This window comes from Photobacterium angustum (genome assembly GCF_002954615.1).
GTDB classification, from domain to species: domain Bacteria; phylum Pseudomonadota; class Gammaproteobacteria; order Enterobacterales; family Vibrionaceae; genus Photobacterium; species Photobacterium angustum_A.
Genome location: NZ_MSCJ01000003.1, coordinates 692,059 through 807,401, shown reverse-complemented (window position 1 = coordinate 807,401; position 115,343 = coordinate 692,059). Strand labels below are relative to the sequence as shown.

Annotated in this window: 98 protein-coding genes, 1 tRNA gene and 1 pseudogene (1 of these 100 running past the window's edge); 51 read left to right on the top strand and 49 right to left on the bottom strand. The window is 37.8% G+C overall.

Going from position 1 to position 115,343, the window contains the following annotated elements; all coding sequences use genetic code 11:
• Positions 1-14: 14 nt before the first annotated feature.
• From BTO08_RS18340 to BTO08_RS18315, 6 genes are all read left to right on the top strand, one after another.
• Positions 15-1,445: a sodium-dependent transporter gene (locus tag BTO08_RS18340; RefSeq protein ID WP_105062040.1), complete on the top strand. Its 1,431-nt coding sequence runs from the start codon at positions 15-17 to the stop codon at positions 1,443-1,445.
• A gap of 150 nt (positions 1,446-1,595) precedes the next feature.
• The gene (locus tag BTO08_RS18335) at positions 1,596-2,213 is read left to right on the top strand and encodes a DUF3157 family protein (protein ID WP_105062039.1); all 618 of its coding nucleotides are present in this window, start codon (positions 1,596-1,598) and stop codon (positions 2,211-2,213) included.
• Positions 2,214-2,479: 266 nt separating this feature from the next.
• Entirely contained in the window at positions 2,480-4,333 is a 1,854-nt protein-coding gene (locus tag BTO08_RS18330) for an ABC transporter ATP-binding protein (protein WP_105062038.1), read from the top strand.
• A gap of 300 nt (positions 4,334-4,633) precedes the next feature.
• Positions 4,634-6,235, top strand: a complete 1,602-nt coding sequence (locus tag BTO08_RS18325; RefSeq protein WP_105062037.1) for a response regulator — start codon at positions 4,634-4,636, stop codon at positions 6,233-6,235.
• Between the two features lie 20 nt (positions 6,236-6,255).
• Positions 6,256-10,191 carry an ATP-binding protein gene (locus tag BTO08_RS18320; protein ID WP_105062036.1) on the top strand — a complete coding sequence of 1,312 codons (3,936 nt, stop codon included), beginning with the start codon at positions 6,256-6,258 and terminating at the stop codon, positions 10,189-10,191.
• Between the two features lies 1 nt (position 10,192).
• Positions 10,193-11,395, top strand: coding sequence for an EAL domain-containing response regulator (locus BTO08_RS18315; protein WP_105062035.1), 1,203 nt, complete (start codon positions 10,193-10,195; stop codon positions 11,393-11,395).
• Between the two features lie 50 nt (positions 11,396-11,445).
• Here the strand turns inward: BTO08_RS18315 and BTO08_RS18310 are convergent, their stop codons facing one another.
• Positions 11,446-12,558, bottom strand: a complete 1,113-nt coding sequence (locus BTO08_RS18310; protein WP_105062034.1) for an NADH:flavin oxidoreductase — start codon at positions 12,556-12,558, stop codon at positions 11,446-11,448.
• A 293-nt stretch (positions 12,559-12,851) separates the two neighbouring features.
• Positions 12,852-13,451, bottom strand: coding sequence for a nuclease-related domain-containing protein (locus tag BTO08_RS18305; protein ID WP_105062033.1), 600 nt, complete (start codon positions 13,449-13,451; stop codon positions 12,852-12,854).
• Positions 13,452-13,820: 369 nt separating this feature from the next.
• On the opposite strand from BTO08_RS18305, the gene BTO08_RS18300 reads away from it, so the two are divergent.
• The 4 genes from BTO08_RS18300 (at position 13,821) to BTO08_RS18285 (ending at position 17,491) form a co-directional block, all read left to right on the top strand.
• Positions 13,821-14,291, top strand: a complete 471-nt coding sequence (locus tag BTO08_RS18300) for a hypothetical protein (protein WP_105062032.1) — start codon at positions 13,821-13,823, stop codon at positions 14,289-14,291.
• Between the two features lie 248 nt (positions 14,292-14,539).
• Positions 14,540-15,697 (top strand): ABC transporter substrate-binding protein, encoded by a 1,158-nt coding sequence (locus tag BTO08_RS18295; protein WP_105062031.1) that lies wholly within the window; start codon positions 14,540-14,542, stop codon positions 15,695-15,697.
• The gene (locus BTO08_RS18290; RefSeq protein ID WP_105062030.1) at positions 15,694-16,737 is read left to right on the top strand and encodes a FecCD family ABC transporter permease; all 1,044 of its coding nucleotides are present in this window, start codon (positions 15,694-15,696) and stop codon (positions 16,735-16,737) included. Before BTO08_RS18295 ends, BTO08_RS18290 begins: the two co-directional genes overlap by 4 nt.
• A 1-nt stretch (position 16,738) precedes the next feature.
• A complete protein-coding gene (locus BTO08_RS18285) occupies positions 16,739-17,491 on the top strand; it encodes an ABC transporter ATP-binding protein (RefSeq protein WP_105062029.1) in 753 nt (250 codons plus the stop codon).
• A 90-nt stretch (positions 17,492-17,581) separates the two neighbouring features.
• On the opposite strand, the gene BTO08_RS18280 is transcribed toward BTO08_RS18285, so the two are convergent.
• The 3 genes from BTO08_RS18280 to arfB form a co-directional block, all read right to left on the bottom strand.
• Positions 17,582-18,469, bottom strand: a complete 888-nt coding sequence (locus BTO08_RS18280; RefSeq protein ID WP_105062028.1) for an aspartoacylase — start codon at positions 18,467-18,469, stop codon at positions 17,582-17,584.
• A 90-nt stretch (positions 18,470-18,559) separates the two neighbouring features.
• On the bottom strand, positions 18,560-19,009 hold the full coding sequence (locus BTO08_RS18275) for a hypothetical protein (protein WP_045084220.1): 450 nt from the start codon (positions 19,007-19,009) through the stop codon (positions 18,560-18,562).
• A gap of 130 nt (positions 19,010-19,139) precedes the next feature.
• Positions 19,140-19,553: an alternative ribosome rescue aminoacyl-tRNA hydrolase ArfB gene (gene arfB, locus BTO08_RS18270; protein ID WP_105062027.1), complete on the bottom strand. Its 414-nt coding sequence runs from the start codon at positions 19,551-19,553 to the stop codon at positions 19,140-19,142.
• A 257-nt stretch (positions 19,554-19,810) separates the two neighbouring features.
• On the opposite strand from arfB, the gene BTO08_RS18265 reads away from it, so the two are divergent.
• Positions 19,811-20,143: a DUF3392 domain-containing protein gene (locus BTO08_RS18265; protein ID WP_105062026.1), complete on the top strand. Its 333-nt coding sequence runs from the start codon at positions 19,811-19,813 to the stop codon at positions 20,141-20,143.
• Between the two features lie 42 nt (positions 20,144-20,185).
• On the opposite strand, the gene aphA is transcribed toward BTO08_RS18265, so the two are convergent.
• Entirely contained in the window at positions 20,186-20,905 is a 720-nt protein-coding gene (gene aphA, locus BTO08_RS18260) for an acid phosphatase AphA (RefSeq protein ID WP_105062025.1), read from the bottom strand.
• Between the two features lie 254 nt (positions 20,906-21,159).
• On the opposite strand from aphA, the gene BTO08_RS18255 reads away from it, so the two are divergent.
• Entirely contained in the window at positions 21,160-21,939 is a 780-nt protein-coding gene (locus BTO08_RS18255; protein WP_105062024.1) for a thioredoxin domain-containing protein, read from the top strand.
• A 98-nt stretch (positions 21,940-22,037) separates the two neighbouring features.
• Here BTO08_RS18255 and ansB read toward each other — a convergent pair whose 3' ends face one another.
• The 3 genes from ansB to BTO08_RS18240 all read right to left on the bottom strand — a co-directional run bounded on the left by ansB (position 22,038) and on the right by BTO08_RS18240 (position 24,076).
• Positions 22,038-23,105: an L-asparaginase 2 gene (ansB, locus tag BTO08_RS18250; RefSeq protein WP_105062023.1), complete on the bottom strand. Its 1,068-nt coding sequence runs from the start codon at positions 23,103-23,105 to the stop codon at positions 22,038-22,040.
• Between the two features lie 215 nt (positions 23,106-23,320).
• Entirely contained in the window at positions 23,321-23,572 is a 252-nt protein-coding gene (locus tag BTO08_RS18245; protein WP_105062022.1) for a hypothetical protein, read from the bottom strand.
• 57 nt (positions 23,573-23,629) lie between these two features.
• Complete coding sequence (locus tag BTO08_RS18240) at positions 23,630-24,076, bottom strand: hypothetical protein (protein ID WP_242446298.1); 447 nt, start codon at positions 24,074-24,076, stop codon at positions 23,630-23,632.
• A 449-nt stretch (positions 24,077-24,525) separates the two neighbouring features.
• Between BTO08_RS18240 and BTO08_RS18235 the strand changes: the two genes are divergently transcribed.
• Together BTO08_RS18235 and BTO08_RS18230 are read left to right on the top strand one after the other, a co-directional pair.
• Positions 24,526-25,536 (top strand): Preprotein translocase subunit SecY, encoded by a 1,011-nt coding sequence (locus BTO08_RS18235; RefSeq protein ID WP_105062020.1) that lies wholly within the window; start codon positions 24,526-24,528, stop codon positions 25,534-25,536.
• A 214-nt stretch (positions 25,537-25,750) separates the two neighbouring features.
• A complete protein-coding gene (locus tag BTO08_RS18230; RefSeq protein WP_105062019.1) occupies positions 25,751-27,280 on the top strand; it encodes a phospholipase D family protein in 1,530 nt (509 codons plus the stop codon).
• A gap of 73 nt (positions 27,281-27,353) precedes the next feature.
• Here BTO08_RS18230 and rimK read toward each other — a convergent pair whose 3' ends face one another.
• From rimK to hppD, 3 genes are all read right to left on the bottom strand, one after another.
• Positions 27,354-28,256, bottom strand: a complete 903-nt coding sequence (gene rimK / locus BTO08_RS18225; protein WP_005365799.1) for a 30S ribosomal protein S6--L-glutamate ligase — start codon at positions 28,254-28,256, stop codon at positions 27,354-27,356.
• Between the two features lie 5 nt (positions 28,257-28,261).
• Positions 28,262-28,723 (bottom strand): ATP-dependent zinc protease family protein, encoded by a 462-nt coding sequence (locus tag BTO08_RS18220; RefSeq protein ID WP_105062018.1) that lies wholly within the window; start codon positions 28,721-28,723, stop codon positions 28,262-28,264.
• A 163-nt stretch (positions 28,724-28,886) separates the two neighbouring features.
• Complete coding sequence (gene hppD, locus BTO08_RS18215) at positions 28,887-29,957, bottom strand: 4-hydroxyphenylpyruvate dioxygenase (RefSeq protein WP_105062017.1); 1,071 nt, start codon at positions 29,955-29,957, stop codon at positions 28,887-28,889.
• A gap of 223 nt (positions 29,958-30,180) precedes the next feature.
• Between hppD and BTO08_RS18210 the strand changes: the two genes are divergently transcribed.
• Positions 30,181-31,107, top strand: coding sequence for a CHAD domain-containing protein (locus tag BTO08_RS18210; RefSeq protein WP_105062016.1), 927 nt, complete (start codon positions 30,181-30,183; stop codon positions 31,105-31,107).
• 3 nt (positions 31,108-31,110) lie between these two features.
• On the opposite strand, the gene BTO08_RS18205 is transcribed toward BTO08_RS18210, so the two are convergent.
• Positions 31,111-31,590 carry a glutathione peroxidase gene (locus BTO08_RS18205; protein WP_105062015.1) on the bottom strand — a complete coding sequence of 160 codons (480 nt, stop codon included), beginning with the start codon at positions 31,588-31,590 and terminating at the stop codon, positions 31,111-31,113.
• A gap of 75 nt (positions 31,591-31,665) precedes the next feature.
• Between BTO08_RS18205 and BTO08_RS18200 the strand changes: the two genes are divergently transcribed.
• The 3 genes from BTO08_RS18200 to BTO08_RS18190 all read left to right on the top strand — a co-directional run bounded on the left by BTO08_RS18200 (position 31,666) and on the right by BTO08_RS18190 (position 35,057).
• Positions 31,666-32,217, top strand: a complete 552-nt coding sequence (locus BTO08_RS18200) for a hypothetical protein (RefSeq protein ID WP_105062014.1) — start codon at positions 31,666-31,668, stop codon at positions 32,215-32,217.
• Positions 32,218-32,417: 200 nt separating this feature from the next.
• Entirely contained in the window at positions 32,418-34,520 is a 2,103-nt protein-coding gene (locus BTO08_RS18195; RefSeq protein ID WP_105062013.1) for a protein-disulfide reductase DsbD family protein, read from the top strand.
• A gap of 12 nt (positions 34,521-34,532) precedes the next feature.
• Complete coding sequence (locus tag BTO08_RS18190; protein WP_105062012.1) at positions 34,533-35,057, top strand: protein disulfide oxidoreductase; 525 nt, start codon at positions 34,533-34,535, stop codon at positions 35,055-35,057.
• A 45-nt stretch (positions 35,058-35,102) separates the two neighbouring features.
• On the opposite strand, the gene BTO08_RS18185 is transcribed toward BTO08_RS18190, so the two are convergent.
• Positions 35,103-35,612 carry an NlpC/P60 family protein gene (locus BTO08_RS18185; protein ID WP_105062011.1) on the bottom strand — a complete coding sequence of 170 codons (510 nt, stop codon included), beginning with the start codon at positions 35,610-35,612 and terminating at the stop codon, positions 35,103-35,105.
• A 229-nt stretch (positions 35,613-35,841) separates the two neighbouring features.
• Here BTO08_RS18185 and BTO08_RS18180 point away from each other — a divergent pair, with 229 nt between their 5' ends.
• Both BTO08_RS18180 and BTO08_RS18175 read left to right on the top strand, forming a co-directional pair.
• Positions 35,842-36,318 carry a GNAT family N-acetyltransferase gene (locus tag BTO08_RS18180; RefSeq protein WP_105062010.1) on the top strand — a complete coding sequence of 159 codons (477 nt, stop codon included), beginning with the start codon at positions 35,842-35,844 and terminating at the stop codon, positions 36,316-36,318.
• Between the two features lie 376 nt (positions 36,319-36,694).
• Positions 36,695-37,459, top strand: coding sequence for a 1-acylglycerol-3-phosphate O-acyltransferase (locus BTO08_RS18175; RefSeq protein WP_105062009.1), 765 nt, complete (start codon positions 36,695-36,697; stop codon positions 37,457-37,459).
• 55 nt (positions 37,460-37,514) lie between these two features.
• On the opposite strand, the gene BTO08_RS18170 is transcribed toward BTO08_RS18175, so the two are convergent.
• Complete coding sequence (locus tag BTO08_RS18170) at positions 37,515-37,868, bottom strand: DUF2750 domain-containing protein (protein ID WP_105062008.1); 354 nt, start codon at positions 37,866-37,868, stop codon at positions 37,515-37,517.
• A 274-nt stretch (positions 37,869-38,142) separates the two neighbouring features.
• On the opposite strand from BTO08_RS18170, the gene rarD reads away from it, so the two are divergent.
• Both rarD and BTO08_RS18160 read left to right on the top strand, forming a co-directional pair.
• On the top strand, positions 38,143-39,048 hold the full coding sequence (gene rarD / locus BTO08_RS18165) for an EamA family transporter RarD (protein ID WP_105062007.1): 906 nt from the start codon (positions 38,143-38,145) through the stop codon (positions 39,046-39,048).
• An 82-nt stretch (positions 39,049-39,130) separates the two neighbouring features.
• A complete protein-coding gene (locus BTO08_RS18160; protein WP_105062006.1) occupies positions 39,131-39,499 on the top strand; it encodes a nucleotide pyrophosphohydrolase in 369 nt (122 codons plus the stop codon).
• Positions 39,500-39,561: 62 nt separating this feature from the next.
• Here the strand turns inward: BTO08_RS18160 and BTO08_RS18155 are convergent, their stop codons facing one another.
• The 4 genes from BTO08_RS18155 to nrdD all read right to left on the bottom strand — a co-directional run bounded on the left by BTO08_RS18155 (position 39,562) and on the right by nrdD (position 45,258).
• The gene (locus BTO08_RS18155) at positions 39,562-39,825 is read right to left on the bottom strand and encodes a DUF2960 family protein (RefSeq protein WP_045084205.1); all 264 of its coding nucleotides are present in this window, start codon (positions 39,823-39,825) and stop codon (positions 39,562-39,564) included.
• Positions 39,826-39,930: 105 nt separating this feature from the next.
• Positions 39,931-42,018 carry an EAL domain-containing protein gene (locus tag BTO08_RS18150; protein WP_105062005.1) on the bottom strand — a complete coding sequence of 696 codons (2,088 nt, stop codon included), beginning with the start codon at positions 42,016-42,018 and terminating at the stop codon, positions 39,931-39,933.
• A 531-nt stretch (positions 42,019-42,549) separates the two neighbouring features.
• The gene (gene nrdG, locus BTO08_RS18145) at positions 42,550-43,026 is read right to left on the bottom strand and encodes an anaerobic ribonucleoside-triphosphate reductase-activating protein (protein WP_105062004.1); all 477 of its coding nucleotides are present in this window, start codon (positions 43,024-43,026) and stop codon (positions 42,550-42,552) included.
• Positions 43,027-43,131: 105 nt separating this feature from the next.
• Positions 43,132-45,258, bottom strand: coding sequence for an anaerobic ribonucleoside-triphosphate reductase (nrdD, locus tag BTO08_RS18140; protein WP_105062003.1), 2,127 nt, complete (start codon positions 45,256-45,258; stop codon positions 43,132-43,134).
• A gap of 328 nt (positions 45,259-45,586) precedes the next feature.
• On the opposite strand from nrdD, the gene BTO08_RS18135 reads away from it, so the two are divergent.
• Positions 45,587-46,693, top strand: coding sequence for a GGDEF domain-containing protein (locus tag BTO08_RS18135; RefSeq protein WP_105062002.1), 1,107 nt, complete (start codon positions 45,587-45,589; stop codon positions 46,691-46,693).
• Positions 46,694-46,947: 254 nt separating this feature from the next.
• On the top strand, positions 46,948-47,814 hold the full coding sequence (locus tag BTO08_RS18130; RefSeq protein WP_105062001.1) for an endonuclease/exonuclease/phosphatase family protein: 867 nt from the start codon (positions 46,948-46,950) through the stop codon (positions 47,812-47,814).
• Positions 47,815-47,907: 93 nt separating this feature from the next.
• Here the strand turns inward: BTO08_RS18130 and BTO08_RS18125 are convergent, their stop codons facing one another.
• Both BTO08_RS18125 and BTO08_RS18120 read right to left on the bottom strand, forming a co-directional pair.
• Entirely contained in the window at positions 47,908-49,257 is a 1,350-nt protein-coding gene (locus BTO08_RS18125; RefSeq protein WP_105062000.1) for a sigma-54-dependent transcriptional regulator, read from the bottom strand.
• Positions 49,258-49,556: 299 nt separating this feature from the next.
• Entirely contained in the window at positions 49,557-51,095 is a 1,539-nt protein-coding gene (locus BTO08_RS18120) for a phospholipase D family protein (protein WP_242446297.1), read from the bottom strand.
• Positions 51,096-51,258: 163 nt separating this feature from the next.
• Between BTO08_RS18120 and BTO08_RS18115 the strand changes: the two genes are divergently transcribed.
• Positions 51,259-51,651: a DUF2750 domain-containing protein gene (locus BTO08_RS18115; RefSeq protein ID WP_005365846.1), complete on the top strand. Its 393-nt coding sequence runs from the start codon at positions 51,259-51,261 to the stop codon at positions 51,649-51,651.
• A 67-nt stretch (positions 51,652-51,718) separates the two neighbouring features.
• A complete protein-coding gene (locus BTO08_RS18110) occupies positions 51,719-52,072 on the top strand; it encodes a HopJ type III effector protein (RefSeq protein ID WP_005365848.1) in 354 nt (117 codons plus the stop codon).
• Between the two features lie 83 nt (positions 52,073-52,155).
• Here the strand turns inward: BTO08_RS18110 and BTO08_RS18105 are convergent, their stop codons facing one another.
• The gene (locus BTO08_RS18105; RefSeq protein WP_045128749.1) at positions 52,156-52,488 is read right to left on the bottom strand and encodes a hypothetical protein; all 333 of its coding nucleotides are present in this window, start codon (positions 52,486-52,488) and stop codon (positions 52,156-52,158) included.
• 279 nt (positions 52,489-52,767) lie between these two features.
• Here BTO08_RS18105 and BTO08_RS18100 point away from each other — a divergent pair, with 279 nt between their 5' ends.
• The 3 genes from BTO08_RS18100 (at position 52,768) to BTO08_RS18090 (ending at position 55,318) form a co-directional block, all read left to right on the top strand.
• Entirely contained in the window at positions 52,768-53,550 is a 783-nt protein-coding gene (locus BTO08_RS18100) for a phosphoribosylglycinamide formyltransferase (protein WP_105061998.1), read from the top strand.
• Positions 53,551-53,762: 212 nt separating this feature from the next.
• Positions 53,763-54,551 (top strand): phosphoribosylglycinamide formyltransferase, encoded by a 789-nt coding sequence (locus tag BTO08_RS18095; RefSeq protein WP_105061997.1) that lies wholly within the window; start codon positions 53,763-53,765, stop codon positions 54,549-54,551.
• A 290-nt stretch (positions 54,552-54,841) separates the two neighbouring features.
• Entirely contained in the window at positions 54,842-55,318 is a 477-nt protein-coding gene (locus tag BTO08_RS18090) for a DM13 domain-containing protein (RefSeq protein WP_105061996.1), read from the top strand.
• Positions 55,319-55,491: 173 nt separating this feature from the next.
• On the opposite strand, the gene BTO08_RS18085 is transcribed toward BTO08_RS18090, so the two are convergent.
• Entirely contained in the window at positions 55,492-56,133 is a 642-nt protein-coding gene (locus BTO08_RS18085; RefSeq protein ID WP_105061995.1) for a LysE family translocator, read from the bottom strand.
• Positions 56,134-56,281: 148 nt separating this feature from the next.
• On the opposite strand from BTO08_RS18085, the gene BTO08_RS18080 reads away from it, so the two are divergent.
• The gene (locus tag BTO08_RS18080; RefSeq protein WP_105061994.1) at positions 56,282-56,557 is read left to right on the top strand and encodes a nitrogenase-stabilizing/protective protein NifW; all 276 of its coding nucleotides are present in this window, start codon (positions 56,282-56,284) and stop codon (positions 56,555-56,557) included.
• Between the two features lie 106 nt (positions 56,558-56,663).
• Here the strand turns inward: BTO08_RS18080 and ykgO are convergent, their stop codons facing one another.
• Both ykgO and BTO08_RS18070 read right to left on the bottom strand, forming a co-directional pair.
• A complete protein-coding gene (gene ykgO / locus BTO08_RS18075) occupies positions 56,664-56,807 on the bottom strand; it encodes a type B 50S ribosomal protein L36 (protein ID WP_005365863.1) in 144 nt (47 codons plus the stop codon).
• Positions 56,808-56,809: 2 nt separating this feature from the next.
• The gene (locus BTO08_RS18070) at positions 56,810-57,067 is read right to left on the bottom strand and encodes a type B 50S ribosomal protein L31 (RefSeq protein ID WP_006644960.1); all 258 of its coding nucleotides are present in this window, start codon (positions 57,065-57,067) and stop codon (positions 56,810-56,812) included.
• A 159-nt stretch (positions 57,068-57,226) separates the two neighbouring features.
• Between BTO08_RS18070 and BTO08_RS18065 the strand changes: the two genes are divergently transcribed.
• From BTO08_RS18065 to BTO08_RS18045, 5 genes and pseudogenes are all read left to right on the top strand, one after another.
• A complete protein-coding gene (locus BTO08_RS18065; RefSeq protein ID WP_005365867.1) occupies positions 57,227-57,610 on the top strand; it encodes a hypothetical protein in 384 nt (127 codons plus the stop codon).
• An 11-nt stretch (positions 57,611-57,621) separates the two neighbouring features.
• Entirely contained in the window at positions 57,622-59,004 is a 1,383-nt protein-coding gene (locus tag BTO08_RS18060; protein ID WP_105061993.1) for a class II fumarate hydratase, read from the top strand.
• A gap of 489 nt (positions 59,005-59,493) precedes the next feature.
• Positions 59,494-59,877 carry a fumarate hydratase gene (locus BTO08_RS18055; protein WP_242446296.1) on the top strand — a complete coding sequence of 128 codons (384 nt, stop codon included), beginning with the start codon at positions 59,494-59,496 and terminating at the stop codon, positions 59,875-59,877.
• 270 nt (positions 59,878-60,147) lie between these two features.
• On the top strand, positions 60,148-60,726 hold the full coding sequence (locus tag BTO08_RS18050) for a DJ-1/PfpI family protein (protein ID WP_105061991.1): 579 nt from the start codon (positions 60,148-60,150) through the stop codon (positions 60,724-60,726).
• Between the two features lie 12 nt (positions 60,727-60,738).
• Positions 60,739-61,425: pseudogene (locus BTO08_RS18045) on the top strand (DNA alkylation repair protein); the annotation flags it as partial.
• A 2-nt stretch (positions 61,426-61,427) separates the two neighbouring features.
• Here BTO08_RS18045 and BTO08_RS18040 read toward each other — a convergent pair.
• The 3 genes from BTO08_RS18040 to BTO08_RS18030 are packed head-to-tail and all read right to left on the bottom strand — an operon-like array spanning position 61,428 to position 63,376.
• Positions 61,428-61,910, bottom strand: a complete 483-nt coding sequence (locus tag BTO08_RS18040; RefSeq protein WP_105061989.1) for a rod shape-determining protein — start codon at positions 61,908-61,910, stop codon at positions 61,428-61,430.
• A gap of 27 nt (positions 61,911-61,937) precedes the next feature.
• The gene (locus BTO08_RS18035) at positions 61,938-62,525 is read right to left on the bottom strand and encodes a hypothetical protein (RefSeq protein ID WP_105061988.1); all 588 of its coding nucleotides are present in this window, start codon (positions 62,523-62,525) and stop codon (positions 61,938-61,940) included.
• Positions 62,525-63,376: a DMT family transporter gene (locus tag BTO08_RS18030; RefSeq protein WP_105061987.1), complete on the bottom strand. Its 852-nt coding sequence runs from the start codon at positions 63,374-63,376 to the stop codon at positions 62,525-62,527. Before BTO08_RS18030 ends, BTO08_RS18035 begins: the two co-directional genes overlap by 1 nt.
• A gap of 559 nt (positions 63,377-63,935) precedes the next feature.
• Between BTO08_RS18030 and BTO08_RS18020 the strand changes: the two genes are divergently transcribed.
• Positions 63,936-64,184 carry a hypothetical protein gene (locus BTO08_RS18020; RefSeq protein WP_105061985.1) on the top strand — a complete coding sequence of 83 codons (249 nt, stop codon included), beginning with the start codon at positions 63,936-63,938 and terminating at the stop codon, positions 64,182-64,184.
• Positions 64,185-64,416: 232 nt separating this feature from the next.
• Here BTO08_RS18020 and BTO08_RS18015 read toward each other — a convergent pair whose 3' ends face one another.
• From BTO08_RS18015 to BTO08_RS18005, 3 genes are all read right to left on the bottom strand, one after another.
• The gene (locus BTO08_RS18015) at positions 64,417-65,853 is read right to left on the bottom strand and encodes a glyceraldehyde-3-phosphate dehydrogenase (protein ID WP_105061984.1); all 1,437 of its coding nucleotides are present in this window, start codon (positions 65,851-65,853) and stop codon (positions 64,417-64,419) included.
• Positions 65,854-66,202: 349 nt separating this feature from the next.
• Entirely contained in the window at positions 66,203-67,441 is a 1,239-nt protein-coding gene (locus BTO08_RS18010; protein ID WP_105061983.1) for a cysteine desulfurase-like protein, read from the bottom strand.
• The gene (locus tag BTO08_RS18005; RefSeq protein WP_005365892.1) at positions 67,419-68,057 is read right to left on the bottom strand and encodes a 2OG-Fe dioxygenase family protein; all 639 of its coding nucleotides are present in this window, start codon (positions 68,055-68,057) and stop codon (positions 67,419-67,421) included. The genes BTO08_RS18010 and BTO08_RS18005 overlap by 23 nt, the downstream gene beginning before the upstream one ends.
• Before the next feature lie 578 nt (positions 68,058-68,635).
• Between BTO08_RS18005 and BTO08_RS18000 the strand changes: the two genes are divergently transcribed.
• From BTO08_RS18000 to BTO08_RS17980, 5 genes are read left to right on the top strand one after another with little or no spacing between them, the layout of a single operon-like run.
• Positions 68,636-69,766, top strand: coding sequence for an efflux RND transporter periplasmic adaptor subunit (locus BTO08_RS18000; RefSeq protein ID WP_105061982.1), 1,131 nt, complete (start codon positions 68,636-68,638; stop codon positions 69,764-69,766).
• Positions 69,766-71,040 carry a TolC family protein gene (locus BTO08_RS17995; protein ID WP_105061981.1) on the top strand — a complete coding sequence of 425 codons (1,275 nt, stop codon included), beginning with the start codon at positions 69,766-69,768 and terminating at the stop codon, positions 71,038-71,040. Before BTO08_RS18000 ends, BTO08_RS17995 begins: the two co-directional genes overlap by 1 nt.
• Entirely contained in the window at positions 71,037-72,251 is a 1,215-nt protein-coding gene (locus BTO08_RS17990; RefSeq protein ID WP_105061980.1) for an ABC transporter permease, read from the top strand. Before BTO08_RS17995 ends, BTO08_RS17990 begins: the two co-directional genes overlap by 4 nt.
• A 2-nt stretch (positions 72,252-72,253) precedes the next feature.
• Positions 72,254-73,528, top strand: coding sequence for an ABC transporter permease (locus tag BTO08_RS17985; protein ID WP_105061979.1), 1,275 nt, complete (start codon positions 72,254-72,256; stop codon positions 73,526-73,528).
• A 1-nt stretch (position 73,529) separates the two neighbouring features.
• Positions 73,530-74,276 (top strand): ABC transporter ATP-binding protein, encoded by a 747-nt coding sequence (locus BTO08_RS17980; RefSeq protein ID WP_105061978.1) that lies wholly within the window; start codon positions 73,530-73,532, stop codon positions 74,274-74,276.
• Positions 74,277-74,342: 66 nt separating this feature from the next.
• On the opposite strand, the gene BTO08_RS17975 is transcribed toward BTO08_RS17980, so the two are convergent.
• The 7 genes from BTO08_RS17975 to BTO08_RS17940 all read right to left on the bottom strand — a co-directional run bounded on the left by BTO08_RS17975 (position 74,343) and on the right by BTO08_RS17940 (position 84,384).
• The gene (locus BTO08_RS17975; protein ID WP_105061977.1) at positions 74,343-74,732 is read right to left on the bottom strand and encodes a hypothetical protein; all 390 of its coding nucleotides are present in this window, start codon (positions 74,730-74,732) and stop codon (positions 74,343-74,345) included.
• 731 nt (positions 74,733-75,463) lie between these two features.
• Positions 75,464-77,473, bottom strand: a complete 2,010-nt coding sequence (locus BTO08_RS17965) for a diguanylate cyclase domain-containing protein (RefSeq protein WP_105061976.1) — start codon at positions 77,471-77,473, stop codon at positions 75,464-75,466.
• On the bottom strand, positions 77,463-78,080 hold the full coding sequence (locus tag BTO08_RS17960) for a YfiR family protein (RefSeq protein WP_105061975.1): 618 nt from the start codon (positions 78,078-78,080) through the stop codon (positions 77,463-77,465). The genes BTO08_RS17965 and BTO08_RS17960 overlap by 11 nt, the downstream gene beginning before the upstream one ends.
• A 9-nt stretch (positions 78,081-78,089) precedes the next feature.
• The gene (locus tag BTO08_RS17955; RefSeq protein WP_242446295.1) at positions 78,090-80,231 is read right to left on the bottom strand and encodes a TonB-dependent receptor plug domain-containing protein; all 2,142 of its coding nucleotides are present in this window, start codon (positions 80,229-80,231) and stop codon (positions 78,090-78,092) included.
• 501 nt (positions 80,232-80,732) lie between these two features.
• Entirely contained in the window at positions 80,733-82,673 is a 1,941-nt protein-coding gene (locus BTO08_RS17950; protein WP_105061974.1) for a monovalent cation:proton antiporter-2 (CPA2) family protein, read from the bottom strand.
• An 11-nt stretch (positions 82,674-82,684) separates the two neighbouring features.
• Positions 82,685-83,299, bottom strand: a complete 615-nt coding sequence (locus BTO08_RS17945) for an NAD(P)H-dependent oxidoreductase (RefSeq protein ID WP_105061973.1) — start codon at positions 83,297-83,299, stop codon at positions 82,685-82,687.
• Between the two features lie 170 nt (positions 83,300-83,469).
• Positions 83,470-84,384, bottom strand: a complete 915-nt coding sequence (locus BTO08_RS17940; RefSeq protein ID WP_105061972.1) for an AraC family transcriptional regulator — start codon at positions 84,382-84,384, stop codon at positions 83,470-83,472.
• A 228-nt stretch (positions 84,385-84,612) separates the two neighbouring features.
• On the opposite strand from BTO08_RS17940, the gene BTO08_RS17935 reads away from it, so the two are divergent.
• The gene (locus tag BTO08_RS17935; RefSeq protein WP_105061971.1) at positions 84,613-85,764 is read left to right on the top strand and encodes an iron-containing alcohol dehydrogenase; all 1,152 of its coding nucleotides are present in this window, start codon (positions 84,613-84,615) and stop codon (positions 85,762-85,764) included.
• Positions 85,765-85,833: 69 nt separating this feature from the next.
• On the opposite strand, the gene BTO08_RS17930 is transcribed toward BTO08_RS17935, so the two are convergent.
• Both BTO08_RS17930 and lptA read right to left on the bottom strand, forming a co-directional pair.
• Positions 85,834-86,301 carry a GNAT family N-acetyltransferase gene (locus tag BTO08_RS17930; RefSeq protein ID WP_105061970.1) on the bottom strand — a complete coding sequence of 156 codons (468 nt, stop codon included), beginning with the start codon at positions 86,299-86,301 and terminating at the stop codon, positions 85,834-85,836.
• Between the two features lie 131 nt (positions 86,302-86,432).
• A complete protein-coding gene (gene lptA, locus BTO08_RS17925; RefSeq protein WP_105061969.1) occupies positions 86,433-86,930 on the bottom strand; it encodes a lipopolysaccharide transport periplasmic protein LptA in 498 nt (165 codons plus the stop codon).
• Between the two features lie 381 nt (positions 86,931-87,311).
• Between lptA and BTO08_RS22390 the strand changes: the two genes are divergently transcribed.
• The 3 genes from BTO08_RS22390 (at position 87,312) to BTO08_RS17915 (ending at position 89,260) form a co-directional block, all read left to right on the top strand.
• The gene (locus tag BTO08_RS22390; RefSeq protein ID WP_198038501.1) at positions 87,312-87,455 is read left to right on the top strand and encodes a hypothetical protein; all 144 of its coding nucleotides are present in this window, start codon (positions 87,312-87,314) and stop codon (positions 87,453-87,455) included.
• A 145-nt stretch (positions 87,456-87,600) separates the two neighbouring features.
• On the top strand, positions 87,601-88,245 hold the full coding sequence (locus BTO08_RS17920; protein WP_242446294.1) for a DUF1007 family protein: 645 nt from the start codon (positions 87,601-87,603) through the stop codon (positions 88,243-88,245).
• Positions 88,246-88,264: 19 nt separating this feature from the next.
• Positions 88,265-89,260, top strand: coding sequence for a nickel/cobalt transporter (locus BTO08_RS17915; protein ID WP_105061967.1), 996 nt, complete (start codon positions 88,265-88,267; stop codon positions 89,258-89,260).
• A 16-nt stretch (positions 89,261-89,276) separates the two neighbouring features.
• Here BTO08_RS17915 and BTO08_RS17910 read toward each other — a convergent pair whose 3' ends face one another.
• Both BTO08_RS17910 and BTO08_RS17905 read right to left on the bottom strand, forming a co-directional pair.
• Positions 89,277-89,678 (bottom strand): ACT domain-containing protein, encoded by a 402-nt coding sequence (locus BTO08_RS17910; RefSeq protein ID WP_105061966.1) that lies wholly within the window; start codon positions 89,676-89,678, stop codon positions 89,277-89,279.
• A 45-nt stretch (positions 89,679-89,723) separates the two neighbouring features.
• Positions 89,724-91,022: a lipopolysaccharide biosynthesis protein gene (locus BTO08_RS17905; RefSeq protein WP_105061965.1), complete on the bottom strand. Its 1,299-nt coding sequence runs from the start codon at positions 91,020-91,022 to the stop codon at positions 89,724-89,726.
• Positions 91,023-91,891: 869 nt separating this feature from the next.
• Between BTO08_RS17905 and BTO08_RS17900 the strand changes: the two genes are divergently transcribed.
• Positions 91,892-91,965: transfer RNA gene (locus tag BTO08_RS17900), tRNA-Gly, on the top strand.
• Between the two features lie 181 nt (positions 91,966-92,146).
• Positions 92,147-92,269, top strand: coding sequence for a hypothetical protein (locus tag BTO08_RS22510; RefSeq protein ID WP_255418313.1), 123 nt, complete (start codon positions 92,147-92,149; stop codon positions 92,267-92,269).
• Between the two features lie 41 nt (positions 92,270-92,310).
• On the opposite strand, the gene BTO08_RS17895 is transcribed toward BTO08_RS22510, so the two are convergent.
• The gene (locus BTO08_RS17895; RefSeq protein ID WP_105061964.1) at positions 92,311-93,216 is read right to left on the bottom strand and encodes a hypothetical protein; all 906 of its coding nucleotides are present in this window, start codon (positions 93,214-93,216) and stop codon (positions 92,311-92,313) included.
• Positions 93,217-93,454: 238 nt separating this feature from the next.
• Here BTO08_RS17895 and BTO08_RS17890 point away from each other — a divergent pair, with 238 nt between their 5' ends.
• Both BTO08_RS17890 and BTO08_RS17885 read left to right on the top strand, forming a co-directional pair.
• The gene (locus tag BTO08_RS17890) at positions 93,455-94,399 is read left to right on the top strand and encodes a questin oxidase family protein (protein WP_105061963.1); all 945 of its coding nucleotides are present in this window, start codon (positions 93,455-93,457) and stop codon (positions 94,397-94,399) included.
• Positions 94,400-94,617: 218 nt separating this feature from the next.
• The gene (locus tag BTO08_RS17885; protein ID WP_005365946.1) at positions 94,618-94,863 is read left to right on the top strand and encodes a hypothetical protein; all 246 of its coding nucleotides are present in this window, start codon (positions 94,618-94,620) and stop codon (positions 94,861-94,863) included.
• 76 nt (positions 94,864-94,939) lie between these two features.
• Here the strand turns inward: BTO08_RS17885 and BTO08_RS17880 are convergent, their stop codons facing one another.
• From BTO08_RS17880 to BTO08_RS17865, 4 genes are all read right to left on the bottom strand, one after another.
• Positions 94,940-95,257 carry a hypothetical protein gene (locus BTO08_RS17880; protein WP_105061962.1) on the bottom strand — a complete coding sequence of 106 codons (318 nt, stop codon included), beginning with the start codon at positions 95,255-95,257 and terminating at the stop codon, positions 94,940-94,942.
• Positions 95,258-95,464: 207 nt separating this feature from the next.
• On the bottom strand, positions 95,465-95,641 hold the full coding sequence (locus BTO08_RS17875) for an ATPase (RefSeq protein WP_005365948.1): 177 nt from the start codon (positions 95,639-95,641) through the stop codon (positions 95,465-95,467).
• Between the two features lie 225 nt (positions 95,642-95,866).
• Positions 95,867-97,570, bottom strand: a complete 1,704-nt coding sequence (locus tag BTO08_RS17870; protein ID WP_105061961.1) for a phospho-sugar mutase — start codon at positions 97,568-97,570, stop codon at positions 95,867-95,869.
• Between the two features lie 356 nt (positions 97,571-97,926).
• A complete protein-coding gene (locus tag BTO08_RS17865) occupies positions 97,927-98,448 on the bottom strand; it encodes a DUF2058 domain-containing protein (protein ID WP_005365952.1) in 522 nt (173 codons plus the stop codon).
• 348 nt (positions 98,449-98,796) lie between these two features.
• On the opposite strand from BTO08_RS17865, the gene lysM reads away from it, so the two are divergent.
• Both lysM and BTO08_RS17855 read left to right on the top strand, forming a co-directional pair.
• Entirely contained in the window at positions 98,797-99,228 is a 432-nt protein-coding gene (lysM, locus tag BTO08_RS17860) for a peptidoglycan-binding protein LysM (RefSeq protein WP_105061960.1), read from the top strand.
• 23 nt (positions 99,229-99,251) lie between these two features.
• Entirely contained in the window at positions 99,252-99,704 is a 453-nt protein-coding gene (locus BTO08_RS17855; RefSeq protein ID WP_105061959.1) for a YidB family protein, read from the top strand.
• Between the two features lie 73 nt (positions 99,705-99,777).
• Here BTO08_RS17855 and astB read toward each other — a convergent pair whose 3' ends face one another.
• Both astB and BTO08_RS17845 read right to left on the bottom strand, forming a co-directional pair.
• Positions 99,778-101,112, bottom strand: a complete 1,335-nt coding sequence (gene astB / locus BTO08_RS17850; protein WP_105061958.1) for an N-succinylarginine dihydrolase — start codon at positions 101,110-101,112, stop codon at positions 99,778-99,780.
• Positions 101,113-101,354: 242 nt separating this feature from the next.
• A protein-coding gene (locus BTO08_RS17845) for a retention module-containing protein (protein WP_105061957.1) crosses the window boundary here: on the bottom strand, positions 101,355-115,343 show its 3' portion. The gene runs 2,760 nt beyond the window's last position; 13,989 of the gene's 16,749 nt are visible here — the last part of the coding sequence; its start codon lies off the right edge, out of view; it ends in the stop codon at positions 101,355-101,357.

Sequence of the window (115,343 nt, the reverse complement as noted above, 5' to 3'; positions counted from 1 at the left end):
TAACAGGATGTTTTATGGACACATCAACTTCTCCAACCGCTGATCGTGGAAACTGGAGTTCACGAATTGGCTTTGTTATGGCCGCAGCAGGATCTGCTGTTGGTTTAGGAAACATTTGGAAGTTTCCTTATACTGCTGGCGAAAATGGTGGCGGCGCGTTTGTTGCTATTTACCTATTTTTCGTTATTTTTATTGGCTTTAGCGTCATGCTAACCGAATTTGCGGTGGGACGTAAAACTGGTTTGTCTGCCGTTGGCGCATTTAAAACCACCGATCGTCGCTGGACGTTTGTTGGCATTATGGGCGTATTAAGCGGCCTACTAATCATGGGCTTTTACCCTGTTGTAGGTGGTTGGGCCATTGCTTATATCTATAAAATTTCAACAGGATTATTAAGTACGCCAACGGCTATTAACGATAGTTTTGGTAGCTTTATTTCTGATCCTATACAACCGCTTTTCTGGATGGGACTTTACCTTTTATTTAATATTTTTGTCGTTATCCGAGGCGTTTCTGGTGGTATAGAAAAAGCAGGTAAAGTGTTAATGCCACTGCTTTTCATTATCTTAATCATTGTTTCAATCAAAGGCCTTACCTTACCTGGCGCAATGGCGGGTTTAGAGTTTTTGTTCAAACCTGATTTTTCAAAAATTGATAGCTCTGTTGTGCTTGCAGCATTGGGACAGGCATTCTTCTCTCTAAGTTTAGGTATGGGCTGTATGCTGACATACGGTAGTTACTTACGCAGAAAAGAGAATATTGTACAAACCACCGCCATGGTTACGGCAATGGATACGGGTGTGGCATTACTTGCTGGTATCGCTATGTTCCCTGCAATGTTTGCGTTCAGCATGGAACCTTCTGCAGGTCCAGGTTTAGTATTTGTTGTTGTACCGCAATTGTTTGCTGAAATGGGCGGCATCGGTTTCATCTTAGCACTTCTATTCTTCGTTGGTTTAAGTGTGGCTGCATTAACCTCATCTGTTTCATTACTAGAAGTGGTTGTTGCTTACTTAATTGACGAGAAAGGTTTAAGCCGTGTAACTGCTGTGATCAGCGCAAGTATTGTGATGGCTCTACTTTGTATCTTAGCTTCACTATCTATTGGTGGCTTTGGTCCTAAGCTATTCGACACTGGCGCATTTGATGTCTTCGACTTACTTACTGACAAAATCTTCCTTGCTGTTGGTGGTATGTTGGTGTGTCTATTTGCTGGCTGGCGTTTAGACCGAAGTGAGCTGAAAAAAGAAATTACCAATGATGGCAAAGTGTCTTTCCCACTTTTCAACCTTTGGTATGTATTGATTAAATATATCATTCCAGTTGCTATCGCTATTGTTGCTATTTCAGGTGTGAAAGCTGGATTTGATAGTGATAAAGGCGACATCATGTTATTAGGTTTAGCGATTATTGCACTGTGTGGAATTTTCTCTAAAAAGCTATAATTTCGACTAATCACAACATAAATGCAAAGGCTTGCCATGAGGCAAGCCTTTTTTATATAACTTACAAACAAAAATATAGACAGTTTATCCATTAGAAGCATAAAACTGATAAAATCAAAATAATCGGATACTCAACACCAAGGATATGAAATGAAAACAACAACTCAGCTCGGTTTATTCGTTGTTGCTTTAACAACAGTGCAACCAGTTTGGGCTGCAGATCAAACGGTCACGTTAGAAGATGGTCGCCAAGTTATACTGCATGATGATTTCACTTGGCAATATAACCAGCCATCTACCAAGACACTAACATCTGAACATTCTCATTCTAAAACTTCGGTTACCTCTCAAGCAGTGCCTTTAAAAGCAAATTCTGAGACACAAAATGCAATCCCGCTAGTAACCGCATCTAAAACAGTAGACGTATCACTTAGCAAACCCAAAAATATCCAGCAATTAAGTAACAGCGGCGTTGATATCCTTTTACAAGCACCTCAATACAAAGATGGGCAGCTGATTATTCCGACCATGTTGACAAATCAAGGCTCTAAATCTGTGATGTCTATTGCTTTGCGCGTAACACTAAACAATGCTGATAATCAAAAAATTGAATCACAAGATGTGACCCTTTGGCGCTCAATTAAGCGAATGCCTGATACTTACTTCCGAGCGAAAACCCAGCAAAAAGGTAAAGATATTATTTTTACCGTACCAAAAATGAATGATTACAAAATCCAAACGGAAATCATTGATGTAGAGCTGTGGTAATCAAGTATAAACAGCGCTTAGATGCTAATTTTCTAAGCGCCATCTTTTTCACTCTAATTACCGACGTGTTTCTATTTTATAAACTGCAATTATCACATTGATTGAATTGAATAAAAAACGTACACTCCAATTGTTATCATAATTGTTAACAATCAGATAAAGCTTAATATTAACTCTGCACTACTCATCCTGCTTTCTCTTCTATTGAGTTAATACATAGCGCTAAATCACACATACTCGATTACTACCAATTTCTTAGGTGAACTATGTTCAAACGCTTCGAAGGTTTCACTAACGCTTTTCCAAAGCAAGAGCCCACACAACCACCCCAAGGTATTTTTGCATTTTGTCGTTATTACACTCGTGGGTTTGAGAAACCGCTACTTTGCATGGCATTACTCAGTGCCATTATTGCAATCGTTGAAGTTGTGCTATTTGGTTTTATGGGTAAGTTAGTCGATTGGCTAGCAGCAAGTGATCCTAAAACATTCTTAGCTGAAAACGGAACAACCTTGATTTGGTTATCTTTGGTAGTGCTTATTGTGATGCCATTATTAGTCTTGATCTCATCATTGCTATCACACCAAACGTTATTGGGTAACTACCCAATGTCTATACGTTGGCTAGCCCACCGTTATCTGCTCAAACAAAGCCTTTCGTTTTACCAAGATGACTTTGCTGGACGCATTGCAACTAAAGTAATGCAAACTTCTCTTGCAGTAAGAGAAACAGTAATGAAAACGGCTGATGTTTTCGTTTACGTCTCTGTTTACTTTACTTCGATGCTAGTGATCCTTGCTCAAGCTGATTGGCTATTGATGTTACCTATGTTGGCTTGGTTAATCGCCTATATTGGTATTCAAATTCACTTTGTTCCTAAGTTAAAGAAGGTCGCAGCAGAGCAAGCTGATGCCCGCTCTACCATGACAGGACGAATTGTTGACAGTTATACCAATATTGCAACAGTCAAATTGTTCTCCCACAGTAAACGTGAAACCGATTATGCAGAAAAAGGAATGAAAGGATTCCTTGCTACGGTTCATCATCAAATGCGCTTGGTTACTGGATTTGATATTTGCGTTCAATTAGCTAACTACTTGTTACTTTTTTCTATTTCAGCCCTCTCTATTTACCTATGGATGCACAGTGCAATTCAAGTGGGGTCGATTGCAATTGCGATTAGTTTGGCGCTACGTATTAATGGCATGTCGATGTGGATCATGTGGGAAGTTGGTGCGCTATTTGAAAATATGGGTACCGTTGTCGACGGTATGAAAACGCTGTCTAAACCGGTTGAAATTGAAGATGAGCCTAACGCTAAACCATTAGCGGTGCAAAATGGCGGCATTGAGTTTGATAACGTGAGTTTTAACTATGGCGAAAATAAAGATGTTATCAATCATCTTTCGTTAAATATTAAACCCGGTGAAAAAGTCGGTTTGGTTGGTCGCTCTGGCGCAGGTAAATCAACGTTGGTTAACTTGCTATTACGTTTTCATAATTTAGAAGGCGGAAGTATTCGCATAGATGGTCAAGATATTGCGAAAGTTACGCAAGATTCATTACGCAGTAAAATTGGCATGGTAACGCAAGATACGTCTTTGCTTCACCGCTCTATTAAAGACAACATTCTTTATGGAGATCCTGAAGCCAGTGACGAGCAACTACTTTCCGCAACCAAACAAGCACATGCCCATGAGTTCATCGAAACGTTGACAGACCCGTTTGGTAATATTGGTTACGATGCTCAAGTTGGTGAACGTGGCGTTAAACTATCAGGAGGACAGCGTCAGCGTATTGCTATCTCCCGTGTATTACTGAAGAACGCGCCAATCTTAATTTTAGATGAAGCGACCTCTGCGTTAGATTCTGAAGTAGAAGCGGCGATTCAAGAAAGTTTGGTTGAATTAATGGAAGGCAAAACAGTTATCGCGATTGCCCACCGTTTATCGACTATTGCAGCGATGGATCGTCTTATTGTATTAGATAAAGGCCAAATTATTGAGCAAGGTACACACCAAGAGCTCATTAACCAAAAAGGCATCTATGCTCAGTTATGGGCACACCAAACCGGTGGTTTCCTTGGCGAAGAAAACAATCACCTTGCCACTGAAAGTTAACAATTTACTCACTGATACCATGTATTATTGATGTTAAAAGAGGTCGCTAAGTTAGTGACCTCTTTTTTATAATAAGATTATCTGCATTCAAAAAAATAACCGTTCTTATACAACTCTTCCTAGGCTCACCGTCAAAACCCTATTAATAACAACTATTCCCCATAAAAATAACCATTTCAAAACAACATCTTATTTAGGTTACATCTTGTTACACAAGAATATTTGTTGGTTATTTAATTAGCCACTATCATCCTGCTCCCTTTGCTAAATTTTAATGCATTTTCCCTTTTCTGAGCTTATATGGTTAATAGTCAATCAATTCTAATTGTCGATGACAGTGTAATTATTCAGCAAACAACTAAATTAATTCTGTTGAAAGCGAAATTTGAAGCACAACGAATTTATTTTGCATCAAATGCACAAGATGCAATAAAACTTTGCCAGCGCAATGTATTCGATATCATTTTTATTGATTTTAATTTAGGTCTTGGTAGCACAGGTCTTCAATTACTTGAACGCCTACATCACAATCAATTGATCACTCATCATCCTTTAATTTTTATTGTTACAGCAGATGATTCAGAATCAATTTTAATGGGTTTTTCTGAATACCAACCTACAGACTATTTAATTAAGCCATTTCGTTTAGAAACACTGACATCACGAATAAATGTCCATTTTAATAAGCACAAGTTTGAAGATACTGTATTTAATATTTACCAATCAAAAGGTTGGTTAGGCGTACAAGAGTATATTGAAAACTACTCCTATTGTGATAAATATTGGTCGAGTGTAACAACCTTGGCTAAACGATTATTGCTCAATAAAATGACGGTAAATTATGACGATATTGACGTCATGCTAAATAGTTTACTTCAACAAAATGACTATGTGCCTGCTAAATTATTATTAGCGCAATTGTGGTTAGAGCAAAATAAATTTGACCAGCTTACTCCATTGCTAACGTCAATTAATTCTTCTAGCCCACAACAACACCTAACACTATTAGATCTTAAAGCTCGCTCTGCATTAAAACAGAACCGTATAAGCATGGGCTATGAATTTTGGTTAGCGGCGCATAAAGTAAGCCGTAATAATCTCTACCGCTTGTTTGGTTTAATATGGATCGAGTTTTGTCTTCAACACGATACTGAGATTGAACGTCATATCAGAGAAGCCTGTTTTTCACTGCGTTTTTCTATTTGGGATAAACCTCAAAACTACGCATTTTTAGTGTGGGTACAGCTACAACAGTACAACAAAAAGCACCAGTCGATAGAGAAACTATGGGGCTCTATTAATCAGCAACAGAAGATCACTAAGCACGATCGCCCTTATATCTATCTATTACAGGCTTATCAGGCCGCTGAAAATAATTCAAATTTGATTGCGTATCGTGAATTTATGAATGCTTTAAATTATGTAGAGCACCATGAATATAATGAATTACCAAGCGAATTTCTTATTATTGCGCTGAGTACTGCCATTAAGCTTTCAATGCATACTTATATCATTAAGTTTGTAAAAGAGTTAACCGAAATTTTTAATTTACAACCTAATGAACCACATAATGTTATTAAGCTGATGTGGCTAAAAACACAGACTGCAAAAATTAATGAGAACAAATGTGCTGAGTATAGTTACGCCTTACAGTTAGTGAAGCAAAAACAATTTGTGACAGCTGGTCAGACACTTTTTAAATTATGGCCACTGTACCGTTTTGATATCACTTTAGCACGCTGCATAGTCGAACTATTTGCCCGCGGGTACCTCGATTTATATGTTAGTGAAAAAAATACTGTCAACGAAGCAAGGTGGGTATTTGAGTCACAAGATATTAAACCAGAATGGTATAAAACATTAAAAACTAAGCATAGCGTACTCAACAAGCTACTTTATTAAAAGTTAATGAGAATCTAATAATGCGTCATTTTATTCTACTAATAATTTTATTTATTAGCTCATTAACTTGGGCTAACACTAATGACAATGTTCAAAAATCAACATTAAAAGTTGGATACCTTTCATTAGATTGGTCGCCGTTATCCTCACTCAATGAAGAAAAACAAGTCGTAGGACTATTACCTGACTATATGTCGATTATCAGTCATAACGCTGGATATAATGTTGAGAATATTGTTTACGATACGCCTACTGAAATTCTAACAGCATTAGCCCGCAATGAACTTGATATTGCCATAGGGGTAAGCAACAGCGTTGAAAGAGAAAAGATCTTCGCATTTAGTAAGCCATTATTGGCTTTTCCTTACGCAATGATCAGCTATTCGTCTTCCAATATTCTCTTAAATTTTAATGACAAGATAATTGCTATTGAAAAAAACAGTGTACTTGATGGTTTATTACCCCAAATAAACAAAAGTATTTCTTCTATTTCTGTACCTAATTCAGAAACAGCACTCAACTCTGTCAAAACAGGTGTGACTGACGCTTATATCGGCAACTCAATTCTTTTAAACAGGCTACTAGAAAATAACGATCCATCAATCCCACTTCAAGTAACAATACTTGAACAATTACCTTTAGAGCAGTTACACCTTGCTAGTTCAAAACAAAATAGAGCGATAATAAAACAACTCAATAACGCCATCATTGCCCTATCCAAAACAGAAATAAATTGGCTTCATAATAAATGGCTAAAAAACAATCAAATCAATCTACTTGATTATCCAAGCAAGATTAAACTTACCGGTAATGAAAGGTACTTTCTTCAATCTATGCCTACGCTAAAGATTGGTTACCAATTTGATGATAATCGTCTTAAAGATGAAGATCTTCTGTACCTGCAAGTTAAAGATATTGCGCAAAAAATGACGATTGAACTTGGTATTAATTATGAAATTATTGATATTCGTGATTACCCCCAAGCAAAAGCGATGCTTAAATCAGGGGAAATAGATATTCTCAGTGCAGTTGCATCCTCTTCATTACGAAAAAAAGAACTGCTTTTTAGCATGCCTTACGGGCAGGAAGGCTGGGTTATTGTTAATAAAATTTCAAATAAAAATAGTTACGGCATTACAGCTAAAAATAGTATTGGTGTAATTCAATCAAGCTTTGTTAAAAATCTTGCTTTAAACTTGTACCCGAATAACAGAACAATAAGTTTTGATTCAAAGAATGAAATGCTAACAGCATTACTCAATGATCAACTCGATTATGCTGTTATTTCACTCAGCCAAGCGCATGTATTATTGCAAAATGAATTTCTTGGCCAGTTAAAAATTGTACCTAGCAAGTTAGATAAACACCAACGTTCAATTAAATTTGCGGTAGATAATAATAATCTTCAGTTAAGAAATATCATTAATAAAGTGATTACGGCATTGCCGCCAGAAAATCTAACGAATAGCTTTAGAAAGTGGCATTCTATAACCATAAAATCTGATGTTAATTACAGCAAAATCATTGGCTGGGCGATCATAGTTACAACAGTAATTTTTAGTATTATTACTGTGATTATCTATTGGAATCGCCGATTAAGTAGAGAGATCACCCAAAGAAAAAATGCAGAGCAAAAACTGACATATCTCACCAACAATTTTGATGGGGTATTAATTCAGCACTTACAAAAAAGCCACGACCCATACGATATCGAATTTTTGTTTATCAGTGAAAAGATTAATCATTTCATCGATTATGAAGCATCAATGATTTATAAAAATCCATCGCTACTATTCAACATTTTAAAGCAACGTGACGACTTTACATCGCTATATTTAGCAATGCAGCAAGCGGTTTCTGTAGGTTACTGGAGTACTAATTTACAAATTCATTCCAATGCACTTAAACCACGCTGGATAGAACTCCGTTGTCAAATATCGGAAGTTGAAAACGGTTGGCAGTGGAATACTATCATTCTAGATATAACGCAAACGAAAGAGCAGCAAGTCGCATTAATGGAAGCTAACGAGAAATCACTAGCCGCCACTGAATCTAAATCACGCTTCTTGGCAATGATGAGCCACGAGATCCGTACACCAATCAGCGGTATTCTGAGTTTATTAGAGCTAATGGAACCACATACAAAAACAGCCGAATTACGTCAAATTCATCATAACTTGTCGCAATCAGGACGTAACTTGCTAAACATTGTTAATGATGTATTAGATTTTTCGAAAATTGAAGCCGGTAAGCTCAGTATTAGCCCAAGTGAAAATAATATTTCTGATCTTATTCATGAATTAGTTCAGCCCCACTCTATTCATGCTCAGCAAAAAGAGATTACATTCACCTTGTGGCTAGATCCCGCTATCGCACATTGTTTACTGTTTGATGATGTACGTTTAACACAAATTCTTAATAATCTTATCAACAATGCGATTAAGTTTACCGTGCAAGGTAACATTCATCTTGCTGTTGATATGATCCAAGAATCAGCATCACAACAACGATTGACATTCTCAATCACTGATACGGGTATTGGTATTAAACCAGAAGATTTACAGCGTTTATTTCAACCATTTGTTCAAGTTGAGCAAAACAGTAACCGCCGATTTAGTGGTACAGGGCTAGGTTTATCCATTTGCCATCAATTAGCACAACTAATGGGTGGGGAAATTGTGGCGAAAAGTGACATCAATATTGGCACTACATTTAGTGTGACAATCCCTCTCCCTGTTGTTGAAAAGAAATCGGTCAAGCCTTTACATAAACATTGTGGCCTGCTGGGTGATATTGACGACCAATATTTAGAATTATATTTACAATCATGGCAATGCTCATACACAAAAATTGCAATTTCAAACAATGCAAAATTACCAGCATTCATACTAACGAATAAAATCAATACTATTATCGTAAAAGATACATGGCTTGCTGATCACAATATTGATTCAGCATGGTTTAAGGCTAATTTACCCTCAATAAACGTTATTACAATTAGCTCTCCTAGCCATTTTTTCACTCAAAACACCTCGGATGGTTATAACGTTTCTTGTAATCCATTATTGCCGGATGTGTTTTATCAAGCGTTAGCAAAACAGACGTGTAAAAACACCCTATTCCCTGAAATAACCAGCATGGAAAAGCGTGCATACACCTATGAGCAGGCTGTTGCAAAAGGGCGTTACATTCTGGTTGCTGAAGATCACCCCATTAACCAGCAGATCCTAAAACAACAACTAGAGCAACTTAACTATGCGGTTGATATTGTTGATAACGGTCAAAAAGCATTAGATGCATTAAGCAATAATTCATATGATCTATTACTAACAGATTGTCATATGCCAGAGCTTGATGGTTTTGAACTGGTTAAAGCTATTCGTAAAAAAGAACAGAAACTAGATGCTAAGCCTCTTCCTGTATTAGCGTTAACAGCAGATGCGCTATCTAACGAACAATTTTTTAAAGAGATTGGGTTTGATGCGTATTTAATTAAGCCAATTACATTAGATGAATTAAATACCGTATTAAACCAATGGCTACCGAGTATTGATTGTTACAATGTCACGTCAACATATGATCACATCGTGCCTGATGACCTAACTGATAATGACAACACAATGGATTTGGTTAATATTAACGAGCTTATTGATATCTTCGGTGATAGTGAAACAACCTATACATTGCTCGATCAATATCTTGCATCATGTTTTGAAGACCAGCATGAATTAAATATCGCTATTAACGAAAATAATATTGAATTAGTGAGCTTAGTTATCCATAGAATTAAAGGTGCAGCTCGTGTCATGACGTTCCACCAGCTTGATGCACTTTGCATCGATGTGGAAAAGGATATTCAACAGCATAGAATCGATACTTTGCAGCACCACTATGAATCATTAATAGCTTTAGTTGGTCAGCTCACTCAACAAATCGATAATTTAAAGGGTAACTAGAATGCGCATACTATTGATAGAAGATCATGATTTTCAGCGCCAAGTGCTAACAACACAGTTAGCTCGTATTATCGATCCTGTTAATGATGAAATTCATTGCGCGGTTAACGGTGCCGAAGCATTAAAAATTATGCAGCAATATCAACCACAGTTATTGTTGTGTGATTTAAATATGCCAGAAATGGATGGCATCAGTTTTCTTGGTCATATTGCAAAACAGCAGTTTAAGGGCGCGATTATAATCACAAGCGCCTTGAAACAAGATATCTTAGCCAGTGTTGAGAAGATGTGTCTTAACTATAAACTTAACTTATTAGGTACATTGGCTAAACCTACCTGTTTAAAGCAAATTAGTGTTTTAATTGAAACAGCAAAGCAAACTAATGCATTGCCTGAACGCCTACCTTCTTGTGATATAAAATTGGATGAAGCATTTATCGATCTTGCTTTTGAACAATACTGGTTTGTTCCTCACTTTCAGCCTATCGTATCGCTTGAAACTGGCGAATGGGTTGCTTGTGAAGCGTTAATACGTTTAGTTCATCCTGAATATGGTACGGTTCCGGCTTACCAGTTTATTGATCAAATCATGGCACATAATAAAGAAAAACAATTAGCACTTTATATTATTCATTACGTAATTTGTTATCGTTCATATTTCCATAACCGAAAAATTGCGATAAATATTTCATCTAAAACATTGGCTGATCCACATTTCATCAACTGTGTACTTAAATTAAAAGAACAATATTACGACTTAAATCAATGGTTATATTTTGAACTAACAGAGTCCGATATATTTGAATCGGTTGGAGAAGCTATTGAGTCAGCATCACGCTTAAGTATGCACGACTTTGTTTTATCCATTGATGATTTTGGTACTGGCTATTCGTCACTTAAGCAGTTAGAAACATTGACGTTTAATTCCCTTAAACTTGATCTTGGGTTTATTCAGGCATTACCAACAAGTATTACCGCAGAAGCTATTGTAGAATCATGTTTATTGCTCACTAAACGCTTAAATTTAGTCACAATTGCTGAAGGTGTTGAAAACCTAGCTCTATGGAAGCAATTACAGGAAATGCACTGCCAACAAGCGCAAGGGTATTTTATATCTCCCCCTATGCCCTATGACAGCATTGACCAATGGTATCAACAGTGGCAACAAAAAAGCGCTTCGCTTGCTATCACTCACGCTGAATAAAAAAGAGTTAGTGTTTTAAAACACTAACTCTTTCTATGCCCTCTTAAAAATTACAATGCTGCAATCTCAGCTTTTCGCGTTTTAGAGGTCACACAAAAATTACCACGGCGAGTTCGGCATTTTGAGCATCTTTCACACTCAACATCAATACGATCACCCTCTTTCCAACGTTTGATCAGTTGTGGCTCCGTCAGTAGTGGACGTGAAAACGCAAACAGTGCAATTTTCGACGTTTCAGCAAGAGCTTCAATTGCACAGTAATTACTTAGACCACCAACGGTCATGACTGGCACATTAACTTCTTCACTTATCACACGGCCATATTCGCTAAAGTAACCTTCAGCTTGAATCTCATAACCATCATGCATTTCGCCAATCATTGTATCGGCTTTACCATGAATATTGCCTGAGATGATAATGGCATCAACACCAATCGCTTCCAGTTTTTTACAAATAACACGCGTTTCTTCAAAAGTTAATCCACCTTCAAAAAACTCTGTTGCGGTTAATTTCACTAAAATCGGGAAATCTTTACCTACTAACTTTCTTATCGCATCGTAAATTTCAATTAAGAAACGCATACGATTTTCAAGGCTGCCGCCGTAATGGTCTTCACGTTGGTTGTAGTAAGGGCTTAAAAACTGATTAATTAAATAAGTGTGCGCCGCGTGAATTTCTACACCGTCAAAACCTGATTGTTGAGCGCGTAAGCTTGCTTGTGCAAATGCATTAACGATGTAATCAATTTCTTCTTGTGTCATTGCTTTACCCAATGTTTGGGTACTTTTTTCACACACAGCACTTGGTGCAAAAATAACACGTTCGCCAAGGTTATACGTTGTTTTCGTACCACCATAGGCTAACTGCATGACAATTTTTGAATCATATTGATGTACAAGCTCTGTTAGCTTCTTGTATTCTTCAATAAAAGAATCGTTATACATCCCCATCATGCCCGCATTCGGCTTTTCTTCTTCTACAATATTGGCATAACCCGTGACAATTAAGCCAACCTCACCTTTGGCAAGCTCTTCATAGATAGCATAAAGCTTATCTGTCATATGACCTTCTTCTGTCGCCATATTTTCCCACGTTGCACTGCGTACAAAGCGGTTTTTTAACGTCATCGAACCAATGTGAGTTGCAGAAAACAAATTACTCAAGGTGAAGCCTCTTACATCTTTTTATGATTTATCATCAGATTGAAGAACAAAAAGAACAGCGACACGATTAGGGTATCGGTTCTTTTTTCTAATACCTGTCAACTTTGAACAGATGAAGGGGATATTACTGATAAAGAAAGGTGAAAACTTTAATCTGGATTAAGTTAAAGGCAGTTCTGTAGCACGTAAAAGTAATAATTTGGCTTAAAAACGCAATATAGCCAAATACCCTCAGTGCATAGAGTGCAGCCTTGCTAGAGATTTAGGTACATCGTAATGCTTTTACTTAACCGTTAGTTGCAAAGGTCTGGGTTAAATGATGTCCCTTCAATGCTAGCAACCCATTGCTGTAACTGCTGCTCTGTAAATAACGGTGTCTTAAATGTATCAATATAATGCATCATTGCACTTACTGATTTAACTACATTATCAGGCATCTCGGTTTTAAAAACACAATCACCGACAAAGACCACAGCCGAATGAAAGACCGTTTCATCAACACCCAATAAATATTGAAGTGTCTTAATATGTTTTTCATTTTGATGTAATGGGTTTTTAAATACTGATGAGCGATTAAACAATGCTTGTTGCCATATTGGCTGATAGGTTCCGCCAAAAATCCACCCTTTAATATTTATCGTTTCCACGACGAAAATACCGTATTGAGAAACAACAAGATGGTCAATTTGAGTTGTGCCATTTTCAGTGGGTAAGTTTACATTAGTTAATACTTTGTAATGTTTTGCTGGCAAAAGTTTTAGACGGTAATGAACAATTAATTCACCGGCTCGACCTTTAAACCACGGTGATTTTACTAAAAACAGAATAAAAACAACCGGAATAATCCAACATAAAGGCTGTAGCGCATTAAATATTATTGATGTCATATCCATGAATTAGGTTATCCATTCCAGTAAGAACGATTGCGCCTCTGTCTAACATTATTTAAGTGAAAAAATTAACGTTTTTAGAGATAAAATACTAAGTCAAAAATATGGCAGTATATTTACTGTTTTAAAAGATCAAAAATGTAACGTTTTAATACACATGAAATTATATTGAAAAATACACATGACGTTACATATATAGCTATTATACAAATCATGAAATACAACTATTTGAGTATCGTTTAAATTTTACTTCTATTACTACAAATGGAATTTAATTATACCGCTGTTCCATAGTAAAACATTTGCATTATGAATGCTTAACAGGCATGTTATTAGGCTTTGATTAAAATCTAGTTTCGTGGAGTTATATTAGTGTTTAAGCGTTCTACCTCACTTGTTGCACTTACTTTTTCGATTTTTAGTATTTCTAATGCTTTTGCCGATACCACTCAACATAATACTTATCAAGCTGTCCCGTCAAAAAATGAATTAATCACTCAAACTGATTTTGGCAATCAAACATATGTCTTTCACTTTAGCAGTGACTCACATCAACTTACACGCATCGACTTTCTCGATCACATGCCTACTAGCCAAAGTGTATGTAATAGTTGGAAATATGTTTCAGCACTAGATAATTACAATGTTGCTAAACAAACCTTATTACGTGTATCTACCAGCTTCGACCCAAGCAATAACACATGTACTGCCTATGCTTATGCCAGCAATAATGGTACGCAAATGTCACAAGTTTTCGACCTATTTCAAACTAAAAACTACGTTGATATCGCAGGTTTCAACTTATCAGCTGATGGTTTTAGTGCAGCAGTAGACGCTTTGTAATCAAGTCCTTAATCTCAATATAAGATCCAAGTACTATTTAGTGACACTCAAATAACACTGTCTTGGATCCTTACTCCCCTATACGTTTCACGGTCATTATCCCTCATAAATAATCCAAGTCTGATACAGCAAGTTATGGTAATAAGTCTCATTACCTTTCACAAATGGATCCTTATCTCTCAATAAAACACATTTATAACGATAATTATTATCATTATTATTTCACAAAATTTTTAAGGATAGCCATTTTGAAAACACCTATTAAAACGCTGCTTTCTCTTACTGTTGGTTTAACAGTTTCTAATATCGCTTTAGCAAGCACCTATCCCATCACAGTAACTGATGTTGCGGGTAGACAAGTTACCTTTGATCATCAACCTCAAAACATTGCACTTTCAACCAGTCGTATTTTTCCATTGCTAGAAATTATTTATCAAAAAGAGGCAGCAAAGCATCTTGTTGCAGCAAGAGATGATATGCGAGTTTCAGCACCTAGCATGTATGCCAGTTATATTAAGCAATACCCCTCACTAAAAAATGTTCCGACTATTGGTCTTATTAAATCTGGTGAATTTGATGTTGAACGTTTTATTAACTTAAAACCTAAACCTGATCTTTTTATCGTTGACCTATCAAATATTAAATTGGCAGAAGATAAAGGCTTATTGAAAAAACTCAATGATGCTGGCATTAAAGTATTAACTGTCGATTTCCGTGAAAAGCCACTCAAAAACACAGTTAAATCAGTACAGGTTATCGCTGATGCTGTTAACCGTTCAAAGCAAGGCGATGCATTCGCCAAATACTATACAAGTCACTTGAATGCGATAAAAGATACACTTGCACAGCACCCTAACGCACCGACTCCGCGAGTGTTTATTGAACGAGCTGCGGGTTACAGTGATTCATGCTGCCGTACTTTCGCTAATGGTAATATGGGCGCTTACATACCAATGCTTAAGGCTGAAAATATTGCGATAGCGCCACTTGATGGTTCTGAAACTGGGCAGATGTCACCAGAGACAGTCATCACCTCACAGCCTAATGTTTATATTATGCAAACGACCGGTTGGATCACCAATGATGGTCAAGCAACAAGTGGGATTCCACTCGGTTACTCACCTAACCACGCCGCAATTAAAAAAGCGACAACCGGTTTGATGAATCGACCATGGCTACAAGCACTAACGGCTTACCAACAAAAGAATGTTTATTCGATTTATATGCCATTTTACAACTCGCCTTATAACTTAGTGGCGATTGAGTATTTTGCAAAATGGTTACACCCTTCACTTTTTTCAAAGCTACAACCAGAAAAGACATTTGAAGAGATGAACCTTAAGTTTGGTAATCGTCATCTAAGTGGTCAGTTTGGTCAAAATAACTTTAAGGCAATGAGTCAGTGAACAGCATTACAGTCGAATTGAGAGCTCACCATATTCGTTCTCGTAATAAAAGAATTGCACTGATCAGCCTTGCCATTTTAAGTGTGTTATTTGTAATTATTGATGTTCTTATTGGCTCACAAGGTCTCTCTTTTTCACAAGTGATCCAAGCGATTTTTACACCAAGCCAAAGTGCTATCGCAAGTCGAGTCATTGTGTGGGATATACGCATGCCAATGTCACTCATGGCCCCTTTTATTGGGGGAGCATTAGCCTTGGCTGGCGCACAAATGCAAACAACATTGCATAACCCGCTAGCCGATCCTTATACCTTTGGTGTTTCAGCGGCGGCAGGATTCGGGGCGTCTTTAGTTATCACTAATGTCGTTGCTCTGCCCTTTATCCCTGTACAATATCAAATCGCTGTAATGGCGTTCATTATGTGTTTACTAACGACGTTATTGATAGCGGGGATTTCGTCGATAAAGCGTATTTCAATTGAAGGTGTGATGTTATTTGGTGTTGCCGTTATGTTTGCATACGATAGTTTGCTGATCATGATGCAATACATTGCCAGCGAAACCCAATTGCAAACATTAGTCTTCTGGCAAATGGGCTCGCTAGATCGCGGTAGCTGGGAAAAAATTGTTTTCTTACTGATTTTGTTACCCATTGTATTAATAATTATGATGAAAGATGCTTGGCGATTATCTTCATTAAAAATGGGACAAGAACGTGCAGAATCGATGGGAATTAACGTCAAGCGTCTACGTATGAAGACCTTGGTGTTAGTTTCAATTATTACTTCTATCTCGGTTTCATTTGTTGGCGCAGTCGGGTTTGTTGGTCTAGTTGCTCCGCATATTGCACGGATGGTTTTAGGTGAAGATCAACGCTTCTTCTTGCCCGCATCATTCTTAGTTGGAGCGGTATTATTAGAGTTAGCCTCTATTGCGAGTAAAGCAATTATGCCTGGGATCATTTTGCCTCTTACTGTTGTAATGTCGATTGTTGGGATCCCTTTCTTTATCTTTCTTGTGATTAAAAAAGGGGGGCGCTAACATGAGCCTTGATATCAATAATGTCACAGTGACATTTGGTAAACAGTCAGTCTTGAATGACTTAACATTACCCACTATCCACTGCGGCGAAATGGTAGCCTTAATAGGAAAAAACGGTGCAGGTAAATCAACACTCTTACGCCAAATGACTGCGCTGATTAAACAATATCCTGAACAAATTCGATACCTTAAACAACCACTTTCATTAAAGGATATAGGCTATTTACCGCAAGAGCATCGTATCCACGCTAACGTTACGGTACTCGAGCTATTGATCACGACAATGAACATCCACTCAACGTCTTTGATCGCGAAAAAAGAAAGTGCAGAGCAAGGGCTATTCTTATTAAAAGATATGGGGATTTTACATCTCGCTAATAAACAATGTTTTGCACTCTCTGGTGGTGAAAGCCAAATGGTAGGACTTGCCCAAGCGTTAATAAACGCCCCTAAAGTATTGCTGTTAGATGAGCCAACTTCAGCACTTGATATGCAAAACCAATTACGATTGCTCAATTATGTTCGATCCTATACTAAGCGCACAGGGGCATGCGTGATTATGGTGATCCACGATCTTAACTTAGCGCTTCAATATGCCGACCATATTGCCGTGCTACATAACGGCAAATTATTTGATTATGGCTCGCCTAAAACAACAGTAACGAGTGAACTTATCTCTGCGGTATTTAATGTTGATTCGTATATCATTATGGTTGATCACAACCCTATTGTAGTAATGAAAACAACGCATTAAAGAATAATAGTAACAACTAAAAAGCCCGTAACAGAACAATGTACGTCTGTTACGGGCAATTATTTGATTACTAATGATATGGGCTAAATATTAGTTTGTTGATACCACGATTTTCTTGCCTAATGACATCGCAAGATTATTATCATAATAAGCGGCTTCATTAATAAAGTGAGGATACGCTTCATAATCCCCTTCCCAGAAAATCTCTGTACCATCAAACAAGGTGAAAATAGGGTCGCCTGAGCGCAGTGGTTCAAAATCATTATCTTGAACAGATTGATGAACCATACCAATTCGCTCCCCCTGTTCATCTACTGGAAGCTTGAGGGTTTCTTCATAACGGTAAGCGTCATAACTTGCGGGTAAGTCAGGCACTTCATTAGTGTTATTTAAATGAACAAAATCCAAAATATGTTTTGTCATCGCTTCCATCCAATCTAATACATCCTGACGGATAACCGATTGTGGTTGCGGCCCTATTTCAACAATCACACCTTGCTTCGCAATTGAGCAAAGAAATAAATGCTCATCAACAGAGGTATGATCTTCAAATACCACCACAGCTTTTGGCATTTTAGACTTAACATACGCCCCTAACTGACGATTAAACAGATCTGACTGAAGTAAGATTAACGAAGGCCCCATGTTACTAGTGGTATTATGCAAATCGATAATAAAATCACTATTTGCCTTTCCTTTTGGTCCAATTTGTTGATTAATTGCTTTCGCGCGAGTTTGTTCGTAACTCGTCAGCTCATTATTCGCAAGATCATCAATACCAAATTGGCGATTCAAATCATGATCAACATACCGCTTATTTTCACCGTATGCTTTTGGGTTAGCAAATACAGTGTCGACAGAAAAACTTTCACGCGCTAATTGCAGGGGAGCACTTTGCCACTTTTTGAGTAAGTAAATACCACTAAATTCATTACCGTGAGTACCACCAACAACTGCAACTTTATTTATCTTACTCATCCTTGACCTTCCTAATATCCAAACCTTTACATCAGTGTACTGATAATATACATCGATACCAGTCTAATTTATCAACCAAAAAGCTATAGATTAGAATTTAATAGGTCGTGTTTGTGCTAATTTAAGATATGAATGCAGTTCACCATTTTTGTACTCAATGGCAGAGTGAATATTAGCGTGACGGTTAGCAAAGACAGCAAAGCGATAGGTATTCTCTGCTTTTTTTATTTCAATTTCGATCGCTCCATCTACTAGCTCCCAATAGCCAGTGGTGTGTAGACGATTAAATAGCGTGTATTCATCAAGCGTACCGTCATCATGTAGTCTTAACTCTGTTATGTACCCTGCACTACAGGTTTTTAGCCATACCTGTTCCACTATCTCATTGCGTTCAAAATTGCGTTTGGTTTCTAACCATAGGTTCATTTGTTGTTGCTGTTCAACAGCTAATGGCGGGAGATCGTCTAAAGTGAATAAACGTACGCGCTCAGTTTCACGATAAAACAATTGTAAAAGTTGAAGTGTTTTTTTCTCGAACATCCCTGCCACCCAATAATAAATAAATGCAATAAAGAATTTACACAGCTATTGATAGCAAAGATATTCGGTTACGTATCATAATGTCACTTCTTTACAGCAACTTATGCCGTAAAGGTCACATTAATATTGGTTAAAAATTCACTTTACCTCTGAGGTTTTTAGTTTTCCCTCGTTGAGTTTTCTTATCGACACGACGTACCTGTGAGTTTTTAGTCGGACGTGTCGCTTTACGTGCTTTCTGCGTTGTCATAACGCTTTGAATAAGCGTTTTTAGTCGTGCTAACGCTTCATCACGATTCATCTCTTGAGTGCGATGTTGTTGACTTTTAATAACAATGACACCATCTTTTGTGATACGACTATCTGATAGTTTTAAAAGACGTTCTTTGTAAAAGCCAGGTAATGATGAACGATTGATGTCAAACCGCAAATGGATTGCGCTCGACACTTTGTTGACGTTCTGACCACCAGCCCCCTGAGCTCGAATAGCGGTAAGCTCTATTTCCCAATCGGCAAGTTGGACTGAATTTGAAATAACTAACATGTCTTTACTCTCTGCATTTCTTAATTCAATTTTACCATAGAGAGCGTTGAATCGTTATATGGCAATATGGAAATAACTCGTTATGCCTTCTTTATACTCAAAGCCACAACAAGGCTCGAAATACTCTCAGTAAAGGCTAGTTAAGTATATCTCTATATGCCGTGATCTTCTTTGCAAGTTTGTACTGCTACACTAGTTTTTTACCATCAACATAATTACTCTCAATGGTCATTATTTAGCAGAAACAGTATACTTACATGGATCTAATTATTCGTCTTTTATCTGATTTAGGACACGATATTCATCCTTGGTTGGATGATATTTCAACCGCGATTGTCGCTTGTTCATTGGTTGTTTTCGGTGGGGATTTTAATCGGTTTTTACGTAGGCACTTGTCCCATTATAATTTTATTATTAGAACTATTGTATTTATTTTTGTAAATGCCTTTGGTTATGGCTTTTTAATTATCAATTTATCACCTTGGGTATATCGTGAGCTGTTAAATGTTCCTAATTATTTGTCAGTTTGTATTATAAGTATCTTATTTATTTTTATTGGTTGTTGGGCACAACGAAATAAACATATATAAAAAAGCGACCATAACGGTCGCTTTTTTATTATTCATTAATGACTAGTACTGTGAATTAGTCACGACTTCTTCACCGAACACGCCATTTTTAGCAATTGGTCGGTTACTTGAGTTGGCAGCTCGCATAATACGAATACCTTCAGCTCCAGCTTTGCGAGCTGAAATAATATCACCGTCAGAATCACCATAATATAACTTAATATTATTTTCTTTTATGTACGGTGTTTTAGTAAATTCTGTTTTACTTGAACCAGCAAATATCACCTTATGCATATTTTTAATACCAAACACATCTTTTAAATATTGCGTGGTAATTTCACATTTTGACGCTGTGCGGCCTGTAATAAAGTAAATTTGATCGCCACGTTTTTGGTGCATAGCAATCAACTCTTTACCTATTTGTTTCGGTAGACTGAATTTTTCCCACTCACAGTTCATTTTATCCCAGAACTTCTGCTCATGTAGGTATGAAAAACTATTTGGAGAAAACTCCTGCTTACCACGATAGAAACCCGGTGTACTGAATAATACCGTGTCATCAATGTCAAAGCCGACAGCCATTGGTGGCTTACCTTTTAATTTTTCAGCAATTTGCTTAACTGAGATCCAATGGACATCTTTTGGTTGCCCCATTTCCATTATTTGGATCGTACTATAACCAGGATCAGTCGCCGGTACTTTAGGATCCGCAAAAGCCGCTGTAGAAATTGTCGATAAAGCAAATAATGAGCTAACGGCTAATAATGTAAATTTTTTATTCATAATAAGATCTCTGTTCATTAGTTATGAATAATTTACAACAAAAGCATTCATAATTATGCGCAACATATCACAACGATATTTTTCGAAAAATGAAAAATAAGATCTACCTTTTATGTGATTTAATTAACTAGAACTTTCAACTATTGAATCTTTTATTTAAAAATAACCATTTAATAATTTGATTCAGGTTACATTCATACTCTATATCATTTAATTGTTGGTAATAAATACGCTTTCTAACGTATAGAGATAAAATGAAAAAACTAATTCTACCACTTATGGTGACAGCACTATTAGCTGGCTGTAATGAAACAACAGCAGTAAATAATAAAGACTTTAGCCCTGAGCAAAAAGCGCAAATTGAAAAGATTGCCAGCCAATATATTATTGAGCATCCTGAAGTTTTAGTAAAAGCATCAGAAACACTGCAAAAGCAACAGATGGAAAAGCAGGTACAATCAGCGAAACAGACTGTTGTTACTTATGCAGACCAACTCATTAAAGATGCTAAAACACCATATGTTGGCCCTAAAGATGCCAAAGTAAATGTTATTGAGTTTTTTGATTACCAATGCATGTTCTGCTCAAAAATTTCACCTATCGTGAAGAAACTTGAAGCTGAAAACCCTGATGTGAAATTCATTTTCAAAGAAACGCCAATCTTTGCGTCACGTTGGGAAGCATCAAAATATGCAGCAGATATGGGTAACTGGATTTTTGCCCATAAAGGCAGTGACCTTTACGGTAAATACCATGATGCCGTATTTGCTTCAGGTAAAGATGAAGGCAAATTAACCAAACAAGATATTAATGATATTGCAACTAAGTTGGGCATTGATATCAGTAAGTTTGATGCGAACAATAGTTTTGAGCAGAACTTCCAACTATTTAGTCAATTAGGTTTTCAGGGTACGCCTGCATTAATTGTTATGCCAACAGATAATGTAACCACAGACAATGTTCATATTATCAATGGTTACGATCCTCAAGGGCTAAAAGACGCCATTGCGGAAGTAAAGAGCAACGCTAAATAATTCAGTACGTTATTAAGCGAGTATCAAGCCAGTCAGGAAGACTGGCTTTTTACTATACAAAACGACGTAAACACGAAACTCAAGCCAAGAAATATAATCTAGTAATACTGAAACATCTTTTGTACATCACGATAATCATTTGTTTGCGTTAATGACAGCATTAATAAAATACGGGCTTTTTGGGGATTTAGAGTTCCAGATGCAACAAAACCATATTTACTGTCATCGATTTCTGCCGCAAGTGTTGTCGCGCCAGTAGGTACACGAGAACTCCGAACGACCATGATCCCGTCTTTGCTTGCTTTAGCGAGTTGTTCGAAAATACTTTTATAAATATTACCATTACCAACACCAGCACTCACAATACCATCAAATTTTGCATCAATTAGCGCTTTAACAGGTAAGTCAGAGGCGTTGGAATAGTTATAAACGATCCCGACTTTAGGTAAGGCTTTCACTTTCGATATATCAAACTTAGAATCTTTCGTATTATGACGCTCTGGACTGCGTTGATACACCGCATCGCCATTATGGATATAACCTAACTCGCCAAAATTAGGTGATTTAAATGTATCGACAGCTGTTGTACTGGTCTTAGTGACATCACGTGCATCCAAAATCACATCATTCATCGCCATTAACACACCGCGGCCTTTTGAATCAGTGTCAGCAGCGGTGATCACAGCGTTGTATAAGTTAACAGGTCCATCTGCACTCATCGCGGTTGATGGGCGCATTGCACCCACTAAAACAACAGGCTTATCACTCTTCACGGTTAAGTTTAAGAAGTATGCTGTCTCTTCCATGGTGTCAGTACCATGTGTAATAACAATACCGTCAACATCCTCTTTCGCTAAGAGTTCATTGACACGTTTAGCTAACGTCAGCCATACCTGATCATTCATGTCTTGCGAACCAATATTCGCAACTTGCTCACCACTGATATCGGCAATTTTTGTCATTTCCGGTACAGCATTAATAAGGGCATCAATACCGACTTGTCCTGACGTATACGCACTGCCTGTTGCTGATTGCCCTGCACCAGCTATTGTTCCACCCGTTGCTAATATCTTAATATTAGGCAGTTCAGTACCTTGAGCAAAAGAGGATGATTGAAAACTTAAACCAGCAACCAAGATACCTAAGCAAACTAAATTCTTTTTCATTACTACTTCTCTCGATATTTATTACAAAATATTTATAAATTGAGAGTAGTTATTAATAGAAATCATTTTTGCGCAGAGAATCACCCTTCATATAAATGATAATTCGATATTCATCACACAAAGGAATAACGCAATACAAGCATTAACATTAATAAGACGTAATATTTTAATACATCACATCAGAACAACATATTAATTATATTAATAACAAATTTTTAAGCACCAATAGCTGAGAATGGATCAACTTCAAAATAGTGGCTCTGACAACAATCTGCTAATTGAGCATCGACATAATGCTCAACCATCTCTAGGGATTCCGCTTCCCAAACACATTGAAACGTTTGATTATCAACATAAACTAAAGCAAGATGTAATTGTAAATTAGATGGTAAATCACGACCCATATACTGCGACTTAATGAAAAATTGCTCTTCATTTGTCATTTTATGTTCACTGGTAAAGAACATCACTGACCCTCCTTAACCGTTAAATTAACAATAAGTATAGGTCAGCTTTTTACATAATTAATTGTGAGCGATATCTTTAACTGCACGTAAATAGGCTTTTTCAGATTCTATATACTCTAAAGACTTTTTGGCTCTTAACCATTCAGGATACAATAAATCTCTTTTTATCAATAAGTTATTTAAAAAGGTTTGTTGTTGTTCTGACGCTGGGTATTTGGTCTTAATACGTTGAATTTCAAACATCACATGTACTTTATTACTAACAATTTCTTTATAACTTTGAAAACCAAACTTTTCCAATTGCGGCCAAGTATCATAAAAAGCACTTAGACACTTTTGCTCTATGAGCGATAACTCATCGTCCATAATTTTGTACCACGCGTAGGACTGCCCTAAGCGCTCATACATAACGCGTTCTCTTTCAGTGTAATAAATCGGTGTTGTGTTATCCCTAACCTGTTGATCGATACTTCCCATCACATTCGATTGAGGTTGATATTTCACAAAACTACCTGTGGTTACTCTATTATTCGTATTATTCAAATAATGCTAGATATTTTTGTCAGTATAATGACAATTTATCTCATTTCGTATTAATTAGTTTACATAAAAGATTGATAAAGACTCACAGTTTTAGCAATAAATGACCACCACACATCATGGTAGATATTCCCTCCTTCAACACAACAATCTTATTTAACCTTCGATTATGTTTAGTTTGTAATCACCGAGTGGTGGCATTTTAAACAGCAATGAAAGCGGTGTGTAAATTTTCATCGAAAAAACACAACACGCTAGGTTTTATAAGGGATGGGAACAATTTTAAGGTATCCTATAGACCCTTTTTTTGCTTGGCGTTAATAACGACAAGCGAGCAAACGCTCATTACTCAGACTTAATTTATGCTTTACGATCAGAAAAGTCACATCCGCTACCCGAAAGGTTTTTTTGCGATGTGGACAGTTTATAGTTTCACAGGTGCAGCTATTCTCGCCTCTATCATCTTCTCGCTGCTATTATTCCTTTCTATTGATGATGATCCACTAATGAAGTTTCTCTTTGGTGGATTAGCGGTTATTTTCGAACTAGGTAAATTCTTCGCATGGTACGAAGTTGGGGAACGTAAGGCACGTCGTAACTATACTGGTACTCTGTCTGCTTTTACCTTCTACGCTGTTCTTGCCGCAATTTCGATTGGTGGTTCTATTGGCGGTATTAACAGTGCTACGAATAAAGCACAAAGTGAAGTTAACGTTCAAAAAAGCAAAATCAATGCGTTCAACATGCAAATTGAAGCCATTGAAAAACAAATTGATCTTAATAACGTCGCTGCTGAAAAATACATTCAGATGGAACGTATTGCTTCTGGTGTTGCACGTATTCAAAAACAAAATGATGAATTACGTAAGCAACAACAAAAGCTTGCCATGGAGCGAGATAGTATCCCTGTCGTCAGCCAAGGCTCAGTTTTAGGATTGATCGATAGTCTTGCAGAAACGTTACATGTCACTCCTCAAGCTGCGCAGTTAGGTTTAGTGGTATTTCTATCAGTATTATTAGATTTCTTCGCAGCATTCTTTGTAGGATTAATTGGTGAAGAAAATCGTTTCCGACATCAGTTCCGCCATAACAAAGTGTTAGAAATGGCGGGTTACAATGAATTTGAACAGCCTAAACTGCTTGAGCATTTTGATCCTTCAACGATTGGTACATCGGAAATTGAAGTACATGAAGCGGAAGAAGTTGTTGTTGAACCTGAACTACCTAAAACGCCTTATGAGCAAGCCATTGACGCACTGAGTCATAATAAGGTGAATTGCAGTAAGCGTGCTGTAAGTAAGTTATTAAATATCTCAACCGATGAAGTTGATGATATTTTCAAACAGTTGCTTGATAACGGTATTGTGAGTAAAAAGCCAAACAATCACTATCAGTGGCATGGCATTACAGCAACCGCTGATTAATTGCCGTTATATATTTTTATAGAAATCAGCCCGAAATACTCAACTATTTCGGGCTTTTCTTTACCGATAACACCATTTAATTCTTACTTTGTTACACTTCTTATAAATTAGTTTTTCTAAAAGCAGAAAATGATCACATAATGTATTTTTAATTACAGCTTACCCAATTATTCCTCTGTAGAATCCAGTCACATTTATTTTCAATGCCCTAGCCATGATTCGTATTAAAGATTATAAGAAACTGTTATCTCGTACTATTATCGCAACAAGTATTCTAACACTTGTTGGTTGTGCTCAACCGTTATCAACAGAAAAGCAAGCAAGCTATTCAAATGTTGATAATTTCAACACTCGCTTGTACCAAAGCTCTCTGCCTTATACCAACGTTCATCCAGATAAAACAGGCTTCTACCCTCTTGGTGACGGTCAAGCGGCGTTACTTGCACGTTTAGCTATTATTGAACATGCACAAAAAACACTGGATGTTCAGTACTATATTTACCGTGATGATGCGACAAGTGGGTTGCTGACATGGTATTTATACCAAGCTGCTGAGCGTGGTGTTCGTGTGCGCTTATTACTTGATGATATGCAAAATCGTGACGATCAAGCATTAGCAAGCCTTTCTGCTCATCCTAATGTCGAAGTACGACTATTTAACCCATTTTCAAACCGTACTATTAAGCCATTAAGTTTCTTAACTGACTTTGATCGTTTAAATCGCCGTATGCACAATAAAGCCATTATTGCAGATGGTGTGTTTGCCATTACCGGTGGACGTAATATCGGTGACGAGTATTTCTCTGCTAATAGTGATGTAGAATTCGGTGACTTCGACCTTATTATGCTAGGTAAAGTGATACCGCAATTCGCACGTCAATTTGATGAATACTGGAACAGTAAACCAGCAACCCCGATTGAAGCTTTAGTTTCATCTGCACATGAGCCAACAAAAGAACAACTGGCGCAATGGAAAGATGCCCAGTTAAAGTACATGTCATCAGACTATGCGAGTTCATTGAAAAACCACCCGATGGTACAGCAGTTAATAAATGAAACATTACCGCTATACTGGACGGATGCGGAACTGCTTTACGATACCCCATATAAAGTTGCGAATAGTAAAGATGATTTATTATTGCATAAGCTGTCAGAAATGATTGCGAAAGCAGAGCATGATTTCTTCTTAGTTTCACCGTATTTTGTCCCAACAGAAGAAGGTGCTAAAGCGCTTGCCAAAGCGGCACAGAACGGAAAAAATATTACTATTGTAACCAATTCATTAGCTTCTAATGACGTTTTCGCTGTACATGGCTGGTATGCCAAATACCGTAAAATTATGCTAGAAGGTGGTGTTAAGCTATACGAAGTAAAAGTAGAACCAGGCCATAAAACAAAACACAAATGGCTAAGTCGCTCTCGTACAAGTTTGCACGCGAAAACCTTTATTCTTGATAAATCTAAAATCTTCGTCGGATCATTTAACTTTGATCCACGCTCTGCATACTTAAATACAGAGTTAGGCGTGATTGTTGATTCACCTAAATTCTCAGGTGAAGTTTACAACACGATCAATAACTCGCTAGCTAAAGATGCTTACCGACTTTCATTGGACGAAAACGGCGACATCGTATGGAATGATGATACAACAGGCAAGCAGTATACCTCAGAGCCAGACAGCAGCGTTTGGCTTAAAATGGGCGCTTGGGCGGCTGGTGTATTACCAATAGAGAAACAGTTATAAGTCGGTTAGATAACCATAAAATAGTGACAAAAAAGGCGCTCAATGAGCGCCTTTTTTATGCTTAATTTTTCAATTAGCCTTTATTGCGAAGTGAAGATTTTTTCACTGCATTTTTTTCGATGTAATCGATAATCATGCCAGCAATATCTTTACCTGTCGCTTTCTCAATACCTTCAAGGCCAGGTGAAGAGTTAACTTCCATAACAAGTGGACCACGCTCTGAACGTAACAGGTCAACACCAGCAACACCTAATCCCATAATTTTTGCAGCAGCAACCGCTGTTTTACGTTCTTCCGGTGTGATCTTAACCAGTGCAGCACTACCACCGCGGTGTAGGTTTGAGCGGAACTCACCTTCTGCACCTTGGCGTTTCATTGCTGCAATCACTTTATCGCCAATAACGAAACAACGGATATCTGCGCCGCCTGCTTCCTTAATGTATTCTTGAACCATGATATTCGCTTTAAGACCCATGAAAGCTTCAATAACACTTTCAGCGGCTTTACGTGTTTCAGCAAGAACCACACCAATGCCTTGTGTGCCTTCTAATAGCTTAATAACGACTGGCGCACCGCCAACCATATCAAGTAAATCTTTAACGTCATCAGGCTTACTTGCAAAACCAGTCACAGGCATGCCGATACACTTGCGCGATAGTAACTGCATTGAACGTAATTTATCACGTGAGCGGCTGATCGCTACAGATTCATTAACGGTATATACACCCATCATTTCAAACTGACGCAAAACAGCAGTACCGTAAAATGTTACTGATGCACCGATACGTGGAATAATCGCGTCAAAATCCACTAAATCTTCACCTTTAAAGTGAATCTGAGGTTTTTGCGAGTTAATGTTCATATAACAACGCAGTGCATCGATCACTTTAATTTCATGACCACGTTGTTCAGCGGCTTCAATCAAACGAGCTGTCGAATAAAGTGAACGGTTGCGAGATAAAATTCCAATTTTCATGACAACTAGCCTTGAGTTTTAATAAGATAAGATGCTTCTGGGTCAACAATAATACGCTCATGCATTGCCGTACGGCCTAATAGCATACGGAAAGCCATATTATCACGACTGGTTAGCGAAATTTCAATCGGCCACTGTTGACCATTAAAATCAATTGTTGAAACGATAAAGTAGCGCAGTTGCTCATCACCGCCAGAGTTTCTTACAACTCGCTTATCAGCCACTTTTGCTTCACAAATTTGTTCAACGTCGGTGTTGTTATGGATTGGGTGAATCCAAAACTTAACCCACTCTTCACCGTCACGGGTAAATTCTTCAATTTTAAAAGTATGCAGGCACGAACTACGTGCACCAGTATCAATTTTTACATGAATATTATTGATACCCAGATCAGGTAATGCAGCGACTTCACGCCACCCAACAAGAAACTTATTATTTTTATTCACTATTGTATCTTTATTAATCATATTAGATGTCCGATATACCGTAGTAGCAATAAATCCAATACCTTGAAGTGATACTACTACAGTATAGAGAACATTAACCATACCCTCTGGTATAAATTTTACATTGAGGAAATGTACAATTTATAGCTACCAGCTGGGAAACAAATTGCTTATTTTCATTAAACTAAGATTTTGCGCTCAGGACACCTCGACGTATTTGGTCAAGTTCAATTGATTCGAATAATGCCTGAAAATTACCCTCTCCGAATCCCTGATTTCCTTTACGTTGTATAATCTCAAAAAATACGGGGCCAATCACAGTTCCCGTGAAAATTTGCAACAAAATACCATGTTCATCGCTATCGATCAGTATTTTGTCATGCTGTAACGATGCAATATTTTCATCGTGACAATTAATTCTTTTATTGATCAATTCGTAATAAGTATCCGGTGTATCCATAAAGACAACACCTGATTGACGAAGTTTTTCTACTGATGAAAGAATGTCATTAGTACTTAAAGCGATATGCTGAATACCTTCTCCATTATATTGTTTTAAGTATTCTGCGATTTGAGAATGTTCATCACTTGATTCATTGATTGGAATGCGAATTTTGCCACAAGGTGATGTCATTGCGCGAGATTTTAAACCCGTTAATTTTCCTTTGATATCAAAGTATTTAATCTGTTTAAAATTTGCGATTTTTTCATAAAAATTAGACCACTTATCCATGTGCCCAATAGCAACATTATGAGTAAGATGATCAATCGTTAATAACCCTGTATCTATATCAGCTAAACGCTTTTGTGCATCTGGGTAATATTCAAAATCCACCTCATAAATATCATGTTCGCCATAACGATCGACAAAATATAATAATGCGCCACCAATACCTTCAATAGCGGGAATGTTGAGCTCCATAAGTCCAACATTATTTTCACATCTCTTTGCGCCATGCTTGAGAGCATAGTCTAACGCCTTGTTTACATCTTTCACCCGAAATGCCATCGCATTAACGCTTGAGCCATGCTGCAATGCAAACGTACTTGCTTGCGAAGCTAACTCGCCATTAACAATGAAGTTAATGTCCCCCTGACGATAAAGCCACACCCTCTTATGTTTATGTTTCGCTACTTCCGCAAACCCCATCTGCCTAAATAAATTTTTAAGCTTAGTGATCCCAACCTCTGTTGGAGCAGTGTATTCGACAAATTCAAAACCATCAGTGCCTAATGGATTACATACCTTTGACATACAGTGACTCCTATTAAACTTATTGATAACTCTTTAAGCTTTAGCAGCACTTTAAAATAACGGGCAGTTTTCTCTTTCTTCGTTGTTGATTTAATTTATTCACTCTTGTAACGCACTGTTTCCATAAGATTTACATATGCAAATAAACCTTATGTTTCAGCCATAAGCATCCATTTGTTCTATATTTAGAGTTTAAAGTGAATTTTATTAGTTAGGCACAATTATGCATAAACGAGACACTTTTCAGCTTCCCCGAAAAACGTCAGATGTTTATCCTATTCATTCTACTTTGCCACTACCTAAAATTATTCGCTCTCACGTATTACAGAACTTTTCTTTTTGCGAAAACTATCAAAAAGGCATTATAAAAGATGATGATCCTGAATTTCTTCATCAATATCGCGTTACCATGCGTCGTATACGTGCCATCCTTAGCCTGCATCAGCCGATTTTTATTCCTGAACAACTAAAAGAAACTAACATTGCACTCAAACAATTAATGCAACCGACTAATTTACAACGCGATCTCGATGTTTATCTCATGCAAATGGAACATTACTTTAATTTAGTCGAACATAAACACCATCAAGGACTGGCACGTTTTTTTGACGATCTACAGCACCAACGCCAAAAAACATATAAGAAAAATAAACAATGGTTAAAAAGCGAGGAATATAAAGCGCAATATAAGCACATTAGAACACAGTTAAAACAGCTATCACCTCGTATGGAAGATCTATCTATGCCACCACAACAAATGATAAATACGCTATTACTGAACTTAAATAATCGTATTATCACTTCAATGAATGCTATTGACACACAAACGTCTGACGCGCAACTTCATCGTTTGAGAATCAAATGTAAAAAATTACGTTATGGTTTGGAGTACTACCACCCATTAACAGAGCAGTTTTCACTTAGTTTGAAGGCAAAAACATTGAAGCTTCTACAAGCTAAATTAGGTGACTTCAATGATAGCTCGGTACAAATTGACTTTCTTAATCACTATTTAGAGCAATATAAGAAAGCAGGGAGACGTGCGAAAGCAATTGGTTTATTACTTCAAAAAATACAACAAAAGCATTTAGAGAATAAGCAGCAATTGATTATTGAAGTTGTTCAATGTAGTCAAAATACTGCTCATTAGGCATTATGATAGTAGCTTGATAATATCATCTTCTATAGCAAACGGTTTTGTAGTGGGCGCATAGCGTTTCATTGGCTCACCCTCTCTTGAAATCAAAAACTTAGTGAAATTCCATTTTATATCGTTGCCTAACAACCCCGGTAATTGTTTAACGAGATAAGAAAATACCGGTTCAGCATCACGCCCTTTCACATCTACTTTGCTAAACATCGGAAATGTTACGCCGTAGTTTATTAAACATTCTTGCTTAATTTGGCTCTCTTCTCCTGGCTCTTGTCCACCAAACTGATTGCATGGAAACCCAAGTATCACTAACCCTTGATCACGATACTTTTCATATAATGCCTGCAGTGCTTCATATTGAGGCGTAAAACCGCACTTGCTGGCTGTATTTACAACGAGTAAAACTTTCCCTTTATAATCACTTAATGAAAGCACTTCCCCTGAAAGTGCTTTAACGTCGAAGTCATAAATTTTTGTCATTATCATTCCTATTTATTATTACTCGCTAATTGTCCATGTTATTCTGTAAACGTCCTTTTGTACGAAGTTAATAGCATGACAGATCTCAAACACTTATTTTTTTCTCTTGGCCTTGAACAACTTGATTTATCTGAAAAAGAAAAAAATATTATCAATGCCTTTATTGAGCAATCAACACCTCGATTTAATGATATTTGCCACCAGCGACAAGATAAAGAACCTTTAACTTTATTATTAGGCTATATGACGCAACAACACCACATTGCCTCGTCTCGCTGGATTGAACAACAGGCTGCCTATCATCAAATGCAATCAGTATTTGAATCAACCGTAGGAACTGAACACGCGAGTAAATTTCTTAATCAAGATGCAGATGAATATATTCTGATCACGCTATTATGGCTGTTTGTTCAAGGCGCTAACAAAATTGATTATAGTTATGCCAATGAACAAGCTGAAACCCTTTTAGCTCATATAAATGAAGAGACAAAAGAGTCTAATGACAGTAAAGAAGATGAGCAACTTCGACAACGGCTAATGCAAGCATTCTATCAAGGAAAAAAAACGACGCAGCAAAGCCTTTTCACAAAACTAAGGCGTATGTTCATGTTATCGCAACAACAATAGGAAAAGACAGCGTAACTTATCGCTATAATACGCGAACCAAAACGTAAAAATACTGTCACCTAATAATCTGAATATTTTGCTAACTCGATGAAATAGAATCGTTATTTTACCGTTCTATATTATCACCAAGACCATAGTATAAAATTTATACGCTCATGATCGTTGCAATGACATGTGCATTGTTAAAACGGAGTTCTAGATTGAAAAAATTATACCTCAATACTTATTTCATCTGTGCCATGCTCGGTACATTACTCAGTATCACTTTTTCCGCTCAAACCTTTGCAGCTACTGAGATTACAACTGGATGGGTAACAAACCCACAGCATCCTCCTGTACAAGTTAGGTTAGTGCTAACGGGTGAAAAAGACACGGCTAACCATACTGTTCAAGGACTTCTAGAAGTTAAACTTGATAAGGATTGGAAAACCTATTGGCGATCGCCAGGTGAAGGTGGCGTTGCACCATCTATAAACTGGGATATGTCTGGTAATGTTGAAAGTGTTGACTGGCAGTGGCCGATGCCAAAACGTTATGAGTTCTTAGGTGTTGAAACGCTTGGCTATAAACATGATGTTATTTTCCCACTTTCAATTCATGTGAAAGACATGAATAAACCTGTATTCCTTGCAGGTAAATTAACCATGTCTTCCTGTACCAGTATTTGTGTACTGACTGACTATGAATTAGCACTTGATTTTAATCCTGAAAAACTCAGCTTATCGACCGATGCAATGTTTTTATACAACAAAGGTTATAGCCAAGTACCTAAATCGTCTCAAGCAGTAACATTAGATACTGTCTCTTATGACAAAGACAAAAAAGCAATTACAGTTGTTGCAACAAATAAGGCTGGTTGGGTGAAACCAGATGTGTTGATTGACGGACATAATAAAGCCGTTAAAGACACCTCATTCTTAGCGCCGAATGTTACGATTAAAGATCAAACACTGTATGCGGTATTACCCGTGACCAGTTGGTTCGGTACACCAAAGCTTGTTGGTGAACCACTTCAAATCACAATCGGTGATAATAATCTCGCCGTTGAGATCCCTGCAACAGCAACAGACACTCCTGTGATTGTACCGAGCTCTAATAGTAACTTATTAGAAATAATTGGCATTGCGCTATTGGGCGGCTTAATTCTAAATATCATGCCATGCGTATTACCGGTATTAGGTATGAAGTTAAGCAGTGTAGTTTCAGCGAAGGGCTTAGAAAAACGCCAAATCCGTACGCAGTTTATCGCTTCTGCTGCCGGTATTATTACCTCATTTTGGCTACTGGCTGGCTTTTTAGCATTAATGAAATTATCAGGCCAAGCGCTTGGTTGGGGGATTCAATTCCAGAGCCCTTGGTTTATTGGTGCCATGATTGCGATCACCGCTCTGTTTGGCGCGAATATGTTAGGCTTATTTGAAATTCGCTTATCAAGTAACACCAATACTTGGATGGCAACCAAAGGTGATAACTCACACCTTGGTCACTTTATTCAAGGTATGTTTGCCACCTTACTTGCAACGCCGTGTAGTGCCCCATTCTTAGGCACAGCTGTCGCGTTCGCATTAGGTGCTAGTTATGTGACACTTTTTGCCATTTTCACCGCGTTAGCGATTGGTATGGCTGCACCATGGTTGCTCATTGCTCTCTTCCCACAATTGGCAAACGCATTACCTAAACCTGGTTTATGGATGGATCGGGTTAAAACGCTGTTTGGTTTGATGATGCTGGCAACCAGTGTTTGGCTATTAAGCTTAATGACCAGCTTCTTTAGTGCCACTGTTGTTTGGATTATTGGTCTACTCATTATGCTCGTTATCTTATGGCAATTAGGTCGTAAGAAAGGACGCAAAGCCGTTATCATCACAACTGCAGTTCTTTTACTGGGTGTTGCAGGTAGCCTTATCGTGGGTAGCTTAACCTCAAACCATTGGGCAAAACCACTAGCTGATGATCACCATTGGGAAACGCTAAACGTTGATAACATTTCAAAACAAGTCGCAGAAGGAAAAACAGTCTTTGTTGATGTTACGGCTGAATGGTGTATCACTTGTAAAGCCAATAAAGTCGGTGTGCTACTGCAAGAGCCAGTGTATTCGGCCTTATCTGCTGACAACATCGTGTTAATGCGCGGTGATTGGACGAAACCTTCGGACTACGTAACAGGCTTTCTACAATCACATGGACGTTTTGGTGTGCCATTTAATATTGTATATGGTCCCAATGCGCCTCAAGGTATCCCGTTGCCCGTGATTTTAACAAATGACGAAGTACTTAACGCAATTAAAAAAGCAAGTAAGTAAGGAATAAAATCAATGACAAGGACGTCTGCCAAAGGATGGCTTAAAAACATACTTATTACTGTTATATTAGTAACAGTAGTAAGTATTGCCGTTGATATCTGGCGAAATAAAGATCTAACCGTTTCCGTTGCTAACCATTCGGTAGAAAAAACAATTAACCAGCATGACGTTGATTGGCTAACCCTCAGTTATCAACAACCTGTTGTACTATATTTATGGGCTACATGGTGTCCAAGTTGCCGCTTTGTAAGCCCATCAATCAATTGGCTGCAACAATATCAAAGTGATCTGAATATAAAAGTATTTAGTGTGGCTATTCGCTCTGGAGATGATCGTTTATTGCGAGCATATATGAGCAGCAAAGAATATCGCTTTCCTGTCATTAATGACCAAAATGGTTCTATTAGCCAACAATTAGGGATAAGTGCTACACCTACCATTCTTATTGTTAAAAATGGCGAAGTCTTTAATTCTACGACAGGTGTGACTACTCCTGTTGGTTTATTCGCTAGAGTAATGGCGGCAACATATTTATAAATAAAAAGCCCAGCTAGAATAGCTGGGCTTTTTATCATCTAATTGTCATTGCGGTTTCGGCATACGTCTAATTTGCCAAAAATGTCGCTTCCAATAAGGATTATCTAAGCGTGAAATCATTACACCTTTTGATTGTGACGCGTGCATAAATTCTGAATTGCCTAAATATATTCCGACATGACGCGTGTTACGTCCCGTACGGAAAAAGACTAAATCCCCTTCTTTTGCACTGTTACGTGAAACTTTTCGTCCCTTTTTCACCAATTGTAATGTCGTTCTTGGCAACATCATTTGGTAAACACTGGAATAACCTACTTGCACAAATGCTGAGCAATCAATGCCTTTCTTTGTTGTTCCACCAAGACGATAAGGTGTTCCTTTCCATGAATGGTAAACGCCATCAAACATACCGGTATCTACAGAAGCGTTCTTTTTTAAACCTTCTTTCAACATATCATTGCTAAAAGCAATTTCTTTGCCTACTGATGTTGTTTCAGCAGTTTTATTGTTTGATGATTTATCATTTACAGAGTCAGTCGAAGAACACCCAATCATTGACACAAGTGCCAATGCAAATAATGCGTGTTTATTATATCTAAATCCGTTCTTCAAAATTTACCCTGTACTGCTCTTTTGATAATAATTTTATTGATTATGGCCTAAAATAGTACCAATAATAAGGACGAAGTGCACACTATCAGAATAAATTTGACATATTCCAAACAATAATAATTCTTATATCTTAAAGTTGGATACAAAACACTAAACGTATACGTTCAACAATATGACATCAATACAATTACGTAATTATAATCCACGCTATGAACAAGAGTTGTCTCATCTTTACTATGACGCAATTACAAAGCTTGCTCCTGCTTATTATCATCCACAACAAGTCAAAATATGGGCTGATTATCCACGAAAACATCCAAACGAATTTGCTGAATTATTAACACAAGGTACTGTGATAATGGCAATTAATAGTAAAGGGAAAGTGATAGGATTCGGCCAACTTCATCCGAAAAATTATATTGCTTTACTCTATACTCTGCCTGAATTTAATCGCTTGGGTGTCGCGAGTGCTATTTATAGTAAACTCGAACAGTTAGCATATATAAGCCATCAAACAACACTGAGTGTTACAGCCAGTAAACTCTCTCAGCCTTTGTTTCAAAAGCTAGGTTTTGAATTAATAGATACAGAAATTGCTGTCCGTGACGACATTACGTTCGAACGCTATAACATGGTCAAATTATTGTAAGGGAGGTAAAGGAGGTAAAAAAAAGCTTACGGTTAAGTAAGCTAAAAAATCTATACAACAGAAGAGATAATCATTACGTCTATAACGTATTGGCTATCTAGTTGTAATTCTTACTTTTATCCTATGTAAGATCCAGTCATTTACTTATCTATAAATACATATGCGATTATCTTCACGTCAGAATTGAAAATGTAATTGTTAATTTTATTAACAAGCAAAATAACATCCGACCAGATACACTATATTTTTATAAATCGTGATAGCGCGCTATAAAATGTTAACTATTTGTAAAGCCACACTACCACAATAATGACTATTTAGGTAATGTATAAAGATGTAGTCATGCGACATAACTTAAACAGCATAAGGAGTATATGTGCTGGCTTTTATTCGAATTATCATCGCAACCCTTTTTATTATAATTACAACCTTTTGTGCACTACTTTACTGCCTAATAAACCGACCACGTGCACCTAAACATGTCTATACCTTTTGTCGTTGGTTCAACCAATTACAAAAAATCACAGGTGTTCGTGTTGAACAACGTGGGCTCGGTAACAGCACTAATATTGCTAATGCCGTCTATATTTCCAACCACCAAAGTGTTTATGACTTTGTTACTACCCCTGGTATGTTGCAACCAAATACCGTGTCACTAGGGAAAAAAAGTTTATTATGGATCCCTTTCTTTGGACAACTTTACTGGATCACGGGCAATATACTGATTGATCGTGAGAATAAAGCCAAAGCGCGTAATACCATTCAGCAAGTTGCTGATGCTATCCACCAGCGAAATTTATCTGTCTGGGTTTACCCTGAAGGCACTCGAAGCAAAGGACGTGGATTGCTGCCTTTTAAGACAGGAGCTTTTAGAATGGCGATAGAAGCAGGTGTACCTATTATTCCTGTCGTGATTAGTACAACTCACAATAAGATTGATTTAAATAAACTAGATAACGGTACAGTAATAGCTGAAATGCTAGCCCCAATCAACACTCAAACATTTAAGTCTACTGACGCTAGACAGTTGGCAGAGCAATGCCATCAACTTATGGCAGAAAAGATCGCCCAGCTTGATAATGAATTAAAACAAGATTCTTATTTGGTGAGTGAAGAGACATCAAAAGAAAATAAAGCCTAAAATAATTACACCCAATGACTTTCATTGGGTGTAATTTGTATCAACGATGTAAAGCTTAGATGTAAAGCTTAGCAACATCGCTAGGCTCAACTTCCACACCTTCAAGATTTTCGTTCCAGTTCAAACCAACAAGAACACCGTCTTCAGCTAATGTGATCATCCAATCTTCTAAGAAAATATCTAGTGGCAATTCACTTGGTTGGAACTCATCCCACTCATCAGCACATTGCGCTTTCGCATCTTCTTCATTTGACCAGAATGGCATTACTTCCGAATCTTCAAACTCAGATGAAGCAACAGATAGCCAATCACCTTCTTCATTACGAAGGCTCCAAACAATACGTGTATTTTGTGTTTCTTCAACAAACATTAATTTGTTAGCTTGGATATCTGACGTTAATTTAGTCATCTATTTTCTCTCAGTTGTAAACCTAAATGGCAAGCAACCATAGCTTATATCACCACAGCACTCTAACCCATGAAGTTTAACAAAAAACAGAATAAACAGTGATTAAATATTGTTTATATTTTTATGCTATATAGAGATAAAATAATATTGACATATACCCATACAATGACAGAATGTCGCGATTATCGTCTAGGTTCATTCTGTTCCGCCCGATATAGCAAAATCTTGCTAACACATTACATCAAACATTTACACTTTACTGTTAGGTCAATCAATGCAATCTCGTCATGCTGGAAATGTTCTGGCGGCATTTTCTTTTGTACTTTGGGGAATCCTCCCTCTGTATTATCAGTTCTTGCCACAAGCCAATATTAATGAATTACTCGCACTAAGACTTATTTTTTCAGTCCCTGTAATGTTATTAGTCATGCTACTGCTTAAACGCCCTTTACCTAACGTTACTGAGCTATTAGCAGATAAAAAGTCATTCTTCATGTGCGGTATCGCTGGCTGTATTATGAGTGTGTCTTGGTATGCTTTTACCTGGGCGATTACCCACGGTGAAGTGCTTGCCGCTAGTCTTGGTTATTTTATTAATCCATTATTTGCTATTGCCTTAGGTATGTTTTTCTTAAGAGAAAAACTCACTAAAGCTCAAGTAATCGCTGTGGTTCTGGCTATCTTAGGCATTGCTTATCAAGTCTGGCAGTACGGTGAATTACCTTGGTTGTCTCTTCTTATGGGAAGCTTTTTTGCTATCTATGGATTAACCAAAAAGTATATAAAATATGATGCGTTAACCTCTGTGACTATTGAAGCCGCTATTCTTACTCCCTTTGCTGCAATTTATATGCTGTGGCTTTACTTCTCTGGGGATAGTGTGTCATTAACATCAGGTACTTCGACATTCCTATTATATGTAGGCTCTGCGCCAGTCACGGTAGCACCGTTAATCTTCTTCGCTTTAGCACTAAATCGCACTAGCTTAACAATGGTTGGGTTAATGCAATATATTGAGCCAACATTACAGTTCTTATTGGCGGTGTTCTTGTTTGGTGAGGTCTTTGATCATACTAAGGCGATCACTTTTAGCCTTATTTGGGCAGGTTTGATCTTTTGTACTCTTGAAGCATTGCCTAACTTATTCCATAAAAAACGTAAAGTTGCTTTGCCTAACTAGCAATTATCTTAAATGTAAACACCGTGCGTTGTACGGTGTTTTTGTTTATCCTTCAATTATTGCCCACTAAGAACGTTTTATCATGCTATCAAACCCATCTACAAAATCTGAGCTACACCAACTACAAAAACAACTCCGTCAATTTGCAATACAGCGCAATTGGGATCAGTTCCATACCCCTAAAAACTTAGTGATGGCCTTAAGTGGTGAAGTAGGTGAATTAACAGAAATTTTTCAATGGTTAACACCCGAGCAAAGCCAACACCTTTCAGTAGAAAAAAAGCGGCAATTAGAAGAAGAAATTGCGGATGTGATGATGTACCTAGTTCGACTAGCGGATAAGTGCGACGTGGATATTTTAGAGGCTTGTCAGAAAAAGATAATCAAAAATGCTGATAAATATCCAATTGAGAAATGTTATGGATCAGCGAAAAAATATAATGAGCTATAACAACAATCAGTAAAAACAAAAAAGCTGGCGATTATAGCCAGCTTTTTTCGTTTACTTGCCAACTATTTTTGGCCAACACCGCGATTTTCTTTTTTCGCTAAAGCGATTTTACCAAAGCCTAGCTTACGAAAATAACTATCACGATAGTCACGGGCAGCTTTACTTGAATTTGAAACTGCTTCAACTTGCAATTCCATTTTTAGAAATGACGTTAAGTCGATACCTTCTGCAGCAGCTACCGCTTCATGAATATTACGGTATTGATCAAATGAAAAAATAAGCTCTTTTTCTTCATTTTTGTAGGTATAGATAATAGTGCGTGACATAACGTCCCCAGTAGAGCATAAAAATGGATACGAAATTTACCGTATATCCTTTTAAGATGGAAGCTTAAACAACACGGTATTATTTAAAAATCCGTCACCACTAAACTATACCTCGGTAGTTGTTACCTTCTTGATTGTCAGATCATTATTTATATCGTTATTGGAAACAAAGTCTTGTAATAAGTCATTAGCAAAAATATCTTGTTGCGACATTGGTCGGTAGTAATAAAAACCTTGAATATAACGCACCCCCACAGATTGAACAAATTCAACTTCTTTTAGATGCTCTACCCCTTCAACAACAATCTCAGCATTGGTGATCTTACCGAGTTGTACAGCTAAGCTAAACAGATCTTTGCCTCGCTGTGTTTCCAAGTTAAGTACGAGTGTTCTATCTATTTTTACTTTATCAAAATCAAAGCGTGATAAATAAGCCAGTGATGAATAACCCGTACCAAAATCATCTAACGCAACTGCAATACCTAATTCATGTAATTGATCGATAACTTTCGCAACATCGGCTTCATTTTGAACCAATAATTCTTCAGTGATCTCAATTTCGATTTGAGAAAATGACAGCGAGCTCTCTTCAATATGTGTTTTAATCGTTTGGACAAAATTTTTCGATAACACAGTATCTGGTGAGATATTTATCGATAATCTAATGTTCTCATTCACTTTCGCAAATCGTTCGCCAGCACGTAATGCTTTGTCAAAAACCCAATAATCTAAATCAGGCATTAACCCTAATTGATTAAAGGCGGATAAAAACGTCGGCGGTAAAATTTTCCCATCATTATTTTGATAACGAATAAGTGTTTCAAAACTAATGATCTTGTTCGTATTCACATCAACCTGAGGTTGGAAATAGAGTAAAAACTCCCCTTCTGCTTGCAGCCGTTCGATCTCTTTTTGTGCTTTTAAATTTTGATGTAAAGACGGTATAAAACTTGTTAAACGTGTTTTAACTTCAATCTCATCACTGGTAAATAAGCGGTTGGAAAAGACATCAGAGACACCAATACCAAGATTTCGCTTATCCATCACTTTAAAGAATGGATAGTAGATCGCGACACCAATTAAAATAATAACAGCCTGTAATATTGCGCCAGAAATAGCACCTCCCGTTGCAACATAACCGCTTAGTAAAGGAGGCATTAGCCAACTTTGGATCTCACTTAATGGTGGCACAATTCCCCAATACATCGCCCCATAAGCCACCACAAAGCCAATTGCAGGTGCTACAAGAAAAGGAATAATCATGATTGGATTAAAAATAACAGGCACACCATAGAGCACAGGCTCATTGACGTTAAAAAGACACAAGATAAGGGACGCTTTTGCTAATACTTTATAACCTTCACTTTTTGCAAATAACAGCATACAAATTACTAAGCTCAATAAATTGCCGCTACCACCGATGCCCGTAAAGAAGTCATAAAAATTGGTGCTGATAATATTAAGATCTACACCAAAGTTATGCCATGCTGAAATATTTACCATGGTGATATCGTAAAGTTCGGCTTTATACATATGAAGTACATTATGGCCATTGATCCCAACGGACCAAAAAGCGCCGCGTAATAACTCATAAATAAGGCCATCAACAAAAGAGGTCGGATCAAGCGAAGGTAATAATGAAGATGGAATACTTACCGAATTAACAACAAAGTAAATGAGCTGACTAAATGTTATCAATGCACCAATGGAAACTATCGCTCCTAGTAGCATGTTTGCAGAGCTGTCGATGACAGAATCACGATCACTGCCTCTAAATATACGAAATTTCTTTAATCGAGAAATGAGTTCACACGTGATATATGCCGTTAATAAAGACAGCGGAAAGCTATTAGGTAATGGCATAATTTGCGATAAAAAGCCCCATTGGTAGGACACAACAAAATATACAGTTAATGCACTGGCTATTGAGACGCCTTTAGGGATACGTTTTACAGAAGAGAGGTACGTAACAAGATAAAAGTTGATCAGTATAGGGAACATCAAACCCGTTGATTCACCTACATACCTTATCGTGCCAGTTAATGAGTCATAGCCGTAATGTTCGCTGAATATCGCTATAAGTTCACAAAACGTCGAGATTAATGCCAGCGGTAAGGCCATGATAAAGACATTTGAAACAGCAACGAGATATTTATTCGACGAGAGCTCTGACATTACTCTGTAAACAGTCATAACTATTTTCTTATTTAATTATGATTAATACTATCAGCTCAATGCTGCTTGTATTTCACTATTCAATACCAACATTCGTGTTGATAACATCAACTCAATCATCACGAACAACGCTAACTTATTATTATTTTTCAGTAAATTATACTATCAATCCTATCAGCTTATCATAACTGAAAATTTATAAAATACTGTGCTACCTATCACTTCACACAAAACATGTAAGAGATTGTTGAAAAATTATGTTTCTTACACTCTTTAGAGTGGTATCTCAAAGAATAAGGGGAAAACAACAATATGCAACTGAGCTGGTAATAATTTAGATGTGAAATACGTTGACATGTTTTAAACGTATTCTCGCTAATAAGGCATGGGGAAAATCATGCACTGCCTTTTCCCATACTTATACACAGAAACAGTGGATAACTTTACTAACACTGTGAAAAAACACACTTTTCGTGTGCTTTTCATACAGTGGAATTTGTAAACAATCAGTGAATTACGACATTACGTCAAATTATTATGAAATTTTCGCTATACTTCTTTTTTATTTAAGTAGTGGATAACTTGATTCTCACTACCACGCCATACCAAAGAAGGATCTCGTTTTGCTTCTTCGTATTTGCCATCAACAAGCACGTCGATAAAATCAACAATTTCCTGTTGCTGCTCAGTTAACTCAGCGAACGTGTACCCCGTCCATAACCAAATATCTTTACCAATACATTCACTACGGACACGTTTTACCAACTTTAAAATAGCAGGCACATTCTTTGGGTGTAACGGATCGCCCCCAGATAAAGACAAACCACGGCGTTTAATTCTAGTATCGTTCAAATCATTAATGATCTGATCTTCCATCTCTTGGCTAAAGAAATGTCCTGCGTCTAATCGCCATGTACTCTGGTTATAACAACCTCGGCACTGATGAATACAACCTGAAACAAACAAACTTGCACGAGTGCCCGGCCCATTAACAATATCGACAGGGTAATAGTTGTGATAATTCATATTGGTCACCTACACTCTCTAGTTATTTATTAAATAATAATCTTAAAAAGAAAAAGTGCCCTCTCAGGCACTTTTATCTCATTACACTATGCACTCAAATAGAAGTTACATGTGTTTAACACGACGCTTCACTTCTTCTTGTTTACCGAAGTTAAACGGGCGTGCGTCAGGGCTACCTAAGTAACCACATACACGGCGTGTTACTGATACCTTTGATGGCTCGTGGTTACCACATTTAGGACATGTAAAACCTTTACTTGTACAGTCAAACTCACCAGTAAAGCCACATTCATAGCACTCATCAATGGGTGTATTTGTACCGTAATAAGGAACACGCGAGTAGCTGTAATCCCATACATCTTCTAATGCTTCAAGGTTATGTTGAATATTTGGGTATTCACCGTAACAGATGAAGCCACCATTCGCGATATCAGGGTAAGCCATCTCAAAGTCAATTTTATCGTATGGGTTTACTTTCTTTTCAACATCTAGGTGGAAGCTATTTGTGTAGTAGCCTTTGTCCGTCACACCAGCAACAACACCAAATTCTTTAGTATCAATTGCACAGAAACGGCTACATAAGTTTTCACTTGGCGTACTGTATAAGCTAAAGCCATAACCAGTTTCTTTCTTCCATGCATCTGTTGCATCGCGTAAACGCTGAACAATGGCAACCGCTTTTTGGCGTAGCTCTTCACTATCGTATACATGCGTGTCGTTGCCATAAAGTGCATTCACCGTTTCATGAATACCAATGTAGCCAAGCGAAATAGATGCACGACCATTTTTGAAGATTTCTGATATGTCATCATCTTCTTTTAAGCGTACACCACATGCTCCTTCCATATATAAAATTGGAGCAACGCGTGCTTTCACACCGTCAAGGCGAGAAATACGGGCATCAAGTGCGCGACGTGATAAAGCCAAACGCTCATCCAATAATGCAAAGAAACGCGCTTCATCACCTTTTGCTTCTAATGCAATACGAGGAAGGTTGATACTTACAACACCAAGGTTATTACGGCCTTCGTGGATCAACTCACCATTTTCTTCATAAGGACCAAGGAAGCTACGACAACCCATCGGCGTTTTGAATGAACCCGTTACTTCAACTAACTTGTCATAGTTCAAAATGTCTGGGTACATGCGCTTAGAAGCACACTCTAACGCCAATTGCTTAATATCGTAGTTCGCGTCATCTTGTTTATGGTTTAAGCCATCTTTAATAGCAAACACAAGCTTAGGGAATACTGCCGTCTTATGGTTTTTCCCCAAACCCGCAATACGGTTTTTCAAGATAGACTCTTGGATCATACGTGATTCCCAAGATGTACCTAAACCAAAACCGAACGTAACAAATGGTGTTTGACCATTTGCGGTATGTAATGTGTTTACTTCATACTCAAGTGATTGGAATGCGTCATAACATTCTTTTTCTGTGCGTGCATTAGCAAAAGCAATTGGGTCTTCAATGCCCCACTCTTTTGCTACTTCTAAATGCTTTTCATAACTAACAGTAACGTAAGGTGCTAATACCTCATCAATACGGTTGATGGTTGTTCCACCGTAGATGTGGCTTGCTACTTGCGCAATGATCTGAGCTGTAACTGCTGTTGCGGTAGAAATAGATTTAGGAGTATCAATCTCTGCGTTACCCATTTTAAAACCATGGGTCAACATGCCGTTTAAATCAATCAGCATACAGTTAAACATAGGGAAGAAAGGAGAATAATCCAGATCATGGAAGTGAATATCACCACACTCATGTGCTTTAACAATGTCACGCGGCAACAAATGTTGAGTCGCGTAGTGTTTAGCAACAATACCAGCCAGTAAATCACGCTGAGTTGGGATCACTTTACTGTCTTTGTTCGCGTTCTCATTAAGTAAAGACGCATTGCTTTGCTCAATCAAACCCCGAATTTCGTTATTTAGGCGACTTTTCTTTTCACGTGCAATATCGCGATCATGACGATATTCAATATAGGCACGGGCAACTGTTTTGTGAGGGCCAACCATCAACTGGTTCTCAACAGCGTCCTGGATAGCGTGAATATCTACTTCTTCAGCATGTTGGAATTGAGCTAATGTCGCTTCAGCAACAGACATTGCATCCACTTCACTCATATCCATGTCATTAATTGACTTAGCTGCACCCATTACCGCTTCTTTAATGCGTTGCATTTCGAAAGGTACACGGCAGCCATCACGCTTAATCACAACAAGTTTCACACCAGGCTCCTAAATATACAATATTCATTACAGTGTCACGTAAACACAAAATATAGGTATTCGGTATACACGTAACAACAAGATGTGGGTATTAGGCGAGATTTTCGGAAAACAAACATTGATCCAAATCAATTTGTTTTTAAGAGAGATTACGATCCGAGCGATGCGTTTGATACGTCACAAAATTCTTTAAAAAATCAAATTTACATATACAATTGTCAATAAAATTATTTGGTATTTAACTAAAAATAGTGAGAAAAAATTCTTGCTTTTCTGCTGAATGAAGTAGACTGCTTAACACTTTTTACAAGGCTGATTTGAATATTTAATGGATGGCTTAACACTTACACAGCGAATCAATAAAGTAACCTATAAAAACCTTCGTATTGGTTTTTTATGGTCATCTAAGATCTCTCTGATGATCTTAGCTTTAATGTTAGTCACATTATGGCTCAATCATTTCACTAATGACTCTGATGTATCATTCTTATTAACAGCACAGTTTACTTGGCAAATGATACTTTCTGGTTTTGGGTTGATTTATTTTAATCGCAGTGCTGAACCAACAAATTATCGCTTAATAAGTGCCTTTTATAGTTTCACCTATGGATTGAGTTGGGGAGCAACTATCTTAATCTTAGGGCTTTATGCACAATTCACTTTACTCTCTGAAGTATTAGCCAACCTGACGACTATGGTGGCATTACTTGGATTTTACACCTATCGAAATGCCTTATATTTAGCGGTAACACCAATACTTACTTTGAGCACTTGGATAACAGTCAAAGATGAGCACTTAACATTACTGTTCTCGTTTGAAAAGTTTATGATCACTCTCATCATTATTGAATCTGGGCGTCGCGTGCTATATCGCTGGTTCAGTAACCGTGTTCAACAAGAGCATGAGAATAAACGTTTACTAAAAGAATTAAATCAACTCGCTTCTCATGATCAATTAACTCAAATTAAAAATCGCCGTTTTTTCCAAATTGAACTTGAAAAGCAGATTAAAAATACCCGACGCTTACATATCCCATTGTCTTTGATATTAATTGATATTGATCACTTTAAAACATTTAACGACAGTCAAGGTCATATTGCGGGGGATGAGTGTTTAAAATTAGTCGCAAAAGTGATTGATGCAAGCTTGCTTCGAGGTATAGATAGTGTTTCTCGTTTCGGTGGAGAAGAATTTGTCGTTTTGCTACCAAATACCAACCTTGATGGTGCCATTTTAGTCGCACAACGTATTCAGGAAAACTTAGCTAAAGTAGCTATAGATCATCCCGCCTCTCAAACAAGTCATCTCGTGACAATCAGTCAAGGTATAACGACTTATGAAGAAAGCCAACGTTCAACGCAATTTATAGAAAAAGCAGACCACAATTTATACGATGCAAAAAAATCAGGACGAAATTGTTATATTGCTGCTTAGTAAAAAGTAATAACCTATACATTTTGTTTGAGATAACACACTGCATACGATATTAAGAATAGCTTTCAAGTGGTGTGATAACTCACTCCAGAAAACTATGTTTACCAATAATAGTGAAACTGAATTTTCATCATAAATATTATAATAAGGCTAAAAAGTTAACCTAAAATAAGGAGAACAAAATCCCGTATTTATTCTTTTTTGCGATTCAATTCATACTCGCTAATATTTGTCATGCAAACTCATTCACGTTAATGACGTGGAATTTTCAATGGCTAGCGGCTCATCCCAAAAACGACATACAACGAACAGCAAAAGACTACCAAGTATTAAAGCAAATCTTTCTTACTCACCAACCCGATATTCTCGCCTTTCAAGAAGTCGATAGTGCCTCAAGCCTTCATCGCATTGTTCCTAAAGACCGATATCAAATATACATATCATCAAGAATCAAAAACAAAGACGACGTTTTTAATGGGATCAACCAATTCACTGGTTTTGCCGTTAAAAAACACCTTACCGTTAAAGAACATCCAGATATAACCACATTGAGCTCTCCCGCTATAGCATTAGGAAACAAGCCGTATTACCAACAAAAGTTACGTTATGGTTCAGCAATTAAAATCAATCTTAAGCAGCATGATATTATCGTTGTGAATGTACACTTAAAATCAGGTTGCTTTACTCCTAAACAGCTAAAGAACAACCGTAAAAAATCCTGTCGCACACTGAATTTACAACGAACATTAATGCAACAATGGATAGAACAGCAAGAAGTGAAAAGGCAGCCTTTTATCTTAGTTGGCGATTTTAATCATCGTATATCTCTTAATACAACAAATAACACAACTTACTTTTTCTCCAGTAATAATCAGCAAAGCTCTTTAAAATGGCTTACTCATAATGTTAGAGGTAACTGTTTAACAAAAAAAAGAAAAAATAATAAAACTTATTATCGTCGTTATAAGGAATTAATTGACCACGGTTTTAGTAGTGATCATTTTAATGTCTCATCTATCCAGCAGGTACCTTATTCCTTCGAGCAAGTATCAACTTACCAATTGAGTGATCACTGTCCAGTTATCTTTCGCCTCAGTTTTACACCGTTTATTTCTTCATAACTTATTAAGTTGCAAACTACAGTCAAAGAAAAGCCCACTTACCGACACCCTACGAGAAAGTGTAAAATAAGTGGGCTATTGTTCATCAAATTTTTATTCTGTCGCGTAATTGGAGCCATTGTAGTAACGTACATCAGGCACAATATTATGTTTATTCAACAAGCGGTACATTGTTGCTCTGGAAACACCAAGATCTTTTGCAGCTGATGCTACTTGACCACGGTGAGTCTCTAATACAGCAACCAGTACATCTTTTTCTGCCTCATCTTTAATATTACGTAAACTTTGCTTCATATTAATTTTCTTAGGTAAGTCGAAGTGTTCAACACCTACTTCATTACCATCTGTTAATAATGAAACGCGTTTAATTTGATTTATTAGCTCTCGTACATTACCCGGCCAGTTATAACGTAGAAGTAACTGCTTTGCTTCTTCATTATACTGAGTTGCAATGGTGTTATATTCCCTTGAATACTTTTGTAAGAAGTATTCAGCTAAAGCAATAATATCAGCACCTCTTTCACGCAGCGTTGGTACTGAAATATGGAAAACATTAAGTCGGTAAAATAACTCTTTACTGAATGTTTCATTCGCAATTGCTTGTTCTAAATTAGCACTAGAGCAGGCAATAACACGAACATCACACTCTCTGGTATCTTCTAAAGAGTCGTTAGTCGGTTTTTGTAAATAAGCGAGAAGCTTCTGTTGCAAGTTTTTAGACAGTTCTTCAATACCATTAAGTAAAACCGTACCCGCTTTTATCGTGTTTTCAGATACATGTTCACCGTCTGAATTTAAAAAGGCTATTTGCTCATCATCATCCATAACTGATGCGCAATTGATCATAGTAAAACTATCATTTCTTCTCTTACTTAAATTATGGATAGAATTCGCAATAAGATCTTTTCCGGTTCCTTGCTCACCGCTAATAAAAATATTAACGTCTGTCATTGCAACACGCCGAACCATATCTCTCAAATGCTTAATTGATTTAGACTCACCAAATAAACCGACATCTTGCTGGGCATCTAATTCAGTCCAAGAGTTAGATTCAATTTCTAACATGCCTAATTGATGGCCGACAGTTTCCAATAGATGCGTCGATGGAATGGGAATTGAAAAATAATCAACACAATAATTATTTATAAATTGGCAAATAGCATCCATACCAAGCTGTTCTTTCTTAATTACAGCAATCCATTTTACTTGCTTGGTTTTATTTGCCCTTAAAGAAATGCTATTTAAACTAAAATCATTATTACTAAGATCGACAATACAAATACAAGGACTATATTCTTCCAAGATGGCATCAGCAGTACGAAGGTCATAACAACAATGTGTTTTCCATCCAGTTTGTTCTAATAACGCAATCCAAGGTTCATAAGTACAGCCAATAGCAACGAGTCTAGCTTTGAAAGTTTTCTTATCACACTGTGCTACCATTGAGGTCACCTTTTATAATATCGTTAATTTCCCTCTTTTTTATAATATAGGCAACAAATGAATAATATGCCTCGTATTAATACCGATAAATAAATAAAATATATACTATTTATTTTGCATACCAAAATGCAAATAATACATTATTTTATCTAATTCATTACCTTATTTATTAATTATAACTATTTTTTTGATGCTATATTTTTATCTAATTCTTTTTTTGACAATAAAATACAAGATATAAATATCTTTTAACTATCTAATTAGTTATGTTGTATTGTATAGCTATATCTACACTCTTATTATAATAAGAAATTAAACAGCCATGACGGTAACCACATAAATTTCATTTTCGTTGTATCTGGATCACCAGCCCCATAGACATTAACTGGATTATTTTGACTATCTATTGCCTGTTCATTCCCGACTATTTGGTATCCATTCTTTGCTCGTGAACGAATGCTCTCTTCAATTTCAGCGACAAGCTGATCGTTGCCACGACAAAAAAGTCCCATTTCAGTATTATAGTGGTTAGAACGGTTATCAATATTGTACGTTCCCACCATCACTTCATTTTGAGCATCACCATTGCGTTTATAAATTTGTGTTTTTGAATGCATCCCCCACCGCGCATTTTCCACCGCTTTACTCACTGTTGCAGTTTCATTTAGCCATTCGCCAGCATGAAGATAGATATGCATTCCCTTAGCTTGCCAATCATAAACATGACTATACAGTTGTGCGGCTACATAAGTGGCGTCGGTTGAGGATAAAGAATTGGTGTATAGCGTCATATCGATATTTTTATCGAGTAATATTTGCATTAAATGCTCTGATTTTCGATTATTCAGTAGATAAGGAGAGGCCAATATTAAACTGTTATCTACTGTCATCACTTTATCGAAAATTGTTTTACGTAAAAAACGATAATTATCACTATACGGATCTTTAAATCGCGTCCAGAAAGATCCTCCCGGTGCATCTGAAGTAAATGTCGTTTCAGGGCATAAATACGTCTTTTTCGCCATTAAAATCGGCCTTGCAATGGCTTCTATTCTCGCTCTTGTCGCCTCTTCAATTTCTGTGTGAGCAAGAAATGCCTGAACGGCTTCCTGCTTACGCTCGTATTTTTGTAATTCAATACGATTATTAGGTACTTCAGGAGACTGATAACGTTCACTGATATCATGTTCGAAAAACGCATTAAAAGAATCCTGCATCGCTTTAACAATCGATCCGGATACATGCAGGTCACGATCAAGAAAGTTATATTGTTCTGAAAGATCAAAATAATCATTTTCGATATTTCGCCCCCCAGTAATCGCTTCTTTACCATCAACCACTAATAATTTACGATGATTACGAAAGTTTATCGTAGAAATATAATACAGCGGTGCAGCATTATAATAGCGAACATCAATACCATGAGCTTTCAAACCATCGGCATAGTATTCATCAAACTCAAATACGGTGGCAGATTTATCAATTAATACCCGTACTTTTACTCCTCGTTTTGCTGCTGCCACTAATTCTTGCACGATTATTTTCCCACTCATATCCGGAGAAAAAATAAAGTACTCCACTTCAATCGTTTTATGGGCACGTTGGATCATATCAATACGGGTTTGTAATGCTGCAATACCGCTATTAAGTACTGTTATGTCATTGCGCCCTACACCACTATCCGGCTGATAAATATCAACTTGATGAAACGGATAAGGATTCGATAACGAAAGATCATGATAACTCTCAAAATCTTCATCCCAGTAAACCCAATTACACCCAGAGAGTAGTAATGGTAATGACACAGTGGTTGCAATAGAACGGCAAGTAAACAACACAGGCTCCTTGTGCTATATAGATAAATCACTTTATTATTTCATCTTGCATGACAACCTAATAAAACCCCATAAAATTGTAATATCAGTAGGATAAAACAAGATCTCTGTTCTATTTTGATTTATTCTTACAAACAATCGACATAACTACCAAGGTAATACACCCATGTCTACGCCATTAGATGCAACAGCAATTGAAACAATCCAAGGTTTTGATGCCGAAAAGCGTTACAAGCATTTAGTTAAAGAAGTTGTCGCTAACCGTGAAATTTGGATCCTTATCGATGAACACGGTTGTGTAATGCTTAATACCGATGATGAAGACTGTGTACCAGTATGGCCAAATAAAGAGTTTGCAGAAGCATGGGCGACTGGTGAATGGGATAATTGTAAAGCAGAAGCTATTTCATTAAATAAGTGGCATAGCCGTTGGACGCATGGCCTTGAAGATGACGAACTGGCTATCGTTGTATTCCCAATTCAAGATCAAGAAGGTTTAGTGATCTATCCTGACGAGCTAGATTACGAGCTAAAGAACCAAGCAAAAAAACAGCGTTAATCGCTGGACGAATTTACAATACTAAGGTCAGAATTATTCTGGCCTTTTTTATAGGAGAAAAACGTAAATGGACGCTCTACTTCAAACCATTAAACAAAATCCAACCACCGTTGAATTTTCCCATGTTATGGCAGTGATCACTGAACATTATGATTATCAAACCACGACATTTTACAATGGTTTAAAAGATGATACGTTAAAGAATGATGCAGGAACAAATGAAGGTTCATGTAAGATTTTTGCTTTTGCGCAATTAAATCAACTCTCAGAGCAAGAAACGCTAGCTTGTTTTGGTCAATATTACCGTCAAGATGTGTTAGAACATCCTGATAACAATGACCATCAAAATATTCGTCATTTTATTAAATACGGTTGGTCTGGCATTCAGTTTGATACATTCCCGTTAACGGCTAAAGCTTAATCACAAACAAGCCATCACGATAATTACTCTTTATCAACTTAGAGTAATACGATGATGGCTTGCTTAATATAATAATTGAAAAATTAGCTTAACGGCTTATTACAATGACTACATTTCTGCGGTGGCTTCATAAAAAATGGGGCGCGAGTTGCCTGTCCACAGCTATCACAAAACTTGGTAGAACGAATAGTCAGTAATGTTAATGGTACCAATAACACTAGAATCGCAACTAACCATACCGTTGGTGGCTGCATATAAATAATGAACCCGCCAATCACAACATTACTAAACACGGTATAAATTGGCCATAATTTACGCTTTTTTGCTACATCCTTACCACGTTGGAATATCATCACACTACCAACAACCAGTGCTACCCAAATAACGATAAAGCCAATTAATAGATTTTCCTGCATTACTTACTATCCCTACGATTAAACACTATAAAAACTCACATTGAACAAACTTTAAACAACAAAAGTAACTTATCACCCTCATTAGAAGCATAATTAACCTCCCAATAAGTATGGTTTTATGACCTTTCTCACAATGTTGGATTACCGTTAACAAATATACACATTTTTATTACCACTTTTAAAAATAAAGTATTATCTTTAGCGCCAGAACAGGACGTTCAGGAATAAACCACAGACTTAGCTGCCATTTGCTAGTGCGCTGTGCTAAAGGAGTAAAAAATGGTTATTCAAAATGTAGCTCGTACTCATCGTCTACTACCTTTTGCTATTAGCAATGAAAAAATTGCTGATGCTATGTTTCAAGATTCAACAAATAGTCATAATTTCAAGCGCATTGATCAAACGAGTGCATTATTTAATTCATCGCATTCTATCAAAGAGCTACAACAAATTCCTAGCTGGCGTCAGCACAATATTACACAGCCTTATAATCAGTTAGAAAAGTTATACCAACACGCATACCCAGCTCAACAAGAGCTAAATATACTGTTAGAAGCAGCAGCTCTTGTTAGTCATTCCCAGGCTTTTTTACCTGGAATAAAAAAACAAAAACGCGCTGAAACAAAAATTGCTACAGAATTACGCGGTAAGGTAGATAAACTAACCGATGTTGTACGTGGCAGTGTTGTCGCAACAAATATTAGCGATTTAGTGAAAGCATATAACTACTTAGCTCAATATGGCGATATCGTTAGAGTGAAAAATCGTTTTGATACCCCAGCGGTATCAGGCTATCGCGATATCAAAGTCTTAGTTCGATTAAGCAACAGTGGACTTATCGCTGAAATTCAACTGCACCTTGAAGCCATTGCAGAAATAAAAAATGGTGAAGAGCATGATATCTATGAAGCGATTCAAAAAATCGAACGTATTTCGATAATTAAACGTCGACCGTTAGACGATATTGAAAAGATGCAAATCAAACGCTTGCAGAATAAGTCCCAAGCACTATATGCAAAAGCGTGGCAAACTTATACTCAGCAGTTCAATCTAGCCAGCTAATAAAACAACATACAATAATGTGATCAAAGCCGCATTCTTATGCGGCTTTTTTGTCGTTTTATGAATATTGACACAGAGTTTACCTCCCATTCAGGCTATATTGTTAACATCAGATCAGAAAGAAAAAACAAGCACCGACAAACTACACAGCACTTTTAGATATCCTTTTTGTGTGTTTGATATTGAAAGACAATATCGTTGGGAGTTGCTTAATGGATGTAAAATCTGTTCTACGTACAAGCTTTATTCTGTTCTGTATGCTTAGCCGTTCGGTGGTTGCAGCACCCGCTGTTGCGCCTGCATACACAATCTCTGACCAACCTTCACCAACACGTTTATCTCAAGCAAGCCGTAAGTCATTTCAACGTGATTTAAGTGGTTTATATAGCATTAAATCTTGGAAAAATAACAACATTGCACAACCTTATGATGACTTTGTTACCCTGTACCAAGCATCAACTCAAGCACAAGTTGAATTAGCAAACCTTATGCGTAGCATTAGCCTAGTTTCATCAACTGAAGCCTTAGTACCAGCAGTTAAATCAATGGCACGCGCACAACATAAAATTGAAACAGAGCTAAATGGTCAACCCAATAAAATTACAGATATCGCGCGTGCTTCTCTCGTTGCTAACGATGTATCATCTTTAGTGCAATCTTTTGAGCTACTAAGCAAAGAAGCGACCATTGTGGGTGTTAAAAACCGCTTTAAAAAACCAACAGCTTCTGGTTACCGTGATTTGAATGTATTAGTTGAGTTACCACAAAGTAAAATCATTGCCGAAGTACAACTTCACTTAAAAGATATTTCTGATGTGAAAAATGGTAAAGAGCATGATATTTACGAACAAATTCAGAAAATTGAACGTTTAGCTCTGCATCAAAAACGCCCCCTGACAGAGTTTGAAGAGAAGAAAATTAAAAAACTACGTCAAGAATCATTACATTTATACCAAACCGCTTGGCAGCAATACTTACAACCAAACAGCGTTGCCGTTTAATTCACTTTCTATTCACTTCAACGCCCTACTCACTAGGGCGTTTTTATATTTGTCACTTGAATCGCAGATTTTTAATCATTCAAAAGCGCTACCTTTAAAAACAAACAGCAACACATAACTCTATGTGTGTAATTTGTCATTGGTTAACCGATAACAATAAGTAAAGCCCGTAGTGAGTGATCGTTACGGGATTTTTGTATATTTATTAGAAATAAAGCATTAAGAATTTGAATTTATAACTTTTTTAAGCAATACCTATATAAACCTATTGTTTCAACGCAGGTAGACTTATGACTATCAAAAAGACAATTACACTTCTTATCACTCACTTACTTGCCGGTGCATTCGGTGTTGCCCTAGGGATCTATTTACTGCCTATTTTGACTGCGCCAACGGCACCAACACAATCTGAAGTCTCTCGCATTTCGAAGCAAGCCCAGTATTCTGGTGAGTTCACAAAAGGATTAGCTGGTAGCGACTTTCTCCATTGGGGCGAAGGTAAAGTTTCAATCTCACCAACAAAAATAACCTTAATGGGAAAACTCGCACCAGGGCCTGATTATAAACTATACCTATCACCTAAATTTGTAGAAACCGAAACAGAATTTAACCAAGAAAAAGCCAATATGGTGTTGGTAGGAAACGTGAAAACCTTTGATAATTTCGTTGTCAATGTGCCTCAGAACATTAATATCACTGAATACGATACAGTGATCGTGTGGTGTGAATCTTTTGGTCAATTTATTACTTCAGCTAAATATCAATAAGATTGAACACAGCTACACTTTAGACGCGAATAACCTCTTATGGGTTGAATACAATAGCCTTAATATCCCCCGCTCCAAGTATTATTTTTAGCTAACACTTGCTGAGCTTTTATTTTTAATACGAACAAAAAAGCGATCGTTAGATCGCTTTTTACTATCAATAAATCATAAGATTAATTAGAGCTAGATAAAGCAACCTTCGCGCCTAATGCCATTAACACCACACCCATGACTTTTTCAATATACTGCTGAGCTGATAAGAAAGCATTTTTAATGTAACTGCGGTTTAAGAAAATTGCGACCAGAGAAAACCAAACAAAACAGGTAAATGACACAATCGCACCATAGGTAATTTGAATAGCGATAGGTGTCGACGCACTAACTAACTGAGTGAATAAACTCAAGAAGAATAACGTTGCTTTAGGGTTTAACATATTGTTTAAAAAACCCATTTTAAAAGCTGCAATAGCACTAACATCCTGCTTTTTAAGATCACTATTCTCTAATGTTGTCTTCGCTGTGCTTTTTAGACTTTTATAACCAATATAAAGCAGATAGGCCGCACCAAGGTATTTAACAATAGAAAAGAGAACAATAGATTGAGAAAGCAATACGCCAATCCCTGCTAAGGTATAAAAGATATGTACCCAAATCGCAGCAGCAACACCTAATGCAGTGAGAATACCAGAACGCGTTGAATGAACGAGACTATTTCTAACCACAATCAGAAAGTCAGGTCCCGGTGTAATAATGGTTAAAACCGTAATAGTAACAACGGCTATTAATTCTGTTAGGTAGGTCGTAAATAATTCCATTTCAGTCTCCTTTTCTTTTCACTCTCCACAATAGTTAAAAACAATTAAAAAACAAACAATTTATTAACAACCTAATATACAGATCAAAATCAAAATACCTTACTTACCTTTGTGCTACCTTGCGCTTTCAATAAATAGAGACAACACCATGACCAAACCAGATATTCTCATAACCATTAAAGACTTCACTGCTATAGAGCAGGCACTTGATTACTTTGAGATTAGCTACGACAGCCAATTTATCAATGCCAATCGTGAAGCGTTAGTAAAGCGCTTTGGTGGTTATTTGATCATGGAAAAGCCTGATGATTGGTTTTCAGGCCGCCGAGCATTGAAAAATGCCTACTGTCGTGTACAACGTTCATTATTAGATAAATCAACAAGACAAGCTTGTCGCGGGTGTACCAGTTGTCAACGTCGATAATAAACAAAAAGCCCATCACGTTTGTAATGGGCTTAATATGCAATATATTATTTTAATATGATGATGATACCTAGCCGGTTGGGATTCATCCTTCACTATTGCTATCTTACTTTTTCTTCTTTACCTTGCCTTGTACTGCTTTAAATCTTGGATTTGATTTACAAATAACATAAAGGCGACCACGACGTTTAACTACTTGGCAATCCTTACTACGCTTCTTTGCACTTTTTAATGAGCTTAATACCTGCATTGTTATTCCCCTTTTAGCCCTGTCATCGCAAACTGTTTATTAAATCGAGCAACACGTCCATCACGTTTAGTCATCTTCTGCTTACCGGTGTAAAACGGGTGAGAATGCATAGAAACATCTAACGTAACATAAGGATATGTTTCTCCATCTAGTTCAACTGTTCTTGACGTTTGTATTGTTGAACCAACCATTATGTACTTGTCTGCACCAGTGTCATGAAATGCCACCGTTCGATATTCTGGATGTATACCTTCTTTCATTTTTACTCTCCCTTGCTGCTTTATTGTTATGTTATAACATAACAACAATCAAGGTCAACATAGATGATAATAATTATCAGTAGCAATAAAAACTTGAAATAATTTTCAAAACAATCAATGATAATGATTATCAATAAGATCTATATCGAGATGCGGATAATGACTGAAACCACTTTTTTATACCAATCATTTTATAAAGCAGAAGATCTCTTTCTTATTCATCAAAATGAGAATGGGTTAGAACATGATCTTGTTGCTAATTACATTCAATCAAGTTTAAGCCTCGCGACTTGGTATAGAAAAGAATCTGATTTTGCGAATCCATTATTAGAAGAACTTTTTCTTCGCCGCCTCTTTTACAACCTTTTGAATACCATTAATGACGCAACAAAATGCCCAATACTTCGTAGGATCTGTTTAAACCAAATCCATGAGCCTCTAATTGCGCTAAAACATTATTACAATCAATCAAGAACGGGCCATAAACACTTTTTATTACTACAAAAAGATCTTAAAGAAATCCAATACCTCAATGATCTATAAAGGAAAGATTAATGACTACATACCGCATAGAAACAGACAGTATGGGTGATGTACAAGTACCTGAAGCAGCACTCTATCAAGCGCAAACCCAACGAGCTGTTGATAACTTTCCAATCAGTGCGTTAACCATGCCAGCGACATTCATTCAAGCATTAGCATTCATCAAACAAGCAGCCGCAAAAGCAAATGCCGAATTAGCACTATTAGAAACAGACATTGCCGATGCAATTATCTCTGCCTGCCAAGAAATCATTGATGGACAACATTTAACACAATTTCCAGTTGATGTATTCCAAACGGGATCAGGAACAAGCTCTAACATGAATGCCAATGAAGTGATTGCAACACTGGCATCACGAAAACTAGGCGAAATAGTGAACCCAAATGACCACGTCAATATGGGGCAAAGTAGTAATGATGTTATTCCAACCGCTATCGCCATTAGCGCATCGCTTGCTACTGAACAAGAACTTATTCCAGCATTACAGTATTTAAGCCAAGCCATTGAGTCAAAAGCACAGACACTTGAAAATGTAGTTAAAACAGGGCGTACACACTTAATGGATGCTATGCCAATCACGTTGGCACAGGAGCTCCGTGGCTGGAAATATCAAATAGATGCAGCATCAAGTGGAATACAACAAACACTGCCGCAAGTAAAAGCCTTAGCACAAGGCGGTACAGCGGTCGGAACAGGCATCAATGCAGCACCGGACTTTTCTGGTTTATTTGCTAAACATCTCTCTGCGACAACGAAATCATCTTTCAAACCTAGTGACAATTTCTTTTATAACATGTCTAGCCAAGATGCGATTGTTAGCCTCTCAGGACAGCTAAAAACAGCGGCTGTAGCAATAATGAAGATCGCCAACGATCTACGATGGATGAATTCTGGCCCACTTGCAGGACTAGGAGAAATAGAACTCCAAGCTTTACAACCAGGTTCATCTATCATGCCTGGTAAAGTTAACCCTGTTATTCCTGAATCTGCAGCCATGGTAGCAGCACAAGTGATTGGTAACGATTCGACAATCACAATTGCTGGTCAATCTGGCAATTTTCAATTGAATGTTATGCTTCCCGTCATTGCTCTAAATATTAGTCAGAGTATTGAGCTACTCACAAACACTTCAGTTCAACTCGCTAACAAAGCAATATTAAGCTTTAACGTTCGTGAAGATAACTTACAAACGGCACTCGCGAAAAACCCTATTCTGGTTACGGCACTGAATCCAGTTATTGGTTATTTGAAAGCAGCTGAAATTGCTAAAAAAGCTTACAAAGAACAACGTGCAATTATTGATGTAGCAGAAGAAGAAACAGATCTTAGCCGTGAAGAGCTGCAAAAATTACTTGATCCTGCAAAATTAACCCAAGGCGGTATTGCTAAATAATATTAGAATAAGTGTAATTAAGTATTTTTTATTGATTTAATTCACTAAATAAAGTTTTCAAATACCATATACCCGTTATTTAAAATACATCTTTAAATAACGGGTAATCTTTTTTTAAATTCCATCATAGATAATTCATTAACAACCTTGCTTAACTGCACGTTTTCTCAATGAAAAATCGTGAACATAGATTCAAACTAATTAGGGAGCTAACACAAAGGACTAACTTATCTAAAAAGGACAAGAAAAATTGAAGGAATACGTTGATGAGGAATAACTATGATGAGAAATCAAAACACCTCCTGTTTTAATTTTATGCAACATTTTAAAATTCATCATAATCAAACTAAAAAGCACCGTAAAAGATAAACTTAAAAATTATTCTGAATAACCAATGTACCAGTCATTAAATTTTCAACCTGATATTGCAAATTTAACCATGATTAGGGGTATCACAAATTTTCTCTTTAGTTAGAATATCGAAATATTATGGCTGATTATCCTGCCATTACTGGGCTTTCCTCTTTTTACGTCATCATTCAGGAATGTACATTCATGAACCAACCAGCAGACACTATTGCTAGAACTGAGCAAGATAATTCAACGAATGATATGCAACCTGCACAGTTTAATATTGCACGCATCTTTAGTATTGTTCTTAATGTGGTATTAATACTCGCACAAATTAAGTTATTAAAAACTCATGACGTTACCATAAAAACTTACGGGCTTTTCATTCTATGTAACGTCAGCATTTTATTTAGTATCTTTGCACCTCGTTTAACAAGTTTTAAATTAAAACAAATTCTCAAATACGCTTATATGCCAACGGTTATTGCTGTATTTATTTTTATTGGTCAAGTCACTAACTAAATACAGATTTATCCCCCGGATGAAGTGTTAAAAATAATGATTAAGATTATGATAACACTTCATTAATTATTCTAATTAATATGCCCCAATACTTCTTTACAAATACCCCCTTAATAACAGAGTCATTCATTGCTTTATTAAAACATTCAAAAATGTATCACTCATCACAATCTTCTCTCTTACCTCCAGTAATGTTGCGCGATATGATAGCCCTACTAAACGTTATATCTGTTCCTTTCTCATTTAAGTTCATTCATGCATGGAGCAAAAATGAATATAGGTATTTATATTTACGAGAATGCGGAAGTTCTCGACTTTTCTGGGCCTTTTGAAGTTTTTAGTACCGCTAAGCGCTTACATGCAAAAGATTGGAATATATTCCTCATTGCTGAAACGTCTGATCCAGTGACAGCACGAGGTGGCTTCCAAGTACTACCACATTACAGCTTCAACGATCACCCGCATATAGATGTTCTCATCGTTGTCGGTGGTATTCACACTGAAGAAATGAATAAAACAGAAGTATTAGCATGGATAAAGCATATTGATACAACAGCAACACACGTTGTTTCTGTTTGCACTGGCGTCTTTTTACTCGCACAAGCCCAATTGCTTAGCCATTTGTTTGTCACAACCCACTGGGAGGACATCCCAATTTTAATCGAAACCTTCCCTGAACTAAATGTCATAGATAACAAGAGATGGGTTTGTGATGGAAAATATATAACATCCGGAGGTATATCAGCAGGGATAGATATGAGCTTATACCTCGTATCAAAATTACACAGCTTAGTGCTTGCAGAACAAGTGGCACATCAAATGGAATACCATTGGCAACAATATCCTTAAAAATGATTTACATTAAATGCCAACAAGCAGGACGCCATGACGATCATATCAACCGTTAAAAATGCCCTTTCAGAAATAGGCTATCCCGCCAAAGCGATTAAAACCAGTCAGGTTCGGGCCCTTTCTGCTGCACTTTTTAAACAATTAGAAATCCAAGATATCGATTCAACTTTATCAGTGTGTGAAACATTGCTAAAACAGCGTGATTGGGCTTGTAGTATTATTGCTTACGATTGGGCATTTAAAATGAAGAAGCAATATACTCCTGAAACCTTTACAACCTTCCAACATTGGTTATTTACTTACGTAACTGACTGGAACGATTGTGATGATTTTTGTACCCATGCTTTTGGTGAATTGCTACTGAAGTATAAATCACTATTTCCTAAAATTTTGCCATGGGTAAACCATGATAACTTTGCTGTTCGCCGCGCTACGGCAGTGATCCTGATTTATCCAATGAACAAAAAGGACTACAGCGACTTATTCCCATTAACCGTGGCGAATTTACTCCAGAATGATGAGCACTACTTGGTGCAAAAAGGATACGGTTGGATGCTAAAAGTACTGTCTAAACACGAACCTGAAACTGTGATTGAATATTTAACTCAGCACCACAGTACGATGACACGAATGGCTTTTCGCTACGCGCTAGAAAAACTGGATAAAACCACGCAACAAAAATTAATGGCACTGTAAGACTACGAGCTCAATTGTTTTTTAAACGCTACATAAGAGGTTTTCTGAGCATTAATGCGAGCCTGGTTATGATGTACTAAGACCTCCCTTGCTCCAGCTCCCATCGCCAGTTCTTTTAACACCCGCTCTTCAATATCAGTAAGACCACCGTCTACTTTTTCCAATTGATGCATCACAATACGTGGGCTTAACACAAACTTGTTGTGACCTAATACTTCACGGACAGCATATTGCAGCACCTTTTCTGCGCAAGAAAAATCACCGACAAACGAGCGTTTATGATCAAACGGATTAAGCACTGTAATATTTGAACCTGATAAATATTTTGCTTTATCACCAACGGCTAATACATTATTTTTCGTATCTTCAATCGCAATATAGGGAGATAAATCCACCCTTTCACTCGTTCCAAATACCTGAACAGATAACTGTTTAGATCTCAGCTCAATCAACAAATCGCGTTTTAACTTTTGTAAGAATGACATTGCCTTACTCTATCCTTATCAAAACTACTAAAAGTGATGCTTAATTGGAGTGACTAATTCAGGTTTCGTCACGACCATCGCATAATAGCCAAAACTGAGATCCGTTTTTCTCCCCACTAAAATAACGCGATCATTCAATGATAATTTACTCGCGACTTCAGAGGGAATATCACAAATACTATTATTCATAAATTGTGTAAACTCTTCAGGCTTAATACACCAATCCATGCTTCTATCTTGTGAAAGATCTTTAATGACAACATTTTGATACGCAATATTGATAGGAAAAGCAATAATTACACTAGGGATCACTTTTATATAAAACATGTAAATAAAGAGCGGTGTTATAGTAAAGAAAATGAATGCTGGCGCAATACTGAATATTTTATTTCCTTTCCTTGTTATACGTGTAAATGCGATTTCTCTAAAGGTATCATTCGTTACGAGAAAATAAAAAAACAGTAACCAAAGAATGATACAGGAGCATATTGTCATCATTAACAACATCTTATGAGCATCTGCATACACCAATGTAGACGGCGCCAAAATCAGAAATAATAACCCACTAAAAATAAGAAATACGTAATAACCCAATGATGCGAATAACGACAACATTAACTATTCACCATTTCTTTTCTAGGTGAACTCACATTCATTAAATTACCCACCAGCATAAAACTGGCACCTAAGAAAAGAGTCCAATCAATCCCTTCCTCATAAACATAAAACCCTACAATCGCGATTAAAGGTAAGCGTAAAAAGTCCATCATAACCACTAAGGTTACATCGGCAGATTGCATTGCTTTGGTCATACAGAAATGGGCTAATAGTGCTGAAACAGACACTAAAACAATCCAACCCCACGCAAAGATATTGGGTGATTGCCAACCTTGGTAAGCTAGTATTAACCCAAACGGAAGTTGTACTAAACACATGAAAAATAGAATAGTTAATGGCTTATCTGAAGTAGAAAGTGATTTAGTTGAAGCATGAGATACGGCATAACACATCGCCGCCCCTAGTACGATTAGCGAAGCACTATTAATGATTTTAATACCGGGCTGAACAATGATAAGTACGCCAATGAAACCCAGCACTAAGGAAAACAAACGCTTTGAGGTAAAGCGTTCGTTTAAGAACAACGTGGCAATAATTGCAGTCCAAATAGGTACGGTAAACTCAATCGCAAAAACTTCTGCCAAGGGTAATAATGTTAACCCTAATAACCAGCCATATTGACCGGCAAAGTGGAATACATTGCGAAATACGTGTAACCGCAAGCGTTGCGTCTGAAATAAATGTTTATCTCGATAATATAAGATAATAGCACTAATAATGCCTAATCCAATTATACTACGCAGTGCCATTAACTGAGCAGTGGTGATATCACCAGATAACTCTCTTGCACCAATAGCTATTAAACAAAACGAGCAAAGTGCACCCATCATCCATAATATTGACAGCATCACTGCTAACCCTTTTTGAATACTTGTGATATTAATGATTTAAAGTCTAAACCAAGTCCATAAACCCATACCAGATTTAAATAATATCCATCAATTATAAAGCAATATAAAGTTCTTTAATTCATGTGGTTTATTATTAAAGGCTCTAATTTTTCAACAACAGATGGAGCTCTATTAATATTCAGTTCAAACCAACCATCAGTTCCCATCTGATATAACTGACTTATCTTTAGCACTTTACATTTTTTATTGTAAGTGCCTATAACGTTAAATATTCCAAAATCAGTGTTTATTCGACTTATATTAAATTTTTGCATTAATTCAACTTAATAATAAATTGCCCATCTTATAACTTATTATCTTGTCTTTCTTTTCGAATACAAATAAAGGCGATGTACGACACATCTTCGTGTAACAAAAAAATCTTTATCATTTACGTATAGACAATTATGCAATAGCAAAAGGTATGTTTGCATAACTCAATAAAGACAGAAGAAATAATCGAGAATATGCTTATTCGAATGCTTAAATATTGATGTTAAAGGGATGAGGTGATGTGATGAAAAAAGCGCTTAAAATAAATACTGTCTATATCAATATGGAAACGATTGTTGCATTTGATCTTGACTATAAAATTGATGGTAATCGTGCTTTGTACCTAATGACCAATAGCAATGAGCTTCCTTTTCTTGAAATTGAAGTCGCAGAAGATGGGCAGGCAGAATCTACCGACTATCAAGCACAAAAAGTAACGAATCGAGAATATAATCGGATCAAAAGTGAACTGATGGCTTACATGGGGTTATAAATCATCATAAGCAATTCTTTATGTGAGATACGCAGCGCTTTATTCATCCTGTTTTTATCAATAAAGCGTTGCTTCTCAATTCTCTTTATCTATCTTCTATCAAATAAAAGCCACTCAGAACTATGCTGAGTAGTACTAAGTGGCAATCCTCTTCATAAAAACAGGCAAGTGAAACCATTATATTTTCACTGGTACCTTTATTATTTTAAGAACGGTTTAAGAAAACTATTCATTAAACGTAAGGATAGGTTTTATAACGTACTCCCATCATCTGCTCCATGCAATGAACAACCTGGCAGCTATAACCAAACTCATTGTCATACCAAATATACAAAATGGCACGATTGTCTTGTGCGATGGTCGCAACACCATCAACAACTCCCGGATAACGCGAGCCAACTAAATCTGTAGATACCACTTCTGTCGAGTCAGTAAAATCAATTTGTGCAGACAACCTTGAAGAGAGCGCTATTTCTCGTAAATAAGCGTTCAACGCTTCTTTATCGGTACACTGCTCTAATTGAAGATTCATTACAGCCATTGATACATTTGGAGTTGGCACACGAATAGCGTTACCTGTTAGTTTCCCTGCCATTTCAGGCATGGCTTTTGCGACTGCTTTAGCAGCACCTGTTGATGTCAGTACCATGTTCAATGAAGCTGCACGGCCACGACGATCTCCAGTATGGAAATTATCTATGAGATTTTGGTCATTAGTAAATGAATGTACTGTTTCAATATGACCAAACAATACACCAAACTTATCATGTACTGCCTTTAATACAGGAGTAATCGCATTAGTCGTGCAACTTGCAGCAGAAATTATCGTATCTTCACGGTCAATAACGTCTTCATTAACACCAAATACAACGTTCTTTATTTCTCCTTTCCCTGGCGCAGTCAACAGCACCTTTTTAGTACCTTTACAGGTAAGATGTTGGCTAAGCCCTTCCGTATCTCGCCACACACCAGTATTATCAACAACTAAGGCGTCCTTAATACCGAAAGTGGAATAATCTACATCTTGCGGTTTATTGGCATAGATCACTTGAATATAGTTACCGTTCACAATGATGGCTTTACGTTCATGATCGACAACAATACTGCCATTAAACTGGCCATGCACAGAGTCTCGGCGTAGTAAACTTGCGCGTTTTTCCAAGTCACCCTCTTTTCCACCTCGTACCACAATAGCACGTAATCTTAATGGATATCCGGGACCACTCTTATCAACTAATAATCGAGTTAATAAACGACCTATACGACCAAAACCATACAGCACCACATCACGAGGTTCTGTCATTGGATCATCTTCAAGTGAACTTTTCAGTGCTGTTTGCAAGAAATCATCTAGCCCATGTGTATCTTCATTACTATCCCAAAATGTATGTGCGAGGCGCCCGACATCAATACGACAAGGTGATAAATCCATATTAATAAGATGATGAATAATTGGTTGAGTTTGTTCAACTGTGAGTGAACAACCAATATATCGCTTTGCAACACGGTGAGCTTTGATAATATCGATTGTTGTCGCATTAACTAAGGTTTTGCCAAAGAGTATAACTTCAACACCTTTTTGACGGTACAGCTGACCTAAAACTGGAGCAATGGATTCGGCATAAGTTTGACTAGTTTGCCATTCTAGGAAGTGCTTTTCAGGGCTCATTTTTTCTCAGGACCTTTTCACGTTAAGTTTCTGCTTTCATGGCGATTGTAGGGTAGCCACTTAGCATTAAGAGTGCATTTCAAGCTGTAGTTTTTATGACTGAGTGTTATGTTCAGCTAGCAAAAATAAGCGTTACGCATGTTTGATAACGAGTAAAATAATGAAGTACTTAAATAGTGATATATGGCGTTAATAAGGCAGTGACACATTAAAAATGGGAATGTTTCATCACCCCCATTTTTAACGTATTTGGTTTACGGAAAATTGAATCGTAGCCAAATCAAGTATGAACAACACGAAGACATTACCAATTGAAAAGTAAGGTCTCTTATTAAAGATTACTCAATCGTTAAAGTATCTGATCAAGGGCAATGAAAAATCGTTCGATTTCTTCTTCAGTGTTATAATGCATTAATCCGACACGTAAGATCCCACCCTTTTCTGTTATTTTAAGCGCATCTGTCAACATATCTGCGTAAAGATGACCACTCCAGGTGTAAATCTCCTGCTCTCCTAAGTGAGCAGCTACCTCTGCTGGGTTCAATTCACCAAAGCGCAGTGCAAACGTTGCTGTTCTATTATCAATACTAGGCTCGCCGAACAATTCAATTGAAGGGTAGTCTTTCAAGCGCGTCAGGAACTTGCTTACGAGAAAACTCTCGTAATTGCCAATGTTCTCATAACCACTCTCTAATTGTTCTCGTAAACACTTTCCGTGCCCTAAAGACGCTAAGTAATCAATTGTCGACGAGAATGCCGATAACGCCTCAAAATTTAACGTTCCTGTTTCCCAGCAATTCGGTGAGTATGAAGGGGCTGGCTCTACCTTATAAGGAGAGTAATACTCTAAGGCCTGTTGGCGGCCGTACAATACACCAAGGTGAGGACCGAAGAACTTGTACGCAGAACCTGCAACAAAGTCAGCGCCTAAAGAAGTAACATTGATGATTTTATGAGGCAAAAGGTGCACTGCATCAATATAAACGACGCTGCCATTGGCTTTACCAAGTCGTGTTATTTTTTCAATATCGACTAACGTACCCGATAGATTACTCGCTGCAGTCACAGCAACAAGTCGGGTTTTATCATTAAGTAAGCCTTCAAACGCTTTAAGGTCAAGTTGGCAAGTGTTATCCAAGATAGGAATATAATGAACTTTTACCCCTTTATCTTTTGCTGCCATAGCCCATGATGAGCGATTTGAACCATGATCTGCTGTACTCAGTATGATCTCATCGCCCTCTTTCCAATCGTTACTTATCGCACGGCTAAAATGGAAAGTCATCGAGGTCATGTTGGCCCCAAATATAATTTCTTCTTTTTTTTCTGCACCGAAAAGTGCTGCCGCTTTCTCACGACAAGTATCAACAAGCTCTACCGTTTTACGACTGACAGAAAAATGACCACCAAGGTTAGTATTACCTTGCTTAAGATAATTACCATAACTCTCTATAACACTAAGCGGTTGCTGTGCGCCTCCGGGACCATCAAAATAGATAGCTTGACGACCATCAACCTGACAATTTAACGCTGGAAATTGTTTACGTAACTGATCTACATGTTGACTAAGCGGTAAAGACGAAGACATCTCTTACTCCTTTTTGCCCTTCAATATTGGATAATGTTTCAGATATGTAATGATAAAAGCGTTCGTCATTGAGTATTACGAATTGATTTTCTTCAAGCACTGTATTCATATGTGGATGCTGCTCTACTGGAGAAGCAAAGATTTGCGTATATCCACCTGAGATGTTTTTTCTTTGAACACAGAAAATACCAACATATCGGAAGCCATCTTGATGTATTCCTTCTGGCGCAGGTGCACTTGCAGCATCATGGTCGCAAGTAACACGAATTTGGTGAACATCCACAACTGAGTGATCATCTATAGCCCCGGTACTTTCCATAAATGATTTCAGAAGATGCTGGAATTCAACGGTATTTACCATGTCTTGTGACATATCAGAAAAGTCACGTTCAACGTCACCGAGCACCCGATTAACTTGAGATGACTGTTTAAATTTTGAATGAGGCAGTTTAATGATGTTTCCATTTTCAGACTGAAAACGCGCGTAAGCACGAAATCGATGATCGCTGTTGATGTACTTATCAGGGGGGAGTTGGTCAAAGAATGGGGCAACTCTCGCTGCTACTTTTGACGGTACTTGGAAAGCTTCGATTAAGAATTTATTTTCTATCTTCATTAAACATCCTTATCCCTATTCGTGTTAACAAGTCGTTAATTAGCGTTATAATATATTGCTAAAACGTTTAATTTCAATCAAACAAGCCAGAAAAAACGTAAATTCCAAAATCCAAATCTAATAGATAAGCAAACATAAGGATCATTCCGATCATTAAGTTAATATTGGTCATTTAATCTATTAATTATCGAAAAGAAAGAAGGAAGGTGTAGTTTTTCATGCTGTTTAAAGTAGTTTCAATTTTGAAATCTTAAAGTAGCTTCTCTCAGAAAATATCCACTCATTAATTTGGAAGGCATAACCCCTCCCGTAAAATAAATATAGAACTAGGCAAAATATAGCCACTTGATAGGAAGGGTAACGCTTATTTATTCATATTGCTCCTATAGAAAAATGCCAATGTTTACTTTACTGCTTAATAAGTATTTCCTTTTTATTGTTCTAAAAATAACTTGACAGTTAAATAACACTTTTAATTTATATGTATTTAAAATTTAATCATTGAAATTATGAATTCTGCTATTCATAGTTGTCTTACTTAGATTCCTTTTTTCGATTTACACCGTTAGAGTATTACTATGAAAAAACGCTGGATTGTCGTTGCAACCCTAAGTGCTATTGCTGCCTTAGGTATTTATGCAGTTAAAGCTCCCTCTTCTGATGAACACCATTTCACCATGCTGACTGCTAAAAATGCAACTATTGAGAAACAAGCCATTGCGGTAGGACAAATCATGCCGGCTCAAGCGGTAAAGATTAAATCTCAAATAGAAGGGATAGTAGATAAAATTTATGTCAATCTAGGCGATAAAGTAGAGGCGGGCTCTCCCGTTATAAAGCTTCGTCCAAACCCTACTCCACAAGATCTCACACGTGTTAATGCTGACTTATTAAAAAGCAAAGCCGATTTAGAATCAGCCAAAATAAAATTGGCGAATTTAAAACGTTTAGCGGCACAAAAAATTATTCCAGCTAATTTCGATGCCTATATTCAAGCACAAGCGGATGTGAAATCGAGAACCGCTGAGTTAAAACAAAAACAACAAGAATCTGATCTAATGAGTAAAGGCGAATCAGATGCAGGTTCCACCAAACTCACCTCTATTATTTATGCGCCGATTAACGGTACGGTATTAGATGTCAAAGTCGATGTCGGTGAACCGATCACTTCAACGGAATCAAACCAAGCAGCGACAGAAATTATGACTATGGCTGATATGAAAAATATCATCTTTAAAGGTTCGGTGAGTGAACATGATGCAGCCCAACTAACAGAGGGGATGCCTGTTGAATTAACCCTTGCGCCTTATCCTGATCTAAAAATTGCAGGAAAACTCACTAAAGTTGCGGTGCAATCAGAAAAGCTAAACAACGATAGTAATAACAACCAGCAAGCGCAGAGCTTTGACAACGGTTTTGCAGTTGAAGTCAGTGACATTAAATTTCCTAAAGATATTACTTTACGCTCAGGCTTTACGGCTACTGCACATATCACATTAAAAAAAGCGACAGACGTAATGACGGTACCTGAACGCGCTCTGCATTTTAAAGGTAATGATCCTTTTGTACTTATCGCCGATGACTCAACGAAAGGCTTTAAAGAGGTTCCCGTGAAACTAGGCTTATCAGACGGTATTAATGTTGAAGTCCTATCAGGTATTGAACCAAAACAAAGCATCATCGATGCCAGCATGGTCGAGGGCTTATAATGACAGCTATATGGCGTAACACACTGTTGAGTCTTTCACTGGGTATGGTATGCACTCAAAGCTTCGCATTAACGATTGATCAAGCATGGGAGGCTGCAAAGCAAACAAGTCCTGATTACCGTATTAAACAGCTTAAAGAAAGTCAGAGTCAATACGGTGTATCACTAAGCAAAAGTGCATTACTTCCTAGCCTTCAAGGGAGTGCAACAACGGGCTGGACTAAAGATGGTGGCAACAGTAATGGCTACAATATTTCACTTAATCAATCGATTTGGAATAGTCAAAACTGGGCTGCATTGGATCAATCACAAGTAGATGTAGTTATTGCAAAAATCGCGATTACGCAAGCGAAAAACACACTGGCAGAAGAGCTTATCCAAGCTTATTTCGCTTTAGCACAAGCTCAGCGTTCGCTTTCCATTGCAGAGCAACAACGTAAAGACAGTCAACAACTTCTCTCACTGACAGAACAGCGCTACAAATCCGGTTTGATCATGTCAACAGGAATTGACGATGCTAAAGCGCATGTCATTGGTACTGAGACCACTGTATTACAACGACAATCAGATCTCGTTGAAAAACAGTCTGAACTCGCTATCGTGATCAACCAAACGCCTGATCGTGTCAATGAAATCGACAGCCAAAATCTTCACCAACCAGCACTAGCAGTCAATGATGAAAAAGCATGGTTAAACAAAGCAAAAGATAACAGCCCTGAATTATTGATTGCGAAACAAAATGTAAAACGTCAACAACTCGCGGTAGATCAAGCACAAGCAGGATACTACCCTACTGTTAACGGCTCCGTTGGCTACAGTAATAACTTTGACAATAATAGCGAAGGGATGAGTGCAAACCTTGGTGTTTCAGTGCCGATTGATCTTAATGGCGCGATTAAAACCAAAGTTTCACAATCTAAGCTCGAATTACAAATAGCTAAACAGCAATTAAGAAAAGTCGAACTTAATCTCGAAAATAATGTGAAGACACGTTTTAACCAACTTGATCTGGATTGGAAACGCGTTGAAATGGGCGTAGAAAAAGTCAAATCCGATGAAAAAGCACTTAAAACTAAAGAAATTTTATTTAATTCTGGAGCTGATGGTACAACAGCATTAGACGTTATCAACGTTCAAGATACGGTATATCGAAGTAAAGAAGACTTACAGCAACTTCTCTATCAATACTGGTTAAACCGAATTGAATTGCTAAAGCTAACAGGCCAACTCAATGACCAAACAATTACACAGCTTTCTCAGGCCTTAATGCCATGATCACACTGCTTAGCCAAACCGTTCAAACACTGCTTACCCATAGGTTGAGAAGTGCATTGGCCATTATTGCGATAGTCTGGGGTATTGTTTCAGTTTTAGTCTTAGTCGCATTAGGCGAAGGGTTTTATCGTGAAAACTTAAAATCTTTTTCTATGCTGATGAGCGATACACAGAAAGTCTCTTTTGCACAAACTAGCAAACCGTGGCAAGGATACCCTGCGAGAAGAAAGATCACGACAACGGAAAAGCAACTAAGTGTGTTGTCTGAGGTGCCTCAAATAAAACAAGTCTCTATTTTATATTCGAATGCCAAAGCACAAGTCACAGATATTGACGGCACTCAATTAAAAGGAAATGTTTTTGGTATTGATAATCACTTCCTGGCGCTTAATAACACGCGTTTAGTACTAGGCTCTCGTAAAATATCACCGAGTGATTTAGCCAACCATACTCGTGTTGCCATTATAGGCTGGCGTCTCGCTAAACGCGGAAACATTCGTTTGAACGACAACATCAACATCAATGGTGTGCCATTTCAAGTGATCGGTATTTCAAAAAAGACAGAAAGTAGTGGGCTTACCCGAATTAAACGTGCCGCCTTAATTCCAAGTACAACATTTAATGACTTATGGCTAAGTAACCCTACCGATCTGTTAGTGCAACCAGCGAAAGGTATTTCAGGCATGGCATTACGTACAGCAATGCAGAGCTTTTTCGCTAAACAGTACCAATTTGATCCTAAAGACAAACAAGCTATACGAATGCCTGATTACAGTCGCTTTGCCGATTTCTACACCAGTCTGTTACGAGGTATCCAGCTATTTTTAGGCGCTAGCGGTGCAATGACACTCGCGGTAGGTGCATTAGGTGTTGCTAATATCATGTTTTTATCTGTAGCAGAAAGAACCCGCGAAATAGGCGTAAGGCTTGCCATTGGTGCGACTCCTACTCATATTTTGATGCAGTTTATGGTCGAAGGTGCTGTATTGGTGACAGTGGGAACTCTCACCGGTATTGCCGTTTCTGCCATCATCATTCAATGCTTAAATCTTCTCTCATTACCCGATTGGCTCGGTCACCCAGTAATGACGTCAACATCTATCGTTTTAACACTCATGATCACAGCAGTACTTGCCTTATTAGCTGCATTTTTCCCTGCGCGTAGGGCTGCACACTTAACGCCAGTGATAGCATTAAGTGCGAGGGCCTAACAATGTTTCCTGTTAAACAAATTTTCCATGAAATGTCAGCCGAGAAACTTCGCTTAAGTCTTACTATTCTTGCCATTGTTTGGTCGACAGTCTGCATTAGTACCATGCTCGCAGCTGGTGAAGGTTTACGCCAAGGGTTAATTCGCAGTTCGACAAGTGGAAACGGTAATCTCATTTATGTATCAACCGGTGTCGCATCCATTAATTATGGTAATTTTTACAAAGGAAAATCACTTGATTTAGCCATTGAAGATCAAAAGCTTATTAAAGCATTACCGACAGTAAAAATGGTTTCAGCAACCGCAACATGGGAAGAAAGTGCGCATTATAAAGATCGCCAAGCCTTTATGTTCCCGCTTGCGGTTGAAAACAATTATAAAAAACTCAATGATTTAACATTAACGGCCGGTAGCCGCTGGTTTAACCCTCTTGATACAAAAGAACAGCGAAAAGTCGCTATTTTAGGGAAAACAACAGCAGCGCTATTATTTAACAAAGCTGCGTTTAGCTGGGATAAAGACGTAAAACTCGACAGCGATCCTGTTGGTAAACAATTTAAAATTGGTGATGAAGATTTCACCGTAATTGGTGTACTAAAAGATGATCGTAACATTGAGTCGGGGTCTTCCTCTGAATACAGCATATTGGTGCCGCTGGCGACATGGCAACGCTTTTATCCCAATTCTCCAATCCAAGGTATTAATGTAGAGCCTCAACCCAACGCCAACCGTGAACAATTGGCCAAAACTATACGGCAAGTAATTGCACGAAAGTACAACGCTGATATTGCTGATGAACAGTTAATTCAAACGGATGACATGTTGCTACAGCAAGAAACCATGCGTTCATTTTTACTCGGGCTACAGAGTTTCTTAGGCATTATTGGCTTTGTAACATTAGGCGTTGCGGGAATAGGTATTGCAAATGTCATGTACGCCAGTGTAAAACGCGCAACACGTGATATTGGGGTTCGGATGGCAGTAGGAGCAACACCTAGCCATATTCGTTTACATTATATTGTGCAAGCTATGATGACGATGGCTATGGGTGGTTTTATCGGGTTATTAATGACGCTTGGTCTTGTCAGCATCATTGACGCAATCCCTATTTCAGATTCGGGTTTTTACGCTCGCTTGGGCAGCCCTAAACCTGAGTTGTCACTGTCCGTTATGTTAATCGTAATTTCTGCATTAATTCTGGTTGGTATACTTGCAGCTTGGTTTCCTGCCAATAAAGCGGCAAGTATTACGCCATTAGAGGCATTACAAAGTGAATAAAATGACAAAAACATTGGGTACCTCCCCAGCACACACAGCTTTAGTTGAGCTTAATCATATTTGTAAGTTCTATGGCGAAGAAAATAATTTAGTTAAAGCATTAGATAATGTCTCTCTCACTATTCATTCTGGTGAGTTTTTATCAATACTTGGTCCTTCAGGCTCTGGTAAATCTACCCTGATGAACATGCTGGGTTGTTTAGATAAGCCGACATCTGGCGAATATTTGCTGGATAATAACGATGTATCATCAATGACAAGCCACCAACTTGCAAAAATCAGAAACCACAAAATTGGTTTTGTTTTTCAAAGTTTTAACTTATTAGAATATGCCACTGCATTAGATAATGTTGCGCTACCTCTCGTGTACAGAGGCGTAAAAACAAAAGAACGTCGAGCAAAAGCGGCAGATTTATTAGCCCAAGTAGGACTCGCCGATCGTATTCATCATAAACCGAATCAATTATCGGGTGGTCAAAAGCAGCGTGTGGCAATTGCGAGGGCTTTGGTTAACGATCCACAAATTATCCTTGCGGATGAACCAACAGGTGCATTGGACTCTAAATCAGGCGCAGAAATTGAAGCACTTTTTAATGACTTGCACCAACAAGGAAGAACCTTAATTGTCGTCACTCACGATGTCAGCCTAGCAGAAAGAACACCACGCATTATCACTATCAAAGATGGACAAATAATTTCTGATAAAAAGACAGGCTATAAACCGCCTTTAGCATCGGCAGTTATTTAATCTTAAATATCAAATAGCGGGCATTTTGCTCGCTATTTTATAATTTTCGTTCTAAACCGTATTTTCTTATTTTTCAATAGTACATTGATATTGATAATCACCATTTGTTTCACCTGAACTGTTTTGTACTGATTTCTTTAAACATTTAGCATTTTTAATAGAAAGCTGTTTTAGTTTTTTATTATCAATATCATCGAGACTAATGAAAGGCTGTAACGTATCCACTAACTGTTGGGCTAATTCTTCTTTAATCGTGCGTTGCTCTGTCACTTCTTTATAATCACACTGCATTTCGTGCTGATGAGTATCGCAATGTATATCATCAACAATAACCCACGCTTTACCCATGCCATGCTCTACATATACGATTTTCGCCAATACGTTAAACAAAGCCTGATCATTTGCCATTGCATGTGAACTAACTAGCAACCCCACCAGCAACAGAGTTTTTCTCATGTATCTTTCCTCTTTTAATGTGGGTTAACTTTAACACATCAAAAAAGCGAGACTTTACATCCAGTAAAATTTAACACTACTCAAACATTTATCACTAAACTCACGTCCATTTTTGCTTACTTATTTGTAAGAGATCTCTTACAAACAATTAAGATAATCACGTTTTAATTTGAATATAGTGCCCATGCTTCTTTTATAACTCTTTGTTTATAAAATAATAAAAGTAACGCATTAAAATAATAAATAGATACAGAAAAGAGTAGTTTCCACTTCATACCTATATTCTATTCCTACTTTTACCTATTATTAATGGTGTCAGAGGGAACTGGCAACAGGAACAGGATTGGAACCAAGGACGTTGGTGATCTCAGGATGAGATGTGATGAACTAGGATGGTTTATCAAACAAGGACTGTGATGGATACTACAGGAAGTAGTAAAGGTAGATAGGATATTTACCAGTCAGGACGACATAGGGACACTTCAAGAAGAAGTAATGGACACCTCTAAGGAAAGAGATGAGAGTTATAACAGGATGTTATGACGGGTTATGGAAGCCATAGGAACAACTTCAGGAAGAAGTAAAAAGGATTATGCTGAAGGATTACAGCAGTCAAAGGAATGATGCAAGGAGCACTATAGTAGCAGGATGGCTGCAAGTAAGACCTAAGGGCGCAACGAAAGTTGCGCCCTCTCTTTTAGTACTATGTTAAACAGTGCTGTCTAAATCCACTATTCGGCTGATGAAACTGCTTTGAGTTGATTAAACTCAGTGATACGCCCTTTACCTTGCATCTTTGATTGGTACATCGCCATATCAGCACAATGTAAGACACTATCAATCCCCGTCACATCTTCAGGTTCAATATAATAACAACCTATACTCGCACCAATATTAATACTATGACCTTTAATATTAATTGGTTGGGAAAGACTGTTAATAATTCGCTCTCCTATATTCAAAATAGGCTCACGACTCTTTACGGGATTGAGTACTGCTACAAATTCATCTCCAGCTAAACGCGTAACAATATCGTTTTGACGAACACTCATCATTAATTTCTTAGCGACAATTTGAAGTACTTTATCACCAATATCATGGCCGTAAGAGTCATTTACAAATTTAAAACCATCTAAATCAATAAACAGTACAGCCATTACATCGCTACGAGGAAAAGTCAGTGCTTCTACTAAATAATGGTGTAAGAACTCACGATTTGGCAAATGTGTTAATGCATCGTGCTGTGCTATATACGCTAAACGTTGTGCTTCTTTAACTGAGCTGATGTCGGAAGCCAACACAACAATTTGGCTCTCATTGCTTTCTGTATCAATAAGTTGATTTATTTTTAAATGTAATGGTGTCTTAACACCTCTCTTACGATTAAAGAATGAACACTCACCTTGCCACTGCTGATCTAACGACAGCGACATTAGAATTTCTTTTCTCATAAGTAGTGTTTCGGTTTCAATTAATACCGAACGGTAATATTTCCCAATAATTGTTCCGTGTTCTTGACCTATAAGTTCACAAAACGCTCGATTCACCATCTCAATATGACCTTGACTATTGAGTAATAAAATCGCTTCACGGCTATTTTCAAAAATCTTCGCTGCCAACTGTTGTTGTCGCTCTGCCACACTCCGTTCCGTCACATCTTCTAGCGTAAATAAAGTCTGGTTTTTATGCTGTAATGGATGGCTCACGACTTGATATATTGCCGTCCCTTTTGTGCCAACCGTTTTAACCAAATCATGACTAAACTGCTTATTGCCCTGTAGTGTTTGCTCTAGTTGATATTGAAAATTTTCCAGGTCAATCGGCTTAATCACATCACAAATATGTTGAGATCTCAGCAGTTGTGGTGAATCGTGAAATAGTTTTGAGCTACTATCATTGGCTAAAATAATATGTCCAGAATGATCCACAACTAGCAGCGCATGCTGTACCGTGCTGATCACATCATCGGCAAATTCTTTCTCATATTCTAATTGAGAAATAGTCTGTTTAATTTTTAATTCCCGCTGGTTCAGTTTAATGATCATCGTATTAAAACAATCGATCAATTCACTTATCTCATCTTTCGAACTGGCTTGATGCTGTACAATTTCAGTTTGATTAAAATGAATTACATTAATCATCGCATCATTCAGTTGACGAATGGGACTGATCATCCAATGCCGTAATCGACGGATAACGAAACTACTAAATAAAATTAAAATCACTAATAAGTACAAGCTAATTTCTATCTGAGACGATTTAAGAGCATGTAATCTATCAAGAGACACAACAATGCGCATTTTTGCAAGCTCTGTGTTCTCTATGTAAATAGGGATCTGCATATATAAATACTGGTTACTAAAAACATATCCCCGCGTTTTAACCATGATTTCTTCTGCATCATTTGTTGGTATATGCCTATTATCGGTATTGTTAAATCCAGCAAAAACGACATTATTCTCCGTTAACACAGAGACAGATACGATCATAGGATCGGCTGAAAATGCCGATAAAATCTCTTGTCCTGTTGTCGCATCATCAAACTGAATAGCAGCAGTTAAATTCGTTCCAATACCCGTACTTAATATCGTTATTCTATTTACTAAATTCTGCTTTTCACTCTCTATATACTTGTAAGAGCTTAACGTTTGAAAGACGATGAAAAGTACAACAACAAAAAAGACTAACGGCAAATATAAACGTTGATTAAGAGAAAGAGAATTCATCCAATTATTGCGCATGATTTTCTCCTCCTTGTTGTTGGCTATTAAGAGAAGGAAGTATCGCAATTTTCAATAATTTTGAGCTTATGGTTAACTCTGCTTTCTTGGCACTCGATATAGCAATAACAGGGCGGACTTTATTATTAATTGAACGTAATTCAATCATCCCTCCTTTTGCTAAAAAGGAATGACCAGTACCAATCGTCAGTACCCCTTCTTTAATTGGGATATAAGTTAAACCCAGTTCTTTTTGCCTAGAAATATAAGCAATTTGGCACTGCTCAAGCTGACTAATGCTCGTTAACGTAACAATTTTGTTATTTTTAGCTTTCAGTAATCGGCTTAATGTTAACGCGATATTATCAGTGCCTAAAGTGCAATAGGTTAATGTTCTGTTGTCTTGAGGCCAAGTAACAAACTGAGAAAAACGGTAAATATAGACTGCCGATATTTCATAGTCAGCAACACTATCTGCATTGGCTTTATTTGAAAAAGTATAAATACAAATAAATACAGCAGCAGTAAAGTACAGAAAATACAAACGGCAAAAATGGTAAGGCTTTGCAAGAAGCCCTACCATCTTATTCAATACAACTTTACCCGAGGTGCGATGGTTACTATGCATTCGGCCTCATTACAATTTTGTCCATGAAAAACGTAAAAACGCTGCTTCTTCTAGTGGTGCTGTATTCGGTAAATCTTCATATGTTGAACTACCTAAACCATCAACCACAAACTCAACAAGTGGCCATTCTTGATTATATTGCCACGCAACACGTACATCTATTGTCGTTACTGCAGGTGCTTTATAAAAAGCGATTGGCGATGATACTGAGCTCTTATGCTTTAGCCAGCCATCAATTTGCCATTGTGAATTTAAAGTCCACATCGTTTGTAAAGAAACGTAATGTTTAGGCTGAAGATTATACAAAACTTTATAACCGCCATTATCATAGCTATTACATGTCATATATTCAGAACTACATTCAGCCTGAGTATCAATATAACTGTATGATGTATTGATATTTATATTATCTGTCGGCTGCCAAAAGAGTGACAATTCAGCACCGTAACTTTGTGCATCAATTGCATCAACTAATTTAAACTCGTGAACCGCTAATTGACCTGGTTGTGTCGAACCATCAACACATTCACCGTAGCGACAAAACCATAATCCATTATCAAGCATCCGCAAATTTTCATAGTGACTAAGGAAAATCGTTGTATCGATCGATAATGTATCTGAGAGTTTCCCTCTATATCCTGCATCCCATGTGACAACCGATTCATTATCCATATCAGGATTACCCGCCGTCAACGCAAGCATTGGGTATTGCGCATAACAGTTTTGAGTTGAAGCATCACAATTCGGCAAGGGTGCGACCACAGATCCTAACCTATATAAATCAGTCGTCGAATCAACCGAGGAAGGTGTTACAACAGCTCGACCAACGCCCGACCAGAATTGATGGTCATCAGAAGCGCGATACAACAATCTCGCTTGAGGCTGAATTTCAGTCGTATTATTACGAGTGAAATGTTCAACTTTTACCCCTAGGCTAGAGGTGAACTTATCTGTTAGCTGAGTTTCTAATTGCGAGAAAACATTATAAATTTGCTCGCGCTCTGTTTGCCTTGAACTAGTACGATGATATGGTTCCATATCAAGGTAAAAGTCTGTTTCTTTCTCAGGAACTTTTATTTTGGTATAACGCGCACCTAAGCCTAATGTCAGCTCATTATTTTGATTTATTTGCTTAATTGCTAATACATCAGCATTAAGTGTATCGTATTCACCATTCGCGGAAGGTTCAGTTCTTGAGTTGCTATCAATCCACAATGTGGCTTCATAGTGGGTATCATCAACTGTTTTTCCCAAGTTTAAATTACTATAAAAACCGCGTGAAAAATCTTCCAATCCTGTTTGATAGCCAATTACAGCGCTCATTGGATCATTAGGGTTAAAGGGCTTCTCTAAAATATCATAGCGATACCAATCAGAATGCTCAGACTTGGTATGATAACCGCCTATCTGAAATGTTAAAAATCGATCATCTTCAACATAGTCAGTGCGGAATGAAATATTATAACTATTCCATTCATCATCATTGAAAGTGTAATAGTCTGATTGAACACCTTTAATTGATAATCTTGCTGTTGTTACATCATTAATTTGAAAGCCGTTACGATAACTAACTTCTTTATAATTATATTCACCCGCTGCGACTTCAAGAAATTGCCCCAACGTTTCATTACTATTTTTAGTAATGATATTAATGACACCGTTAGTCGCATTTCCTCCCCACATTGTCCCAGCGGAACCACGCAATATTTCAATACGATCAATATCATCTAAAATAGCATCAATGGTGTGCCAAAAAGTCCCTGACATTAAAGGGCTAAAGACACTACGACCATCAACCATGACTAATAATTTATTAAATAGAGCTTCGTTTAAACCACGTAAGGATACTTGCCAATTAAATTCACTGATCTTAGTCACCTGTACACCTGGCGCTAAGGCTAAGGCTTCTGCTATCGAACGAACACCACTGCGCTTAATTTGCTCATTGGTAATAACATAAATAGCAGCAGGCACATCACTTAACGATTGTTCTTTCTTTGCTGCCGTCGTCACTGTCACACTTTGTGTTGTGAGGTCATCTAAATCCATCGACATCAAGTCATCAATTTCAGATGCTAATGAAATATTGGCATAGCTAGAAAAATAAAGTACCGAAAATAAAATAGGTGATTTGATTAAGTAATTATTCATAATTATTAGAAAGTAATAGTCTCAAACTAATTCTAGCAAAGTAGTTATGTTTTTTAATAATTACAATTTATAAACTTAGAACACCATTTAAAATACTAATTAAGCATAATAAGTAGTAAGAAAGATTTTTTTAAATTTATAATGAAACAATTAGACAAACATACAGCTAACAAGACGCCATTTAAAATGTTTAATATACATTTATAATCATAACGATTAATAAATTGTTACTGAGTGAATTCCTAAAAGGCATTATATTTTTCTTAACTAAATGTAAATAACTCGACTCAGTTAACACTAAATCACCACGCCATTAATAATGATAACATAAAAACAACAAACCCATCTTGATAGTGTATTTTTATTACCCATCACCCTCAATAAATAATAGTGACACCTATTAATTCGACACTGTTTCAATATTCAAATTAAATGATTCATTTAACAAAAAAGGAGCTTTGCAGCTCCTTCCTATTATTTAAAAATGACACTCATCACCTATTAGTGATCATGCTTTTCAACTAAATCTTGTTCTACTTCATCATTAAACACTTTAGGTGGTGGCGTCCAACCACGTTCTGACTTCGTATGCTTGTCGGTCCGCTCTTGTTTCATTACATCACTTAATGTTGATTCTAATTGGTTAAACAATTCCACATAGGAGGTATTAAAACGATCTTCTTCTGTGCTTTCTAACCATGTGTGATAAAGCTTCTCTTTGCTTCTAGCTTCAGTTTCAACAAATGTGGCCTTTTGCTGCTCAGCTCTGAATGGATGCACCCCTAAATTTTTCAACGCTTCTGTGCCCAAGGCTAGTGCAGAGCGGTATGTTTCACTGATCACGTAATCAGCACCAGCACAACGTAGCGAATAATGATGACCTCGATCATAAGCACGTGCCAATACGCGTACTTGAGGATATGTTTGCTTAATATAATGGACAAGCTCTGTGGCTCGTTCTTTATCATCAATGGCAACAATAAACAGTTTTGCATCTTCAATACCTGCGGTATGAAGCAAATCATGTCGCGTCGCATCACCAAAGAAACTTTTAATATTAATTTGGCGCATGTTGTCAATTTGCGTTACAGAGTGGTCAAGCACGACCGTTTTCACCCCATTAGATGCCAATAGTCGGTTTACAATCTGACCAAATCGCCCAATACCCGCAATGATGACTTTTCCTTGCTCATCTATTTCATCGGCTTCACGCTCATTTTTAGCCTCACAAAAACGGGGCAAAATCACACGATCATATAAAATAAATAAACCTGGTGTTAAGAACATCGATAACGCAACCACCAGTGAGAGTGTTTGGCTCATTGACTCAGGTAGCACATTGTTTTGTACGGTATAGCTTAATAATACAAAACCAAATTCACCCGCTTGCGCCAAACTTAACGCAAAGAGCCAACGGTCGCTGCCTTTTACCTTGAATATAAAAGAAAGTACCAACAGAACAATAAACTTAACCAGCATCACACCAATGGTTAAACCAACCACCGTGCCAAATTGATCAAACAGTACGTTGAAATCAATCCCCGCACCGACGGTAATAAAGAAAAGCCCTAATAGTAACCCTTTAAAAGGCTCGATATTAGATTCAAGTTCATGTCTAAATTCACTATTGGCAAGTACCACGCCAGCAAGAAAAGTTCCGAGTGCTGGCGATAAACCAATCAGGCTCATTAAGGCTGCAATACCAATAACTAACATCAATGCTGTTGCGGTAAAAATTTCACGTAAGCCCGATGAAGCAACAAAACGGAATAACGGACGGCTTAAATAATGACCACCAACTACAACACCAGCGATCGCTAAAATAATTACAATCGCATAAGCCCAACCTGGAAGACCCGCTACTAGGCTAAGATCATCATGATGCTCTGCAGCTTTTGCCACAACGGCTTGAGACTTTGCCACTAATTCAGGTACTGCCAGTAAAGGGATCAAAGCTAACATTGGGATGACGGCAATATCTTGGAACAGCAATACTGAAAATGCGCTTTTACCACCTTCCGTTTTGCTTAGCCCTTTTTCACTGAATGTTTGCAGTACAATCGCAGTAGAAGAAAGTGAAAAGATAAGGCCAATAGCAAGGGCGTAAGACCAAGCAATATCAAATAAATGAGCAATCCCCATAACGGTTAAAGCGGTAACAACAACTTGTAAACCACCTAACCCTAATAAGCGATGACGCATACCCCACAACATTTTAGGCTCAAGCTCTAAACCAACAACAAACAGCATCATAACGACACCAAACTCAGCAAAATGCTGAATCGTCGTGGTTTCACTACCAACTAAACCAATAACGGGACCAATAACCACACCTGCGATTAAATAACCCAGTACTGAACCTAGCCCTAATCGCTTAGCAAGCGGAACAGCAATAACGGCGGCCACCAAATAGATGAAAGCCTGCAAAAAATATCCAGTCATAGTAGTCTCTTCTATTTAATGACTAATTCTAGGCTGTGATTCATTTTTGATAATTTACTCGCAACCTCATAGTTGAATTTATTATCTTGAATCGCAATCAGAACACGTTTCCAATTTTGAATATGTTGTTCAATACGGTTCTCTTCATTCGCCATACCCGCACCAAAGAGCGCAAACGGCGCTAGAAAGTCCATACCCGTTAACTCTGCCATTTGCTCTAGAGGTTGCAATAACTCACGAATGGTATAGTGGTTAAAACCATCTTTACGATAACTCGATTCAGGGCCTCCAGCAGTCAAAGCGCAAAAGAATTTTTTACCTACCAATTCATTCCCTTCACTGCCATATGCAAATCCATATTCAAGCACTAAATCTTGCCATTCTTTTAATAACGATGGGGTGGAATACCAATAGAGTGGAAACATAAATACAACAACGTCATGTTCACGAAGGCGCTGTTGTTCTTTATCTATATCAATACGATAGGTTGGATATTCGGCATATAAGTCAACGCACGTTATATTGGCAATAGTTTTAGATGCATTAAATAAGGGTACATTGATCTCTGAACGATTTGGCGAAGGATGCGCAAATAGGATCAGAATTTTAGGTTGAGACTCAGGCATGATTTTCCTGTTTTAATAATAATTCGTTCCACGACGACGATGTGACAACTAACCGCTTCTAAAGTTCCGTACTATGTATACAAACAATAAGTTACATCCTTAAAAGGAATAACCATTATACCTGAAATTACACAATCAACTTTAGTTAAATATTTATTGATATCTATAGATTATTTTCGTGAATAATCTGAAATTTCATCAATACGGCTAGGCGGTACACCAAAATAACGTTTAAATTCTCGGCTAAATTGAGCAGCACTTTCATAACCTACTCGTTGAGACGCTAGGCTTGCTGAAAGACCTTCTTGCAAAATATAGTTTTTTGCATGATTCAACCGAATTTTTTTGATGTACTGCAAAGGAGGATCCGTGACAACTTGTTTAAAAACTTTATGAAAAACTGAGACACTCATCCCTGCCATTGCTGCTAATTCATTAACATGTAATTTTTGCGCAAAATTCTTTTGCACATGACCGATCACGGTCGAAATTTTAGCTAAAGAACTATCTTGCTCGCAGTAGTGTGCCAATAAATATCCCTTCTCACTTTGCAATAAGTAATAGAAGAACTGACGGAGAATCGAGGGACCAAGTACCTTAGCATCAAGAGGATTATGCAAAACATTAAGCAACTCCAACATACAAAGATACATTGACTCAGTCATTGGTGCAGGAGAAACACCACAGCGTGTGTCTAACTCTCCCCAATTTTTAGACTCTAATTCCATATCAGAAACTAACTGGCTGATCGCATTAATATCAAGATCAATATTGATCCCCATTAATGGTTCTTGCTGAGAGGCAAATGTTTCACATGTTATAGGATAAGATGTCGACACAATAAGACATTGTTCAACGTCATAACCAAACTGATGTTGATTTAAATGCCCTATTTTACTTCCTTGAAAAATAACAACAATTCCTTGCTCATACATTTGTGGCGTCAGCTTATGGTAACGATCAATACGAAATAATCGCACGCCTGTTAGCAACGTATGCACCCGATTAGTTTGGTCTGATATTTTGTAATATTCACATAATTGACTAGCAACTATAGCTAGCTGTCTTTTAAGCTCAGCTTTCATTGTAAACCCATCAAACCTATTTATTAACGATCGACATAACAGTCATTGTTTTGTCATTCTACACCTATTTACCTTATAACGAACATAACACAGCAATGTAGTTAAAATAGAAATAGGCAAGAAATAAAGAGAATTATGTATTTAGTTTATCCTACGTTCGCTTCTACACTAGAGTTCTCAACACAATAATTAGAATATCAATATCACAACGATATAACGGAGCCTACAATGGATAAGTTTACCTACCAAAACCCTACAAGCATTCATTTTGGACAAGGTCAAATAGCAGCAATTAGCCAAGCTATTCCAAAAGATAAAAAAGTATTGGTTATTTACGGTGGTGGTTCTATCAAATCAAATGGTGTTTATAACCAAGTAACAGCAGCTTTGGACGGATATAACTGGGGAGAATTCTCAGGCGTTGAGCCTAATCCACAGTATGACACACTGATGAAGGCCGTCGAACTGGTTAAAACAGAAGGTTATGATTACCTATTAGCGGTAGGTGGTGGCTCAGTTGTTGATGGTACTAAATTTGTTGCCGCTGCTGCCTGTTATCAGGGAGAAGATCCTTGGAACATTTTACTTAAGCAAGAGCCTGTCACTAAGGTTGTTCCTCTTGGTTGTGTATTAACCTTACCTGCAACGGGTTCTGAAAGTAATGGTGGTTCTGTAGTTTCGCGTGGTAAAGACAAGTTATTCTTTGGCTCGCCACTCGTAAAACCCGCATTTGCTGTCTTAGATCCACAAACAACATTAAGTTTATCTCCTCGCCAAGTAGCAAACGGTGTTGTTGATGCCTTTGTTCATACAATGGAGCAGTACTTAACTTATCCTGTGAATGCAAAAGTCCAAGATCGTTTTGCTGAAGGTCTGCTGCATACCTTAATTGAAGAAGGTCCAAAAGCATTAGCTACACCCGATGATCTTGCTGTTCGAGCTAATATTATGTGGTCAGCCACTCAAGCACTCAATGGTTTAATTGGTGTTGGTGTCCCTGCAGATTGGACAACACATATGATTGGTCATGAATTAACAGGTAATTACGGTATTGATCATGCTCGTACATTAAGCATTGTATTACCTGCAGTTATGAAAGTACGTCGTAAAGAAAAAGAAGCAAAATTATTACAATATGCCGAGCGTATCTTTGGTTTAACAACAGGTACAGCAGATCAACGTATTGATGCTGCGATTGAAAAAACAATCGCCTTTTTCAAACAAATGGGTGTCCCAACAACACTTACTGACGTTGATTTAGGTGAAAAAGATATCGATGTTCTAATCGAAAGCCTTAAAAAACATGGCATGATCGCATTAAGTGAACATCACGATATTACGCCAGAGATAAGTCGTAAAATCTTAATGACGGCATTATAAGTTTATATTGTAATACGGTGGCAATATGAAAAAAGGGAGCATTAGCTCCCTTTATTATTTTTGTAATCACTAAACCGAAATAGTAAAACGCTGGCGAGTAACATCACCCCAGTAGCTATCGTGATAAATATCTTCAACATACTGTTCATTTGTGTACGCACCGATAGCACGACGCCAAAAAGCAATAGCATGTACTGCGCCTTCAATTTGCTTACTTTCCCATTCACCTGGCATCATTGAAAACAAGCTATGTGCGAAACGTTGACCTGCTTTATTTTTACGAAAGACAGGCACAACATAGAAATCACATACTTCATAATGACTGTTACCATGATCAGCAATCGCTGCTAATCCCGCTGGTACACCATCAAAATATAAAAGAAAGCCAAGTACATTACCTTCTATTGGCGTATCAAGTGCAAATTTACCATCGTTATCAGGCACTTTTTTCGTCAGTGGTGAAAACTCAGCTTCATATGCCTGAGTTAAGTTTAAATAAATGGATATGTTTGAAGTATTAACTTGTACTAATTCCACTGCAGCGACCTTCTTTATCTATTTTATTTGTCTTTCTCTAAGATCATTGATCAGTTCTTTGAACAACGTGCAAAATCTATGTCAATTTGACCAAAATAAACAAGAGTAATAAGTACTTCTGTTTATTTTACTCATCGATTATTTAAATTTTCAGGCAGTAAAACAGTATTCACTTGGCGTGACTTAGAGCCTTTTGCTTTCATCACCTGAGAAGCCAAGTTATAGCTTATTTCAGCCGCTTGGATCGTACTGCCATTTTGAGTTATTTTAGCCTTATCCTTTAACACCATCATGTTATTTGTTGGTGTATAAATGCCGTAAAGCGACTCTCCATCCACAACCTTTCCATCTTCCATTACACGATGAAAGTAAGCTGGTTTACCATAAACTTCCACACTCTTTAGTGCTTTTGTTTTGCTGTCCAGCTTTATCACGGCCTTATCCGCTTTAATCTGAACGCCACCCTGTGTGATATCAACCTTTCCAGTTAACGTTGTAATATTATTGATAACATCAACATCTTGTGTAATTGCTGCCAAATGGATAGGGAGTTGTGTATCTGCTTTTTCAGCCCATGTCGATGAACTCAGTAACAACATACATCCAGCCGCAAATAGCTTTAATTTCATACTTAGTTTCTTCTACTCTATTATTTACTTCTTCTTTGCTTATTATACCTTGAAAATCAGCAAATAGCGGCAAAGCTATGAATAATTTGAAATGGCGTTTTTTATTTTATCAAAACGATCACTAATACCAAGTTTAGTCTTACCTGTGTCACATGGTTCAAAATTAGTGTCATCTAAAGACTCAATGTCAGTTTATAGATTATCTTACTGTAAAGATTTATATTACAAAATTATACATCTACAAACTCTAAACAATATAAAACATTTATCAATCAGTTAATTAAACCACATATATTCTAACAACTAAGATTTGACATGTCGTTAACACACCTACCGCTATGCGTGTTATTAATAAAGAATTACATCATATTGGAGTGCTAGATGATCATCAGACAGAAGCTATATATCTCACTTGGCGTAGTGTTAACACTGATTGCAGGTTTTGACCATAACCAACCACTTGCCATCTTTGGTGGTATCATTATTGCGACTTCTGCATTTTTACTCGCAGAATTAAACCACTAATCTTAATTACCATATATCCTCAAGATTATTTGCACTGAATTCACTTTGAGCAAGCTAGAGCCACTGTTATAATATAACATTACTTTAGTCTTCTTTGATGCTTAATCATAGTGCCAAGCTTGTAAATATGGAGATAGCATTTTCTATGCGTTGGATTTCTTTTCCTGCAATATTACTTTCGTCTTTAACCTTGTTTTCAACCGCTAGCCAAGCACATCCACACTCATGGATTGATATGAAAACCTATATTCAAGGTGATAAAAATCAAATCACAGGATTTAAAATGGTATGGACTTTTGATGCCATGACAACCGCATATATGCTGGATGGTGAAGATATGTCGCCGGAAAGTAAGACAGAAACGCTTGCTCGTGTTGGTGATTCTGTAATGAAAAATATGATGAGCGAGCATTATTTCACTTACTTTTATAATGACCAAGAACCAATCAAATATAAAATCGCTACCGATGGGGAACTAACAAAAGAACGCGCCAAAGCGACACTGACATTTGAACTTCCATTATCTAAACCTCAACCAATAACCAAAGATTCTTTACGACTACTAATTTTTGAACCAAGTTACTATGTCGATATGTCTTGGAAAGCAAAAAACGACATCATCTTATCGCCAGAGCTAAGTAAAGTATGTACTTTTGACCTCGCTGAGCCTAATCCAAGTCCAGAGCAAATGCTTTATGCCCAGTCATTACCACCTGATGCCGATCCGGATAATGCACTTGGTCAATTATTTACACAAACAGTAAAACTACATTGCAAATCAGCCGACTAACTCTTATTAAAGGATTTCCATGGAGCATCATCATTCCGAGCAACATGCTCATACGAACAAAGGAAACTATTGGTTAGGTGCAAGCCTTGTTGCCACTTTTCTAATTATTGTCGGTTATTTACTCTGGCACAATTGGCCAACGTTAATGCTTAGCACCATAAAATGGCAGCGTGAAATAAATGGTCAATTGAGTGACTTGCTTTATGACGCCAAAGAAAACCCCGCAGCAATCTATTCGCTTGCTGGCGTCAGCTTTTTATATGGTGTATTCCACTCATTAGGTCCAGGACACGGCAAAATGATTGTGACGACCTATTTAGCAACAAACCCAGCAAAAGTAAAAGCAAGCTTGATCATGACGGTTATCTCTGCTTTTCTACAAGCTTTAGTTGCTATCGTGTTAGTCACCGTTCTACTGGTGTTTTTTAATTCATCGATGCGTGAAATTAATAGCGCTGCAGACCGATTCATCACGCTTAGCTTTATTGCCATGTTATTACTGGGTGTAATTGTTGCTTACCGAGCTTTAAAACAAAGCTGGCAATTATACAAACAGAAAATACATAAACATGACCATAGTCATAACCATAGCCATAGCCATAGCCATAGCCATAGCCATAGCAGTGATTGTGGTTGTGGGCATAAACACTTTGCTGATGCAGATAGTATTAATCAAGCAACTAATATGCGTGAATACATTGCAATTATCGCCAGTATTGGTATTCGTCCATGTACAGGCGCAATATTAGCGCTGCTTTTTGCCAATATGGTTGATATGTATTGGTTAGGTGTAGTGAGTGCTTTACTGATGGCTGTGGGAACTGCGCTGACGACTTCAACGATCGCTACGATGACACTTTCGGGTAAAAAGCTGGTGACAAAATATCTTGCTTACTCCGATCACCAGCATTCATTTGCCCCATTAGTATTTAAACTATTTGGCGGCTTATTACTAATAGGTCTTGGTTTACTGCTGCTTAATAGTCAAAGCTATGGAATGTCGCCTGTGCTCTAAGTAAATCTATTTTATGCTAGCGTTGCGATAGTTCAGTTAACGCTAGCATAGCTTGCTCTGCATGATTTTCATTGACGAAAATATGGTCATGGTAAAACCCTGCCATCACATTGGCACTAATTTCATGCTTAGCAAGCTCTGATGCTACAGCAGCAGTTAAACCAACAGCTTCCAAACTTGAATGTACTTTTAAAGTAATACAGCGATACACATTATTGATTTCAATATTATGTTGGACTGCACTTTCATAGCTTAAAATAAATGTCATTCCTTCTTCTTCACGAAATGTCGCTAATGGTGACATAGAAGCAATAGCATCTAGATTAGTATTTTCTGTACAACAAAAAATATAACGCGTAAGGCTTAATTCTGGTTGTAAATTCACAAGAAGTTCTGTTAAGTCAGTGATACCAGTCATTTTTCTCTTTCCCTAAAATCAATCCAATACAGTATTAAGTACAAGCTAGCTATTGGATAAAGCCAGCTTATACCCGTTTAATATTTTACGTTCAGCAATCGTCGATAGAATAAACATCATCACATAACCTAAACATAATGCGACAATAATAGCGACGACATTTGCAGTAAATATCGATAATAAATAATAACTTGCGATTAGTGTAATGATACCGCTAAGACGAATGATTAAACTTAGTGTGAATTTCCCATGAGCTTTTATATAGGCTAATTGGTAAGCATTTAGCATCATAAAAATAAAGAACATAGAAAAATGAAATAATACAATCACTGCCCCGTGATACTGAGGGGGAAAAACAAAACCTATAATTTCACGCCCACCGATAAGCATGATGAGGAAAAATGACACACTCACTATTGCTGCGAGACGAAAAATCCAACGTCTTATTGCTTTAATTTGTTGATGATCACCTTGCTTAATGCATAAGGTTAACTCAGGCAAAACAAAACGATAAATAGGAAATACAAATAGCATCGTCATATAAGTGAAGATCGGACGAACAACGACTTGGAAGTCACCAAGCTCATCTAAGCTAAAATGCGTAATAGTCAATAAAACCGTGATATAAATCATTAATATACTCGCCCCTGCTTCTAATGAGGCAGTGAAGCTTTTGCGAACATAGTTACGCATATTGGGATCAAATTGAACCGATTTTATTGGTTTAGTCGCAATTTGTTTACGCCGCTTCCAATACATAAAGTGGGCAGCAACAAGCGATGAAAATGCCATGCTATAAAACAATGAGGCAAGTGGTGTAAAGTGCAACACGTAATAACAAAAAATAAAGCCCGCTACATTCGTCACAGGCTCTATCCAAGTCACTTTATTAGACACATCATACAAGCGATACATGGCTATCAAGTTGGTAAAATAAACCTTCATTCCCATGCTAAAAATCACACCAACCATCTCAAAATAGCCAACGTTGATGTGTAATTCGTGTTTAATGTATGGAAGCACAACTCCCCATGTTAAGAGAACAATCGTGATCAAACAAAATCGGAAGATGTTAATAATATCACGATCATTATTCGTTTGGCTGTAAGTCACAACCATGGAAGATCGAAAGCCTGTCATCAATATTAATGATAGAGATACAATATCTATCACACTATTAAACAGTGCTAAATCGTCTTTATTAACCCACTGAGCGAGCCAAATCTTAAATAAAAACCCAATAGAAATACTGGCTAGTGTCGCGGTAACACCAGCTTTAAAAGCCGTCTTCAATCGAGATAAAGCATCTTCACTTGATGGTGGGGCAATATTTTGCTTTTCCATAAATATAAACAATAAATTATCAGACTAGTTATAATACGTTATTTATCTGTAAATATCTCACGTAAATATAATAATCCATTAATCCTTTATTGGTTATATTTCTTTAGGTGATGAGTATAATGACTCGAAAACATTTAACTCTGATTCAAGTTCCGACAACAATAATGAAACATTTGCAACATCACCATTCTTAACACAGATTTTAATATTCTCACGAATAGTTTTAATTTTATTTCTACTAATAGCTATTAACGACATTTCTTGAAATCCAACGTAAGATAATACAAGTGTAATATGTGAAAGACATTGTCCACCCCAACGATATTTGTTTGTTAGGACAATGAAATTTCTTTATTTAAGCTTGAATAACACCTCCGAATGTGACGAGTGTCACACTTATTGGTGGGATGAGTCACATATTAGTCGAGAGAACTATTTAACGCTTAGAAAAAGACAGTTATTGATTACTTCACCTTCTGCTTATATAACTGTTCAAACGTCAAAAAAGCAGTATCTAAACGGCTTAAAAGTCGATTTGCCATATTATTATAGTGATGAGATAAACAGAAGCGTATTACACGCTCAAGATTTTTTATCATAAACCTTGCAGACGATAATCGAACACGAAGTATTAACTTTCCTGTATAACTTTTCTTCATATTATTAATAATGTAATGTGAGTGAATTGGTATAGATTTATAATAACTAAATATTCCATGCAGTATATATATCTGAAATCGAAATCATACATATACAAATTGCTATAAGTTACAGTAATTCTGTATTAAATTCATTTTGTTAATATTTAGCCTTTCTTGTTATTTTTTAATTGACTCATCACTTCGCAAAACTTATGGTAAAACTACAGAGCGGATATCGTATAATGGTATTACCTGAGCTTCCCAAGCTCAAGAAACGGGTTCGATTCCCGTTATCCGCTCCAGTCTTTATCAAGACCTACTCTTTAATTTTAACGAACTGATTCTCTTATCTATAACGTCAATATTTTGATTAATATAAATCATCTTACTTTACTCATGATACACACAAAATTCTGCCCACTTGAATCTCTTTATTTAACTGCGTAAAGTTGCCTTCCTTACTACGACTAACTGAGATAAATAATGAATAATTGGATTATATTAGCCTTTCTTAGCATATTCATTATCGGCTGTGCTCACTCACTGTCAGAAGGCACATCGATTCAAGCTCATGGCAATGTTGAAATGAGCCGCAGTATTAAGTAATTATAAAAATAAAGACCAACATATTTTGTTGGTCTTTATGTTTAATTTCCTAACGCCACACCAAAATGTTCATCACAGGACACATTGCTTGGGCTACCACCCGAATCATAACCACAATAATCAAGCTCTAATATATTGTATTCTTGGCGTGTTTCTTCTAATAACTGCACAAACTCTTCTTTTGTCACCTTACGCTCTCGATAATAACTCGCATATGTTGAAGCCCCCATAAAGAAACCTTGGGCAGTACGTACTCGAGTATCATTCGGTGGTAGTGTCGTTAGCTGATTTTGGGTAAAACTCCCATCGGGTAAACGTACTTGATAAAGTACAGTATCATCACCGATCAATGTTGTTGTGGTACTTAGCGTCATGCCAAAAGCTTCAAATGGTCCAGATAAATTACCATCACAATCTGACGCGCTTTGATCAGCACTAAAGACTTTTTCATTACCGTTATCACCGCATATACCAGAGCCAACAACATCTTCAACAGAATCACATTCAGATGAATTTTTAGCTGGATACAAAAACACGTTACGCTGTTTAATACTGTTGCCAATGACTTCTAAATGAATAAATCCGCGATAGTGATCGTAACGATATGGCCAACTCGCAGAAACATTGGGATCACCATCTGCCCCTAAAAAGGTATATTCGCCAACCCACCAGCCTTCTTCACGTTGCCAAGGAACAAAATCGAGTAAATTAACACTTTCTAAGTCGCATTCAGGTTCTGGAACCGATTGAGTCAAGATCTCAGACTCAGACTCAGACTCAGACTCAGACTCAGACTCAGACAAGCTATCATCTACCGGTTGGGCTTCAACCGATTCTGACTGTACAGGCTCAGGCGTTGTATTTACCTTTACTGCATTTGCATTATCACTATTACAAGCCATCATTGAACCACACGCTATCAACGTTAAAAATATTCGCCAAGCCATAAACTACAACCTATTAGTCATCTCTTAATAGAACAATGTAGTTTGCAAATGTATGGTGCTATTACTCAGTTATAAGATTTCATCACTTTTACTAGAAACCTCATCAATAAACTCATTCTATATTTCTAAAACACTGCTGTTATATTACTATTTTTCAATCATTTAAACGATTAAAAGTAGGCACTCTTATTTAGAACGTCTAATCTTGGATATGTTGTAAATTGCATGGAAGCGATATATGAAAACATCATTATTAACCAACGAATTAATTGTAGCGGGATTACAATTTCAACCAACCTATAAAAATGGGATCAGTAATCATTTACCAATGACTTTAGTTGCACTTGATCAAATGGGAACAAATGACGAGTGTGTATTACTTTTCTATCATCAATATATAACGCAGCTTGAAAACGTCGTTCGAAATGAGCCCTTTCTTAAACAAGCGAATGAAATAGAACAACGTATTAAAAATGATGGTGTAGAAACAACACTCATCGCCTATATGCCAAGGTTAATTGCTAGTTTTAATGCACAAGCTTTCCAGTGCATGATACGGTTATCTTATGCGATAAAAAGTCAGCAGCAACGTGAGATCGCTTATGCATTAGCCTATTGGGATCAAAGCTATCAACTTATTACTCCATTATCGATAACAGAGAAATACAACGCAGAGCAGCAGTTAGAACAACTGGTGTATGCTTTTTCAAATAGTTCATTCCAAACCAATAATGTTAGTCAGCGTATTTTTGAAGTGGCACAGCATCCTAACTATCTAAAGCTTGCTCCCGTCCCTGCTGATATAACAATAGAAAAAGTATTACAGTTAGTCGTTGAGTATTACCATAAGACAAATAACTCTACCTTATTACATGGTATTACTGCCCTTCACGCTTTTATCGAACTGTTACAATATTTCCCAGATAAACAAACAGCATTACAATGGTTTTGGCAAAGTTATACAGCCGCTTTTGCGACAGTAGGAAAAAACCTTCCGCAATCTCGTGATGTATTACCGCCTCCCCCTCACCTAAGTTGGCTTGAAACAATCACACTTGGAGCCTTAAGTAACAATGATCACACGATAACGCTGATATATAGCTGTAGTGAGCTTTATAAGCGTTATCCATTGGCAGAATTAAAGTATATTGCGAATCAATGTATAGCCAATGAAAGCCTTTAATATTAAGTACTATCAGCCATATGATGATGTTTATATGGCTATTTTCTATGCAGTCCGTTTGTGAAACTTTCATTTATTTAACTTAATCTTATACGATACAAAGCTAGCCATTTCAAAAATAAAGCATCAGAGGTAGAGTATTACCTTGTAGAGTTAAATTCATATCTACGTTATTTTATAAATAGCTTACGCTTTTTTTACTATGTGGTAATTAACAAATGAAAATTGAACAAGACGTTATTGAAACGCTAGAAGAGCTAAAAACCTTTATTATCTCAATTGAAAATGGTGGTTTAGGCTTAAAAGATGTAGAAGGCATTGGCTTAGCTAAAAATAACGCTGATGGTCGCCCTTTCATCGCTGTTTTTGATAAGAATCAGCAGTTGATTTATGGACGCTGGTTAAGCCAAGATGTTTATGATAATGGTAAAGATATTGTTCGTAACGGTGTGAAACATCACTAATTAAATACTTTAGGATCTGATCTTTATCATATTGTTATTGCGTTAGATCCTAAATACTGACCATAAGACATCTTACCTATCGTTTTAGTATTTTAGGTTTAGATCTATATTGAAAATAATTCGGCATAAATAGTTTAGGCTCTGTGGTTTTATCGAGTACTTTTACAATGTAAGCAGTAAGGATATGCCGACCAATCTTTAACGTATCTTCTGTTAACGATAATGGGATTTTTGAATGTATTTTTACTCGCTGCAGATCTGAACGATGTTGAGCATTCACTGCAACAATACTTGCTTCATGCCTTGTTTTACAAATAATACAAACATAACAATCAAACTTACCTGCACGCCCCCAGCCACTTAGAAATATATTCTTGGCGGTCACATAATACATATATAGGTATGCTCACACAGCCGTAATAATAAGCACACATTAATGCAATCAAGTGCTTATGTCATATGCTATTTTGTTACTACTTAGAACCTATATTGAATGACTTTTTTGTTTATATTATCAATTTGTTAGTATCGATAATTACAGAAATAATCAAGCCCCTGTATATTTGACAAAATCATCTTAATACAGAGGCTCAGTTAATACTTATTCCGGTTTTCTTTCACCGGTCATAAATGCATGAAGAATTTCTGGTGTTAGCTCACCTGCCTCTTCTAATCGCTTTAATTCAGCAACAATTTTCTTCTGCTCATCAAGCTCGGGAATAGGGAGCTCTGGCTCTTTTTCGTAATCATCAGGTATAGATAAATTTAAATCATGCATAGGAAACCCTAACTTTTTAAATAGTATATTATTTGCTGATTATACACGTAAATGTTTCACGATAGCATCTTGTTTACCGTTTCACATACATAGCCAAATGGTCTTTAATCTGCACGGCTACTTCCACGTTGTTTACCGCAGTCACCGCCATAAAAAATGCGGCAAAATAGATCATTGGTGATCTATTATTGCCGCACTCATCATCGTTCTACTAAATCGATTTACTTACAATGACTGTTGGTGCTTTTCAATCAACATATCCATCGCTTCTTGAGCACGTTGCTGGGCATGAATCATGGTATCTTCATGTAACATAGGCTCTACTACTTCGTAGTAACATTTTATTTTTGGCTCCGTCCCTGAAGGTCTAACAATAACGCGAGCCCCACCTTGTAAGTGATAGATCAATACATCACTAACGGGTAATTCAATACCTTCAACCGTACCATCACTAAATGTTCTCAATGATTGCTTATAATCTTCTGTGCATACAATCGGTAACCCTGCAATCTCTGTTGGTGGTTGATGGCGTAATGTATCACCGATAGGCGCTGCGGTTGGATCCAATCCAATACTACGTTGTGCATTAATATACAAACCATACTCACGATAGATAGCTTCTAATTGATCCCAAATAGTTAGCCCTTTTGCTTCCAACTCTGCAGTTAATTGTGCAAACGCAACTAATGCAGATAAACCATCTTTGTCCCACACCTTACTACCAATGGTGTAACCCAATGCTTCTTCGTATGCGAAAAGGAATTGATGCTCTTCTGTTTGTTGTGCCATCGCTACATTAGTTAACCACTTAAAGCCCGTTAACGTTTGGTAATAACGCGCTCCAAGAGTCGTCGCAATCTTGCCAAGTAAGCTTGAAGATACAATTGTATTCCCAACTAGATTTTGATTGGCATGTGCATGGCTTAATAAGTAATAGCCGAATAATGTACCAACCTGATCCCCTGTTAGCATTTGGTATTCACCGTCGTCACGACGAACCGCAACAGCAAAGCGATCTGCATCTGGATCATTGGCACAAGCTAATACTGCATCGTGTTTTTTTGCTTCCGCAATAACAAGATCCATCGCGCCAGTTTCTTCAGGGTTAGGAAATTTGACTGTTGGGAAAGTACCATCAGGCTCTCTTTGCGCTGCAACACTGTAAACATGGTCAAATCCAGCATCAGTTAATAATGTTTCTGCCATTTCGGCACCAACACCATGCATTGCCGTATAAGCGATGTTAATTGATTGCGGGTTGGTGTGATTCATCAGTAACGGATTAGTATTCATCGTTTGGCGATAAGCTTGGTAGTAGTCTTCATCTAGCCAAACGAGTAGCCCTTTATCTACAGCCTCTTCTAGCGGTAAATACGATAATTCATGTTTTGTCGCTTTATCAATTTCATCAGCGATTCCAGCATCTTGCGGCGGAATAATCTGTGCACCATTTTCCCAGTAGACTTTAAAGCCATTGTATTGCGGAGGATTATGGCTGGCAGTAACAACAACAGCAGCAGCGGTATGAAGATGTTTCACGCCAAAGGCAACAACTGGCGTTGGCGCCACTTTTACCGTTAAATAAACTTTAATGCCTTGTGCGGTTAATACTGATGCTGTGTCATGTGCAAATTGTTGTGAATCAGGTCGCCCGTCATAGCCAATAACAACACCTTTGCTGGCCCCTTCAGGGACTGAACGTAACAGATATTGCCCTAATCCTGCCGCCGTTTCTTGAATGACTAAGCGGTTCATTCGATTAGGCCCAGCACCAACAACTCCGCGTAATCCCGCTGTACCAAAGGCTAATCGACCGTTAAAACGATCCGTTAACTCTGCTTGATTATTGTCTTGGATAAGCTGTTCTAATTCATTTCGTGTTTTTGGGTCAGGATCGCGTTCCAACCAACGAGCGATATCACTATTCATTATTATTGTCCTGCTATGTTGATGATTTTCTGAATCACAATCGAATTGATATGTTCAAGAAGTTGCATCATTAAGTACTACATCATGCTATCAATAAACCACAAATGATAAACATTCGCATTATATACCATGCTCTTTTTATCATATTTACATCTGTATGTTTAATTATTGCACACGCAAACGATAGCGTGGATATTGCTCAGTACCCCATGATTTAGCGATAAAAATAATATACTGATGCACTACAATTACGAAGGTTAAAAAACACGTATAAAAAAACCGATAACGCTAAGAGCCTATTTGCTTTAGCTATATCGGTTTTTAATCTCTGAACCTATTTATTCAGTAAGATATGGTTACCACATCAAATCATCTGGAATGACGAAGTCTGCGTACGGATCATCTTCATCTGCAATACTGTCAGCCACTGTATTATTTAATACAATAGATTCTTCATCACGTTGTGCAATCTTATCAGCGACAGAAGCAGGGATCACTTCATAGCCATCAAGGTAACGTGCAATCGCTAAACGACCATTTACTAACTGATTCTGCATTACTTTATCGACATAGATCTTTTTAACCGTTGAACCATCAGTAAAGTTGTAACCAATATCACCACTCTTACGATCCAAGCGATTCATTTCAATAAGCTGTTTAATTTGAGCAGCCAGCTCTTTCGCTTTGATCTCTTCATCACGAACGCGATTAAGCTCTTTATCTTTTTCTAGCTGTGCTATGCGATTTGCTTCAACAGCAGCTTTTGCTTCTTTCGCTTGAGTACGAGATTTTTTAGTGGTTTTACCCGCCTTTTTAAGCTTCTTCTTATCTATAAGCCCTGCTTTTAGCATCTGCTCTTGTAGACTTAGCTTTGCCATTGAAACTCCGTAACATTCATCATTATTTATCAGTGTAGACACACTAATTTATAGCCGTATTATCACGTTTAGCGCTAAAACAGGTCAAGCTTAAACAATAAAATTACTTGCCATACATTAGATACATTCTTAATAGCGAAAAGAAACGATTATTCATGTAACAAATCAGAGTTCACAATTTAACAATAAAATAGAATTCAGCATTATTTTCCCGCTTTCTATATTTCCGAGTCATCAGGTATCGATACCTCACCATAATTTAATAAATTGAATTATTTTCAAAATTTCGTCTAGTATCGTTAGAGAATAACTTAATATTTTGTCATTCATCATAAGGAGATATTTATAATGGGTTTATTAGACTTCGCTCGTAACATCGGCACAAAATTATTTGGCAATGAAGAAGAGGCTCCTGCAAAAATCACTCAACATATTGAAGATAATAACCCTGGCGTATCTGCTTTAAATGTTGAAGTTAAAGATGGTGTTGCTACTCTTTCAGGTCAAGCAGAGAGCGCTGAAGCACGTGAAAAAGCAATCCTTATGACTGGTAATACCGCAGGTATTGAATCTGTTGTTGATAATATTGAAGCGCCAGCTTCAGCAGAAGAAGTATCTTTCTACGAAGTGCAATCAGGCGACAGCCTATGGAAAATCGCTGAAAAAACATTAGGTAATGGTGCTGATTACCAGAAAATTTTTGACGCTAACCGTGAAGTGATTATCGATGCCGATAAAATATTCCCAGGGCAAAAACTTCGTATTCCAGCTACCGCTTAAGTTTACTAATTAAGGTTTAATTTATGGATATCGCACAAATATTACGTATTGGCGCTCAATTATTTGCTCAATCTAGTGCAAATACTGATAGTCTAAACGAAAACAGCATTGTATCGGCACTTGCTCGCCTTCTGGGTGGTAATAGCAATGGTGAAGGGATTGATTTTAATAGTCTTCTTCAGTCACTAAACGGGGCTGGTCTAGCAAATATTGTTTCATCATGGTTAGGTAATGGTGAAAACTCACCCATCTCTGCAGATGATATTGCTAAGATTTTCAATCAGGATCAATTATCAAACTTTGCTAACGAACTACAAATGCCTCAAGATGAAGCCGTAACAGGCTTACAAGAAACACTGCCAGGTATCATTGATAAAGCAAGTCCAAATGGTGATATCGCATCTGAGCTATTTCAAGCTGTGGGTGGTGTAGACGGCATCATGAATTTAGCTTCAAGCCTATTTGGTAAAAAGTAACCATTAGCTTGTATAAACAATTTTAAAGGCGATAAGTAATCACTCGACTTATCGCCTTTTGTTTATGTCAAGATCACCGCTGAAAGTTATAAACCGAGCCTAAATTAAGTATCTGAGTCAGTTCATCTAATGCGGTGCGAGATTCCACCAGCAAATTGGGATCAGCTAAATCAGCTTCAACTAAACGATCACGATAATGCTTATCAACCCACTGGTTTAAAACAGCAAATTTGTCATCCGTCATTAACACTTCAGGATTTACAGCCTGCAGTTCTTGTTCATTAAGCACAACACGTAGTCGTAAGCATGCTGGTCCTCCACCATTTGCCATGCTCTGCTTCAAATCAAAGATCATCACTTTATCAATGCCTTGCTGACTCGTTACGAGTTGCTCTACATACTGTTTAACTTGGCTATTTTCTTCACACTCTTGCGGTAAAACCAGTACGGTTTCTCCATTAGGTAACGATAATAATTGTGAATTGAATAGATAGCTTGATATCGCATTATCTATCGACACACTCGAAGTAGGTACTTCAATGATCTTAAAGTCATCACCCATTTTTTGTTTTAACTCTGCATACACTTTCGTTTGATCAACATATGCTTGCTCGTGACAAAACAATAAATTTCTATTACCAACAGCAATCACATCATTATGGAATACACCTTGGTCAATAACAGCAGGATTTTGCTGAGCAATAACAAGATTCGCTTCATCTAACTGGTGCAAACGTGCTATCGCTTCACAGGCTTCAAATGTTTGTCTTGCTGGATATTTCTTTGGTTGAGTAAAACGACTATCAAAAGCATGACGACCATGAACAAAAAATTCAACGCCAGCTTCACCGTATTCACGACAAAAGCGGGTATGGTTTGCCGCCCCTTCATCACCAAAATGGTTCACTGAAGGTAAAGCGTTATGGTGATGGAAATGTACTTCACTCGAAAACATTGCTTTTAAAATCTTACCTGTTGTCACATGTTCTATTGAGCGGTGAAACTGATTAACTAAATTAGCTGGGGTGAAATGTACCCGCTTATCAACAGTATCAGCAGATGGCGATACTGTTGCTGCATTGGCTGTCCACATACTGGAAGCTGAATAGCAAGATGCTAGTAACTTGGGATTATGTTTTGCTACCTGCAGGATAATATTTTTATCTGAGCCAGAAAAGCCCAAACTACGGAGCGTAGCAATATCTGGTCTTTCTTGTGGTGCAATGATCCCTTGTACTAAGCCTAGATCAGCAAGGGTTTTCATTTTTGCCAGCCCTTGTTTCGCCGCTTGCTTAGGATTAGACGCTTTTGCGCTGTTCTTAGCTGACGCAAGATTACCGTAAGCTAAACCGCTATAATTATGCGTCGGGCCCACTAAACCATCAAAATTCGCTTCAAATGCTTTCATTTTCCATCCATGTCATCCGCTAAATACATAGCAATTAACATAACAAAATTTTTACATTTACGGCAACAAAACACGTTTATGTCTAATTAGTCATTATTTATAGATTATTATTTTATATTAATCGTGAGTTTCCTTTGTATAGGCTTATTTTCTGCACTTATCGTAAATTAAATGAATAACTACGCAATTTTAGATAAAAAAAAGCAGCCACTAAGGGCTGCTTTTAGACTCTATTTTTCTATTTAGTGACCGCTATCTATCTTAAATGCATTGTGATCAAACAGTGAATTCATAATATCAACAGAAGAAGCCCCATCCACTAACCCAAGATCATGGGCTGGATGAATATTATCTAAGACAATATTTTGCGTCTTACCGTCATCTGTTGTGATATCAAGATTAACATTACCTTTATCATCAACACCTGCACTTACATGATCCAATAAGTTATCCATATCTGACTTACTACTATCATCAGTACCAAGCAATTCTCGGATATCAATCTTATCTTTACCAAGCTCAAAATCAGCAATGGTATCGGTATTATTGCTATTGGATAGAGATGTTTCATGCCAAGTAAAGAGATCATCACCAGCACCGCCAGTTAAGATGTCATTTCCAGTACCCGCGAGTAAATTGTCGTCACCATCGAAACCAAATAAAGACTCACCTTGGCTATCTGCGATTAAGTCATTATTTGTGTCATCACCGAAGTTTTTAGTCAGTTCAAGGCTGCCATCATTAAATAGCGAGGTTAACTTGTCAGTGTTACTCATCGCTGATGAGTGATCACCAAACAAGTCATTATTACTCACGCCTTCCAGCAGAATATTTTGTACAACCTGATCCTGATCGTTAGATATTTGGATCAATGTACTGCCATTTTCTTCTGTAATATTTAAACGATGCTGTAAATCATCAAGTGACTGAATACCTTTAGCATGTAGTGAATCACCTAAACTGATGGTATCAATACCGACTTCAAAATCCATGATCTTATCTGTCGCTGGGGCATTTGCCGTACCGAAATCACTTTCTGACCATAGGAAGGTATCTTTCACCCCATCACCATGGCCGCCTAAATCACCACCCCATAGAATGTCATCACCAGCACCACCAACAAGGATATCAGAGCCTAAACCACCAACCAGTACATCATCACCATCACCACCGTAAAGCGTTGCTGCTGCAGTACTGTCGATGATCAGATTATCGCCACTCATATTTGAATTGTGACCAATAACGTTATTTGTTTGTGATAAATCATCTACGACGATATTGATATTCACAGGTGCAGATTCTGCATATGAGCCATCAGATTCAGTAGATACTGCGACTACATCGATAGTGTGTGTACCTTTATCAAGGTTTTTAATATACAAACCATCGACCTTATCAACAGGCACTTCCCAATTACCATTGCCTAAATCGGTACCAATAACGTTACCATCTTTATCAACAACTTGACCTGAGCCTAAGTGCATTAACTTAACGGTTAAAGTTTCAGAAGCATCTGTTGATGCTGCAGCTAATAATCCGATTAACGGAAGCATAGTGCCTAATGAACTTCTCATTGCTGCCGTTTGTATAAGCTCTGGGTTTAAACTTAACGAAGGAGCATCTGCTTTTGGCGCAACGTTAATTTCAACTTTATTGGTTGTAACTTGATTACCGCCAGTACCCGTATTACCACCGTCATTAGTGGTAATAGTTAGCTCATCTTTACCACTGTAATTAGCATCACCAGTATAATTCACACCACTATTAAGCACGGCATTAATATCATCCATTGAGCCTTCAAGAGTGACATTACCTACACCATTTTGAACCACTTTAACTAGGCTGTTGTCGGGCAATGTAATGGTTAATGAACCATGACCAACAGTCAGTTGTACCGACATACCTGTGTTATTTGCCAACTCATTAAAGTCGACATCCGACACTTGCAAGCCAGTGATCGCTGTTGCAACATCCTCATCAGCCGTAATACTTGTTGGTAGATTATTTACTGGCGCATCATTAACAGGCGTAACAGTGATATCAACCGTATCAGTATCCGTTAATACGCCACCAGTGCCAGCGTTACCGTTATCGCTTGTCGTCATGGTTAACTGATCTTTACCTGCGTAATTCTCATCACCAGTATATTTAATACCGTCAGTTAACAATGCGTTGATCTTATTAATATCGCCGCTGATAACTAATTTACCATGACCATTATCAACAATATTCAAGCCTTGCTTATCAGTCGCAATAATCGCTAATTGGCCATGACCAACTTCTAACGTTACCGTCATGTCACCTGATGCGCTATTTTCTTTTGCATCCACATCACTGATCTTAAGACCATTGATCACATGACTACTATCTTCATCAACAGTAAATGCATCAGGTACTGTATTCACTGGCGCATCGTTAACAGGCGTAACCGTGATATCCACGCTATCAGTATCGGTTAGAGCACCACCCGCACCGGAATTACCATTATCGTTAGTGGTCATGGTAAGACTATCAGTACCATTAAAATCTTTATCACCAACGTAATTAATGCCTTGATCTAACAGTTGATTAATCTTTGTGATATAGCCTTCAATGGTTAAGGTGCCATCACCATTACCTTTAATCACCAAGCCTGTTGTGTCGACTCCATCAGCAATGGTTAGCTGACCATGTTGTACACTTAACGTTACGGTCATATTCATTACAGCACCATGATCATGGCTATCTACATCAGTAACTTGTAGATTCTTAATCAAGAGTGTTGCATCTTCTTCAACCGTCAGCGGATCTGATGGTAAATGGTTTACAGGCGCATCATTATCTGGCGTAACATCAACATGAATCTCTTTTTGAACAGCAACACTATCTGTACCAACAACACCGTTATCTACCGCACGAATATCGAGATCTAATTTGCCGTCCCAATTATTCTGATTTGCATCACCTGGGTTGAAGGTCAATGTATCTAGCTGAGAGCTATCTACTTTAATAACCCATGAACCATCTGGTTGCTTAGTGCAACTTCCTTGAACACCGTCAGGTAATGTGAATGAGCTTGAATCAGGCACATTAGTAATGGTGATTTGTAATGATTCCGCGCCATTTTCATGCACATTTGAGCCAGGATGCTTAACGGTGTTTTCGTCATCATAAGCTTTAATGCCTAAATCCAACGTGATTGAACCATTTTCATCACCAGATGCATTTGGATTTACATCAGTATCGACTTTATCCGCAACTGGCTGTACATCGATAGTGATGGTTTCACGATTTTCAGCAGGTTTATCCAACGTTTCTTCTTTTGAGAACACAACAATATCGATATTAACTGTGCCGCTAAAATCTTTCGGTGGCACAATTTTCACGTTGCTTAAATCAAATGATTCACCTGAACCGCTAAGTGTCCAAATACCGTGACCATTGTTAGTTGCACCTTCAACAATAAAACCATCTGGTATATTTTCTAACTTAATAGAAACAATATGCTCAGAGCCATCGCTATCTTGTAGTGAACCACCGATCCCACTTAATGAAATTGCGGTATCTTCATTGCCTACTATTGTCGTATCAATACCGTGCCATTTGACTTCGTCATTCACAGCAACAACATCAAAACTCACGGTATTATCAAACGTCTTTGACGCTGATACATCACCGCCGTTTGTATCATCATAATGCGTGGTATCAACCACGGTTGTTTTCACATCAATATTAACCTTGCCACTAAAATCAGCCGCAGGACGGAAATGAATATTACCCATTTCGCTTTCTTTAATCGTGATGGATGAACCTAACACGTTACCGTGTTCATCAATGAACACGCCGTCACTGCTGTCTTTTAGCGTTAGTGTTACTGATTCAACACTTTCAACTCCGTTTGTAATATCAGTATGTGAATCTTTTAAAGTCGCTGATAAATCGAGCTTAATATCTCCATCTTCATATGCGACATCTTTATAAACATGTTCTTTATTATCATCAGAAGTTGGCTGTTTATCACCATCAAGCCCATCCGTTTCAACCACTTTGATATCGACGGATTTAGGTCCATCAACTTGTGGAGCAACTTGAATTGAAATGGTATCTGTTTTTGTTTGGTAATCACCACTCTCGGTATCGGTAGTGACATACTTCACATCAAGCTTAAAATCACCAGCAAAATCTTTTGGTAGAATGATATTTACACTTGATAGATCAACTTTACCATCAGCAGAAACAGGCACTTTTACTACATATTCATTTCGCACATGGTCGAAATCAGCACCACTGATAGATGCACCGTTCGGTAGGTCTTTCGCATTAATAACGAGAGTGAATTCATCATTAGCTTGATGCCCACCAGTAGTACTAATTTGTACGACTTTATCCATCAGTTGCTGACCAAGGTTTAGATGCTGATCTTCATTACCTGTCACAATGTAATCATCATTAACGACAATATCAGCGGCTTTTTCCTCGTGATGCTCAGTATTCTTACTAAAGTCGAGCGTCAACGTATCGTTTTTAACAACTAAGCCACTAACATCACCATCATCACTTTGATCTTGTACTAATGCACTGATTTGTAATTCAAGTTTGTCTGTAAATCCATCAGGTGCTTTGATCTGTAAATTACCCAGTTGAGATTGAGGTACTGTCCAACTACCATCACCATTGTTAATACCACCAATAATCACAAAACCTTCAGGAATAGGTTCTAATACAATTTGAGTGATTACTTCATGGCTGGATTTATCATCTTCAATCCATGAAATTTTACCGTCTGAATTAGCATCATTGGATAAATCAATTAAACCATCAGAATCACAAGCAATCGTATCAAGCTCTTTACCATCATGAATTACGGTTAAGTGACCGTCATCTTCAACAACGGCTTTAATATCAACGACTAATGTACCTGTTATATCTTTTGATACTGTTTCTTTATTACCATCTACATCCGTTTCAGATACCGTAACCGTTGAAGTTAACGTAATATCTTGATCGGAATCTTCAGGAGCTCGCACTGTTAGGTTAGTACCGCCCAATAACTGTTGAAGCTGACTATCACTAAATGTCACTTTTCCTGAAGCATCAGCGACTAACAATGTATTACCTAAGAACAGCTGATATCCCTGAGGTAAACCATTAAGTGTCAATGCGGTAATGTGCTCTTGCGAATCACTAAACTCTGGTGGTAACCAGTTAATTACAGTTGCTTGATCTTCAAAGCCTTTAGATACCGTATCGTAGTTCGTTGCATCAATTTCAGGCGTTACATGAATAACTAGCTCACCATCAAAGGCTTTGCTCGCACCATCGTTCTCAGTCACTACAACTCGTACATCTAACGTGATGTCTTCTAAGCTATTTTCTGGTGGAACGATAACTACATCATTTAATGTATCTAAATTAACTTGGTAAATTGGCTGACCATTCGCATCTTCACCGGCATACACCAGTGTCTGCAAATTACCATGCTGATCGTAAAGTTTGGCACCTTCTGGAATACCAGAAATCACAACACTTAATGTTTCTGAACCATCGGTTGCGCCTCCAATAGTGTGCTCACCCGATACTATTTTAAAGTCAAAGTGCGCTTCGCCATCTTCTTTAATCGTGGTTTGTAGACCAATTTTACCGTCATCTAATTTTGTCCAATCAGAATTATCGGATTCTATTTTAGGTACATCTACAACACCGGTAAGCGCGACATCAATCGACTGAGGTCCAATCACTTTTTCACTGGTTTCAGTTGTTACATTACCGTTCGCATCAGTAATGGTCGCCACATCTCGGATCACACCTTTTACCGAAATGCTAAAATCAACATTACTATCTAATGGTGGCTGTAATGATAAACCATTTAAATCTTCATAATGGATTTCATAAACACCACTCGCATTTGGCGTTAAAATCTGATCGTTTAAATACAGCACCGCACCATCAGGCAAGGCAGAGATTTGCAAGAACAAATGCTCTGAATTATCAGTATTATCATCTAACGACACAAAGTTGATATGTGTTGATAGATCAATTCGCTCATCTTCTTTCGATTCAACACGCGTCACTTTTAACGTGCCATCATCAGCTATAGGATTGACGTTGATCACAATCTCTTTTGCTTCTGATTCTGCAAATTGATGGCCATTAACAAAGTTATCAAGTTCTTTACTCTCTGCAGTAATTGAAAGCTTGATATCACCACTGAAGTTATCTACTGGGTTAACCTCAACAGACTTTATTTGCTCTGCATCTACTTTGTAAATGCCAGATCCAGGCGATGTCTCAACCAGTGATTTTCCACCAATCTCTAACGTACATTTGTCTTGGTACTCTTTAGGTACCGTAATGTAGTAGGACAGAACCTCGGAACCATCGGTATCTTGTAGATCCGCCGCGACACTCAATAGAACATTAGAGCCGTCTTCATCCACAACATAATGATCAACAGAGTTTGCATTCCATGTTGGTGTATCTGCAATACCTTGAACATCAATAGAGAACTCACCATTCATTACTGGGTGGTTGCCACCATCGGTCGTATTTACTTGTGCAGTTACATCAAATTTAATACCGCTCGCAGATGTCGAGAAGTCTTCTGCAGGAACAAAAGTCACGCCCTGTAGCGTGTAATTTTCACCACTTGCATCAGCTTTAAATGCATCAGCAGGAATAGTAATTGAACCATCGCTATTAACAGCTAAAGGCTGTCCATTAAACATAAAGACGCCATGTGCTTCACCTTGTGGATGAATAGTCACAGTTCCAATATGCTCACCACGATCATTATCACCAATATTGATGCTCATATTGATCGCAATACCATCACGATTCACATCAACATTATCGTTAGGATCTGTAGAATGACGGCCGTCTTCTTCTTGGCCTAGACTATTACTGGTTTGAAGCGTGGCATCTTGATCAGAGATCTCAAGCTTAATATTGCCTTGAGCTTTATCACCATCGCCATCAGTGACTTCAAAACCAATATTTTTAATGATGTTTTCTTGGCTATGGTTTAGATCATCATTTGCAGCAAAGTAAGTTTCACCATTAGGCTTAATCATTAGTTCGCCTAACGTTTCATTACCATCTTTCACTTCATAGATACGGTAGCCGCCCGACTCACGTAATGTCGATAAATCAATATGCTGCCCATCAACAATTAAGGCTGTTACATGTGCACCATCGGCACCTGTAGCCACAATCACATTTTCAAGTGTCGTAGTGCTGTGCTCTACAGTATTTAGCGTTACATCTTGAACCGATGGAATATCATCTTTGATTGATACATCAACATTGACTGTACCGCTGGTATCACCATCTTTATCAACGGCATAAACAGGAAACTCGATGTTCAGCGAATCTTCACCTTGGGTTGGGTGATCAATTGTTCCTTTAAGATCGAAAATATAACGACCATTAGGTAACAAGGTATAAGTGAAGACAACTTGTCCATTCGCTATCCCTTGATATTTACCCGCACCTGTCTGCTCAAGAACAACATCGTGCCCTTCTGACTTAATGGTATTTTGATCATTAAACGCTTTTACATCGACCTTAAAGTCAGACACATAGTCACTGCCCTGATCAACTTGAATATCGCCTTGAGCCGTCACACCATCTTTTGATGTATGTGAACCATCCGATAACGCATCTTCATCAACACTGATTGCTGGAGCAGAAATAATGATAGGTGCGGCACCATCATTGATGGTGATTTGTGCATTTACATTATTGGCAAGATTATCACCGTCGGTATCTTTGACTTGGACTGGTATATCAATAACAATCTTATCGCCATCAACACTAACAAAACCTGAGGTTTCGCTACCATGGTGATCCAATGGCGCATGTTGAGTAATGGAAACTTTAACGTCTACATCATGGCCATTAGCTGCCTGTACCGCTGAAACAGTAACCGTTAGAACGACTTGCCCATTAGCAGTACCAATTAGCTGGCCATCGTGATAGCTAAAGCTAATTTTTGAACCTGATGCCATTAACTCTGATTGCAACTCATCAATTAATGCAGAAAGATGCGTACTATCAATTGAGACTTTCGTTGGATCTAAACGGTCAACACCAGCTTTCACCGCAATTTCAACATCACCTGAAACAGGGTAACCTTGTTCACCTGCTGTCGGTTGTAAGTCGCCTTCAGTAATAACAATAGAGCCTGTTTCGCCACCTTTTGCATCCTCACCATCATGAATATTGATCGTGATCTGACCCGGCTTGCTGTTATCGCCGTCATAGTCTTGAGCAACGACATCTAGCTTAATAATTTCATTATCAGCATTCTTGTCATCAACCTGATCAATCGGTTGTTTTTGTTCAACAACGTAATGACCATTAACATCAATCTTGATTTCCATCACAACTTGAGATGGATTATCTTTTAATACAACTGTGATAGTAGAGCCGTCAGCACTTAACGAATACGTCGTTTCATGACCATTACTGGTTAAACCATCCAACGATGATTGGTTACCTTTAAAGTACACTTTCGCGACTTGGTCACTGCCCGTATCGATATCAATAGTGCCAGATGCTGTTGCTGTGCCTGATACCCCTTCTTCCAACGTTGCTGTTGAATCATGACCAAACGAAGGCTTCTGACCATCTTTAATCGTAATGTTCACATCAACGGGTTTGTCTAAAGCGTCACCATCGGTATCTTGCATTTGAACAGGTACATCAATGGTGATCTTACCGCCGGTAACATCAACATAGGTGCCGTTTGATTTTATGTGATCAAGAGGTAGAGACTGATGAATAGCCAAATCAACAGTCACATCACCATTCGCTGATGAGGACGGCGTCATGCTAATACTTACCGCTTCTTGACCACTTACTGTCATACCCGTAATAGTGATTACACCATTAGCATCAGTGTGAACAGTGAAAGTCAGTGCTTCACCATTTGACGTTAAGCTATTGAGCTCTTTTACTAAATCTACTTGTGCGCTATCAGCAATCTTCAAGCTATTAGCAACTAATGCATCATCTGTAGCATTAACCGTAAAGTGTGTATCTGCTGAAACAGGGTAACCCTTGCCAGCTTTAGGATCTTCTAAATCCCCCTCAGTAATAGTGATGTTTGCTACAACACCTTCACCAGTTGGATTTAGACCATCTTTAATATGGATTTCTAATTGACCCGTATTACTGATATCACCGTCTTTATCAGTCGCAGTGACAGCTAGATTAATATCAACGGTATCGCCTTTGCTGTTGTCTTGTTCAATCGGCAAGTACTGATGAACGGTGTAGCTACCATCTAAATTGATTTCGATCGTCATTACCGCAGCGCCATCATTAGCACCACCGTCAATAACTACCTTAATTTCATCACCATCAACCACATAACGCGTTGCTTGGTTATTAGAAATAATATTCTCTAAAGAAGGCTGAGACTTTGCAAAATCAATATGAGCAAGATCATCTGAACCCACATTCAGCGGGATCTTACCAGTTGCTGTTGCGCCATTTTCTGTTTCAGTAATCGTTGTACCTTTATCGGTACCAAATTCAGGGTTCGCACCATCCACGATAGTGATATCTACATTGGCTGGTTTATCTAACCAATCACCATCGGTATCTTTCGCTTGTACAGGGATTTTAATCGAGATGTCATCACCATCGACAGTCACAAAACCTGAACTGTTACCTGCAGCCTTATGATCAAGTGGCAGCTCTTGGATGATTTTGACTTCGACGTTAACGTTTTGACCCGCTTGCGTTGGGGTTAATTCAACACGTACGGCAACCGTATCAGTACCGGCAATGGTACCGACCAAATTACCATTGGCATCAATCGTAAAGGTTAACGGTTTACCGCCTGATGTAAGCTCTGCATTTAACTCTTTAATCAAGTCGGCTTGTTGCGTCGCATCAATGGCAACGGTGGTTGGATCAAGGCGATCTTCCCCCGCAACCAGCGTTAATTCACCGATTTTCTCAACAGGGTAAGTGGTATCTGCGCCACCTGTGCTTGTGCCGCTACCATCCACATCACGGTCACCTTCGGTGATAGTGATACCAATATTCTCACCACCAGCAGCTGCTTCGCCGTCTTTAATTGTGATATTGAGTTCACCATTAGCCTTATCACCGTCTTTATCTGTCGCGGTGACATCAAGCTTAATATCAGCAATATCTGCACTGTTTTGGTCAACAGGTCCGGTTACTTTAACGGTATAGGTACCGTCATTAGCAATCGTCACCACCATCACAGGGTTAGAGTCTGCGTCAACCACGGTTAATACGTTGCCATTAACAGTAAACGTTGTTTGCTCACCGTTACTGGTAATGTTGGCTAGGCCATCTTGGGTCGTATTAAAGTGAATGGTTTGGATATCATCAGAGCCCACATTTAACGGGATCTGACCATGCATCACTTTATCAGCATCGGTAGTTTCATTGATGGTGATACCTTTATCGGTACCAAATTCAGGATTCGCCCCATCAACAATCGTGATATCTACATTGGCTGGTTTATCTAACCAATCGCCATCGGTATCTTTCGCTTGTACAGGGACTTTAATCGAGATGTCATCACCATCGACAGTCACAAAACCTGAACTGTTACCTGAAGCCTTATGATCAAGTGGCAGCTCTTGGATGATTTTGACTTCGACGTTAACGTTTTGACCCGCTTGCGTTGGGGTTAATTCAACACGTACGGCAACCGTATCAGTACCTGCAATGGTACCAACCAAATTACCATTGGCATCAATCGTAAAGGTTAACGGTTTACCACCAGATGTAAGTTCTGCATTTAGCTCTTTAATTAAGTCGGCTTGTTGCGTCACATCAATGGTAACGGTGGTTGGATCGAGGCGATCTTCACCCGCGGCCAGCGTTAATTCACCGGTTTTCTCGACAGGGTAAGTGGTATCTGCGCCACCTGTGCTTGTGCCGCTACCATCCACATCACGGTCACCTTCGGTGATAGTGATGCCAATATTCTCACCACCAGCAGCTGCTTCGCCGTCTTTAATCGTGATATTGAGTTCACCATTAGCCTTATCACCGTCTTTATCTGTCGCGGTAACATCAAGCTTAATATCAGCAATATCTGCACTGTTTTGGTCAACAGGTCCGGTTACTTTAACGGTATAGGTACCGTCATTAGCAATCGTCACCACCATCACAGGATTAGAGTCTGCATCAACCACGGTTAATACGTTGCCATTAACAGTAAACGTTGTTTGCTCACCGTTACTGGTAATGTTGGCTAGGCCATCTTGGGTCGTATTAAAGTGAATGGTTTGGATATCATCAGAGCCCACATTTAACGGGATCTGACCATGCATCACTTTATCAGCATCGGTAGTTTCATTGATGGTGATACCTTTATCGGTACCAAATTCAGGATTCGCCCCATCAACAATCGTGATATCTACATTGGCTGGTTTATCTAACCAATCGCCATCGGTATCTTTCGCTTGTACAGGGACTTTAATCGAGATGTCATCACCATCGACAGTCACAAAACCTGAACTGTTACCTGAAGCCTTATGATCAAGTGGCAGCTCTTGGATGATTTTGACTTCGACGTTAACGTTTTGACCCACCTGCGTTGAGGTTAATTCAACACGTACGGCAACCGTATCAGTACCGGCAATGGTACCAACCAAATTACCATTGGCATCAATCGTAAAGGTTAACGGTTTACCACCAGATGTAAGTTCTGCATTTAGCTCTTTAATCAAGTCGGCTTGTTGCGTCGCATCAATGGTAACGGTGGTTGGATCGAGGCGATCTTCACCCGCGGCCAGCGTTAATTCACCGGTTTTCTCGACAGGGTAAGTGGTATCTGCCCCACCTGTGCTTGTGCCGCTACCATCCACATCACGGTCACCTTCGGTGATAGTGATACCAATATTCTCACCACCAGCAGCCGCTTCACCGTCTTTAATCGTGATGTTTAATTCACCATTAGCCTTATCACCGTCTTTATCTGTCGCGGTAACATCAAGCTTAATATCAGCAATATCTGCACTGTTTTGGTCAACAGGTCCGGTTACTTTAACGGTATAGGTACCGTCATTAGCAATCGTCACCACCATCACAGGATTAGAGTCTGCATCAACCACGGTTAATACGTTGCCATTAACAGTAAACGTTGTTTGCTCACCGTTACTGGTAATGTTGGCTAGGCCATCTTGGGTCGCATTAAAGTGGATGGTTTGGATATCATCAGAGCCCACATTTAACGGGATCTGACCATGCATCACTTTATCAGCATCGGTAGTTTCATTGATGGTGATACCTTTATCGGTACCAAACTCAGGGTTCGCACCATCCACGATAGTGATATCCACATTGGCAGGTTTTTCTAACCAATCGCCATCGGTATCTTTCGCCTGTACAGGGACTTTAATCGAGATGTCGTCACCATCGACAGTCACAAAGCCTGAACTGTTACCTGAAGCCTTATGATCAAGTGGCAGCTCTTGGATGATTTTGACTTCGACGTTAACGTTTTGACCCACCTGCGTTGAGGTTAATTCAACACGTACGGCAACCGTATCAGTACCGGCAATGGTACCAACCAAATTACCATTGGCATCAATCGTAAAGGTTATCGGTTTACCACCAGATGTAAGTTCTGCATTTAGCTCTTTAATCAAATCAGCTTGCTGCGTCGCATCAATGGCAACGGTGGTTGGATCAAGGCGATCTTCACCCGCGACCAGCGTTAATTCACCGGTTTTCTCGACAGGGTAAGTGGTATCTGCGCCACCTGTGCTTGTGCCGCTACCATCCACATCACGGTCACCTTCGGTGATAGTGATGCCAATATTCTCACCACCAGCAGCCGCTTCACCGTCTTTAATCGTGATGTTTAATTCACCATTAGCTGTATCACCGTCTTTATCTGTCGCGGTAACATCAAGCTTAATATCAGCAATATCTGCACTGTTTTGATCAACAGGTCCGGTTACTTTAACGGTATAGGTACCGTCATTAGCAATCGTCACCACCATCACAGGATTAGAGTCTGCATCCACCACGGTTAATACGTTGCCATTAACAGTAAACGTTGTTTGCTCACCGTTACTGGTAATGTTAGCTAGGCCATCTTGGGTCGCATTAAAGTGGATAGTTTGGATATCATCAGAGCCCACATCTAGCGGGATCTGACCATGCATCACTTTATCAGCATCGGTAGTTTCATTGATGGTGATACCCTTATCAGTACCAAATTCAGGATTCGCACCATCCACGATAGTGATATCAACATTGGCAGGTTTGTCTAACCAATCACCATCGGTATCTTTAACTTGGACTGGAACATCAATAACAATTTTGTCATCAACGCTCTTAACTAAGCCATCGGTACCATTGTCATTATGATCAAGTGGCTTAAATTGCGTAATAGACACGTTAACATCAACATCATGCCCGTTTACCGCTTGAACAGCGCTCACAGATACCGTTAATACCGTTTCACCACCCGCAGTACCTGTTATTAACCCCGTTTTAGCATCAAAGCTAAAGTTAATCGCCGTACCATTTGCTGTTGTAAGTTCAGTAGTTAACTCGTGGATTAACGCATTAACTTGTGTTTGGTCAACGGTTACTGTTGTCGGATCAAGACGATCTACACCCGCAGCAATAGCTATCGTTGTATTACCACTTACTGGGTAACCTTGCTCATTACCTTCAGGCGTTAAATCACCTTCTGTAATAGTAATAGCCCCTTGCTCATTACCTGATGCATTTGCACCATCATGAATAGAGATCTCAATATTACCAGGCTTGCTTACATCACCATCTCTATCTTCTGCCACAACAGATAAAGCAATGTTTTCATTATCTGCTGCGGTATCATCGACCTGATCGATAGGTTGTTTTTGCGTTACAACGTAATGACCATTGATATCAATAGTCACTTCCATTACAACTTGTGATGGATCACTCGCTAATACTACCGTCACCGTAGTGCCATCAGCACTCAGTGAATAAGTGGTAGCATGACCATTACTGGTTAAGCCATTAAGAGAGTCTTGGTTCGCCTCAAACGTAACCTTAACGACCTGATCACTACCGCTATCAACAACAATATTACCCGTACCTGTTGCAATGCCATCGCTACCTTCATTTAAGGTCGCTTTGCTATCCACACCAAAAGCGGGGATTTCGCCATCGACAACAGTAATATCAACGGTTGCTGGATCTTTTAACCAATCACCATCGGTATCTTTCACCTGAATAGGTAAATCGATAACAACTTG

Excerpts from the sequence above, each read along its gene's own strand:
- BTO08_RS18150 (WP_105062005.1), bottom strand. The coding sequence starts at position 42,018 with ATGACTGTTTACAGAGTAATGTCAGAGCTCTCGTCGAATAAATATCTC.
- BTO08_RS17990 (WP_105061980.1), top strand. The coding sequence starts at position 71,037 with ATGATCACACTGCTTAGCCAAACCGTTCAAACACTGCTTACCCATAGG.
- BTO08_RS18065 (WP_005365867.1), top strand. The coding sequence starts at position 57,227 with ATGACTGAAACCACTTTTTTATACCAATCATTTTATAAAGCAGAAGAT.
- BTO08_RS18320 (WP_105062036.1), top strand. The coding sequence starts at position 6,256 with ATGCGTCATTTTATTCTACTAATAATTTTATTTATTAGCTCATTAACT.
- BTO08_RS17950 (WP_105061974.1), bottom strand. The coding sequence starts at position 82,673 with ATGACTGGATATTTTTTGCAGGCTTTCATCTATTTGGTGGCCGCCGTT.
- BTO08_RS18265 (WP_105062026.1), top strand. The coding sequence starts at position 19,811 with ATGGATCTAATTATTCGTCTTTTATCTGATTTAGGACACGATATTCAT.
- BTO08_RS18105 (WP_045128749.1), bottom strand. The coding sequence starts at position 52,488 with ATGCAGGAAAATCTATTAATTGGCTTTATCGTTATTTGGGTAGCACTG.
- BTO08_RS18035 (WP_105061988.1), bottom strand. The coding sequence starts at position 62,525 with ATGTTGTCGTTATTCGCATCATTGGGTTATTACGTATTTCTTATTTTT.
- BTO08_RS17980 (WP_105061978.1), top strand. The coding sequence starts at position 73,530 with ATGACAAAAACATTGGGTACCTCCCCAGCACACACAGCTTTAGTTGAG.
- BTO08_RS18160 (WP_105062006.1), top strand. The coding sequence starts at position 39,131 with ATGCTATCAAACCCATCTACAAAATCTGAGCTACACCAACTACAAAAA.
- lptA (WP_105061969.1), bottom strand. The coding sequence starts at position 86,930 with ATGAAATTAAAGCTATTTGCGGCTGGATGTATGTTGTTACTGAGTTCA.
- BTO08_RS18055 (WP_242446296.1), top strand. The coding sequence starts at position 59,494 with ATGGCTGATTATCCTGCCATTACTGGGCTTTCCTCTTTTTACGTCATC.
- rimK (WP_005365799.1), bottom strand. The coding sequence starts at position 28,256 with ATGAAAATTGGAATTTTATCTCGCAACCGTTCACTTTATTCGACAGCT.
- BTO08_RS18305 (WP_105062033.1), bottom strand. The coding sequence starts at position 13,451 with ATGGATATGACATCAATAATATTTAATGCGCTACAGCCTTTATGTTGG.
- arfB (WP_105062027.1), bottom strand. The coding sequence starts at position 19,553 with ATGTTAGTTATTTCAAATTCAGTCCAACTTGCCGATTGGGAAATAGAG.
- BTO08_RS17910 (WP_105061966.1), bottom strand. The coding sequence starts at position 89,678 with ATGACTGGTATCACTGACTTAACAGAACTTCTTGTGAATTTACAACCA.
- BTO08_RS17865 (WP_005365952.1), bottom strand. The coding sequence starts at position 98,448 with ATGGCAAAGCTAAGTCTACAAGAGCAGATGCTAAAAGCAGGGCTTATA.
- BTO08_RS17965 (WP_105061976.1), bottom strand. The coding sequence starts at position 77,473 with ATGCGCAATAATTGGATGAATTCTCTTTCTCTTAATCAACGTTTATAT.
- BTO08_RS18220 (WP_105062018.1), bottom strand. The coding sequence starts at position 28,723 with ATGATTAATAAAGATACAATAGTGAATAAAAATAATAAGTTTCTTGTT.
- BTO08_RS18135 (WP_105062002.1), top strand. The coding sequence starts at position 45,587 with ATGGATGGCTTAACACTTACACAGCGAATCAATAAAGTAACCTATAAA.
- BTO08_RS18115 (WP_005365846.1), top strand. The coding sequence starts at position 51,259 with ATGTCTACGCCATTAGATGCAACAGCAATTGAAACAATCCAAGGTTTT.
- ykgO (WP_005365863.1), bottom strand. The coding sequence starts at position 56,807 with ATGCAGGTATTAAGCTCATTAAAAAGTGCAAAGAAGCGTAGTAAGGAT.
- BTO08_RS17960 (WP_105061975.1), bottom strand. The coding sequence starts at position 78,080 with ATGCATAGTAACCATCGCACCTCGGGTAAAGTTGTATTGAATAAGATG.
- BTO08_RS18255 (WP_105062024.1), top strand. The coding sequence starts at position 21,160 with ATGAAAAAACTAATTCTACCACTTATGGTGACAGCACTATTAGCTGGC.
- BTO08_RS17940 (WP_105061972.1), bottom strand. The coding sequence starts at position 84,384 with ATGAAAGCTGAGCTTAAAAGACAGCTAGCTATAGTTGCTAGTCAATTA.
- BTO08_RS17915 (WP_105061967.1), top strand. The coding sequence starts at position 88,265 with ATGGAGCATCATCATTCCGAGCAACATGCTCATACGAACAAAGGAAAC.
- BTO08_RS18050 (WP_105061991.1), top strand. The coding sequence starts at position 60,148 with ATGAATATAGGTATTTATATTTACGAGAATGCGGAAGTTCTCGACTTT.
- BTO08_RS17995 (WP_105061981.1), top strand. The coding sequence starts at position 69,766 with ATGACAGCTATATGGCGTAACACACTGTTGAGTCTTTCACTGGGTATG.
- BTO08_RS18235 (WP_105062020.1), top strand. The coding sequence starts at position 24,526 with ATGTGGACAGTTTATAGTTTCACAGGTGCAGCTATTCTCGCCTCTATC.
- BTO08_RS17905 (WP_105061965.1), bottom strand. The coding sequence starts at position 91,022 with ATGGAAAAGCAAAATATTGCCCCACCATCAAGTGAAGATGCTTTATCT.
- BTO08_RS18205 (WP_105062015.1), bottom strand. The coding sequence starts at position 31,590 with ATGACAAAAATTTATGACTTCGACGTTAAAGCACTTTCAGGGGAAGTG.
- lysM (WP_105061960.1), top strand. The coding sequence starts at position 98,797 with ATGGGTTTATTAGACTTCGCTCGTAACATCGGCACAAAATTATTTGGC.
- BTO08_RS18185 (WP_105062011.1), bottom strand. The coding sequence starts at position 35,612 with ATGATTGGGTGTTCTTCGACTGACTCTGTAAATGATAAATCATCAAAC.
- BTO08_RS18110 (WP_005365848.1), top strand. The coding sequence starts at position 51,719 with ATGGACGCTCTACTTCAAACCATTAAACAAAATCCAACCACCGTTGAA.
- BTO08_RS17985 (WP_105061979.1), top strand. The coding sequence starts at position 72,254 with ATGTTTCCTGTTAAACAAATTTTCCATGAAATGTCAGCCGAGAAACTT.
- BTO08_RS18080 (WP_105061994.1), top strand. The coding sequence starts at position 56,282 with ATGACCAAACCAGATATTCTCATAACCATTAAAGACTTCACTGCTATA.
- BTO08_RS17885 (WP_005365946.1), top strand. The coding sequence starts at position 94,618 with ATGAAAATTGAACAAGACGTTATTGAAACGCTAGAAGAGCTAAAAACC.
- BTO08_RS18060 (WP_105061993.1), top strand. The coding sequence starts at position 57,622 with ATGACTACATACCGCATAGAAACAGACAGTATGGGTGATGTACAAGTA.
- BTO08_RS18335 (WP_105062039.1), top strand. The coding sequence starts at position 1,596 with ATGAAAACAACAACTCAGCTCGGTTTATTCGTTGTTGCTTTAACAACA.
- BTO08_RS18005 (WP_005365892.1), bottom strand. The coding sequence starts at position 68,057 with ATGAAGATAGAAAATAAATTCTTAATCGAAGCTTTCCAAGTACCGTCA.
- BTO08_RS17855 (WP_105061959.1), top strand. The coding sequence starts at position 99,252 with ATGGATATCGCACAAATATTACGTATTGGCGCTCAATTATTTGCTCAA.
- aphA (WP_105062025.1), bottom strand. The coding sequence starts at position 20,905 with ATGAATAAAAAATTTACATTATTAGCCGTTAGCTCATTATTTGCTTTA.
- astB (WP_105061958.1), bottom strand. The coding sequence starts at position 101,112 with ATGAAAGCATTTGAAGCGAATTTTGATGGTTTAGTGGGCCCGACGCAT.
- BTO08_RS18130 (WP_105062001.1), top strand. The coding sequence starts at position 46,948 with ATGACGTGGAATTTTCAATGGCTAGCGGCTCATCCCAAAAACGACATA.
- BTO08_RS18000 (WP_105061982.1), top strand. The coding sequence starts at position 68,636 with ATGAAAAAACGCTGGATTGTCGTTGCAACCCTAAGTGCTATTGCTGCC.
- BTO08_RS18170 (WP_105062008.1), bottom strand. The coding sequence starts at position 37,868 with ATGACTAAATTAACGTCAGATATCCAAGCTAACAAATTAATGTTTGTT.
- BTO08_RS17870 (WP_105061961.1), bottom strand. The coding sequence starts at position 97,570 with ATGAATAGTGATATCGCTCGTTGGTTGGAACGCGATCCTGACCCAAAA.
- BTO08_RS18095 (WP_105061997.1), top strand. The coding sequence starts at position 53,763 with ATGGATGTAAAATCTGTTCTACGTACAAGCTTTATTCTGTTCTGTATG.
- BTO08_RS18285 (WP_105062029.1), top strand. The coding sequence starts at position 16,739 with ATGAGCCTTGATATCAATAATGTCACAGTGACATTTGGTAAACAGTCA.
- BTO08_RS18030 (WP_105061987.1), bottom strand. The coding sequence starts at position 63,376 with ATGCTGTCAATATTATGGATGATGGGTGCACTTTGCTCGTTTTGTTTA.
- BTO08_RS17875 (WP_005365948.1), bottom strand. The coding sequence starts at position 95,641 with ATGCATGATTTAAATTTATCTATACCTGATGATTACGAAAAAGAGCCA.
- BTO08_RS17890 (WP_105061963.1), top strand. The coding sequence starts at position 93,455 with ATGAAAACATCATTATTAACCAACGAATTAATTGTAGCGGGATTACAA.
- BTO08_RS18245 (WP_105062022.1), bottom strand. The coding sequence starts at position 23,572 with ATGTTCTTTACCAGTGAACATAAAATGACAAATGAAGAGCAATTTTTC.
- ansB (WP_105062023.1), bottom strand. The coding sequence starts at position 23,105 with ATGAAAAAGAATTTAGTTTGCTTAGGTATCTTGGTTGCTGGTTTAAGT.
- BTO08_RS17975 (WP_105061977.1), bottom strand. The coding sequence starts at position 74,732 with ATGAGAAAAACTCTGTTGCTGGTGGGGTTGCTAGTTAGTTCACATGCA.
- BTO08_RS17895 (WP_105061964.1), bottom strand. The coding sequence starts at position 93,216 with ATGGCTTGGCGAATATTTTTAACGTTGATAGCGTGTGGTTCAATGATG.
- BTO08_RS18275 (WP_045084220.1), bottom strand. The coding sequence starts at position 19,009 with ATGTTCGAGAAAAAAACACTTCAACTTTTACAATTGTTTTATCGTGAA.
- BTO08_RS17920 (WP_242446294.1), top strand. The coding sequence starts at position 87,601 with ATGCGTTGGATTTCTTTTCCTGCAATATTACTTTCGTCTTTAACCTTG.
- BTO08_RS17955 (WP_242446295.1), bottom strand. The coding sequence starts at position 80,231 with ATGAATAATTACTTAATCAAATCACCTATTTTATTTTCGGTACTTTAT.
- BTO08_RS18190 (WP_105062012.1), top strand. The coding sequence starts at position 34,533 with ATGACAAGGACGTCTGCCAAAGGATGGCTTAAAAACATACTTATTACT.
- BTO08_RS17880 (WP_105061962.1), bottom strand. The coding sequence starts at position 95,257 with ATGTATTATGTGACCGCCAAGAATATATTTCTAAGTGGCTGGGGGCGT.
- BTO08_RS18200 (WP_105062014.1), top strand. The coding sequence starts at position 31,666 with ATGACAGATCTCAAACACTTATTTTTTTCTCTTGGCCTTGAACAACTT.
- BTO08_RS18015 (WP_105061984.1), bottom strand. The coding sequence starts at position 65,853 with ATGAGCCCTGAAAAGCACTTCCTAGAATGGCAAACTAGTCAAACTTAT.
- BTO08_RS18100 (WP_105061998.1), top strand. The coding sequence starts at position 52,768 with ATGGTTATTCAAAATGTAGCTCGTACTCATCGTCTACTACCTTTTGCT.
- BTO08_RS17935 (WP_105061971.1), top strand. The coding sequence starts at position 84,613 with ATGGATAAGTTTACCTACCAAAACCCTACAAGCATTCATTTTGGACAA.
- BTO08_RS18085 (WP_105061995.1), bottom strand. The coding sequence starts at position 56,133 with ATGGAATTATTTACGACCTACCTAACAGAATTAATAGCCGTTGTTACT.
- BTO08_RS18230 (WP_105062019.1), top strand. The coding sequence starts at position 25,751 with ATGATTCGTATTAAAGATTATAAGAAACTGTTATCTCGTACTATTATC.
- BTO08_RS17945 (WP_105061973.1), bottom strand. The coding sequence starts at position 83,299 with ATGCCTGAGTCTCAACCTAAAATTCTGATCCTATTTGCGCATCCTTCG.
- BTO08_RS18315 (WP_105062035.1), top strand. The coding sequence starts at position 10,193 with ATGCGCATACTATTGATAGAAGATCATGATTTTCAGCGCCAAGTGCTA.
- BTO08_RS18020 (WP_105061985.1), top strand. The coding sequence starts at position 63,936 with ATGAAAAAAGCGCTTAAAATAAATACTGTCTATATCAATATGGAAACG.
- BTO08_RS22510 (WP_255418313.1), top strand. The coding sequence starts at position 92,147 with ATGAATAATTGGATTATATTAGCCTTTCTTAGCATATTCATTATCGGC.
- BTO08_RS18090 (WP_105061996.1), top strand. The coding sequence starts at position 54,842 with ATGACTATCAAAAAGACAATTACACTTCTTATCACTCACTTACTTGCC.
- nrdG (WP_105062004.1), bottom strand. The coding sequence starts at position 43,026 with ATGAATTATCACAACTATTACCCTGTCGATATTGTTAATGGGCCGGGC.
- BTO08_RS18155 (WP_045084205.1), bottom strand. The coding sequence starts at position 39,825 with ATGTCACGCACTATTATCTATACCTACAAAAATGAAGAAAAAGAGCTT.
- BTO08_RS18330 (WP_105062038.1), top strand. The coding sequence starts at position 2,480 with ATGTTCAAACGCTTCGAAGGTTTCACTAACGCTTTTCCAAAGCAAGAG.
- BTO08_RS18040 (WP_105061989.1), bottom strand. The coding sequence starts at position 61,910 with ATGTCATTCTTACAAAAGTTAAAACGCGATTTGTTGATTGAGCTGAGA.
- BTO08_RS18070 (WP_006644960.1), bottom strand. The coding sequence starts at position 57,067 with ATGAAAGAAGGTATACATCCAGAATATCGAACGGTGGCATTTCATGAC.
- BTO08_RS18340 (WP_105062040.1), top strand. The coding sequence starts at position 15 with ATGGACACATCAACTTCTCCAACCGCTGATCGTGGAAACTGGAGTTCA.
- BTO08_RS18210 (WP_105062016.1), top strand. The coding sequence starts at position 30,181 with ATGCATAAACGAGACACTTTTCAGCTTCCCCGAAAAACGTCAGATGTT.
- BTO08_RS18180 (WP_105062010.1), top strand. The coding sequence starts at position 35,842 with ATGACATCAATACAATTACGTAATTATAATCCACGCTATGAACAAGAG.
- hppD (WP_105062017.1), bottom strand. The coding sequence starts at position 29,957 with ATGTCAAAGGTATGTAATCCATTAGGCACTGATGGTTTTGAATTTGTC.
- BTO08_RS18125 (WP_105062000.1), bottom strand. The coding sequence starts at position 49,257 with ATGGTAGCACAGTGTGATAAGAAAACTTTCAAAGCTAGACTCGTTGCT.
- BTO08_RS18010 (WP_105061983.1), bottom strand. The coding sequence starts at position 67,441 with ATGTCTTCGTCTTTACCGCTTAGTCAACATGTAGATCAGTTACGTAAA.
- BTO08_RS22390 (WP_198038501.1), top strand. The coding sequence starts at position 87,312 with ATGATCATCAGACAGAAGCTATATATCTCACTTGGCGTAGTGTTAACA.
- BTO08_RS18280 (WP_105062028.1), bottom strand. The coding sequence starts at position 18,469 with ATGAGTAAGATAAATAAAGTTGCAGTTGTTGGTGGTACTCACGGTAAT.
- BTO08_RS18325 (WP_105062037.1), top strand. The coding sequence starts at position 4,634 with ATGGTTAATAGTCAATCAATTCTAATTGTCGATGACAGTGTAATTATT.
- rarD (WP_105062007.1), top strand. The coding sequence starts at position 38,143 with ATGCAATCTCGTCATGCTGGAAATGTTCTGGCGGCATTTTCTTTTGTA.